Annotated in this window: 100 protein-coding genes, 5 tRNA genes and 1 pseudogene (1 of these 106 running past the window's edge); 42 read left to right on the forward strand and 64 right to left on the reverse strand. The window is 62.8% G+C overall.

The features are described 5' to 3' along the window. From IFO71_RS07110 to IFO71_RS07230, 25 genes are all read right to left on the reverse strand, one after another. Positions 1-831 (reverse strand): elongation factor Tu (locus IFO71_RS07110; RefSeq protein ID WP_192028862.1); only part of this gene is annotated, 831 nt, incomplete at its 3' end. 39 nt (positions 832-870) lie between these two features. Beyond that, positions 871-2961, reverse strand: coding sequence for an elongation factor G (gene fusA / locus IFO71_RS07115; RefSeq protein ID WP_192028863.1), 2091 nt, complete (start codon positions 2959-2961; stop codon positions 871-873). Positions 2962-2976: 15 nt separating this feature from the next. Continuing rightward, positions 2977-3444, reverse strand: a complete 468-nt coding sequence (gene rpsG, locus IFO71_RS07120) for a 30S ribosomal protein S7 (protein WP_192028864.1) — start codon at positions 3442-3444, stop codon at positions 2977-2979. 61 nt (positions 3445-3505) lie between these two features. After that, the gene (gene rpsL / locus IFO71_RS07125) at positions 3506-3880 is read right to left on the reverse strand and encodes a 30S ribosomal protein S12 (RefSeq protein WP_192028865.1); all 375 of its coding nucleotides are present in this window, start codon (positions 3878-3880) and stop codon (positions 3506-3508) included. A 146-nt stretch (positions 3881-4026) separates the two neighbouring features. Continuing rightward, the gene (gene rpoC, locus IFO71_RS07130) at positions 4027-8211 is read right to left on the reverse strand and encodes a DNA-directed RNA polymerase subunit beta' (RefSeq protein WP_192028866.1); all 4185 of its coding nucleotides are present in this window, start codon (positions 8209-8211) and stop codon (positions 4027-4029) included. Positions 8212-8337: 126 nt separating this feature from the next. After that, entirely contained in the window at positions 8338-12429 is a 4092-nt protein-coding gene (rpoB, locus tag IFO71_RS07135) for a DNA-directed RNA polymerase subunit beta (RefSeq protein WP_192028867.1), read from the reverse strand. A 227-nt stretch (positions 12430-12656) separates the two neighbouring features. Continuing rightward, positions 12657-13028 (reverse strand): 50S ribosomal protein L7/L12, encoded by a 372-nt coding sequence (gene rplL, locus IFO71_RS07140; protein ID WP_192028868.1) that lies wholly within the window; start codon positions 13026-13028, stop codon positions 12657-12659. 55 nt (positions 13029-13083) lie between these two features. Continuing rightward, positions 13084-13611 carry a 50S ribosomal protein L10 gene (gene rplJ / locus IFO71_RS07145; protein ID WP_192028869.1) on the reverse strand — a complete coding sequence of 176 codons (528 nt, stop codon included), beginning with the start codon at positions 13609-13611 and terminating at the stop codon, positions 13084-13086. 300 nt (positions 13612-13911) lie between these two features. Further along, positions 13912-14610 (reverse strand): 50S ribosomal protein L1, encoded by a 699-nt coding sequence (gene rplA / locus IFO71_RS07150; protein WP_192028870.1) that lies wholly within the window; start codon positions 14608-14610, stop codon positions 13912-13914. A gap of 3 nt (positions 14611-14613) precedes the next feature. Further along, positions 14614-15042, reverse strand: coding sequence for a 50S ribosomal protein L11 (rplK, locus tag IFO71_RS07155; RefSeq protein ID WP_192028871.1), 429 nt, complete (start codon positions 15040-15042; stop codon positions 14614-14616). A gap of 153 nt (positions 15043-15195) precedes the next feature. Continuing rightward, entirely contained in the window at positions 15196-15756 is a 561-nt protein-coding gene (nusG, locus tag IFO71_RS07160) for a transcription termination/antitermination protein NusG (RefSeq protein WP_192028872.1), read from the reverse strand. An 11-nt stretch (positions 15757-15767) separates the two neighbouring features. Beyond that, complete coding sequence (secE, locus tag IFO71_RS07165) at positions 15768-16145, reverse strand: preprotein translocase subunit SecE (protein ID WP_192028873.1); 378 nt, start codon at positions 16143-16145, stop codon at positions 15768-15770. Positions 16146-16189: 44 nt separating this feature from the next. Further along, a tRNA-Trp gene (locus tag IFO71_RS07170) sits at positions 16190-16265 on the reverse strand. Between the two features lie 78 nt (positions 16266-16343). Then, a complete protein-coding gene (tuf, locus tag IFO71_RS07175) occupies positions 16344-17534 on the reverse strand; it encodes an elongation factor Tu (protein ID WP_192028874.1) in 1191 nt (396 codons plus the stop codon). 39 nt (positions 17535-17573) lie between these two features. Next, positions 17574-17649 (reverse strand) — tRNA-Thr (locus IFO71_RS07180). 37 nt (positions 17650-17686) lie between these two features. After that, positions 17687-17760, reverse strand: a tRNA-Gly gene (locus IFO71_RS07185). A gap of 16 nt (positions 17761-17776) precedes the next feature. After that, positions 17777-17862, reverse strand: a tRNA-Tyr gene (locus IFO71_RS07190). Between the two features lie 71 nt (positions 17863-17933). Next, positions 17934-19025, reverse strand: a complete 1092-nt coding sequence (gene ychF, locus IFO71_RS07195; RefSeq protein WP_192028875.1) for a redox-regulated ATPase YchF — start codon at positions 19023-19025, stop codon at positions 17934-17936. A gap of 48 nt (positions 19026-19073) precedes the next feature. Then, positions 19074-19664 carry an aminoacyl-tRNA hydrolase gene (pth, locus tag IFO71_RS07200; RefSeq protein WP_192028876.1) on the reverse strand — a complete coding sequence of 197 codons (591 nt, stop codon included), beginning with the start codon at positions 19662-19664 and terminating at the stop codon, positions 19074-19076. A 53-nt stretch (positions 19665-19717) separates the two neighbouring features. Next, positions 19718-20347, reverse strand: a complete 630-nt coding sequence (locus IFO71_RS07205) for a 50S ribosomal protein L25/general stress protein Ctc (protein ID WP_192028877.1) — start codon at positions 20345-20347, stop codon at positions 19718-19720. Positions 20348-20516: 169 nt separating this feature from the next. Then, positions 20517-21473 carry a ribose-phosphate diphosphokinase gene (locus IFO71_RS07210; RefSeq protein WP_192028977.1) on the reverse strand — a complete coding sequence of 319 codons (957 nt, stop codon included), beginning with the start codon at positions 21471-21473 and terminating at the stop codon, positions 20517-20519. Between the two features lie 45 nt (positions 21474-21518). Further along, positions 21519-21593: transfer RNA gene (locus IFO71_RS07215), tRNA-Gln, on the reverse strand. Next, the gene (ispE, locus tag IFO71_RS07220; RefSeq protein WP_192028878.1) at positions 21573-22499 is read right to left on the reverse strand and encodes a 4-(cytidine 5'-diphospho)-2-C-methyl-D-erythritol kinase; all 927 of its coding nucleotides are present in this window, start codon (positions 22497-22499) and stop codon (positions 21573-21575) included. The genes IFO71_RS07215 and ispE overlap by 21 nt, the downstream gene beginning before the upstream one ends. Beyond that, positions 22492-23103: a lipoprotein insertase outer membrane protein LolB gene (gene lolB / locus IFO71_RS07225; protein ID WP_192028879.1), complete on the reverse strand. Its 612-nt coding sequence runs from the start codon at positions 23101-23103 to the stop codon at positions 22492-22494. Before lolB ends, ispE begins: the two co-directional genes overlap by 8 nt. Further along, a complete protein-coding gene (locus IFO71_RS07230) occupies positions 23100-24788 on the reverse strand; it encodes a tetratricopeptide repeat protein (protein ID WP_192028880.1) in 1689 nt (562 codons plus the stop codon). Before IFO71_RS07230 ends, lolB begins: the two co-directional genes overlap by 4 nt. A gap of 72 nt (positions 24789-24860) precedes the next feature. Here IFO71_RS07230 and hemA point away from each other — a divergent pair, with 72 nt between their 5' ends. From hemA to IFO71_RS07280, 10 genes are all read left to right on the forward strand, one after another. After that, positions 24861-26165 carry a glutamyl-tRNA reductase gene (gene hemA, locus IFO71_RS07235; protein WP_192028881.1) on the forward strand — a complete coding sequence of 435 codons (1305 nt, stop codon included), beginning with the start codon at positions 24861-24863 and terminating at the stop codon, positions 26163-26165. After that, positions 26143-27222, forward strand: coding sequence for a peptide chain release factor 1 (gene prfA, locus IFO71_RS07240; RefSeq protein WP_192028882.1), 1080 nt, complete (start codon positions 26143-26145; stop codon positions 27220-27222). The genes hemA and prfA overlap by 23 nt, the downstream gene beginning before the upstream one ends. Positions 27223-27462: 240 nt before the next feature. Further along, positions 27463-28068 carry a GNAT family N-acetyltransferase gene (locus IFO71_RS07245; RefSeq protein ID WP_225444465.1) on the forward strand — a complete coding sequence of 202 codons (606 nt, stop codon included), beginning with the start codon at positions 27463-27465 and terminating at the stop codon, positions 28066-28068. Beyond that, the gene (gene moaB / locus IFO71_RS07250) at positions 28065-28580 is read left to right on the forward strand and encodes a molybdenum cofactor biosynthesis protein B (RefSeq protein WP_192028883.1); all 516 of its coding nucleotides are present in this window, start codon (positions 28065-28067) and stop codon (positions 28578-28580) included. Before IFO71_RS07245 ends, moaB begins: the two co-directional genes overlap by 4 nt. A gap of 29 nt (positions 28581-28609) precedes the next feature. Then, positions 28610-29389, forward strand: a complete 780-nt coding sequence (ppk2, locus tag IFO71_RS07255; RefSeq protein WP_192028884.1) for a polyphosphate kinase 2 — start codon at positions 28610-28612, stop codon at positions 29387-29389. Positions 29390-29592: 203 nt separating this feature from the next. Next, the gene (locus IFO71_RS07260) at positions 29593-31821 is read left to right on the forward strand and encodes a serine/threonine-protein kinase (RefSeq protein WP_192028885.1); all 2229 of its coding nucleotides are present in this window, start codon (positions 29593-29595) and stop codon (positions 31819-31821) included. Next, the gene (locus tag IFO71_RS07265) at positions 31818-32873 is read left to right on the forward strand and encodes an Ig-like domain-containing protein (protein WP_192028886.1); all 1056 of its coding nucleotides are present in this window, start codon (positions 31818-31820) and stop codon (positions 32871-32873) included. The genes IFO71_RS07260 and IFO71_RS07265 overlap by 4 nt, the downstream gene beginning before the upstream one ends. Continuing rightward, positions 32870-34216, forward strand: a complete 1347-nt coding sequence (locus IFO71_RS07270; protein ID WP_192028887.1) for a LysM peptidoglycan-binding domain-containing protein — start codon at positions 32870-32872, stop codon at positions 34214-34216. The genes IFO71_RS07265 and IFO71_RS07270 overlap by 4 nt, the downstream gene beginning before the upstream one ends. After that, positions 34203-34691 carry a putative toxin-antitoxin system toxin component, PIN family gene (locus tag IFO71_RS07275; protein WP_225444466.1) on the forward strand — a complete coding sequence of 163 codons (489 nt, stop codon included), beginning with the start codon at positions 34203-34205 and terminating at the stop codon, positions 34689-34691. The genes IFO71_RS07270 and IFO71_RS07275 overlap by 14 nt, the downstream gene beginning before the upstream one ends. A gap of 245 nt (positions 34692-34936) precedes the next feature. Further along, positions 34937-35335 (forward strand): DUF2721 domain-containing protein, encoded by a 399-nt coding sequence (locus IFO71_RS07280; RefSeq protein WP_192028888.1) that lies wholly within the window; start codon positions 34937-34939, stop codon positions 35333-35335. Between the two features lie 224 nt (positions 35336-35559). On the opposite strand, the gene IFO71_RS07285 is transcribed toward IFO71_RS07280, so the two are convergent. The 5 genes from IFO71_RS07285 to IFO71_RS07305 form a co-directional block, all read right to left on the reverse strand. Next, the gene (locus IFO71_RS07285; protein WP_192028889.1) at positions 35560-36363 is read right to left on the reverse strand and encodes a LytR/AlgR family response regulator transcription factor; all 804 of its coding nucleotides are present in this window, start codon (positions 36361-36363) and stop codon (positions 35560-35562) included. Between the two features lie 83 nt (positions 36364-36446). After that, positions 36447-37526, reverse strand: a complete 1080-nt coding sequence (locus IFO71_RS07290) for a sensor histidine kinase (RefSeq protein WP_192028890.1) — start codon at positions 37524-37526, stop codon at positions 36447-36449. A 245-nt stretch (positions 37527-37771) separates the two neighbouring features. Then, a complete protein-coding gene (locus tag IFO71_RS07295) occupies positions 37772-38062 on the reverse strand; it encodes an acylphosphatase (protein WP_192028891.1) in 291 nt (96 codons plus the stop codon). Further along, complete coding sequence (locus IFO71_RS07300; protein ID WP_225444467.1) at positions 38055-38543, reverse strand: TlpA family protein disulfide reductase; 489 nt, start codon at positions 38541-38543, stop codon at positions 38055-38057. The genes IFO71_RS07295 and IFO71_RS07300 overlap by 8 nt, the downstream gene beginning before the upstream one ends. Further along, entirely contained in the window at positions 38527-39825 is a 1299-nt protein-coding gene (locus IFO71_RS07305) for a YihY family inner membrane protein (protein ID WP_192028892.1), read from the reverse strand. The genes IFO71_RS07300 and IFO71_RS07305 overlap by 17 nt, the downstream gene beginning before the upstream one ends. A gap of 108 nt (positions 39826-39933) precedes the next feature. On the opposite strand from IFO71_RS07305, the gene wrbA reads away from it, so the two are divergent. The 3 genes from wrbA (at position 39934) to IFO71_RS07320 (ending at position 41438) form a co-directional block, all read left to right on the forward strand. Beyond that, on the forward strand, positions 39934-40533 hold the full coding sequence (gene wrbA, locus IFO71_RS07310; protein ID WP_192028893.1) for an NAD(P)H:quinone oxidoreductase: 600 nt from the start codon (positions 39934-39936) through the stop codon (positions 40531-40533). Next, positions 40530-40883, forward strand: coding sequence for a DUF2069 domain-containing protein (locus tag IFO71_RS07315; protein WP_192028894.1), 354 nt, complete (start codon positions 40530-40532; stop codon positions 40881-40883). Before wrbA ends, IFO71_RS07315 begins: the two co-directional genes overlap by 4 nt. 66 nt (positions 40884-40949) lie before the next feature. Further along, entirely contained in the window at positions 40950-41438 is a 489-nt protein-coding gene (locus IFO71_RS07320; RefSeq protein WP_192028981.1) for an asparaginase domain-containing protein, read from the forward strand. A 134-nt stretch (positions 41439-41572) separates the two neighbouring features. On the opposite strand, the gene IFO71_RS07325 is transcribed toward IFO71_RS07320, so the two are convergent. Both IFO71_RS07325 and sufT read right to left on the reverse strand, forming a co-directional pair. After that, positions 41573-43279 carry a proprotein convertase P-domain-containing protein gene (locus IFO71_RS07325; protein ID WP_192028895.1) on the reverse strand — a complete coding sequence of 569 codons (1707 nt, stop codon included), beginning with the start codon at positions 43277-43279 and terminating at the stop codon, positions 41573-41575. A gap of 575 nt (positions 43280-43854) precedes the next feature. Further along, the gene (gene sufT / locus IFO71_RS07330) at positions 43855-44412 is read right to left on the reverse strand and encodes a putative Fe-S cluster assembly protein SufT (protein WP_192028896.1); all 558 of its coding nucleotides are present in this window, start codon (positions 44410-44412) and stop codon (positions 43855-43857) included. 148 nt (positions 44413-44560) lie between these two features. Between sufT and IFO71_RS07335 the strand changes: the two genes are divergently transcribed. Beyond that, on the forward strand, positions 44561-44986 hold the full coding sequence (locus IFO71_RS07335) for a hypothetical protein (RefSeq protein ID WP_192028897.1): 426 nt from the start codon (positions 44561-44563) through the stop codon (positions 44984-44986). Positions 44987-44997: 11 nt separating this feature from the next. Here IFO71_RS07335 and mazG read toward each other — a convergent pair whose 3' ends face one another. The 12 genes from mazG to gspG form a co-directional block, all read right to left on the reverse strand. Continuing rightward, positions 44998-45882 carry a nucleoside triphosphate pyrophosphohydrolase gene (gene mazG, locus IFO71_RS07340; RefSeq protein ID WP_192028898.1) on the reverse strand — a complete coding sequence of 295 codons (885 nt, stop codon included), beginning with the start codon at positions 45880-45882 and terminating at the stop codon, positions 44998-45000. After that, entirely contained in the window at positions 45875-46669 is a 795-nt protein-coding gene (cysQ, locus tag IFO71_RS07345) for a 3'(2'),5'-bisphosphate nucleotidase CysQ (protein ID WP_192028899.1), read from the reverse strand. Before cysQ ends, mazG begins: the two co-directional genes overlap by 8 nt. A gap of 2 nt (positions 46670-46671) precedes the next feature. Next, positions 46672-47211, reverse strand: a complete 540-nt coding sequence (gene nudE, locus IFO71_RS07350; protein WP_425502878.1) for an ADP compounds hydrolase NudE — start codon at positions 47209-47211, stop codon at positions 46672-46674. A gap of 10 nt (positions 47212-47221) precedes the next feature. Next, entirely contained in the window at positions 47222-48016 is a 795-nt protein-coding gene (locus IFO71_RS07355; protein WP_192028901.1) for an inositol monophosphatase family protein, read from the reverse strand. A gap of 8 nt (positions 48017-48024) precedes the next feature. Continuing rightward, positions 48025-48789, reverse strand: a complete 765-nt coding sequence (locus IFO71_RS07360) for a type II secretion system protein N (protein WP_192028902.1) — start codon at positions 48787-48789, stop codon at positions 48025-48027. Positions 48790-48851: 62 nt separating this feature from the next. Beyond that, positions 48852-49328: a type II secretion system protein GspM gene (gene gspM / locus IFO71_RS07365; RefSeq protein WP_192028903.1), complete on the reverse strand. Its 477-nt coding sequence runs from the start codon at positions 49326-49328 to the stop codon at positions 48852-48854. After that, positions 49325-50467: a type II secretion system protein GspL gene (gene gspL / locus IFO71_RS07370; RefSeq protein WP_192028904.1), complete on the reverse strand. Its 1143-nt coding sequence runs from the start codon at positions 50465-50467 to the stop codon at positions 49325-49327. Before gspL ends, gspM begins: the two co-directional genes overlap by 4 nt. A gap of 41 nt (positions 50468-50508) precedes the next feature. Then, positions 50509-51438, reverse strand: coding sequence for a type II secretion system minor pseudopilin GspK (gene gspK / locus IFO71_RS07375; protein WP_192028905.1), 930 nt, complete (start codon positions 51436-51438; stop codon positions 50509-50511). Further along, positions 51435-52040: a type II secretion system minor pseudopilin GspJ gene (gene gspJ / locus IFO71_RS07380; protein WP_192028906.1), complete on the reverse strand. Its 606-nt coding sequence runs from the start codon at positions 52038-52040 to the stop codon at positions 51435-51437. Before gspJ ends, gspK begins: the two co-directional genes overlap by 4 nt. Continuing rightward, entirely contained in the window at positions 52037-52408 is a 372-nt protein-coding gene (gene gspI, locus IFO71_RS07385) for a type II secretion system minor pseudopilin GspI (protein ID WP_192028907.1), read from the reverse strand. The genes gspJ and gspI overlap by 4 nt, the downstream gene beginning before the upstream one ends. Next, positions 52398-52913 (reverse strand): type II secretion system minor pseudopilin GspH, encoded by a 516-nt coding sequence (gene gspH, locus IFO71_RS07390; RefSeq protein ID WP_192028908.1) that lies wholly within the window; start codon positions 52911-52913, stop codon positions 52398-52400. The genes gspI and gspH overlap by 11 nt, the downstream gene beginning before the upstream one ends. 27 nt (positions 52914-52940) lie before the next feature. Next, entirely contained in the window at positions 52941-53405 is a 465-nt protein-coding gene (gspG, locus tag IFO71_RS07395; RefSeq protein ID WP_269749969.1) for a type II secretion system major pseudopilin GspG, read from the reverse strand. Positions 53406-53444: 39 nt separating this feature from the next. On the opposite strand from gspG, the gene bioA reads away from it, so the two are divergent. Continuing rightward, entirely contained in the window at positions 53445-54794 is a 1350-nt protein-coding gene (gene bioA / locus IFO71_RS07400; RefSeq protein ID WP_192028909.1) for an adenosylmethionine--8-amino-7-oxononanoate transaminase, read from the forward strand. 67 nt (positions 54795-54861) lie between these two features. Then, the gene (locus tag IFO71_RS07405) at positions 54862-55599 is read left to right on the forward strand and encodes a 16S rRNA (uracil(1498)-N(3))-methyltransferase (RefSeq protein ID WP_192028910.1); all 738 of its coding nucleotides are present in this window, start codon (positions 54862-54864) and stop codon (positions 55597-55599) included. A 6-nt stretch (positions 55600-55605) separates the two neighbouring features. On the opposite strand, the gene IFO71_RS07410 is transcribed toward IFO71_RS07405, so the two are convergent. From IFO71_RS07410 to IFO71_RS07445, 8 genes and pseudogenes are all read right to left on the reverse strand, one after another. Further along, positions 55606-56073, reverse strand: a complete 468-nt coding sequence (locus IFO71_RS07410; RefSeq protein WP_192028911.1) for a chemotaxis protein CheW — start codon at positions 56071-56073, stop codon at positions 55606-55608. A 44-nt stretch (positions 56074-56117) separates the two neighbouring features. Further along, on the reverse strand, positions 56118-58394 hold the full coding sequence (locus IFO71_RS07415; protein WP_192028912.1) for a chemotaxis protein CheB: 2277 nt from the start codon (positions 58392-58394) through the stop codon (positions 56118-56120). Between the two features lie 10 nt (positions 58395-58404). After that, positions 58405-65451: pseudogene (locus IFO71_RS22740) on the reverse strand (hybrid sensor histidine kinase/response regulator); the annotation flags it as partial. 41 nt (positions 65452-65492) lie between these two features. After that, on the reverse strand, positions 65493-66383 hold the full coding sequence (locus IFO71_RS07425; protein ID WP_192028914.1) for a CheR family methyltransferase: 891 nt from the start codon (positions 66381-66383) through the stop codon (positions 65493-65495). Between the two features lie 191 nt (positions 66384-66574). Further along, positions 66575-68620 carry a methyl-accepting chemotaxis protein gene (locus IFO71_RS07430; RefSeq protein ID WP_192028915.1) on the reverse strand — a complete coding sequence of 682 codons (2046 nt, stop codon included), beginning with the start codon at positions 68618-68620 and terminating at the stop codon, positions 66575-66577. Between the two features lie 34 nt (positions 68621-68654). Continuing rightward, entirely contained in the window at positions 68655-69188 is a 534-nt protein-coding gene (locus IFO71_RS07435; protein WP_192028983.1) for a chemotaxis protein CheW, read from the reverse strand. A 16-nt stretch (positions 69189-69204) separates the two neighbouring features. Next, positions 69205-69579 (reverse strand): response regulator transcription factor, encoded by a 375-nt coding sequence (locus tag IFO71_RS07440; RefSeq protein ID WP_192028916.1) that lies wholly within the window; start codon positions 69577-69579, stop codon positions 69205-69207. Between the two features lie 11 nt (positions 69580-69590). Continuing rightward, positions 69591-69992 (reverse strand): response regulator, encoded by a 402-nt coding sequence (locus tag IFO71_RS07445; protein ID WP_192028917.1) that lies wholly within the window; start codon positions 69990-69992, stop codon positions 69591-69593. 283 nt (positions 69993-70275) lie between these two features. Between IFO71_RS07445 and gshB the strand changes: the two genes are divergently transcribed. From gshB to IFO71_RS07470, 5 genes are all read left to right on the forward strand, one after another. Continuing rightward, on the forward strand, positions 70276-71223 hold the full coding sequence (gshB, locus tag IFO71_RS07450; protein WP_192028918.1) for a glutathione synthase: 948 nt from the start codon (positions 70276-70278) through the stop codon (positions 71221-71223). Beyond that, positions 71166-72080, forward strand: coding sequence for an energy transducer TonB (locus IFO71_RS07455; protein WP_192028919.1), 915 nt, complete (start codon positions 71166-71168; stop codon positions 72078-72080). The genes gshB and IFO71_RS07455 overlap by 58 nt, the downstream gene beginning before the upstream one ends. A gap of 143 nt (positions 72081-72223) precedes the next feature. Continuing rightward, positions 72224-72790 (forward strand): YqgE/AlgH family protein, encoded by a 567-nt coding sequence (locus IFO71_RS07460; protein ID WP_192028920.1) that lies wholly within the window; start codon positions 72224-72226, stop codon positions 72788-72790. Beyond that, on the forward strand, positions 72787-73287 hold the full coding sequence (gene ruvX / locus IFO71_RS07465) for a Holliday junction resolvase RuvX (RefSeq protein WP_192028921.1): 501 nt from the start codon (positions 72787-72789) through the stop codon (positions 73285-73287). The genes IFO71_RS07460 and ruvX overlap by 4 nt, the downstream gene beginning before the upstream one ends. After that, complete coding sequence (locus IFO71_RS07470; protein WP_192028922.1) at positions 73244-74188, forward strand: aspartate carbamoyltransferase catalytic subunit; 945 nt, start codon at positions 73244-73246, stop codon at positions 74186-74188. Before ruvX ends, IFO71_RS07470 begins: the two co-directional genes overlap by 44 nt. A 145-nt stretch (positions 74189-74333) precedes the next feature. On the opposite strand, the gene IFO71_RS07475 is transcribed toward IFO71_RS07470, so the two are convergent. Both IFO71_RS07475 and IFO71_RS07480 read right to left on the reverse strand, forming a co-directional pair. Next, entirely contained in the window at positions 74334-75464 is a 1131-nt protein-coding gene (locus IFO71_RS07475) for a PilT/PilU family type 4a pilus ATPase (RefSeq protein WP_192028923.1), read from the reverse strand. A 115-nt stretch (positions 75465-75579) separates the two neighbouring features. Beyond that, the gene (locus IFO71_RS07480) at positions 75580-76617 is read right to left on the reverse strand and encodes a type IV pilus twitching motility protein PilT (RefSeq protein ID WP_192028924.1); all 1038 of its coding nucleotides are present in this window, start codon (positions 76615-76617) and stop codon (positions 75580-75582) included. 155 nt (positions 76618-76772) lie between these two features. Here IFO71_RS07480 and IFO71_RS07485 point away from each other — a divergent pair, with 155 nt between their 5' ends. From IFO71_RS07485 to IFO71_RS07515, 7 genes are all read left to right on the forward strand, one after another. Beyond that, positions 76773-77441 carry a YggS family pyridoxal phosphate-dependent enzyme gene (locus IFO71_RS07485; RefSeq protein WP_192028925.1) on the forward strand — a complete coding sequence of 223 codons (669 nt, stop codon included), beginning with the start codon at positions 76773-76775 and terminating at the stop codon, positions 77439-77441. Between the two features lie 87 nt (positions 77442-77528). After that, positions 77529-78353, forward strand: a complete 825-nt coding sequence (gene proC, locus IFO71_RS07490; protein WP_192028926.1) for a pyrroline-5-carboxylate reductase — start codon at positions 77529-77531, stop codon at positions 78351-78353. Position 78354: 1 nt separating this feature from the next. Beyond that, a complete protein-coding gene (locus IFO71_RS07495) occupies positions 78355-78930 on the forward strand; it encodes a YggT family protein (protein WP_192028927.1) in 576 nt (191 codons plus the stop codon). 471 nt (positions 78931-79401) lie between these two features. After that, positions 79402-79878 carry a DUF4426 domain-containing protein gene (locus tag IFO71_RS07500; RefSeq protein WP_192028928.1) on the forward strand — a complete coding sequence of 159 codons (477 nt, stop codon included), beginning with the start codon at positions 79402-79404 and terminating at the stop codon, positions 79876-79878. A gap of 6 nt (positions 79879-79884) precedes the next feature. Further along, positions 79885-80577 (forward strand): histidine phosphatase family protein, encoded by a 693-nt coding sequence (locus IFO71_RS07505; RefSeq protein WP_192028929.1) that lies wholly within the window; start codon positions 79885-79887, stop codon positions 80575-80577. Positions 80578-80658: 81 nt separating this feature from the next. Beyond that, a complete protein-coding gene (locus IFO71_RS07510) occupies positions 80659-82401 on the forward strand; it encodes a DUF1800 domain-containing protein (protein WP_192028930.1) in 1743 nt (580 codons plus the stop codon). Between the two features lie 9 nt (positions 82402-82410). Beyond that, positions 82411-83808: a DUF1501 domain-containing protein gene (locus IFO71_RS07515; RefSeq protein WP_192028931.1), complete on the forward strand. Its 1398-nt coding sequence runs from the start codon at positions 82411-82413 to the stop codon at positions 83806-83808. Positions 83809-83912: 104 nt separating this feature from the next. Here IFO71_RS07515 and IFO71_RS07520 read toward each other — a convergent pair whose 3' ends face one another. Beyond that, positions 83913-84713, reverse strand: coding sequence for a cobalamin-binding protein (locus IFO71_RS07520; RefSeq protein WP_192028932.1), 801 nt, complete (start codon positions 84711-84713; stop codon positions 83913-83915). Between the two features lie 189 nt (positions 84714-84902). On the opposite strand from IFO71_RS07520, the gene IFO71_RS07525 reads away from it, so the two are divergent. Next, positions 84903-86390, forward strand: a complete 1488-nt coding sequence (locus tag IFO71_RS07525) for an MFS transporter (RefSeq protein ID WP_192028933.1) — start codon at positions 84903-84905, stop codon at positions 86388-86390. A gap of 193 nt (positions 86391-86583) precedes the next feature. On the opposite strand, the gene IFO71_RS07530 is transcribed toward IFO71_RS07525, so the two are convergent. From IFO71_RS07530 to xrtH, 5 genes are all read right to left on the reverse strand, one after another. Further along, on the reverse strand, positions 86584-90822 hold the full coding sequence (locus IFO71_RS07530) for a S8 family serine peptidase (protein WP_192028934.1): 4239 nt from the start codon (positions 90820-90822) through the stop codon (positions 86584-86586). 223 nt (positions 90823-91045) lie between these two features. After that, positions 91046-91642: a pyridoxamine 5'-phosphate oxidase gene (gene pdxH, locus IFO71_RS07535; protein ID WP_425502880.1), complete on the reverse strand. Its 597-nt coding sequence runs from the start codon at positions 91640-91642 to the stop codon at positions 91046-91048. Positions 91643-91726: 84 nt separating this feature from the next. Further along, the gene (locus tag IFO71_RS07540; protein ID WP_192028935.1) at positions 91727-92194 is read right to left on the reverse strand and encodes a GTPase domain-containing protein; all 468 of its coding nucleotides are present in this window, start codon (positions 92192-92194) and stop codon (positions 91727-91729) included. A 648-nt stretch (positions 92195-92842) separates the two neighbouring features. Then, positions 92843-93688, reverse strand: coding sequence for a Rossmann-fold NAD(P)-binding domain-containing protein (locus tag IFO71_RS07545; RefSeq protein WP_192028936.1), 846 nt, complete (start codon positions 93686-93688; stop codon positions 92843-92845). Continuing rightward, the gene (gene xrtH, locus IFO71_RS07550) at positions 93685-94194 is read right to left on the reverse strand and encodes an exosortase H (RefSeq protein ID WP_192028937.1); all 510 of its coding nucleotides are present in this window, start codon (positions 94192-94194) and stop codon (positions 93685-93687) included. The genes IFO71_RS07545 and xrtH overlap by 4 nt, the downstream gene beginning before the upstream one ends. Positions 94195-94317: 123 nt before the next feature. Here xrtH and IFO71_RS07555 point away from each other — a divergent pair, with 123 nt between their 5' ends. From IFO71_RS07555 to IFO71_RS07585, 7 genes are all read left to right on the forward strand, one after another. Beyond that, complete coding sequence (locus IFO71_RS07555) at positions 94318-94896, forward strand: shikimate kinase (protein ID WP_192028938.1); 579 nt, start codon at positions 94318-94320, stop codon at positions 94894-94896. Then, the gene (gene aroB, locus IFO71_RS07560) at positions 94884-95972 is read left to right on the forward strand and encodes a 3-dehydroquinate synthase (RefSeq protein ID WP_192028939.1); all 1089 of its coding nucleotides are present in this window, start codon (positions 94884-94886) and stop codon (positions 95970-95972) included. The genes IFO71_RS07555 and aroB overlap by 13 nt, the downstream gene beginning before the upstream one ends. Positions 95973-96215: 243 nt before the next feature. After that, the gene (locus IFO71_RS07565) at positions 96216-96476 is read left to right on the forward strand and encodes a WGR domain-containing protein (protein WP_192028940.1); all 261 of its coding nucleotides are present in this window, start codon (positions 96216-96218) and stop codon (positions 96474-96476) included. Between the two features lie 107 nt (positions 96477-96583). Next, positions 96584-97657 carry a uroporphyrinogen decarboxylase gene (hemE, locus tag IFO71_RS07570; protein ID WP_192028941.1) on the forward strand — a complete coding sequence of 358 codons (1074 nt, stop codon included), beginning with the start codon at positions 96584-96586 and terminating at the stop codon, positions 97655-97657. A 109-nt stretch (positions 97658-97766) separates the two neighbouring features. Beyond that, positions 97767-98948, forward strand: a complete 1182-nt coding sequence (locus IFO71_RS07575) for a GGDEF domain-containing protein (protein WP_192028942.1) — start codon at positions 97767-97769, stop codon at positions 98946-98948. A 22-nt stretch (positions 98949-98970) separates the two neighbouring features. Continuing rightward, positions 98971-99435, forward strand: a complete 465-nt coding sequence (locus tag IFO71_RS22635; protein WP_192028943.1) for a helix-turn-helix transcriptional regulator — start codon at positions 98971-98973, stop codon at positions 99433-99435. 172 nt (positions 99436-99607) lie between these two features. After that, the gene (locus tag IFO71_RS07585; protein WP_192028944.1) at positions 99608-100141 is read left to right on the forward strand and encodes a DUF4199 domain-containing protein; all 534 of its coding nucleotides are present in this window, start codon (positions 99608-99610) and stop codon (positions 100139-100141) included. 27 nt (positions 100142-100168) lie between these two features. Here the strand turns inward: IFO71_RS07585 and IFO71_RS07590 are convergent, their stop codons facing one another. Both IFO71_RS07590 and rsgA read right to left on the reverse strand, forming a co-directional pair. Further along, entirely contained in the window at positions 100169-101422 is a 1254-nt protein-coding gene (locus IFO71_RS07590; protein WP_192028945.1) for a peptidase MATCAP family protein, read from the reverse strand. Between the two features lie 96 nt (positions 101423-101518). Continuing rightward, positions 101519-102604, reverse strand: a complete 1086-nt coding sequence (gene rsgA / locus IFO71_RS07595; RefSeq protein ID WP_192028946.1) for a ribosome small subunit-dependent GTPase A — start codon at positions 102602-102604, stop codon at positions 101519-101521. Between the two features lie 115 nt (positions 102605-102719). On the opposite strand from rsgA, the gene IFO71_RS07600 reads away from it, so the two are divergent. Further along, positions 102720-103103, forward strand: a complete 384-nt coding sequence (locus IFO71_RS07600; RefSeq protein WP_192028947.1) for a DUF4345 family protein — start codon at positions 102720-102722, stop codon at positions 103101-103103. 113 nt (positions 103104-103216) lie between these two features. Here the strand turns inward: IFO71_RS07600 and IFO71_RS07605 are convergent, their stop codons facing one another. After that, complete coding sequence (locus tag IFO71_RS07605; protein ID WP_192028948.1) at positions 103217-104179, reverse strand: gluzincin family metallopeptidase; 963 nt, start codon at positions 104177-104179, stop codon at positions 103217-103219. A gap of 376 nt (positions 104180-104555) precedes the next feature. On the opposite strand from IFO71_RS07605, the gene IFO71_RS07610 reads away from it, so the two are divergent. Together IFO71_RS07610 and IFO71_RS07615 are read left to right on the forward strand one after the other, a co-directional pair. Next, positions 104556-105431, forward strand: a complete 876-nt coding sequence (locus IFO71_RS07610; RefSeq protein ID WP_192028949.1) for a helix-turn-helix transcriptional regulator — start codon at positions 104556-104558, stop codon at positions 105429-105431. A gap of 151 nt (positions 105432-105582) precedes the next feature. Continuing rightward, complete coding sequence (locus tag IFO71_RS07615) at positions 105583-108999, forward strand: YncE family protein (protein WP_192028950.1); 3417 nt, start codon at positions 105583-105585, stop codon at positions 108997-108999. A gap of 24 nt (positions 109000-109023) precedes the next feature. Here IFO71_RS07615 and IFO71_RS07620 read toward each other — a convergent pair whose 3' ends face one another. Next, complete coding sequence (locus tag IFO71_RS07620; RefSeq protein ID WP_192028951.1) at positions 109024-109719, reverse strand: CPBP family intramembrane glutamic endopeptidase; 696 nt, start codon at positions 109717-109719, stop codon at positions 109024-109026. A gap of 157 nt (positions 109720-109876) precedes the next feature. Between IFO71_RS07620 and IFO71_RS07625 the strand changes: the two genes are divergently transcribed. From IFO71_RS07625 to IFO71_RS07635, 3 genes are all read left to right on the forward strand, one after another. Next, entirely contained in the window at positions 109877-110791 is a 915-nt protein-coding gene (locus tag IFO71_RS07625) for a LytR/AlgR family response regulator transcription factor (protein ID WP_192028952.1), read from the forward strand. 604 nt (positions 110792-111395) lie between these two features. After that, positions 111396-114167, forward strand: coding sequence for a TonB-dependent receptor plug domain-containing protein (locus tag IFO71_RS07630; protein WP_192028953.1), 2772 nt, complete (start codon positions 111396-111398; stop codon positions 114165-114167). Positions 114168-114441: 274 nt separating this feature from the next. Next, positions 114442-115343 carry the start of a two-component regulator propeller domain-containing protein gene (locus IFO71_RS07635; RefSeq protein WP_192028954.1) on the forward strand. It continues 2434 nt past the right edge of the window, so 902 of the gene's 3336 nt are visible here — the first part of the coding sequence; its start codon is at positions 114442-114444; its stop codon lies beyond the right edge, outside the window.

Here is a 115343-nt window from a genome sequence, read left to right on the forward strand (position 1 = left end):
CACGTTGTCACCCGCCTGCCCCTGGTCCAGCAGCTTGCGGAACATTTCAACGCCGGTCACCGTGGTCTTGGTGGTCGGACGGATACCGACGATTTCGATTTCCTCGCCCACCTTGATCACGCCGCGCTCAACGCGACCGGTCACCACGGTGCCTCGACCCGAGATCGAAAACACGTCTTCGACCGGCATCAGGAACGCCTTGTCGATATCGCGCTGCGGCTCCGGAATGTAGCTGTCCAGCGCATCCACCAGCTGGATGATCGCCGGCACGCCGATTTCGCTCTGGTCACCTTCCAGCGCCTTCAGTGCCGAACCCTTGATGATCGGGGTATCGTCGCCCGGGAAGTCGTACTTGCTCAGCAGCTCACGCACTTCCATTTCGACCAGCTCGAGCAGCTCGGCGTCGTCGACCATGTCGGCCTTGTTCAGGAACACCACGATGTACGGCACGCCGACCTGACGGGCCAGCAGAATGTGCTCGCGGGTCTGCGGCATCGGGCCGTCTGCGGCCGAGCACACCAGGATCGCGCCGTCCATCTGCGCCGCACCGGTGATCATGTTCTTGACGTAGTCAGCATGGCCCGGGCAGTCCACGTGGGCGTAGTGCCGGTTCGGGCTCTCGTATTCAACGTGCGCGGTCGAAATGGTGATACCACGCGCCTTCTCTTCCGGCGCCGCATCAATCGCGTCGTACGCCTTGAACTCACCGCCGAAACGCTCTGCGCCAATCTTGGTCAGCGCCGCCGTCAAGGTGGTCTTGCCGTGGTCAACGTGACCGATCGTGCCCACGTTAACGTGCGGCTTGGTGCGCTCGAACTTTGCCTTGGCCATGATTAAACCTCAGTCTAAATTTCAATTAATTGGAAAGAATCAGGACTTCTTAACCACTTGCTCAGCGATATTCGCCGGCGCTTCCGCGTAGTGGTCGAACTCCATGGTGTAGGTCGCACGCCCCTGGGTGGCCGAGCGCAGCGAGGTGGCATAGCCAAACATTTCGCCGAGCGGGACCATCGCGTTGATGACCTTGCCAGACGGGCTGTCGTCAGAGCCCTGCAGCACGCCACGCCGACGGCTCAGATCACCCATCACGTCGCCCATGTAGTCTTCCGGGGTGACGACTTCAACCTTCATGATCGGCTCGAGCAGCACCGGGCTGGCCTTGCTCATCGCTTCCTTGAAAGCCATCGAACCGGCAATCTTGAACGCCATTTCGTTTGAGTCGACGTCATGGAACGAGCCATCAACGGCGCGCACCTTGATATCGACCACCGGGTAACCGGCGATAATGCCGGTACTCATCGCTTCCTGGATGCCCTTATCGGAGGCGGACACATATTCCTTCGGCACCACGCCACCGACGATGGCGCTTTCGAAGCTATAGCCCGCGCCGCGCTCTTGCGGCTCCATCTCAATCACGATGTGACCGTACTGACCACGACCACCCGACTGGCGCACGAACTTGCCTTCCTGCTTGACCATCTTGCGAATGGTCTCGCGATATGCAACCTGCGGCTTACCGACATTGGCCTCGACATTGAATTCGCGCTTCATGCGGTCAACCAGAATCTCGAGATGGAGTTCACCCATGCCCGAAATGATGGTCTGACCCGACTCTTCGTCGGTGCGCACACGGAAGGACGGATCTTCCTGGGCCAAACGACCCAGCGCGATACCCATCTTTTCCTGGTCCGACTTGGTCTTCGGCTCCACCGCCATCGAAATGACGGGGTCCGGGAAGATCATGCGTTCCAGGGTGATCACGTTGTCCAACGCACACAGCGTGTCGCCAGTCGTCACGTCTTTGAGACCCACCGCAGCGGCGATGTCACCCGCCAGCACTTCCTTGATCTCTTCGCGGTTGTTGGCGTGCATCTGCAAGATACGGCCAATGCGCTCTTTCTTGCCCTTGACCGGATTGAACACCTGGTCGCCAGCGCTCAGAGTGCCGGAATAAACACGGAAGAAGGTCAACGATCCCACAAACGGGTCAGTCATGATCTTGAACGCCAGGGCCGAGAACGGCTCCTTATCACCAACCTTGCGCTCAGCTTCCTTCTCGGACTCGTCGACACCCTTGACCGCCGGACGGTCAGCCGGTGATGGCAGATAGCTGACCACAGCGTCCAGCATGGCCTGCACGCCCTTGTTCTTGAACGCGGTGCCGCAGAACGCAGGAATCACCTCGCACCGCAGGGTACGTGCGCGGATGCCCGCAATCACTTCGTCTTCGCTCAGCTCGCCTTCTTCGAGGTACTTGTTCATCAAGTCCTCGTCAGCTTCCGCAGCCGCCTCGACCATGAATGACCGCGCGGTCTCGCACTCGTCTTTCAGGTTGGCCGGGATATCGGCGTAAGTGAAGGTATTACCCTGAGTGGACATATCCCACACGATGGCCTTCATCTTCAGCAGATCAACGACACCTTCGAAGTTGTCTTCGGCGCCGATAGGCACCTGCATCGGCACCGGATAGGCGCCCAGACGCGATTTCAACTGGCTGATCACCTTGTTGAAGTTGGCGCCGGTACGGTCCATTTTGTTGACGAAGGCCAAACGCGGAACGCTGTACTTGCTGGCCTGGCGCCACACGGTCTCCGACTGCGGCTGCACACCGCCGACGGCGCACAACACGAACACCGCACCGTCGAGCACGCGCAACGACCGCTCCACTTCGATGGTGAAGTCAACGTGGCCCGGGGTGTCGATGATGTTGAAACGATGGGTCGGCAAGGACTTGTCCATGCCCTGCCAGAAGCAAGTGGTCGCCGCGGAAGTGATGGTGATTCCGCGCTCCTGCTCCTGCTCCATCCAGTCCATGGTGGCTGCGCCATCATGCACCTCACCGATCTTGTGGTTCACACCGGTGTAGAAAAGGATACGTTCGGTGGTCGTCGTCTTGCCGGCATCAATGTGAGCCATGATGCCGAAGTTGCGATAACGCTCAATAGGGGTAGTACGTGCCACGAGCAGACCCTCCGATTACCAGCGGTAGTGAGCGAACGCTTTGTTCGCTTCCGCCATACGATGGGTTTCTTCACGCTTCTTGACGGCACCGCCGCGGCTCTCCGAGGCGTCCAGCAACTCGCCGGCCAACTTGCGCGGCATCGAGTTCTCGCTGCGCTTGCGAGCAGCATCGATCAGCCAACGCATGGCCAGGGCCTGCTTGCGCGACGGACGCACTTCGACAGGCACCTGGTAGGTGGCGCCACCGACGCGACGTGACTTCACTTCGACGGCCGGCGCGACATTGTCCAGCGCCTTCTGCACCAGGCTCAACGGATCATTGTTCTTCTGACCGATCACGTCCATAGCGCCATAGACAATGCTTTCGGCAACAGACTTCTTGCCATGAAGCATGACCATATTGACCAGGCGAGCGATCATCTCGCTGCTGTGCTTGGGATCGGGCAAAACTGAACGGGAACCGGGCGAACCTTTACGGGACATGATGCAGGCCTAATTTGAAAAGATCGGTAGAGAGTCGGCCGTCACAGCGGCCGCTGGCTTATCAGGACTTCGGACGCTTGGCGCCGTATTTCGAACGTCCCTGGCGACGCTTGGCAACACCAGCTGCGTCCAACGAGCCGCGAACGGTGTGATAACGCACACCCGGCAGATCCTTGACGCGACCGCCGCGAATCAGCACAACCGAGTGCTCTTGCAGGTTATGACCTTCGCCACCGATGTAGCTGATGACCTCAAACCCGTTGGTCAGGCGCACCTTGGCCACCTTGCGAAGCGCTGAATTGGGCTTCTTCGGGGTGGTGGTGTACACGCGAGTGCAAACGCCACGACGCTGCGGGCAGTTTGCCAGGGCCGGAGAGGCGCTCTTGTAGGTATTGGGCTGGCGGGGCTTCCGAACCAGCTGATTGATCGTCGCCATTGCTGTTTAGCCTTCACAGAAACGAAAGCAGGCCAAATCCGGCCTGCATAGACAGACAAGTATAAAGTGCTGGTCGCCTTTCGGTCAAGCCAGCACACCCGGGTTTTGTTGCATCGCTCTCGGGGCGAGCCCGAGAGCGTGTTCACTTACTCAGAGTCGGCGGTGGTAATCGGCGCCGCCAAAGACTCCAGCTCGGCCTCACTCAGGCCCGCAGCGCCGCGACGACGTGACTCGTGGTAGGCCAAGCCAGTACCGGCCGGAATAAGCCGCCCGACGATCACGTTCTCTTTCAGTCCACGCAAGGTGTCGCACGTGCCGCGTACTGCCGCTTCGGTCAGGACGCGAGTGGTCTCCTGGAAGGAAGCCGCCGAGATAAAGCTTTCGGTGGCCAGCGACGCCTTGGTGATGCCCAGCAGGACGGGGTCGGCCTTGGCCGGCAGTTCATCGCGCGAGTTGAGGCGCACATTTTCCTCGATCATCCGAATGCGCTCGACCTGCTCGCCGCGCAGGAAACGACTATCACCGGAATCGGTGATCTCCACCTTGCGCAACATCTGGCGAATGATCACCTCGATGTGTTTGTCGTTGATCTTCACGCCCTGCAGGCGATACACGTCCTGAATCTCCTTGACCAGATACGCGGCCAGCGGCTCGATTCCCAGGAGACGCAGGATGTCCTGCGGATTCGGCTCGCCATCAACGACGGTTTCGCCCTTCTCCACATGCTCGCCTTCAAACACGATGATCTGCCGGTACTTCGGAATCAGCTCTTCGTGCTCGCCGCCGTCCGAATCCTTGATGATCAGACGCTGCTTGCCCTTGGTGTCCTTACCGAAGCTCACTACACCGGAACGTTCAGCCAGGATGGCTGGGTCCTTCGGCTTGCGGGCCTCGAACAGATCCGCCACGCGCGGCAAACCACCGGTGATGTCACGCGTCTTCGAGGCTTCCTGTGGGATCTTGGCGACTACGTCGCCCACGCCGACCGGCGCACCATCCTGCAGGGTTACTACCGACTTCGGCGGCAGCAGGTACTGCGCGGGCAGATCGGTGCCCGGGATGTTCAGGTCGTTGCCGTCGCCATCAATGATACGGACGATCGGACGCAGATCCTTGCCGGCCGAACCACGGCGCTTCGGATCTGTGATTTCGACGCTGGCCAAACCGGTCAGTTCGTCAACCTTCTCGATCGCAGTGACACCCTCGACGAAGTCGACGAAGCGCACGAAACCGGCGACTTCCGACACGATCGGATGGTTATGCGGATCCCAGTTCGCCACGATCTGACCGGCCTTGATCTCGCCGCCATCGGGCACGCCGATGCTGGCGCCATAGGGCAGCTTGTAGCGCTCGCGTTCACGACCGTGGCCGTCCATGACCGAGATTTCGCCCGAACGGGAGACGGCAACGCGATGACCCGATGCATGCTCGACGGTCTTCAGGTTGTTGTACTTGATGGTACCCGAGGTGCGGACGGCGACGTTGTCAACTGCCGCCGCACGCGATGCCGCACCACCGATATGGAAGGTACGCATGGTCAGCTGGGTGCCCGGCTCACCGATCGACTGTGCAGCGATTACTCCCACTGCTTCGCCAATGTTGACCAGATGTCCTCGGGCCAAATCGCGACCGTAGCAGTGACCGCAGACGCCGAATGACGCTTCGCAGGTGATTGCCGAGCGCACATTGATCGACTGCACGCCCGCTTCTTCCAGCTTGGCCACCCACTTCTCGTCAAGTAGGGTGTTGCGGGTCACGATCGGGTCTTCGTCATCGCCCGGCAGGAACACGTCCTGCGCCACGACGCGACCCAGCACGCGCTCGCGCAGCGGCTCGACCACATCACCGCCTTCAACGATCGGGGTCATGGTCAGGCCATGCACGGTGCCGCAATCGACCTCGGTGACCACGACATCCTGAGCGACGTCGACCAAACGGCGGGTCAGGTAACCCGAGTTGGCAGTCTTCAGTGCGGTATCAGCCAGACCCTTACGTGCACCGTGGGTTGAGATGAAGTACTGCAGAACGTCGAGACCTTCTCGGAAGTTCGCCTTAATCGGCGTCTCGATGATCGAGCCATCCGGCTTGGCCATCAGGCCGCGCATACCAGCCAACTGACGGATCTGAGCTGCGCTACCTCGAGCACCCGAGTCGGCCATGATGTAGATCGAGTTCATCGACTTCTGATCGATGGTCTCGCCCTTGGCATTGCTGACCTTTTCGGTACCAATGCCTTCCATCATCGCCTTGGCCGTACGTTCATTGGTGCGCGACCAGATGTCGACGACTTTGTTGTAGCGTTCGCCAGCGGTGACCAGACCCGACTGATACTGCTCCTGGATCTCGTTAACCTCATGCTCGGCCTCGGCCAGAATGGTCTTCTTCTCATCCGGAATGACCATGTCGTCGATGCCGATCGATACACCCGCACGGGTGGCGTAGCGGAACCCGGTGTACATCAACTGGTCGGCAAAGATCACCGTGTCCTTCAGGCCCAGCTGGCGATAGCAAGCATTGATCAGGCGGCTGATCGCCTTCTTGGTCAGCTCGGTGTTGACCAGGTCAAAGCTCATACCCACCGGCACGATCTCGGCCAACAGCGCACGGCCGACCGTGGTCTCAACGATACGAGTCTGCATGGTGCGACTCTTGTCCTCGCCGATCACCACTTCCTTGATGCGCACCTTGACCTTAGCGTGCAGTTCCGCCATGCGGTTTTCGTAGGCGCGATGCACCTCGGCCACATTGGCGAACACCATGCCCTCGCCTTTCTTGTTTTCCAGTGCACGGGTCATGTAGTAGAGACCCAAGACCACGTCCTGGGTCGGCACGATGATCGGCTCACCGTTCGCCGGCGACAGGATGTTGTTCGAGCTCATCATCAGCGCACGCGCTTCGAGCTGGGCTTCCAGCGACAGCGGCACGTGGACGGCCATCTGGTCACCGTCGAAGTCGGCGTTGAACGCCGTACACACCAGCGGATGCAGCTGGATTGCCTTGCCTTCCACCAGCACTGGCTCGAACGCCTGGATACCGAGACGATGCAGGGTCGGCGCACGGTTCAGCAGCACCGGATGCTCGCGAATCACTTCTTCCAGGATGTCCCAGACTTCGGCCGACTCACGCTCAACCAGCTTCTTGGCCGCTTTGATGGTGGTGGCCAGGCCGCGACGCTGCAGCTTGGAGAAGATGAACGGCTTGAATAGCTCCAGCGCCATTTTCTTCGGCAGACCGCACTCGTGCAGGCGCAGGGTCGGGCCAACCACGATGACCGAACGACCGGAATAGTCAACGCGCTTGCCGAGCAGGTTCTGGCGGAAGCGGCCCTGCTTGCCCTTGATCATGTCGGCCAGCGACTTCAGCGGGCGCTTGTTGGTGCCAGTGATGGCGCGTCCGCGACGGCCATTGTCCATCAGCGCATCGACCGACTCCTGCAGCATGCGCTTTTCGTTGCGCACGATAATGTCTGGAGCCGACAGCTCGAGCAGACGCTTCAGACGGTTGTTGCGATTGATCACGCGGCGATACAGATCGTTAAGATCGGAGGTCGCGAAACGACCACCATCCAGCGGCACCAACGGACGCAGATCAGGCGGCAGCACCGGCAACACGGTCAACACCATGTACTCAGGGCGGTTACCCGACTCGATGAAAGCCTCAACCAGCTTGATGCGCTTGGAAAGGCGCTTCAGCTTGGTTTCGCTATTGGTGCTGGCAACCTCTTCCTTCAGGCGCACAAGTTCGGCATTGAGGTCGATGGTCTTCAGCAGCTCGTACACCGCCTCTGCACCCATGCGCGCATCGAACTCATCGCCATGCTCGCCGACCGCCTGCAGGTACTGCTCCTCGGTCAGCAACTGGCCGCGATCCAGTGTGGTCAAGCCGGGGTCGACCACAACATAGGCTTCAAAATACAGAATGCGCTCGATGTCGCGCAGCGTCATGTCGAGCATCAGACCGATACGCGATGGCAGCGACTTCAGGAACCAAATGTGCGCCACCGGCGAGGCCAGTTCGATATGTCCCATGCGCTCACGGCGTACCTTGGCCAGCGTGACTTCGGTGCCGCACTTCTCGCAGACCACGCCGCGGTGCTTCATGCGCTTGTACTTGCCGCACAGGCACTCATAGTCCTTGATCGGACCGAAGATGGCGGCACAGAAAAGGCCATCGCGCTCGGGCTTGAACGTACGATAGTTGATGGTTTCCGGCTTCTTCACTTCGCCGAACGACCAGGAGCGGATCAGATCGGGCGAGGCCAGCTCGATCTTGATCGCATCAAAGTCGAGCGGCGCGCGCTGCTGGTTGAACAGGTTGAGTAGGTCTTTCATTGCCTTCTCCGTGATTCGTGATTCGTGATTGGTGGTTCGTGATAAGCGTGGATCTGTGATTCGGATTCGAGGATTCACCAGGCCGGTGACTTCGAATCACGAATCACAAATCACCAATCACTTCTCTCAGTGTTCATCCAGCTCGATGTTGATACCGAGCGAGCGGATTTCCTTGACCAGTACATTGAACGACTCGGGCATGCCCGCGGCCATCTCGTGATTGCCATCGACAATGTTCTTGTACATCTGGTTACGACCCTGCACGTCGTCTGACTTCACCGTCAGCATTTCCTGCAAGGTGTAGGCCGCGCCGTAGGCTTCCAGCGCCCAAACTTCCATCTCACCGAAGCGCTGACCGCCGAACTGCGCCTTGCCGCCCAGCGGCTGCTGAGTAACCAGGGAGTACGGACCGGTCGAACGGGCGTGCATCTTGTCGTCAACCAGATGGTTCAGTTTCAGCATGTACATGTACCCGACGGTCACCGGGCGATCGAAAGACTCACCGGTGCGACCGTCAAACAGGATGGTCTGGCCGGATTCGGGCAAGCCTGCCAACCGCAACATGGTCTTGATTTCCGACTCGTGTGCACCGTCGAACACCGGCGTCGCCATCGGCACGCCGTTCGACAAGTTCTTGGCCAAGGCCACCACTTCTTGATCGGTCAAGGTATCGAGTTCGGCACGCGTGCGTCCCTCAACCGCCAAGTCATGGTTGTAAATCTGACCCAGGAACTCGCGCAGCTCGGCAATCTTGCGTTGCTCTTCCAGCATCTTCTGGATGCGCTCGCCCAGGCCCTTGGCTGCCCATCCCAGATGGGTCTCCAGCACCTGACCGATGTTCATACGCGAGGGCACGCCAAGCGGGTTGAGCACGATGTCCACGGGGCGACCGTCAGCCGCGAACGGCATGTCTTCGACCGGCTGGATCATCGAGATCACGCCCTTGTTGCCGTGACGGCCGGCCATCTTGTCACCCGGCTGTATTCGGCGCTTAACCGCCAGATACACCTTGACCATCTTCAGCACGCCGGGCGCCAGATCGTCACCCGCGGTGATCTTGGCCCGCTTGTCAGCAAATCGCTTCTCGAATTCCTTCTTGTGCGCTTCGATTTGCTTCTGCGCCTTCTCGATGAATTCGGCAGCGTCCTCGTCCTTCATGCGGATGGCGAACCAGTCATCCTTCTTCAGGCTGTTAAGGTACTCATCGTCGATCTCACTGCCCTTCTTCAGGCCAGCTGGACCACCGTTGGCCACCCGCCCACTCAGCTGGGTGCGCAGTCGCGCGTAGATGGCGCCTTCAAGGATGCGGAACTGATCGTCGAGATCCTTCTTGACCCGCTTGATCTCGGTTTCCTCGATCTGGCGCGCACGCTTGTCTTTCTCGATACCGTCGCGAGTAAACACCTGCACATCGATCACGGTGCCGTCCATTCCCGGCGGCACGCGCAACGAGCTGTCCTTCACGTCAGACGCCTTCTCACCGAAGATTGCGCGCAGCAGTTTCTCTTCCGGGGTCAGCTGGCTTTCGCCCTTCGGCGTCACCTTGCCGACCATAATGTCGCCAGCGCGAACTTCGGCACCGATGTACACAACACCAGACTCATCGAGACGACCCAGGGCCTGCTCGGACACGTTTGGAATGTCGGCAGTGATTTCTTCCGGCCCCAACTTGGTGTCACGCGCGACACAGGTCAGCTCTTCGATGTGAATCGTGGTGTAGCGGTCTTCCTGCACCACGCGCTCGGAAATCAGGATCGAGTCTTCGAAGTTGTAGCCGTTCCACGGCATGAAGGCGACCAGCATGTTCTGACCGAGCGCCAATTCACCGAGATCGGTCGACGGGCCGTCGGCCAACACATCGCCGCGCTCAACCCGGTCACCGACCTTCACCAGCGGACGCTGGTTGATGCAGGTGTTCTGGTTCGAACGGGTGTACTTGACCAGGTTGTAGATATCGACGCCGGCATCGTTGTCACCAACCTCGGCTTCGTTGACCCGCACCACGATGCGACCGGCATCCACCTGATCGATCACGCCACCGCGACGGGCATTGGCGGTCACGCCGGAATCACGCGCCACTTCACGCTCGATCCCGGTGCCGACCAGCGGGGTCTGGGCGCGCAGGGTCGGCACGGCCTGACGCTGCATGTTCGCGCCCATCAAGGCGCGGTTGGCGTCATCGTGCTCAATGAACGGAACCAAGGCGGCCGCCACCGATACGGTCTGCATCGGCGACACGTCCATGTACTGGATTTCGTTCGGAGCCATCAGCAGGGTTTCACCCTGGAAACGGCACGGAACGAAGGCCTCGATAAAGGCACCATCCTCGGTCATCGGCGCATTGGCCTGGGCCACCGCGTATTGACCTTCCTCGATGGCCGACAAGAAGTCGATTTGATCGGTGACCTTGCCATCGACCACGCGACGGTACGGCGTTTCGAGGAAGCCGTAACGGTTGGTTCGGGCATACACGGCCAGCGAATTGATCAGACCGATATTCGGGCCTTCTGGCGTTTCGATGGTACAGACGCGACCGTAGTGGGTGGCGTGTACGTCGCGCACTTCGAAGCCTGCGCGCTCGCGAGTCAGACCGCCTGGTCCCAGTGCCGAGACACGTCGCTTGTGAGTGACTTCCGACAGCGGGTTGTTTTGATCCATGAACTGGCTGAGCTGCGAGGAGCCAAAGAACTCTTTGATCGCGGCGGCCACCGGCTTGGCGTTGATCAACTCCTGCGGGGTCAAGCCTTCCGATTCGGCAAGCGACAGGCGTTCCTTAACAGCACGCTCCACGCGGACCAGGCCAACGCGGAAGGTGTTCTCGGCCATCTCACCGACCGAACGCACGCGACGGTTACCCAGGTGATCGATGTCATCGACCGTACCCTTGCCGTTTCGAATTTCGATCAACACCTTCAGCACCGACAGGATGTCTTCATTGTCCAGCACACCCGCGCCTTCGACTTCGGTACGACCGACGCGGCGATTGAACTTCATCCGACCGACGCCGGACAGGTCATAGCGTTCGGCAGTGAAGAACAGGTTCTGGAACAAGTTCTGCGCTGCTTCCTTGGTCGGCGGCTCGCCCGGGCGCATCATGCGGTAGATCTCAACCAGTGCTTCCAGCGGCGAACGGGTCGGATCGATACGCAGAGTGTTCGAGATGTAGGCGCCGCGATCCAGATCGTTCACCCACAGGGTGCCGACACTCGCCACACCGGCCTTGCGGAACTTCGCCAGATGCTCGTCGGTGACTTCGTCATTCGCTTCGGCCAGCAACTCGCCGCTTTCGGCGTCCACCACGTCGTGGGCGAGGATGCGCGTGACCAGGTAGTCGTCAGGCACTTCCAGCGCCGAAATACCGGCCTGCTCCAACTGCTTGACGTGGCGCGCGGTGATGCGCTTGCCGGCCTCGACCAGGATCTTGCCGCCGACGGCCAGATCGAAGTTGAGGGTTTCGCCGCGCAGCCGCTCAGCCACCAGTTCCATCTCCACGCCCTCGGGCAGGATGTGGAAGGTGTTGATCTCGTAGAACTCCTGCAGCATCTGCTCATTGGTGAAGCCAAGGGCGCGCAACAGGATCGACACCGGCAGCTTGCGCCGACGATCGATACGAGTGAACAGGCAATCCTTCGGATCGAACTCGAAGTCGAGCCAGGAGCCACGGTAGGGAATGATGCGGGCGCTGTACAGCAGCTTGCCCGAGCTGTGCGTCTTGCCGCGGTCGTGATCAAAGAACACGCCAGGCGAACGGTGCAGCTGCGACACGATGACACGCTCGGTGCCATTGACGATGAAGGTGCCGTTGTCGGTCATGAGCGGCAATTCGCCCATGTAGACTTCCTGCTCCTTGACGTACTTGATCGCCTTGTTCGAGGCCGGGCTTTCCCGATCGTAAATGACCAGACGCACGGTGACGCGCAGCGGAGCACCAAAGGTCAGGCCGCGATTGCGACACTCGCGTTCGTCGAACGGCGGTTCGCCGAGCTTGTAGCTCACATACTCCAGTGCCGCATTGCCCGAGTAGCTGACAATCGGGAACACCGATTTCAGCGCGCCGTGCAGGCCGCTGTCCGCGCGTGTTTCAGGTGGGATCTCGAGCTGCAGGAAATCCCGATAGGAATCTACCTGAATCGCCAGCAAGAAAGGCACTTCCAGAATCGAAGGGCGCTTGCTGAAGTCCTTGCGGATGCGCTTCTTTTCGGTGAAGGAGTAGGTCATGGTCGGCGTACCACCCTTTGTTGGGAGGGGAAACAACCCCTCGAATTTCGAAAGCTTTGCCCTGATGGGCTTGATTCCTGATTCGTCATTGCTGTCTCGTAGCAGCGCTACGAATCACCAATCACGAATCACCAATCACTGCGTGTGCAACAGGCAAAGCCCGGGGGCTTTCGCCCCCAGGCTTTGCGGTTGCGCCATCAATGCAGCGGATGACGCAATGGTCCTGCTTACTTGACCTCGACGGTCGCACCAGCCGCTTCAAGGTCCTTCTTCATCTTGGCTGCGTCGTCCTTGCTGACGCCTTCCTTGACGATACCGGTGGCTTCCACCAGGTCCTTGGCTTCCTTCAGGCCCAGCCCGGTGATGCCGCGGACGGCCTTGATGACTTCAACCTTCTTCTCGCCGGCGGCCTTCAGGACGACGGTGAACTCGGTCTGCTCTTCAACCGGAGCGGCAGCAGCGCCGCCAGCGGCAGCGACCATGACCGGAGCGGCGGCGGTGACGCCAAACTTCTCTTCGATGGCCTTGACCAGCTCCATCACTTCCATCAGGGTCTTGCCGGCGACGGCGTCGACGATCTGTTCGTTGGTAAGGGACATTGCTATTACCTCTGGAAATATTGGTTAGTAAATAAGTTGCCTAAGGGCGTAACGATCAGGCTGTTTCGGCTGCAGCTTCGGCAGCGACTTCGCCACCACCTTGCTGATCGGCCACCGCCTTGATGACCCGAGCGAACATGCTTGCCGGCTCTGCCAGCACGCGTGCCAGCATCGACAGCGCCTCTTCGCGGGTCGGCAGCGAAGCCAGCTTGTCCAGGTCGGAACCCGGCATCAGCTTGCCTCCCATCGACACGACCTTGGCCTGCAGCTTGTCGTTGGTCTTGGCGAAATCCTTGATCAAGCGCCCGGCAGCGCCGGGTTCTTCAGTCGAAAACGCGTACAGCAACGGACCGACCAGGGCGTCTTTGACGCACTCGAATTCGGTGCCGTTGACAGCGCGCGAGGCCAAGGTGTTCTTGACAACGCGCAAGTACACGCCGGACTCGCGAGCCTTCTTGCGCATCGCGGTCATTTGTTCGACCGTGGTGCCCGCGTATTCGGCTGCGACCAAGGAGTGAGCCTTCGCAGCGACTTCTGCCAGCTGGGCGACAACTTCTTGCTTTTGGGACAGATTGAGAGCCATTGCACTCCTCCTAGTGAACTCCGCTTACGGCTCCTGCCGCTTGCGGTCCTCGGCAGCGTCGATCCCTGACGCTGGGGATGCATGCATCCCGGTGGTGGCCTATCCAGAACATTTCCAGAAGGGGCACCATCTACGCAGGCCGGATTCCCGATTACCCCATCACGCCCGAACTGCTGCATCCATTCGGGTTGCCGCGCTTTCCTGGCGCCGGCGTGGCGGGACCTGCGGTCTTTGACGGTTCCCGCCCGGCGCAAGCCCAGCGGGTACCCTCAAATACGAACGAAGCGAAGCTTCGTGAAATTACAGCGACAGCGAGCTCTGATCGACGGCGATGCCGAGACCCATGGTCGACGACAGCGACACCTTCTGCAGGTAAATGCCCTTGGCGGTGGCCGGCTTGGCCTTGACCAGGTCAGCCAGCAGAGCGTGCAGATTCGATTTCAGCGCGTCGAGATCGAAATTGGCCTTGCCAATCGTGCAGTGAATAATGCCGGCCTTATCGGTGCGGTAGCGCACCTGTCCTGCCTTGGCGTTACGCACGGCTTCGGCCGGGTTCGGGCTAACGGTGCCGACTTTCGGATTCGGCATCAGGCCACGCGGACCCAGCACCTGACCCAGCTTACCCACCACGCGCATCGCGTCTGGGGTGGCAATCACCACACCGTAGTTCAGATCACCGGCTTGCATCTTCTCAGCCAGATCGTCCATGCCGACCGCGTCGGCACCAGCGGCCAACGCTTCATCAGCCTTGGCGCCCGGCGGACAGAATACGGCCACACGTACGGTCTTGCCGGTGCCGGCCGGCAGCACGGTGGAGCCACGCACCTGCTGATCGGACTTACGCGCATCGACGCCGAGACGAACGGCGACGTCGATCGACTCGACAAACTTGGTCTTGCTGTTGTTTTTCAACAGGTTCAGCGCTTCGTCCAGCGGATAGGTCTTACCCGGCTGCACCAGACCCTGCATTGCTTTGAGACGCTTGGAGATCTTTGCCATGTCTTAACCCTCCACCACCAGGCCCATGCTGCGTGCGCTACCGGCAATGGTGCGCACCGCGGCATCCAAGGAGGCGGCCGTCAGATCGGCCTCCTTCGCCTTGGCGATATCTTCCAGTTGCTTGCGGGTCACCTTGCCCACCTTGTCGGTGTTCGGACGCTTCGAGCCCGACGCAATACCAGCGGCCTTCTTCAGCAGCACTGAAGCGGGCGTGCTCTTGGTAACGAAGGTGAAACTGCGATCGGAGTACGCGGTGATGATGACCGGCGTCGGCAGACCCGGCTCAAGCTTCTGCGTCGCGGCATTGAACGCCTTGCAGAACTCCATGATGTTCAGACCGCGCTGACCCAGAGCCGGACCGACCGGCGGGCTGGGGTTGGCCTGACCGGCCTTTACCTGCAGCTTGATGTAACCAACTACTTTCTTTGCCATGGTTTATCTCCTCGGGTTCCAGCGCCTAGCAATCTTGCGACTGGGTCGGCTCCCCGTTGGGTTGCTATCTCGTGATTGGTGATTGGTGATTGGTGATTGGCTGGCACGAGGCGCTGCGAATCACAAATCACAAATCACGAATCACGCCCTTCGTCAGGCCTTTTCCACCTGACCAAAATCCAGCTCGACCGGAGTCGAGCGACCGAAGATCAACACTGCGACGCGCAGCTTGCTCTTCTCGTAATTGACCTCTTCCACGGTGCCGTTGAAGTCGTTGAACGGGCCCTCAACGACGCGCACCAGTTCACCCGGCTCGAACAGTACTTTCGGACGCGGCTTGTCGACGCCTTCCTGCACACGGGCAAGAATCGCATCGGCTTCGCTGTCACGAATCGGCAACGGGCGATCGGCGGTCCCGCCAATGAAGCCCATCACCTTGGGCGTTTCCTTTACCAGATGCCAGGATTCGTCGTCGATTCGCGGTGCACCCTGGTCGGTATGGGTTTCGATCTGCACCAACACGTAGCCGGGAAAGAACTTGCGCTCGGACTTACGCTTCTGACCACCACGCATCTCCACGACTTCTTCGGTCGGAACCAGAACGTCGCCAAACTTTTCCGTCATGTCGGCGCGTGCAATGCGGTCGATCAAGGCGCGCTTGACCTGCTGCTCGAAGCCCGAATAGGCGTGTACAACGTACCAATGCTTAGCCATATCGGATCTCCTTATCCACCCAGCAGCCAGTTCACCAAGCCGTAAACGATCCAGTCGATCAAGCCGAGAATCAGGCTGATAATTACCACCACGACCAGGATCACGCCGGTGCCACGCACGGTTTCCTGCTTGGTCGGCCACACCACCTTGCGCAGTTCGAAGCGCGACTCGGAGAGAAATTCGAGCGCCAATCGGCCACGCGCGGTGAACGCAAACACTGCGCCAGCGATTGCCAACGAGGCGGCGATCATCAGGCCGCGCAGGGCACTGGGCCAGTCGGCAAACCAATAGAAGCCCACGACGCCCGCCACCACCACCAGGACGGCAAGCAAGTACTTCACCCCATCGAGCGATGAGGACGGGTTGGATTGTTCGACTTTCGCGTTCATCCGTATCCGGCAGTTAGGGCCACGTCAGTCCTTCACGGAACTGGTGGCACGCCAGGAGGGACTCGAACCCCCAACCTGCGGTTTTGGAGACCGCTGCTCTGCCAATTGAGCTACTGGCGTACGATTTCATCAAACGCACGAAAGCGGACCGTGTGGCCCGCCTCGTGTTCGACCGTCACCTTGAAGGCTTAGGTCGGATTATTCGAAGATCTTGGCGACCACGCCGGCGCCGACAGTGCGGCCACCTTCGCGAATCGCAAAACGCAGACCTTCATCCATCGCGATCGGGGCGATCAGGGTCACCACCATCTTGATGTTGTCACCCGGCATCACCATTTCCACGCCTTCCGGCAGCTCGCAAGCGCCAGTCACGTCAGTGGTGCGGAAGTAGAACTGCGGACGGTAGCCCTTGAAGAACGGGGTATGACGACCACCCTCTTCCTTCGACAGCACATACACTTCCGCTTCGAACTTGGTGTGCGGGGTGATCGAGCCCGGCTTGGCCAACACCTGACCACGCTCCACGTCATCACGCTTGGTGCCGCGCAGCAGCAGACCCACGTTGTCACCCGCCTGCCCCTGGTCCAGCAGCTTGCGGAACATTTCAACGCCGGTCACCGTGGTCTTGGTGGTCGGACGGATACCGACGATTTCGATTTCCTCGCCCACCTTGATCACGCCACGCTCAACGCGACCGGTCACCACGGTGCCTCGACCCGAGATCGAAAACACGTCTTCGACCGGCATCAGGAACGCCTTGTCGATATCGCGCTGCGGCTCCGGAATGTAGCTGTCCAGCGCATCCACCAGCTGGATGATCGCCGGCACGCCGATTTCGCTCTGGTCACCTTCCAGCGCCTTCAGTGCCGAACCCTTGATGATCGGGGTATCGTCGCCCGGGAAGTCGTACTTGCTCAGCAGCTCACGCACTTCCATTTCGACCAGCTCGAGCAGCTCGGCGTCGTCGACCATGTCGGCCTTGTTGAGGAACACCACGATGTACGGCACGCCGACCTGACGGGCCAGCAGAATGTGCTCGCGGGTCTGCGGCATCGGACCGTCTGCGGCCGAGCACACCAGGATCGCGCCGTCCATCTGCGCCGCACCGGTGATCATGTTCTTGACGTAGTCAGCATGGCCCGGGCAGTCCACGTGGGCGTAGTGCCGGTTCGGGCTCTCGTATTCAACGTGCGCGGTCGAAATGGTGATACCACGCGCCTTCTCTTCCGGCGCCGCATCAATCGCGTCGTACGCCTTGAACTCACCGCCGAAACGCTCTGCGCCAATCTTGGTCAGCGCCGCCGTCAAGGTGGTCTTGCCGTGGTCAACGTGACCGATCGTGCCCACGTTAACGTGCGGCTTGGTGCGCTCGAACTTTGCCTTGGCCATTGCCTAAACCCTCGGTGATTTCAAGGTTGAGATTGAAGATGGTGCTCATGACTGGAATCGAACCAGCGACCTCTTCCTTACCAAGGAAGTGCTCTACCGACTGAGCTACATGAGCGAATTTTGTACCGTTACTTCCAGACCAAGCCGTTCAATGGAGCGGGAGACGGGAATCGAACCCGCACAATCAGCTTGGAAGGCTGAGGTTCTACCATTGAACTACTCCCGCCCGAAGGCGTTCGATCTGGTGGAGGGAGGTGGATTCGAACCACCGAAGGCGTAAGCCAGCAGATTTACAGTCTGCCCCCGTTGGCCGCTTGGGTATCCCTCCGCAACAGAGCCGCTTATTCTTATACGGCTCCTCGACCTTGTCAATTGATTTTGTGCACTTGATTCTTCGAATCAGACGTTGAAGCGGAAATGCAGAACGTCACCCTCCTGCACCTGGTACTCCTTACCCTCAAGCCGCAGCCGCCCCGCCTCCCGACAGCCTGATTCGCCGTTGTGTTTGATGAAGTCGGCGAACGACATGGTCTCGGCGCGAATAAAGCCGCGCTCGAAATCGGTGTGAATCACGCCTGCCGCTTGAGGCGCGGTGGAGCCGCGCTTGACGGTCCAGGCCCGAACCTCTTTCACACCGGCGGTGAAATAGGTCTGTAAACCGAGCAACTCGTAAGCTGCCCGAATGACCCGGTTCAACCCCGGCTCACTCAGGCCGAGATCTTCGAGAAAGGCCATCTGGTCGCCCTCGTCCAGCTGGGAGAGCTCTTCTTCAATGGCGGCACACACCGGCACCACTTCAGCCCCCTCCTCTGCGGCTCGCTGCCGAACACGATCGAGGTGCGGGTTGTCGACGAAGCCATCCTCTCGCACGTTGGCGACGTACATCAGCGGCTTCAGGGTGAGGAGAAACAGATCGCGCACCAGAGCGCGCTCCTCTGGCTCCATGGCAACCGAGCGGGCGGACTTGCCCTGATCCAAGGCCGCGCGCAGGCGCGACAGGACTTCACGCTTGGCCATCGCCTCCTTATCACCTGCCTTGGCTGCCTTTTCGGCGCGCACCAACGCCTTCTCCACTGACTCAAGGTCAGCCAGGGCGAGCTCGGTGTCGATGGTTTCGATATCGGCAATCGGATCAATCTTGCCGGCAACGTGAACGATGTCAGAGTGCTCGAAACAGCGCACCACATGGGCAATGGCGTCCACTTCGCGAATATGCGCCAGGAACTTGTTCCCCAGGCCCTCGCCCTTCGAAGCCCCCGCCACCAAGCCGGCGATGTCGACAAATTCCACCGAGGTCGGGATGACCTTCTGCGGCTTGACGATGCTGGACAACTGCTGCAGCCGCGGATCGGGCACCGGCACAACACCGACATTGGGGTCGATGGTGCAAAACGGGAAATTGGCGGCTGCGATGCCGGCCTTGGTGAGCGCGTTGAACAGGGTCGATTTGCCGACATTTGGCAAGCCGACGATGCCGCATTTGATGCCCATGGTGACTCCGTGTTTCCTAGTGGATGCAAGTGACTCGCTGTGCTGCGATCACACTGCAGGTGTCGGCGGCGTGTGCAGCCGCTTCATTGCCTCATTTAGCTGATCGTTCAGCACCAGGGGCAGGACATCGACCGCGCGATCCAGCGCTCGACGGATTTCGATTTCATCCGCCTGACCCGGCCTGCCCAGCACCCAACCGGTGACCTTGTCCTTGTGCCCGGGGTGACCAATGCCGATGCGGAGGCGGTGGAACTTACCGTGTCCGAGATGCGCGAATAGATCGCGCAGCCCATTCTGGCCGCCGTGCCCACCATCGAACTTGAGGCGAATGGTGCCGACCGGCAAATCGAGATCATCGTGCGCCACCAGCATCTCAGCCGGATCGATCTTCCAATAGCGCAGGGCAGCCGAGATCGACTGTCCACTACGGTTCATGTAGGTCGCCGGCTTGAGCACGCGCAGATCATGGCCCCGCCATTGAATGCGCGCCGTCTCACCATGCAGCTTGGCTTCGACGCCAAATCTGGCCGCACCGAGGTCAGCCATCAAATCGGCGAACCAGAACCCGACGTTGTGCCGGTGATCGGCGTAGTCGCGACCGGGATTGCCGAGTCCGACAATCAGTTTCAGTTGGCTCATCGACGATCCCGAAGAAACAAACGGCGGCCTCAGCCGCCGTTTGTTTCAGGCGATTACTTGTCTTCGCCCTCGCCTTCGGTCTCAGCCGAAGACTCTTCTTCCACTCGGCCGTGACGCGCAATAACCACAGCAACGTCATGCTCCTTGCCCAGCTTCAATTCGGTGATCGAGACGCCGGCCGGCAGCTTGATCTCCGACAGATGAACGGTGTCACCCTGCTTCAGAGCAGACAGATCGACCTCGATGTACTCCGGCAGATCCTTCGGCAAGCAGCTGATTTCGACTTCGTTCAATTCGTGGGTAATGACCACATCGGACGACTTACCCGCCGGCGACTTCTCCTGATTCAGGAAGTGCAGCGGCACGCTGACGCGAATCGCCTCGTCAGCCGAAATGCGCTGAAAATCCAGGTGCATGATCTGCTGCTTGAACGGATGACGCTGCATGTCGCGCAGAATGACCTTCTGCGTTTCGTTGCCCATATCGAGATCAATGATCGCCGAGTAGAACCATTCACTGTTCGACGCGTGGTAGATCGCGTGATGCTCGAACTGGATGCTCAGGGGATCCTGGTGGCCACCGTAGACGATAGCCGGCACCTGACCCGCACGACGCAGGCGGCGGCTCGCACCCTTCCCCTCGTCCTTGCGCAGGCTAGCCTTGATGATGTGTTGAGTTGCCATGATGTTGCCTTCTTAACTACAGAACCCGCCTCGCGGCGGAAAATCCTCACCCGCGACCAGGTGAGGGTTGGAAGCCGTGATTGGTCATTGGTGATTCGTGATTAGCAAGAGCAAGCGAGGCACGCCGTGCTCTTTCGAATCACCAATCACAATTCACCAATCACAGCCCTTAATCCACGTACAACGAGCTGACCGATTCGCCAAAGGCGATCCGGCGAATCGTTTCCGCCAGCAGCTCAGCGACGCTCAGCTGGCGGATCTTGCTGCAGCGACGCGCTTCGTCGCTGAGCGGAATGGTGTCGGTGACCACCAGTTCGTCGAGCTGCGACCCGGAAATGTTGCTGATCGCTGGCCCAGACAGCACCGGATGGGTGCAGTAAGCGACCACTTTGCGGGCGCCATGTTCCTTCAGCGCCGCGGCCGCTGCACACAAGGTTCCAGCGGTGTCGACGATATCATCGACCAGCACGCAGTCCTTGCCGGAAACGTCGCCGATGATATTCATCACGGTGGCGACATTGGCGCGTGGACGGCGCTTGTCGATGATGGCGAGCTCGGCATCGTCCAATCGCTTGGCAATTGCTCGAGCGCGCACCACGCCACCGACGTCGGGGCTGACCACGATCAGGTTGTCGGTGCCGATGGAACGCCAGATGTCAGCCAGCAACAGCGGCGAGGCATAGACATTGTCGACCGGGCAGTCGAAAAAGCCCTGAATCTGGTCGGCGTGAACATCGACCGTAAGCACCCGGTCGGTGGACACGGCGGTAAACATCTTGGCCGCGACCTTGGCCGTGATCGGCACTCGCGCCGAACGCGGACGACGATCCTGCCTGGCATAACCAAAGTACGGCACCACGGCGGTGACGCTGGCCGCCGACGCCCGCTTCAGCGCGTCAATCAGCACCAGCAACTCCATCATGTTTTCAGCGCTCGGTGCGCAGGTCGGCTGCACAACGAAGACTTCCTGCCGACGCACGTTCTCTTCGATTTCGACCTGCACTTCGCCATCGGAAAAGCGACCCACCAGGGCTTTGCCCGGTCGAATCCCCAACTCGCGACAGACGGCATGCGCCAGTGGCTTGTTGGCATTACCGGAGAAAACCAACAATCCGTCGGTGTTCATGGTCATGATTGTCCCAGCCTCAGCGCTCGAAGAATTCGGCGAGAGTGGCTGGGGCGGCAGGATTCGAACCTGCGAATGCCGGAATCAAAATCCGGTGCCTTACCACTTGGCGACGCCCCACCAATCCCAATTTTGTGTTGTCTCGACCCGGCCCGCGGCTGCCGTCAAAGGCGCACTGTCCAGCTGCAGCATCAGCGGCGAGCGGTCTACGCCACGCGCGATGATGCAGCGCCCCAGCGCAGCCAAGGTTACCGCCGCGGCGTCGGCTTCTGCCCGCGATTCTACCCGCAGAAAACAGCCGCCGCCGGTTCCGGTCAGCCCGCCGATGCCAAGTCGAGCGATGGCGTCCAGCGCCGCGGCGATGCGCGGAGCGCGCGATCGAAGCAGCGGTGCAAACGCATTTCGCCCGACCATGGACGAAACAAAGTCCGCCATTTTCAAGCCTGGTGCGTTTCTTGTCAATTCAGCGGACTGGAACAGGGCCGCGGTTTCACTGTGAACGGCGCAGTCCAGCAAGACATACCAGAATTCCCCCAGGGTCATCGGCTGCAACACATCGCCCACGCCTTCGGCCCAGGCGCTGCGGCCGCGGACGAATACCGGCACATCAGCGCCGAGTTGCAACCCCAGTTCGGCCAGGGCGTCGATCGACCAATCCAGCGCCCAAAGGCGGTTCAAGGCGAGAAGGACGGTGGCCGCATCCGAGCTGCCGCCGCCAAAGCCCCCGCCCATGGGGATCTGCTTGAGAATGGCGATATCCGCGCCCAACCTTGCGCCAGACGCCGTTTGCAGCAAGCGCGCGGCGCGTACGGCGAGGTCATCGTCGACAGGCACGCCCTCGGCCCCTGCCCGTCGCCGGCACTGACCGTCGGACCGTGGCCGCAAGGCTACAGTGTCGCCCCAGTCGAGCAACTGAAAGACGCTCTGCAGCAGGTGGTAGCCATCACTGCGCCGACCAGTAATCTGCAGCAGCAAGTTGAGCTTGGCCGGCGCCGGCCAAAGCGTCCACTGACTCGCGTCAGCCATGTTCAAACTGCCAGCGACTGGCGGCCAGCCGAACACGCTGATCGCCTCGACTGGCAAATACGCGCTTGGGCATCCGGCCGCTGGCGGTGTCCATCCACTCGCGGAATTCCACCGTCCAGCCCTGCTGTTCGATACGTGCCGGCCAGCCATCCTCGGCGAATTCGATTTGCGCCGGGCCCGGGGCACGCGCGCCGCGCACCCAATAGCGCAACGATGACAGCGGAATGTCCCACCCGACCGACTCACGCAGCAGGCGCTGTGGGTCTGGATCGCTCAGTGGCCCGCCCTCCAAACCCTCGATCAGCGCACCCTGCTCTCTGACCTGCAATCGCCAGCTGCGGCCGGTGACGGGGGCGCGCAATTCAAAATCGGTGCCCTGTTCGTGCTCGACCCACAACACGGCCCCGGAGCCACCCTCACCGTTGGCAGAGACGGCGACCCGGCCACTCATGCGCCATCGGTCGTGCGCCTGCAGAGTCAATTCACGCTGCTGTTGCGCCTGCTCAGCCTGACTCGCCTCCACCCCACGAATCGGCGCCCGGGCACAGGCCACCAGCAAAAGCGCGAGTCCGGCCGCGCCCAACCACTCGAGGCGAAACCTCACAGCGGCTCACCGCGCGCTTGCAGTACTCGCTGCAGGCCACGGTTATCTGCATCGATTTCGTGACCCAAACGCCACACCGAGCGCGCCTCGTCATGCTCGCCCAGCAGCCACAGGGCTTCGCCCAAGTGTGCTGCGACTTCCGCATCGCGCTGCAACTCAAAGGCCCGACGCAAATGCGGAAGACCCTGTTCGGGCTTGCCCAGGCGCACCAGGACCCAGCCCATCGAATCAATGATGGCCGGGTTGTCCGGCTGCATGTTGAGCGCCCGTTCGATCAGGGCACGGGCCTCTTCGAGCTGATCGGTGCGATCGGCCAGGGTGTAGCCGAGCGCATTCAAGCCGTTGGGGTTGTCAGGATCAAGCTCCACCACACGCCGCAGATCCCTCACTGCATCGTCGACCCGATCGACGCTTTCAAAATGCAAAGCACGGGCATAAAGCAGACTGGGTTCGTCCTCAAACACCGCCAGCCCGCGTCGATACGCATCCAGCGCCAGCTCGTAGCGCCCAGCCGCGGTGGCCAGTTCGGCCTCAAGCTGATAGGCGCTGATGGCGACTGCGCCATCATCCAGCTCCGTTTGCTGCAAGTCGGTGAGGATCTTCAGCGCCTCATCAAGATCGCCGCGCTTGTTGGCCAGCACCGCCAGGCGCAGTTCCGCGCGCGGCCGCTGATCGGGATCCTGCACACCCTCGAACCAGCGGCGCGCCTCGGCATCCAGCTCGAGGACCTCGGCCAGCTGACCAAGTAGCATGCGTCGCGCCGGCGAAAGGTCCTCGCTCTCGCTGCGCTGTTTCATTTCCTGATACAGGGCGGTCAGACCCGCATTGCCATCGAGCCGCGACAGGAAGGCTGCGCGTGCAGCGAAGGTGTCATCGGTCTGTGCCCCACCCGACAGCGCCTGCGCGGCGGCTTCGGCATCACCCAGTCCCGCCAGCAAGCCGGCCGCCGCCAATCGCATGTCCGACGGCAAGCCCGGCAAGGCCAGTGCCTGCTCAATCGACCGGCGCGCGGCCGCCTCATCGCCCGCTTTGCGCATGGCTTCGGAATGCCACAGCCAGGCCCGCGCCTCCTGCGGGAAGCGGCTCACCGCCAGCTCGGCGACTCGCTTGACCGTGCCGGCGAGGGCCAGGCGATCGGCCAGACCGCCGACCGCCAGAAGCGCATCTGGGCTGGCCAGCACGGATTCGGCCTCGATCATCTGTGGCAACAGGGCCGGACTCAGCAGCGAGTCCTGGTTTGCCGCCAGGGCCTGCAGCACGTCCTTCCAGCCCTGTTCGAGCTGCAGCAGGCGCTGCAGGGCCGACTCGGCCGGCTTCATTTCGCCGCGCCGAAGAGCCAGCCCCAACTCAATCCGGGCCAGCCCCTCGGCTGCCGGCGCCAGCGCCCGCCAGCGTTTCAGCGATTTCTCGGCAAGCTCGGCATCATCGATCAATAGCGCCAGGCGCGAGGCACGTTCAGCGACACGCGGATCGCTACTGAGTTCGGAGGCGCGGGCATAGGCGACGGCGGCCTCTTCGTTGCGCCCGGCCTGCAGCGCAAACTCAGCCTCCATCAGCGGCTGCAGGTACAGATCGGAGTCGGCGCCGTGCAGCGCACCCAGGTAGAATAAGAGTCCAGCCGCCAAGCCGGCAGCCGCTGTCGCTTTTCGCCCACGCCCGCCGCCACTACCTTTCGTCAATTGCATTTGAAAGCCGTATCGAAAACCAGACTCGTTGCGCTCTTAAGTGTACCCGAAGCTTTCTGACTCGCTCGCCGCATGCCGCTACTCGCTCTTGGCTTGAACCACGCCACCGCTCCTCTCGACCTGCGCGAGCGCGTCGCTGTGGCCGAGCGTGAGTGCGCCGCAGCCACGGCCGAGCTGGCGCGTCAGCCCGGCGTTCGCGAGGCGGCGGTGATTTCGACCTGCAATCGCACCGAGATCTACTGCGCCGTGGAAGAGGGCGCCGAATCGACGCCGGCGCAGTGGCTCAGTACGCGCAACCAGCTCGATCCGGCCACCCTCGATAGCTACCTTTACCGGCACTACGATGCAGCAGCCGTGCGGCATCTGTTCCGCGTCGCCACGGGCCTCGATTCGATGGTGCTGGGCGAGCCGCAAATCCTCGGCCAGGTGAAGTCTGCCTACCACGCTGCACGCGACGCCGGCAGCCTGCAGGCCCCCCTTGATCGTCTGTTTCAGCACGCGTTTTCGGTCGCCAAACGGATTCGTACCGATACCCAGATCGGCGCCCACCCGGTGTCGATCGCATTTGCCGCCGTGCGCCTGGCGCAACAAGTGTTCAGCGAGCTGGACCGTGCCACGGTACTGCTGATTGGCGCTGGCGACACCATCGAACTGGCGGCCCGGCACCTGGCCGAACAGGGCGCCAAGCGGCTGCTGGTAGCGAATCGCACGCTCGGGCATGCACAGAATCTGGCCAGCCGATTCGGTGGCTATGCCCTGCCCTTGGCGGAACTCGGCCGTCATCTGCCGGAGGCCGACATCGTTTTCTCCGCGACTGCCAGCCCGACACCGGTGGTCACGGCCGATATGGTGCGGCAGGCATTGAAGGCACGCCGCCACCGACCGATGCTGATGCTCGACCTTGCCGTCCCGCGCGACATCGATGCCGCCACAGCAAAACTGGATGATGTGTTCCTCTACACCGTGGACGATCTCGATCAGGTGATCGAAGACAACCGACGATCGCGCCGGGAAGCGGCCGAACAGGCCGAGGCGATCATCGCGTTGCAGGTCGAGCACTTCATGGGCTGGTGGCGTGCCACCGATCGCCATGACGTGCTGCGCGAGCTGCGTCTGCGTGCCGAGCAGGAGCGCGACCTCGCACTGGGCAAAGCGCTGGAGGCGCTGCGAGGCGGCAAGTCTGCCGAGCTGGTGCTGCAACAATTTGCCCACGCCTTAACCAACAAATTCCTCCACGCCCCAAGCGCCGCCCTGCGCGGCGCGGCGATGCGAGGCGACCTCGACTTGCTGCAGGCGGCCGCCCGTCTGCACGCACTTTCAGACGACACGGGCAGCACGCCCGGCAAGGACGCAGATGACACCGGGCATACGTCGTAAGCTCGAAGCATTGGCCGAGCGCCACGAGGAAGTGGGCCGCTTGCTGGCAGATCCTGAGGCCAGTGCCGACCCGAATCGCTTCAGATCCTTGTCGCGCGAGTACGCCAGGCTGGAGCCGGTCACCCATAGTTTGCGCGAGCATGAACAGGCCCGCCGCGAACTCGATGCTGCATTGGCGATGCGCAACGACCCGGAAATGGCTGAACTGGCCGAGGACGAAATCGCCGCGCAGACTGCTAGATTGGCCACGCTGGATCATCAGCTGCATCTGCAGTTGCTGCCTGAAGATCCGCGCGATCAAGCCAACCTGTACCTGGAAATCCGCGCCGGCACCGGTGGTGATGAAGCCGCCATCTTTGCCGGCGACCTGTTCCGCATGTACAGCCGCTACGCCGAGCAGCAGCGCTGGAAAGTCGAACTTATCTCGGCCAACCCAGGTGAACACGGCGGGTTCAAGGAAGTGGTGGCACGCATCGAAGGCGCCGGCGCCTACTCCAAACTGAAATTCGAGTCGGGCACGCATCGGGTGCAGCGGGTACCGGCCACCGAGTCGCAAGGGCGCATCCACACCTCCGCCGCCACGGTGGCCATCCTGCCGGAAATGGAGGATATCGAGGATATCGAGGTCAAAGATTCGGACCTCAAGGTGGATACGTTTCGCGCCAGCGGCGCCGGTGGTCAGCACGTCAACAAGACCGACTCAGCCATTCGCATGACGCACTTGCCAAGCGGCATCGTGGTCGAGTGTCAGGACGAACGCAGCCAGCACAAGAACCGCGCGCGCGCGCTGTCCCTGTTGAAGGCGCGACTGCTGGATGAGCAGCGCAGTCAGCAGGTCGCCGCGCAAGCCGAATCGCGTCGCCTGCAGGTCGGATCGGGTGACCGCAGCCAGCGCATTCGCACCTACAACTACCCGCAAGGCAGAATCACTGATCATCGAGTAGAAGGGCTCACCTTGTACTCGCTGCCGGAGATTGTCGCAGGCGACCTCGGCCCCTTGATCGAACGGCTCACGCGCGAACATCAGGCCGATATGCTCGCGGCACTCAGCGAATAGACCCCACCCATGGCCCAGGAATCTCTGAACAAAATCAGAGATTCGCGCGGTGCAAAGGATGCACCGTCGCGATCAACAACGTAAGTTATTGATCAGCGCGTTCGAGCGAAGCTCGACGCAGCCGCGAAGCGGCCGAAACCGAGCTCGAACTCGGCGCGTCTGAAGAGTCCAGGATGGACTCGTTCAGACCTTCTCCAACAGGCTGCTGAGACTGATTTCAGCGGCCTGTGGAGGCGCACCATGGATGCGTGTGCGGAAATTGAACACGGCAAGTGTCTGATTTCCGACAAAGGTGGCGCGGCCATGCCGCGACCGTTTGCACTGAAATCCGCCAGGATGGGGGTATTTCAGCAACCTGCGAAGGAGGCGGCGATGACCGAGTTTCGAGTACGCAAGGCGACCCTGGACGACCTGTCGGTGCTGGTGCAACTTTTCGACGCCTATCGAGTGTTCTACGAGCAGGCCAGCGACCCGGCGCGGGCAAAGGAATTTCTGCAACAACGACTGCACGGTCAGGATTCGGTGATCCTGTTGGCTGAGGACGCGAGCGGCCAAGCAGCTGGCTTCGTACAGATGTTCCCGTCATTCAGTTCGGTCAGCGCAGCGCGCATCTGGATACTGAACGATCTATTCGTCTCACCGACTCATCGCAAGCGCGGCGTTGGCCGTGCCCTGCTTGGCGCGGCGGAGCAGTTCGGCCTGGACGACGGCGCGCACTGCCTGAAGCTCGAAACCCACCGCACCAATACCGTTGCGCAGGCGTTGTACGTGGAGCAGGGTTGGGAGGAAGATCGCGAGTTCTGCACCTATTACTTTCCGCTGCACCCAAGCGAAGCCCAGCCATGAGCGAACTGCCACGCAGCCTGTCCATCGCCGTGCTCTGCGTCTCCGACTCGCGCACCCTGGAGAACGACAGCTCTGGCCGCTATCTGACCGATGCATTGCAGGCGGCGGGCCACCAGCTATATACACACGAAATCTGCCGCGATGACCGCTACCGCATTCGCGCCATCGTAGCCACCTGGATTGCCGATCCCACGGTGGATGCAGTACTGATCACCGGCGGCACCGGCTTTACCGGCCGCGACAGTACGCCCGAGGCAGTGGCGCCGCTGCTGGACAAGGAGATGCCCGGCTTCGGCGAGATGTTCCGCATGCTGAGTTGGCATGAGATCGGCACCTCCACCATGCAGTCGCGTGCCTTCGCCGGCCTGGCCAACAAGACCTTCGTCTTCTGTCTGCCGGGCTCAAGCTCGGCCTGTCGGCTGGCCTGGGAACAACTCATTCGTGCCCAGTTCGACGGCACCACCAAACCTTGCAATCTGGTCGGGCTGATGCCGAGGCTCGACGAGCGCTAGCCATTCTGAATGCACCGCCGGAGGGGGCCATGGGCAAGCTGAAAAAGAAAGAGTATCTGGCGATGCTGGAGACCATGCAGGTGGAGCTGAACGCCCTGCATCGCTGGCTGCAGCACACTGGCAAGCGATTGATGGTGCTGGTCGAAGGGCGCGACACGGCAGGAAAGGGCGGCGTCATTTCCGCCATCGCCGATTGTCTCAATCCGCGGCAGTGCCGGGTGGTAGCCCTGCCCAAACCCACCGAACGCGAACGCAGTCAGTGGTATTTCCAGCGTTATGTCAGCCATTTTCCAGCCGCCGGCGAAATCGTGCTGTTTGATCGCAGTTGGTACAACCGCGCTGGCGTCGAAAAGGTCATGGGTTACTGCAGCGAAGATGAGTATCAGCACTTCATTGCACAGGTGCCGGTATTCGAGCAGCTATTGATCGACGACGGCATCCTGCTGTTCAAGTACTGGCTGTCGGTCGACCAGTCCAAGCAGGAGGAACGCTTCACCGAGCGGGCCTCGGACCCGCTGAAGCGCTGGAAACTGTCGCCCATCGACCTCAAGGCACGGGAAAAGTATCGCGAGTACGGCGACGCGCGCGACGCCATGTTCAAGCGCACCCACACCAAACACGCGCCCTGGACCGTAGTCGACTTCAATGATCAGAAACGTGGTCGACTGGTGTTGATCCGCGACCTGCTCGACCGAGTGCCGGATATCAAGCTGGAAGATCAACCCTTGCTGTTGCCGCCTCTGGCCAGAGAGCCGGAGAAGGAACGCTTCAAGGGGCCCTGCAAACCGATCCGCAACGGCGCGTCATAGCGAATCAAAGGCCCACGCCAGATTGCAACGACTAACGAAAGCAGGTGCATATGGCAGCGACCCAGGTCGCGCACGGGAATGCATGCCTACGTGTTAAATTCCCGAGAGATCGCTCGGCAGGCTGACGGCATCGACTGCGCTCAGCACGGGGATTTTCGCTAGCCTGTTGCACCCAAAGTTGCGGTACGTCTGGAGCCAACGCAATGGACGACACCACCCAGCGGCTACCTGCTGCAGCCAAGACCAAGCCGCTGCACAAGCCCACCCAGCAACGCAACACATTGCTAAGGGCGACGGTCGCCGCCTTGCTGGCGGTCGCGGCCTTGCCGTTCGGTTTGGCCGCCTTTCAGATCTACCAGGCGCGTGAATCGATGGTCAATCAGGCGCAGCAGACTCACCTGATCGCCGCGCGAGCCACCGCCGATCGCATCGACAACGAGCTGCAAAGCCTGATCAATGCGGCCCAGGCCAGCGCCGAGAACCCCCTGCTATACGAAGACCCGCAGTCGGATGCCAGTCGTGAGACCCTGGCTGGCCTGCTGATCGGTCGCAGCCGGATCAAACTCGCGGCCACCTTGTTTGGCCAAGCCGAGGCCACCCAACTGATCCAGATGGCGCGCGCGCCAGGCCTCGATCCGCCTGATCTGGACCTGCTCGACCAACTCGGCATGCGACCGACACTACTGGAAGTTGACCGGGCTCCCTACGTCGGGCTGGCGCGTGAAACCGGGCGACCCGGCTTGCGCATCGCCTTGTTGGCCGATGCGCAGCCTCTGCTGGCGGCGTTGCAACCACGTGAGCTTGGCAGCAGCGCGGAGCTGTACTTGCTCGACGGCACCCGGATCGAGCGCGCTGGCGGCAGCGGTTCGGCCCTGCCCGAGGCCCTGCTGGCAGCGATACGCACGGCACAGATCGATGCCCAGGCGGTGCGCACCGAGGTCGATGGCGTGCTCACCGTGGGCGCCTTTGCCCGCCTGGGCGACAGTGGACGCGTAGTGGCGTCGCTGCAACCGGCAGCTGACGCCGAGGCCGCGGCCGCGCGTATGCGCCGTGCCGCTTTGATTGCGCTGGCCGCGGTCGGGCTGATGGTGGCCGGACTGAGCCTGCTGGCCTGGCGCAAGGTATTACAGCCACTGCGCGGCCTGCTTTCCTTGCAACGCAGCGTATTGCCCATGAGCGCTGGCAGCGGATCGGGCAGCGATCTGGCCGATCTGCAGGCCACCTTCAAGCAGATTCAGCGCTACCAACGCAATCGCGAGGCGATGAAGGAAGTGTTCCTTGGTCGATACAAGCTGTTAAGCACGCTTGGCCAAGGCGCCATGGGATCGGTGTTCCTGGCCTGGGACCCGCGGCTGAAACGGCATGTGGCGATCAAGACCATTCACTTGGACAGCGTCGACAGCGCTATGCAGGCAGCGCTCGCCCGCACCCTGGAAAACGAGGCTGTGGCAGTCGCCAACTTGCAGCACCCGAACATTGTGGCTGTCTACGACCTGGTCGCCGCTGGCGAGTTCGCCTTCGTGGTAATGGAGTACGTCGAAGGAGGCAACCTGCGCTCAGTGGTCAGTCGCAACGGCGCGCTGGAGGCCAGCGAAGTTGCGCTGATCGCACAGCTGATGCTGAAAGCCTTGGATACGGCGCATCGCGCGGGCCTGTTACACCTTGATATCAAGCCCGGCAACGTTCTGATTTCGCCCCAGGGCGAGCTGAAACTGACTGACTTTGGCGTCTCGGCTTGGCGTTTCGAGATTCCCGATCTGGTCGCACGTGGCGGATTGGCCGGCACGCCAGGCTTCATCGCCCCCGAATACGTCAATGGTGCCGCCCCGTCCGAGCGCTCCGACCTGTTCTCCCTGGGGAAACTGCTGGTTGAGTGCCTGACTGGCGCGGCGCAGCACCTGCCCGGCGCCAACACCGGTGACATGCAGCGAGCCGCACAGGTGCCGAGCTTCATCCCCGAGCGCGTGCTGAAGCAGCAGCCCGAGCTTTGCCAGGCGATCTTGGCGCTTTGCGCGCTGGACCCGCTCAAGCGCCCCAGCTCTGCCGCCGAGTCGCTGCGGGTGTTTGCCCAGCTCAACACCGAAGGCGCGGAAGATCTGCTGGCCAAACGTGCGCAGGCGCTGGGCGACGAGCAACAGGCTTTCGAAGCAGAAGCAGCCGCCACCTCAGCGCCACCCGGAGGCGCCGGCACCACCACGCGACCACTGCCGAGCGGTAGAGCTTCGAGCACAGCAGCCACCCTGCCACCACCGGGGCTGTCCGCTGGCGTCAGCGGGGACGCCACTACCCGGCCACCACCCGCAGCAGCCGATGCGGTGACCCGCCCGCCCCCGGGTCAGATCAGGCCCAGCGAGCAGCAGCGCGACGGCCGGGATGACACCACTCGACCACCCCCCACGGCCAAGTCGGGCCAGCCTGGAGGTGCAGCATGATCACTCGCCTATCGATTGCGATATGCGCACTGATGTTGGCAGCCATGCCGATCCGGGCAGCGGATGACTCTGAACTCGCGGTGCCAACGCCGCTCGGCGCGGCGCAGCTGTTCGAGCATTGGCAGTTCCGCCTCGACGCCGCAGGAAGACCAAACCACTGGCTAAGAAGTGCCGAGCAGAATCGGGCCGCAAAGATCTCCCTGCCTATCGAGATTGATCGCCACGGCCCCGACATGCAGCTGCGCTGGCAGCCTGACCCGGTGACGGCCGCCGATTCGGCCATCGGCGTGCTCGGCCCGAAGCACCGGCCGCTGCTACAAAGCGCAGACCCAGCAGGCGTGGCCGATGCACAGATACTCAGCCGCGACGGCCAGCCAGTCGCGCTGGATCGCTGGTCTGAAGATCTGGAGGAGGGACGGTTCTCGCTTCAGCTTCTGGCCAGCGATCGACTCGGCAACGTCCAGCGGACATCGGCCGGACCGTTTTTGCTCGACCGGACTCCGCCGACCCTCAGCTGGCGCCGTCTCGACCCAGCGGAAGGGCTGCCGCACGACGTCTACAATGGCAAACACGCCTTGATTGAACTCTCTGTTACGGATGCCGGCGCCGGGCTTGAGTCCGTACAGCTGAATGGATCCAGCGCCGAGGACATCCGCGGCAAACAGCGCCACACCACCCAGTTCGAGTTCTCCGATGGACAGGTCGAGTTGACTTGGCTGGCAAGCGATCGGGTAGGCAACCGCAGCCAAGGCAGGCTACAGCTGCGCGTCGATCAGCACGGCCCTGAGTTGCAGATCGCGTCGGCGGGACAAACGATCGATCTGAAAGCCGCGCGCCTGCCGCCGAATCAAGCGCTGCGACTTACTGCGGTTGACGACACTGCCGGCGTGGAGAGCGCCTGCGTGGTGGCATCGATCTGGGGCGAACAGTGCCGCCCCCTTCCACTCGACGTTGTCGGCCTCTCCTGGGGCCGCTTCACTCTTGAGTTTCGCGCCCGCGATCGACTTGCCAATATCAGCAACCGTCGCTTCGTGATCGAGGTGACGCCATGAGCCGCTTGATCGCCTGGATGTCGGCCTGCCTGATCCTGGCAACTATCGCTGACTATGCCCAGGCCGCAGCCACCTACGAAGACACGGTGGAACCCTATGTGGTCAAGTCAGGGGACACGATCAGCCACATCACTCATCGTTTCCTCGGAGATTCGCTGTTCTGGCGTGACAACTGGGCACTCAACCCACAGGTCAAGGACCCGGACAAGCTGCGCATCGGCCAGGTGTTGCAGATCATCACCCACCGCAAGGTCATCGCGGAAGCAGCGGAAGTGGTGGAGGCAGTCAACCGCACGGAAAAAATGCTGGCTCCGCCGGAGTGGCAACCGGCCCATCGCGGCGACCAGCTGAATTCCGGCGATGGTCTGCGAACCCGCCAAAGCTCGACAGCGGAGCTGCGCTTCAACACCGAGTCCAGCCTGCGATTGGAGGAATTCTCGCAGGTGTTTCTGGCCGAAAGGCGAACCACCCTGCGCGGCGTCGACCGCGGTAGCGTCAAGGTCGAACGCGGCGCCGTGGGACTGGTGTTTGAACCAATTAAGAAGCCACGCACGGAGATTGAACTGATTGCCGGCCCCAGTGTCACCCGCGCCCAGGCCGAAGCCAACAGCGGCACCCAACTACGCGCAGCGCCGATGGATGACGGCGGTGCGAAGGTGATGGTCTATCAGGGCAAATCTGAAGTCGAAGCTGCCGGTCAAACCGTCGCCGTAAGCAAGGGCATGGGCACGCGCGTACCCGACACGGGGCCGCCACTGCCGCCGGTCAAGCTGTTGCCGGCACCGCAACTCGAGCACTCCGAAGTGCGCTGGAACTACAGCAATGGCCTGCTGCGCTGGCAACCGGTGGAACGCGCTGCTCAGTACGTGATCGAGGTCTGCGCCGATCCCGAGTGCCGTCAGCCACTGCAAAGCGAACAGTTTGATGCTCAGCAGCTCAGCATCCAGGTCAAGCCATTGCCGGCCGGGCTGAGCTTCTGGCGTGTGCGAGCACTCAGCGATCAACAGCTCGACGGTCACAACAGTGAAAGCGGTCGCATTCAGATCGACAACCCGCAACCGGATCTGGCCGGACCGATGGTGGCGCTGCAGCCCATTTCCGGCTTCGTGATCGACCAGAGCGGACAATACCGACTGGGTCCGAACGCGCGCCTCAAGCTGCATGTACACGACGATCAATCCGGGCTGGCAGCGGTTGAGCTGCTGCAAGCTGACGGCAACTGGGCGCAGCTGACCGACTTCGAGCTCAGCCCGGACACGCTCGGATCCACACAGCTGCGCGCCCGCGATCAGCTCAACAACGTCACCTTCGTTGACCTCAGCTGGCCCGATGCCCAGCCCTGAATCAACGCTGCCCGCGCAGCGGACAGCCGATTGGACGGCGGTGATCGACAGCAATGTCTGGCTCGACTTGCTGCTGTTCAAGGATCCACGCTGCGCCGCGCTGCGTCTTGCCATCGAGCGGGGCGATCTGCAGCCACTCAGCAATGCCGACTGCCAGAGCGAATGGCTACGAGTGCTTCACTATCCCGCGCTATCCCTCAGCGATGATCAGCGGGCCGGCCTGATCACAGCACAAGCCGACTGGGTTCGCCTGATAGCATCAGCGGATACCGCAGGGCCGCGCCCGGCCAATCCACGCTGCCGCGACCCGGACGACCAGAAATTTCTTGATCTCGCCGTTGAGCAGCGCGCAAACTTCTTGTTCAGCCGGGACAGAGCCTTGCTCAGGCTGTCACGTCGCTGCCAGAACGCCTTCCAACTTTGGATTGGCGTGCCGCAGGATTGGCCTACCGACCATCACGCCCGTCTCTATTGAGGTTTTCGCGTTGCGAGAATGGTTGCAGCTCACCGCTTGTCTCCCCTCTCCCCTTGCGGGAGAGACCGATGCGCACTGATTTTCGCGCACCGGCTGGTGCCCCGGAACTCCCTCCCCGATGTTCGGGGAGGGCCGGGGTGGGGTTAGGGAGCCGATCTTCTCCTGCCCAGGGGTCTCGCGAAGCGAGGTTCCTGGGTAGGGGCTCTACAGCGTCTGTCTCTCAATTCGGAAAGACGAATAAACCCATGGAACTCTCTCTCAGCACGCCCGCCTTGCTGTTTCCGGCCATTTCCCTGCTTCTGCTCGCCTACACCAACCGTTTCCTTGCCGTGGCGTCGGTGATCCGCCAGCTGCACGCCCAGACCGAAGGCGGCAGAGGTCAGTTCCATGAAGAAATCGGCAACCTGCGCTACCGCATCGTATTGATCCGCCGCATGCAACTGATCGGCGTGCTCAGCCTGTTCTTCTGCGTACTGTCGATGTTTCTGCTGTTTGCCGGTTGGATACTCGGCGGTCACATCGCATTCGGCACCGCCTTGATCATGCTGTTGCTATCGCTGGCAATCTCCGTTCGCGAGATCCAACGCTCAGTGAGCGCACTGGATCTGCATCTGCAAAGCCTCGAACGAACCAAGCAAAGTTAGGGAATCGCTGAACAAGTTCAGAGATTCCTGTGGTGCAGGGATGCACCGCCGCGATCAACAACGTAAGTGGTTCATCGCGAATTCGAGCGAATTTCGACGTAGCCGCGGAGTGGCCGAACCGAGTTCGAACCCGTGCCGAACTCGGCGCGACTGAGAAGTCCATGCTGGACCTTTTCAGACCTTCCTTAGCGGGCTCATCAGACTTCAAGTTGCCGAAACAACAGTTAGCGCAGCAGCTCCAGCTTCTCGCGATAGCTGCGGCTCAGTTTCACTTCATGGCCGGAGTCGAGCAGCAGGAAGTACTCGCCATTCATATGCGGGCGCATCGATTTCACCCGTTGCAGGTTGACGATGGTTGAGCGATGAATGCGCTGAAAGCGCTTCGGGTCGAGCTGCCCTTCCATGTCGCCCAGGGTGGCGCGCACGATGTGGGTGTCGTCGTCGGCGTGCACGCACATGTAATCGCCAGCGGCTTCGATCCAGCGAATCGAATCAACCTTGATGCGGATGATCTTGCCGCTGTCCTTGAATGACAGCACTTCGCGATCCTTCAGCACCTCGTCCTCGGCGTGCTCGGACAATGCATCTTCCAGCAGCAAGTCGGGCTTCCCGGCTACTTGCCTCAGCAGGGCCAGCAGTTTCTCTCGATGCGCCTCTGCGCCGCGTTCTGCCAGCGCCTCGCGGGCCCGCTCGAGACTCTGCGCCAGGCGTTCGTCCTCCACCGGCTTCAGCAGATAGTCGAGAGCACAGGCCTCGAAAGCGCGCACGGCATGATGATCAAAGGCGGTGACAAAGACCACCAGCGGACGTTGATGCTCAGGCAGGGCGGCCAGGGTTTCAAAGCCATCCATGCCGGGCATCTGCACGTCCAGAAAGATGACATCGGGTTGCAGCTCGGCCGCCAGTTCCAGAGCCTGCTGGCCATGACCGGCGTTGCCGACCACCTCAACATCCTGGTGCGCGCCCAGGCGCAATTCCAGGCCGCGGCGAGCCAGGGGCTCATCGTCAACAATCAAAGCTCGCAGCATGCTCTGCCCTCCCTCAATCTGCACAGGCTGAGCGTTAGACCGTGTCGCGCCATGTGCGGATGGTCATGGCAAGCGCTTCTCGCTCAGCGGGCAGCCAGCTCGAACGGCAGCTCCATGGTGACCTGGAATCCACCCTCGGGGCCGTTCCCGGCCGAGAACGACTGCCTCTCACCATACAGAACGCGCAGCCGGTCACGGGTGTTGTCGAGCCCGACGCCGTGGCCGTCGCCACGCGGCTTTGGACCGTTCTCGCCACACCCCGGCCCATCATCGGTCACTTGCAGCAGCAGGCGCGCCCCCTGCCGTCTGGCCTTGATTCGCAGCCGACCACCTTCAACCCGCTTGGCGACCGCAAACTTGATCGCATTCTCGATCAGCGGCTGCAGCAACAGGCTCGGCATCAGGGCCTCCTGGCAGTCATCGCTAACATCGAGTTCCAGTCTGAGTCGCTCGGCGAAACGGACCTTTTCAATATCGAGATAAAGCCGTATCGCCTCCAGTTCCTGTCGCAGACTGACCTTCTGCATCGGGTCGTTGTCCAGCGAGTGACGCAGGAAGGAGGAGAGCCCTTGCACCATGCGATTTGCCGTCGGCGTGTCGCGGTCAAGAATCAGGGTCGAAATCGCATTCAACGTGTTGAACAGGAAATGCGGATTGAGCTGGTAGCGCAGCATCTTCAGCTGTGCCTGGTGGGCCATCGCATTGGCCTCCAGCGCCTGCCGGGTCTGCAACTGCAACTCACGATAAAAGCGCAAGGTGATGTAAAGAAAGGCCCAGGCCAGAATCAGGTAGGTGTAGCTGACCATGGCGCCGAGCCAGAAGCTGACCGTGCCGCTTTCCTTCTTCATCATCTCCGGCTCGGCCAACGACCAGGTATAGGCCAGGGTGATGCTCATCAGACCGCCGACCACGGCACAGGGCAGCAACATGGCGATGGCGAGCGGTAGCGGCGACAATCCGCGCCACAGGCGCAGCAGATAGCGCAAGCCCAAAGTGCCGACAAAGCCCACGAGGTAGACCGGCAGGGTGACATGCCAGGCATCGAAGTCGCGACCATTGACCAGGGCAGTGAGGTAGCTGAACAGCGAAACGCCCAACCAGCCGCTGATCTGCAGTTGCCAGAACAGTCGATTCGAATTGGCGGTGGCGAAGTCGAAGTGCAAGGGCCTGTACCGATTGCTGGGGGCAGTGAGACTATCGCGTCCAGGTCGATCTACCACGGCCCGCGCCAGGCTGCAGGCGAAGTGACGTGTTGATCGAGCCCCTGGATGGGCAGTCCCGGCGCATGTCGTTCAAGATGGCTGGGTCGCACCATCCTGAGTGAAATGCTATCGCGTGAAACCACTCTGCGGGCATCGCCCCGGCGCGGCGCGGCGTCGACCGATCGCAGCTGGGCCGCGCCAAGCGCTCAGCCGACGCCAAATCCGCTGCGCCCCTTCACTTCGATTTCATCGCGATCAATCGAATTCACCTGCGAAAACGGCGGCCCCTGTTGCAACCAAGCAGCCAGTTCAGTGATGGCCCGCGGTTCGCCCTCGGCCACCACCTCCACCCGGCCATCAGGCAGGTTGATCGCATGGCCGCTCAAGGCCAGTCGCTGCGCTTCGCGCCGCGTCGCCGCCCGGAAGCCCACGCCTTGCACCCGTCCGCTGAGCAGAAAGCGCGCAGCGGCTGGCTCAGACTGTGCAGAATCACTCATCGCCGGCTCCTCCTTCGCTGGCCGCCTTGCGCGCCATGTCCAGATCCTTCCCGGTGATGGGCCCGACAAAGCGCTTGGCTACCGCCCCATCCGGTCCCAGCAAGATACTCAAGGGCAAGCCACGCGGCACGTCCCAGCCGGCCGGCGGCGCATACACGTCGACCAGGGCGATCGGGTAGCTGACTGGCCGGGTCTGGAGAAACGCCTGCAGCTCTTCCGCCGTGGTCTCTTCAAAGGCAAGGCCGATGATCTGCAGGTCGGCGTTGGCTTGGTCGTAGTGGTCAAGCTCAGGCATCTCCTTCAGGCATGGCGCACACCAGGTCGCCCAGTAGTTCACCAGTACCCACTGGCCGCGCTTGGCAGCAAGATCGAACTCGCCGTGGGCCAGGGTGTTGATCTTGAGCTCTGGCGTGGTGCCGACCTCCTGAGCCGACACCGACAAGCCGAACATCAGCAAGATCAGACTAAACAGACGCATCATCACGGGGTACCTCGGAATCATCGGAATCGATTGGCATCAGCAGGGTAGCAACCGACTGCTCAAGAGTGGGAGAAAGCTGCGCTTTCAAGGTTTCGGCCAGACCTAGCACCCGCCGCCCGATAGCATCCTCCACCCCCACCCGTCCTGGTGGCTGCAAGGTGATCGGGACCGCAAGTGCCAGATGCACATCGGCCAAGGACAAGGCGTGCGGATCGCGGGCCAGCATCCAGTCCCCGTCTTCATTGCGCTGAAAGATCTCGCTCCGAGTCAGTCGATCGAGCAGTTGCACCAAGGTGTCGTCATCGATCGCTTTCTCGATCTGGCGTAGCGTTTCCAGACTTAACGAGCCACCTCGCGCCTGCGCCTCGAGCATGCGACTGACCAGGCGCAGACCGGCCATCCATTCGGCGGCCTTCGGCAGCCGCGCCGAGGCCGGCTGGAAACGGAACGAAGAAAGCGAAGCAGCTATCGAAGCGCCGAGCAACACCACCGCCCAGGACAGGTAGATCCAGACCAGAAAGATCGGCAACACCGCCAAGGCGCCATAGATCTGCTGGTAGGTCGGAACCTGACGTAAGTAGAAGCCAAGCCCAGCCTTGGCGGTTTCGAACAGCAGGCTGGCCAGCACGCCGCCAATCAGAGCGTGGCGCCAGGACACGCGATGATTGGGAATCAGCATGTAGGCAAGAGTGAAGGCGCCCAGCTCGACCGCAAAGGGCAGCAGCCGAATCAGCATTTGGCTGACGCCGGAAATCGGCGTTTCGGCCACCCAGGGCAACGCGAATATCCAGGAACTCAGAGCCAGACTCGATACCACCAGCAACGGCCCCAGGGTCAGCGCGGTCCAGTACACCATGAAGCGTGACATCGGCTTGCGTGCCACCGAGACCCGCCAGATCCGGTTGAGGGTGTCCTCGACGCTGACCATGATGAACAGGGCCGAGAGCAGCAGCGCGAGCAAACCGGTGGTGGTGAGCTGCTGCGCGCTGTCGGCAAACTCTCGCACGTAGTTCTCCACCACGCGCGCCGCGCCAGGCACGAAGTTGGTGAACAGAAAGTCACTTAGCGTGTCGCTCCACTGGTCGAATACCGGGAACGCGGCCAGAATGCCAAACACGGCCAACGACAGCGGCACGATGGCGAATACCGTGCCGTAGGCCAGCACGGCGGCGCTCTCAAAGCAGCGGTCTTCGACAAATCGTCGCCAGACGAACTGCGAAAATGCTTGAATGCGCTCGCGAGCGTGTGGCGGCGGAATCCACCACGGCCGTTGCTGGGTCATCACGGCTCCAGGTCTGGGGTTTCAACCATTGTGCCTGCAAGTCGCGTAGCATCGCTGCCCGCGCGGCGGATTCACAATCGCCGAGGGACAATCGATCAGGAGTGTGGTGTGAACGAGGTGCTGATTCTCTACTACAGCCGCGGCGGCAGCGTGGAAGCCCTGGCACGGCAGATCGCCCGCGGCGTGGAGAGTGTGGAGGGCGTCTGCGCCAGGCTGCGCACGGTGCCGGCGATCGGCCCGGTGAACGCCGAGCGCCAGGCAGCGGTGCCCGAAGACGGTGCCCCTTATGTCGATCGACGCGATCTCGCCGAATGCAGCGGCCTGGTGCTCGGCAGCCCAACCCGCTTCGGCAATATGGCGGCAGCGCTGAAGCAGTTCCTTGATAGCACCGGCGCTGAATGGGCCTCGGGCACCTTGATCGGCAAGCCAGCCTCGGTGTTTTGCTCCACCGCATCGCTGCACGGCGGCCAGGAAAGCACCTTGCTGTCGATGATGCTGCCCTTGTTGCATCACGGCATGCTGATCGTCGGCCTGCCCTACAGCGAGCCTGGACTCAACGCCACGCGCAGCGGCGGCGGGCCCTATGGCGTCAGCCATTTCGCAGGTCAGGCCGACGACCCGACGCTGAGCGCCGACGAGATCGCCTTGGCGCGAGCGCAAGGGCGGCGAATGGCCGAGTTGGTGCGGCGCCTGGAGGACAGGCCATGACCTATCGGGCGATGGTGGCGCTGAGCCTGATTGCGCTGATTGCCATTCAGGCAGCGTGGCAACTGGCTTTCGAGAGCAGCGCGCGAGTCTTTTGGCTGTTGTTCGGACTGGCGCCCTTGCTGGCTTGCCTGACGGCCCTGGCACTGCGCAGGCCGACCGCGCTGTTCTGGTCCGGCGTGCTGGCCCTGCTGTACTTCTGCCACGGCGTGATGGAGGGCTGGACGGTGACCAGCGACATCCGCTGGCTGGCGGTCCTGGAAGCGGCCGTGGCGATGACCCTGGTGCTGGCCGTTGGTGCCGACGGTTTGGCGCGACGTCGAGCGCAGCGGGCCAAGCCCGGCCCCTTATAATCGATGCCTTGCGCTAGGCGCCGCTCCCGGCGCCCTGCATCAGACTGCGAGCCCGCAATGAGCCCGATGAATGAACTTTGCATCGTCACCACTGGCGGTACCATCGACAAGATCTACTTCGACGACAAATCCGACTACCAGATCGGCGAGCCACAGATTGGTCGAATGCTGAACGAACTGGGCGTCGGCTTTCGCTTCAGCGTGATTCCGATTCTGCGCAAGGACAGTCTGCATATCCAGGAGGAAGAGCGCGCCCTGATCCGCAGCACCATCGCGGCACAGCCGGCAGCGCATGTGCTGGTGACGCATGGCACCGACACCATGGTCGACACCGCCAAGGTACTGGCCGATATCGAAGGAAAGACCATTGTGCTGACCGGCGCACTGAGCCCGGCTCGCTTTCGTGGTTCGGATGCCGAGTTCAATATCGGCTGTGCAGTGGGCGCGGTGCAAAGCCTGCCGCCCGGGGTCTACATCGCGATGAATGGACGGATTTGGGACCCAACCCGCGTACGCAAGAACGTGGCGGCCAACCGCTTCGAGGCCAACGACTGAAACAACGCCCCGAACACGGGGCGTTGTCTGTCTGTGCAGACCGCCTCGATCACTCGACGGCCCACTTCAGCGAAGCGCGTCGGATCGACGCTGAAAGAACACCAGGCCGGCGCTCTTTCAGCATCCAGCTCAGATCAGAACGTCATGCTCCAGCTGTTGATGTAGCCAATGTCGCCACCAGCGTTGTCGTTGACTCGCAGCTTCCAGGTACCGTTTGCCACTTCGCCCGACAGATTGACCGTGTAGGTCTTGACGATATTGTCGGCGCTGCCGCCGGAGCGGTTATGCAGCACGTACACGCTGCCATCCGGCGCGATCAGATCGACCTTCAAATCGCCGATGTAGGTGTGCACGATATTCACCGCCACTGCAGTGGAACTGCTGGCGTTGCCGCTGCGACCACTGATGGTGATCGGACTCTCCACCGTAGTGTTGTCACGAATCTGGTAGTCAGTGGTGTTCTGATAGGTGGTGCCACCACCGCCGCCGCCCGAACCGGTGCGGTAGCCGGCCTTGGTGGTGGCGCCGGTGCTGCCTGGATCAAGCCAATTGCTAAGACGGGTGCTATTGCTGCCGCCACCGGTCCACGACACCGACAACTTGCCGTAGTAGTCAGCCAGATTGTTGCCGCAGGCCGCCGAGCCGCCATGCAGTTGGCCGACGATCAGCTTGTTCTGATTCCACAGACCAGACCCCGAAGAACCGCCCTCGGTGGTGCCTTCATCCCAGTCGCTGACTTTCCAATGCGTGGTGCCCGAGCCACCGCCATAGGCCGTGGTCGACAGCCCCTGGTTCTCCACCGAGATGCGCTTCTCGTGACCCTGCGGATGGTGAATGCCAACAGCGGAACTCGGTGTGGTGCCGCTGCGATCCCAGCCGGAGAAGTACGGATTGGCGCCGCTCGGCACCGCTGACGACAGCTGCAGCAGGGTGAAATCGCTGGCCGAACGGGTGGCACGCAAGGTGCTGCCCGACTGCGAGTGGGTGGCAATGCTCTTCGATAGCGGGGTGCCGCTGGAGCTGGAGCCCGGGGTTCGGCAGGTTGAGCTCTGGTAGTTCCAGTAGACCACGATGGAGCTGGCCACGGTCTGCGAGCTGATGCAGTGGTTGGCGGTCAGGAAGTACGGCGTGGTGGTATTGCCGGTGTTGGCCAGCAGGGTTCCGGTACAGACGTAGGAACTGCCGCCCTGACTGAACGTGTATTGGCCCACCGAATCAATCTGATCGCGCCAGTTGTTGCCGGTCGGACAGATGGTGTCGACATTGCACGAGCCTGACTTTTGCATCGGGTCGGCATTCTCGAACAGGCCGCGATATCCGTGCGTCACAGCGCCGAGTTGCAGCTGCACCTGCGAGCGCTCCTGCTTCGACACCAACACTTCGAGGGTGGCTTTCTCACCGGCCACGTAGGGCGACCAGAACTCGCCGCCGCTCACCTCGGCGGAGGAAATCTCACGCAGATTCTGTTCGCCTTCACCGCGAATGGTCAGCGTCGCACTGGCCGGCAGGCTCAGCTTGCTGAAGTGGAAGTCCATGCTACGGGCCGCCGGCGCGACCAGTTCGACGCTCCATTTCCAATGATTCTTGCCGGCCTTGCTCCAGCGACCAAAGCCACGTTCACCCAAGCGCATGCCTTCGACCGGAATTTGCACGCCGTAGCGATAGGCGCCGCCTACGCTCTTGGCATCTTCCATCTTCAACTTGGCAAGATCGGGGGCCGGCAGAACAACGCTTTCACCAAGCGAGAAAGCAGATTCGGCGCTATTGAGAGGGCCAGCCTGGGCAACAGAACAGAACGCAAGGGCCAGGGCGGCCGCCATGGGGGCTACAGCTACACGCATCACAACACTCCTGCACAAAGGGGGGTTCTGCACGTCGAGCGACGCGCAGGCGATACATCAGCTACAACGAAATCAGGAACGCCGAGACCGCCCGAGCAGGCCATCTCATCGACGATTGATCAAAGACATCAGCTCGCTTGCACGGCATCGACTGCCACGTCAACGCGTGCGCTTGGAGATCCTCAGCAAACCGGGCCGACCGCATCCATCGTGCGCAGCCGTCCACGCTCCTTGCGTGGAACCGACAACAACTCGGGTAAGGCGCTGCGGGCACCAGACCGGCTCTGCCACGCTTTCGCCGCGTCCCCGTGAGCGAAAGTGGTTGCGAAGCTAAACCCCGTTCAGCTGGCGGTCAATATTGCATTGCACCAAGGAGCAGCAGCCTGGCCGTCCACCAATATATTCAGTGAGTTAGGCGCAAAAATCAGGGTGATATTAACGTGAAGATTGCGCGTGAAATCATAATTTCATGCGCTGGATCACAGTTTTCCCAGCACCAAGTTTGGGCGGCCTGCGCCCCAATGTGACAACACGGTGTCAGCGGTCGAAATTTTCCGACGAACGGTAGCGCCTGATCACAGCATCCCAGTTTCGAGACGTGCTGCCTCACTCATCATGGTCTGATTCCAGGGCGGATCGAACACCAGTTCGACGTCTGCTTCGGCCACGGTGGGAATGATCTCCAGCTTGCTGCGCACGTCATCGACCAGCACCTCACCCATGCCACAGCCTGGCGCGGTGAGGGTCATCTTGACGCAGATCTTGCGCTTGTCCGGGGCCTGGCTCTCGACCTTGCATTCGTACACCAGCCCGAGCTCGACGATATCGATCGGGATCTCCGGGTCGAAGCAGGTGCGCATCTGCTTCCAGGCCATCAACTCGACGTCCTCATCGCCTGCCCCTTCGGGCAGGGTCGGTACTTCGGCACATTCCTTGCCGATGGCATCGGCATCCTTGCCGGCGACCCGAAACAGGTTGCCCTCAACGAATACGGTGAAGCTGCCGCCCAAGGCCTGAGTGATGTAACCGACACTGCCGGCCGGCAAGGTGACCTGATCACCCTGCGGCACCATGACCACGTCGCAATCGCGTTCGAAGCGAATCGGTTCTGAAGCTCGGCTATATCCCATCATGCGCTGGCTGGAGGCTTGGTCTGGCGTAAAGCGCTATTCTAGCCGGCCCTCGTCCCACGCAGATGAAAATGCTTTCAGCAAGTTGCCAGCAGGGGTCGCCGCAGGCGGCCCGGATGCGCGATTCTCGACCCGCTACGGCGCGTCACGGATGACCTCGTTGCTGAAACCGCAGCCCAAGGCCACTGCCGCCTGGCTGCTGACCCTGGTGGCGCTGGCAGCGATCGCCGGCATGTCGGCGATCTGGGCCGGAGCGGCCTCGCTCAGCGGCGGCAATGCCGGCTGGATGAGTCTGATCGTGGCACTGGATGCCGTGCTCCTGCTCTACCTGGCCGGGCAACCCGGCGGCCAGCGGCGCATCCTGTGGGCGCTGGCGATCACGTTGGCCACCGTGCTGGCCGCCGCCGCTCTGATCGCCGCGGCCAAGATCGGGGCCGGCCTGGGCCTGCGGCCGGCGGAAAGCCTGGGCCGGATGTCGCTGAATCTGGTGCTGCTCTACTGGCAGGCCAATCTTGGCTGGATCGAGCTGTGCTGGGTGGCGGCGGGCTGCGCGCTGGCGGCTCGGGTGGCGCGCTGAGTTTAGCTCGCTCAATCCGCCTGGCGCTCTTCCCGCTTGGCCTCGTCCCACAATTGATCCTGCGCTTCCAAGGGTAGCTGGCAAAGCTGCAGGCCGCGCTGCTCGGCCAATACCTCCATACGCCGGAACCGCCGCTCGAACTTGGCGTTAGCGCGACGCAGGGCACGGCCGGGATCGAGCTTGGCGTGACGGGCCAGATTGGCGGCAACGAACAGCACGTCACCCAGTTCGTCTTCCAGCCGGGACTCTACCGCCGCTCGCTGCGCTGAATCGACTGCCTGGTCCAGGGCCTCGAACTCGGCCTTCAGTTCCAGCAGCTCCTCACTCAGCTTGGCGAACACCGGATCGACATTCGGCCAGTCAAAGCCGACGCTGGCGGCGCGCTTTTGCAGCTTGGTGGCGCGCATCCATTCGGGCAGACCGCGAGCGATCCCGGCCAGCACCGAGCGATCACCACTGCCGGCGCGCTCAGCGGCCTTGCTGGCCTCCCAGGCCCGCGTCTGCGCCTCGGCATCGGCCACCGAGGCGCCGGCAAACACATGCGGATGCCGGCGAATCATCTTGTCATTGATCGCCTCGGCCACATCACGCAGCGCAAACGCGCCCTGCTCTTCGGCCATCCGGGCATGAAACACCACCTGCAGCAACAGGTCGCCCAGTTCGTCGCGCAGCTCAGCCAGATCACCGCGCTCGATGGCGTCGGCGACCTCGTAGGCTTCTTCGATCGTATACGGCGCGATACTGGCAAAGTCCTGCTGCACATCCCAGGGGCAGCCACGCTCGGGGTCGCGCAGGCGGGCCATGATGCCGACCAGGGTCGACAAAGCACGCAGGGTGGCCGGATCGGCACTGGCCAGCGCAGCGATCAGTTCAGTCTGGTTGGCGCAGTCACTCATCGATCCAGTCCCGCCAAGGCAGCTGAGGATCACCCAGGGCCAGGAAATCGCTGTTCAGCAGTGACTCCTTGCAGTTGTAGCGCAGTGCCTGACCCGAACAGTCGATCACGGCACCACCGGCCTCTTCCAGCACGCACTGCGCGGCCGCGGTATCCCATTCCGAGGTTGGCCCAAAGCGCGGATAGAAATCGGCCCGCCCCTCGGCCACACGACAGAACTTGAGAGAGGACCCGAGCCCGACCTTTTCGTGCGCGCCGATTCGCGCCAGCAAGGCCTCGGTGCGCGCATCCAGATGCGAGCGACTGGCACAGACCCGCAGCGGTGTGCCCGCCGGACGCGTGCTCATCACCCGCACAGCCGGCTGATCATTCGCTTGCACGAACGCGCCCTCGCCGCGAACGGCGTGGGCAAGATAGTCGAGCACCGGGGCGTACACCACACCCAGGATCGGTGAGTGATCCTCGATCAGGGCGACGTTGACGGTGAATTCTCCGTTGCGCTTGACGAACTCGCGAGTGCCATCCAGCGGATCGACCAGCCAATAGCGCCGCCAGCCCTGGCGCTCTGACCAGGGTATCGTCGCTGATTCTTCTGACAACACCGGCAAGCCGCTGGGCAAGGCCGACAAGCCCTGCACCAGGATATGGTGGGCGGCGCGATCGGCGGCAGTCAGCGGCGAACGATCATCCTTGTGCTCGACTTCGAAGTCCTCGGCATAGACCTGGAGAATCGCCTTGCCGGCCTGCCGCACCAGGTCGATCACCGCCTGCAGTTCCGCTGTCGCCATCCTTATTCCTTGTTCGGTCGTCGCGCCAGATACTCGCGTGCAATGAACAGCCCGGCCAACGAACGCCCCTCGGAGCAATCGTCGCGCAGCATCAGCTGGTCAAGCTGGTCGAGCCGCCAAGGCACGACGTCAAGTGGCTCGGGTTCGTCGCCTTGCAGCTTTTCCTGGTACAGATCCTCGGCCAGCACCAGCCAGGTCTGATGGGCCATATAGGTCGGCGCCATGGTCAGCGGCCGCAACACTTCCAGTTTGCGCGCACCAAAGCCAGCCTCTTCCTTCAATTCGCGATTGGCCGCTTCGATCACGGTTTCACCCTCGTCGATGCGACCTTTGACCAAACCCAGTTCATAGCGATGCAGACCACAGGCGTATTCACGCACCAATAGGGCGGTGTCGGCATCGCGCATCGGCACCACGATCACCGCGCCGAAGCCGCGTGGCGCACTGCGCTCGAACACCCGCCGCGCACCGTTGGAAAACTGCAGGTGGACGCGTTCTGCGCGCACCCGTCCGCCTTGCTCGATCGGCTCGACCGACAGGATGCGCGGCAGTTCACGCACCGCGCCAACCCCGCAGTTGGTCCAAGGCCAAGGCGTGCAGGCTGGGCACCCCAGCCAGCACGGAGCGCGTCTCGAGATCAAGCTCGGCGCCATCAAGATCGGTGAACACACCGCCGGCCTCACGCACGATCACTGCCAATGCCGCGATGTCCAGTATGTTCAGATCAGACTCGATCACCAGATCCAGCGAGCCGCCAGCCAGCAGATGATAGTGGTAGAAATCTCCATAACCACGAATTCGGTTGCAGGCCTGAATCAAGCGACCGAGGGTGTTCCAGCCTGGGCCAGCGGTCAAGGATTTCAGATTTCCGGTGGAGATGGTTGCCTGGTCGAGGCGCTCGATGCCGGACACCTGCACACGCCTGCCATTGAGGAAGGCGCCGCCGCCGCGGCGGGCGTAGGCCAGGTCACCGAAAGCGCTGGCTGAAGAAACGCCAAGCACCAGCTCACCGTGCACCATCAGGGCGATCTGCGTGGAGAACATCGGGTAGCCGCGAACAAAGCTCTTGGTGCCGTCGATCGGATCCACCAACCAGAGAAACTCGCTCTCACCTTGCCGCCCCTGCTCCTCGCCAAAAATTGCGTGATCGGGAAAGGCTTTGGTCAGATGAGTGCGAATGACCTGCTCGCTCTCGAGGTCGGCGCGGGTCACCGGGCTTTGATCAGACTTGAACTCCACCGCCAGATGCTGATCACGGTAGTAACCTGCGATCACCGCAGCGGCAGCGGCCGCCGCATCGCGCGCGACTTGCAAGGCATGCTCAAGGAAAGCGTCGTCCAGGGTCATCGTGGACATCACCTGAGTGGCAGCAACCGACCGCTGACCTTCAGGATCGAGCTACCGTCGGATTGTTGTTCGCCAATCCAGCCGAGCGCCTTGATCACATCGGGATTGCCATCGCGAGCGGCCAGAATCGCTTCCGCCTCGTAACCCGTCGCGCCCAGTTCGAAGGTACCTTCCAGGCTCAGATTGCCGCCGTTGTCTCCCAGCACGCCATTGATCTTCCCGCCCGGCACACTGCGAAACTCTGCGTTAAGATCGCCGAACGATGCGGCCGCTTCGCCAGCCACGGCAGCGTTGCGCCAGATGGCCTTGCCGTCGAGTTGCTGCGGATAGCCCATCACCAGCTTGACGTCAGTCAGCTGCACTTCCACCTTGCCCACTGGCAGCAACCCAGGGATATCCAGCGCCGGATTGAGCAATTCAGCTGGGAACACCAGCCGCAGGTCCTTGAACTCGCCGCTCAGCGGCCCCGTAACATGAAGTTTGGACTCGCCTTCAAAGCGATCGCCCAGCAACCGGACCTCGCCAATCAGTGCCGAGTGCAGCAGGCTGCGCGGGCTGATCGACCAACCCAAGGCGCCCAGATGTTGATTGCGCACACTGAAGCGAGCTGCCTGACCCTTCCAGATCGTTCCTGTCACCTCTTCAAGTTTCACTGCTCCGAGTCTGGGGGAAAGCCATTCGACCGCGGTACGCGCCGGGAACAAGGCCACGACACCCGCCGCCACCAGCATCAGCACGACAAGAAGAATCAGCACGTTGCGGATAAATTTCATAGAAACAGTCTATCGACAGTGGGAGGAATGGCGATATCGCTTGCGGCCATCTGTTGAGAACATCAGCCTGGCTCGCTGAGGGTGAGGCGCGCCTCGACCAGGCCAACCCCCTCGGAGCGCCGGATCGACAGTTCTTCTACGCGAATCTGGTAGCGCTGGGCCGTTGGCTGCAGCCACTCCATCAGACGATCGAACGGCGCGCCCTGAAAATACACCCGGACCTGCCGCTGATTGACCGGCTCGACGCGCAGCAGCACGCCGCCTAGGCCGGCCTCGCGCGCTCCGCTGTCGATCCGCGCCAGCAGGGATCGGTTGTCGCCATGGGCCGACGGCGAGGCGGCAATCGGTCCGTTGGCCAGCGCATCACGCATGAAGGCCCAGGCACTGTCGGCCGCTTCGGCGCGGGTGCGCCAGGCGTCACGATCGCGGCCCAAGGGAATCCACAGCGCTCCGTACAGCAACAATGCCAGCGCCAGAAAACCGCCCCAGCGCAGCATCCGCTGGTCGCGCTCGGACAGGTTCTGCCACCAGCCGATCATCCGCCCACCTCACTGATGCGCAGCCGCGCTTCCACGCCGCGACTGCCAGGCGTGGCCGCGGTCAGCTCGGCTTGCAGACCAGGTACGGTCAAGATGCGCTCGCGCAGGGTATCGAGGGTTTCCACGTCGGGCCCGAACACGGTGAGTTCCATCACGCCGCCGCGGTACTCCAGTGCCTCGAGTTGCAGCGCGCTGCTGCCCACCAGCAAGGGCGCCAGACGCCCCAGCAGGGCCAGGGCATCATTGGAGCCTCCCTGCGCTCCCAGCGCGGCGCGCAACTGCGCCACCGGATCAACGATGCGCTGAACATCCGGCACCGCCTGGCGCAGCATCTGCTCCATCTGGGCCTGGCGTTCCTCAACATGGCGTTTGAGCATGGAGCGCTCGATCAGCAGCTGACCGAAGGCCAACAGCACGGCCGCCGCCGCCACGCCCGCGGCCCAGCGCCACCCCGCCTGCCAGGCCGCGCTACGAGCAGGGGGAGCAAACCGACCTTGCAGCAGATTGGGGCTGTCCTTGCCGGGCAGATGCGCCGCCATCCAAGCCAGCACGGGTCGGGTCAGACGCTCTCCGTCGCTGCGTTCGGCGTCAGCATGGAACCAGTGAATCGTGGTCGTTGCTGCGGCGTGATCAAGCCAGCTGGACATGGCCGACTGCTCCAGGCTCAGGGCCCGACAGCGACCCAGACGCACGGTGGCGCGCCCCGCCTCCAGCAGACCACAGCTCTGCTCGGCCCGGTACGGCAAGCATTGCGCCTCCGAATACATCGCATCCAGGGCGAAGCCATTCTGCTTGGCCTGATCGAGAATCGTCTGCAGCTGGTGCCGCGCGACCACGGCGACCGACACACTTTCGGCACTGCCCGGCTCAGCAAAGGCCACATGCTGGGTTTCGATCGGCGCCACCACGGCATCTTCGATCGCATACGGAAGCGCCTTGGCCAACTGCGCCGAACTCTTGGCCACGCGCGGCGATTCCAGCAACAAAACTTGATCGGCCGGCAGAATTCCGATGCAGCGCTCAGCCGCCCGCTCGGGCCAACCGGCCTGTGGACCTGCGATAACCGCTCCGTCGCGCCCCAGGCTGAGCCATTCGGTACTGCCATCGGCGCGCCAGCGGATGAGGTGTCGATCGAGCATGAGCTAAGGCGGTGATGGGGACTGGCGAGTGTAGCGCATCCCTACCATGCGCCCCGCAACCGGGCCCAGGTCTGCGATCCGCGCTGCTCGCGACGAATCAGCGCGCTGTATTGAAACGGCAGGCCATCAACGTCGACTTCGGCACGCAGCAGGACGAATCCACTGGTGGTGCCCAAGCCTTCGCCCGCCACTGCTGGCAACTGCAGCCGGAGCAGCGCCTGCTCCACCGCAGGCCAGGAGTCGTAACTGGCTTTGCCGTCTTGCCAGAGCTGACGCGCCAGCGACTCGGTGATGCGCTCATCCAGGCTCATCCAGACCGCCAGGCTGGCGAAATTGAGGTTGAGATCGACCGCCTCAGGCAGGGCGCAGACATGCGGCCGCAACGTCTGATAGGTCTTGGCATCCACCCCTGCCACCAGTCGCAGCTCGGAGATGTGCGCCATCGGACGATTGGCGCTGCGATAGGCTGGCGTCTGGGCCAGATAGGCCAGATCCTCGGCCCCCTGGGGACGTGGCGCATTGTCCGGGTCAATCCAGTCGATCACTCGATCAGCCAGATTCTCATTGAGTTTCAGCACCTGCAGCAGGCGCTTGAAGCGCCGCACCTGGATGCCGACCGGCTGACCATCGGCGAACAAGCGATTGAGATCAATACATCCCGTTTGATCGAACACCTGGCCCGAAAGCTGTCCACCAGGAACCGGCAGTGGCGGTATGGCCAAGCTCCAGGCCTCGCCGTAATGGTCGCTGCCGCCGGCGCTGTTCCAGTCCTTGTCGAGCTGGGTCAGGGCCCAGTACTCGGCACCCAGGGCCAGCTGCCAGGTCTGCTCGGCGCGCAAGCTGTTGCGGCTGCGCGCTCTGGACTGCTCGCCACGATCCAGCATGGCGGCAATCAACACGGTGGCCAGGGCCACCACCAGCAAAGCGGCCAGCAGGGCAACGCCGCGCTGTCGGCGATGACGGCAGCTCACGGCGCCAGCACCGGCGGACGAGCAGCGATTTCGAAGATCCGTTCGATCTGTCCAAACTTGCTGTGCTGGAATCGCACGCGCACGGCACGCGGCATTGATTCCGCACTCTGTCCCAGCTGCGGCCAGCGATCCGTCCAGCGCAGATCAGCGGCCAAGGCCTCGATACGCAGTCCGTCCACATCTCCCAATACCACCAGGGGCTCGTCGCTGGGGCTGTCCGCCGCGTCAAGCTGCAGCGCCGACTGGCGCAGCAGGTCGCCATCGCGCCAGCGCCAATCGACTCGCTGCAACTCGGCGCGACTCGCCGCCAGGGCATTGGCGTATCCGCCACGTGTCAGCGCCAGGCGCCCGCCTTCCAGCGCCAGGGCCGGGAGGCGCTGACCATATCGATCTTGAACAGGTCGATCCACTGCCGAACGAAGGTCTCGCTCCAGCAAGCCAACGGCAAACTGCAGTCGCGACAATGCATCGGCCTCCTGATCGAGCTGGCGTCGCGACTGCACAATGCTGTTCAAGCCGCCATAGGCCAGGGCCATCGCCAGCGCAAACACCGCCACAGCGACCATCACTTCGATCAGGGTGAAGCCGCGCGAGCGCTTCATCGGTGGTAGAAGCCGGTCAAGGTGGCGGCCGGCGTGCCGTCACTGCCCTGCTCTGGGTAGACGCGCAGGTCCAGGCGCAGCAGTTCGATTTCGTCGGTCGGGCGCACATCCAGCTGCCATTGCCAGTCCTGCTGTCCCATCTGCGCCCGGCCCTGGGCGTGACCGCTGGACGGCAGACGGCGATGCAAGCGGATGTCTGCCAGCGTGTTGGCAGCTACCCATTGCGCCAGACTGGCCTGTCGCTGCGCGGCCAGCGCTCGCGCTTCCAGACCGGCCAGTCGAATCATCGCCACCAGTGCCAGAGCCAGCACCAGCAAGGCCACCATCACCTCCAGCAAGGTGAAGCCGACGGACCGGCTATGGCGCATCGAACGGCTCCATCGCTACTCGCCCATCCAAACGGCCCGTTAAGCGCCAGGCAAACTCTTGCCCCGCTGCACCGATTCGCAGCTCAAAAGGACTGAGCTCCCCCGACGACAGGCACAGCAGTTGTGGCCGTTGCGCCTCCTGCTCGGACGCCGGCTCGGACTCGAGCGCACGGCCATCGCGACGCAATTCCAATCGCAGCGCCTCACCCAAGTCGCGAGGCCGCAGTTCCTCGCTTGGCTGATCGGCCATTGGCTGCCACCCCTGCGGGCGCTGGTAGCCAAACAACCAACGCCCATCGATCAGACTGAAGCCGATATCAACGCCGGTCACCGCTGCCCGTTCACAGGCCAACAGAATCAGTGCCTGAGAGCGCCGTGCGGCATCTTCCACGGCGCGCTCGCTGCCGCTGGACATGCGCAATACAACCGCGCCCAACACCACACCGACGATCACCATCACCACCAGCAGTTCGATCAGGGAGAATCCGCGCGTGTGTCTGAGCATGGTCAGGCCTGATCAACGCCGCAGTGATCAGTTGCCCCAATTGCCGATATCGGCGGCGATCCCCTCGCCACCCGGCTGCCCATCGGCACCCAACGAGTAGATATCGATCTCGCCACGTTGACCCGGGCTGAGGTAGCGGTATTCGTTGTCCCAGGGATCTTTCGGCAGACGCGGCAGATAGCCGCCCTGACGCCAGTTCGGCGCTGGCGGACTGCCGCCGGGTGCGCTCACCAGTGCCTGCAGCCCCTGATCCGTCGAGGGATAGGCGAAATTGTCCAGGCGGTACATGTTCAGCGCGGTGGCGATGGCATCGATATCCTGCTTGGCGCGCGTGACCCGGGCCTTGTCAGGTTCGCCCATGAAGTTGGGCGCGACCACGGCGACCAGGATGCCGATGATCACCACCACCACCAGGATCTCGATCAAGGTGAAACCACGCTGAGCGCTGCCGAGAGCGCGGCGCTGTACAGCAAGCGACGCAGAAACCATCATTCGCATACCTCCGGAACCGAAGCGGAATGGTAGCAAGGCGTGAACAGGAAGACATGGCGCGATCGCGATCTGGCGGTGCTTTGGCATCCCTGCACGCAAATGCAGGAGCACCTGGACGGCGCCCCCTTGATCACCATACGTCGCGGCCAGGGCGTGTGGCTGGAGGATTACGAGGGCAGACGCTATCTCGATGCCGTCAGCAGTTGGTGGACCAATCTGTTCGGTCATGCCGAGCCGCGGATCGCCGCTGCGATTGCCAGTCAGGCACAGCAGCTCGAGCAGGTGATCCTGGCCGGATTCAGCCACGTGCCTGCCATTGAGCTTGCCGAACAGCTGCTGGCCTTGGCGCCGTCGGGCCTGTCCAAGGTGTTCTTCGCCGACAACGGCTCGGCGGCAGTGGAAGTAGCGCTGAAGATGAGCTACCACGCCCACCTCAACCGCGGCGACACGCAGCGAACACGCTTCATTGCCCTGCAGAACAGCTATCACGGCGAGACCCTGGGCGCGCTGGCGGTGACCGATATCCCGCTGTATCGCCGTACCTATGCACCGCTGATGATGCAGCCAGGCTTTGTGCCCAGCCCCGACGCCTGGTTGGCCGAGCCGGGCGAAAGCGCGGAGGACCGTGCCGAGCGAGCCGCCCAGGCACTGGCCGAGGTGCTGCAACGCCAAGGCGAACAAACGGCTGCCTTGATTATCGAGCCACTGGTCCAATGTGCCGCCGGCATGCGCATGCACAGCCCGCTCTATCTGCGTCGCGCCCGGGAACTCTGTGATCGACACGGAGTTCACCTGATCGCCGACGAAATTGCCGTCGGATTCGGTCGCACCGGTAGCCTGTTCGCCTGTGAACAGGCGGGCATCAGTCCTGACCTGATGTGTGTTTCCAAGGGCATCACCGGCGGGTTCTTGCCTTTGGCGGCCACCTTGGCCACGGAGGCGATCTATCAGGCATTTCTGTCCGATCGCCGCGACCGCGCCTTCCTGCATTCACACAGCTACACCGGCAACCCACTGGCCTGCGCGGCGGCGCTTGCTTCGCTACAGATCTTTCGTGACCAGGATGTACTGGGAGCCAACCGGCAGCGGGCCGCGGCACTGGCGCGGGCGGCGGCGCCGATGGCCGAGCTGCCGAAGGTCGGGGAAGTCCGCCAGCGCGGCATGATCGTGGCGTTCGAACTGGTCGCCGACCGTGCCAACAAGACGCCGCTGCCGACCGTCGGTCGCTACGGGCAGCAGATCTACCGTGCCGGCCTCGAGCGTGGCGTGTTGCTGCGGCCACTGGGCGATGTGATCTACTGGATGCCGCCCTACTGCATCAGCGAAGATGAGATCGGCCATCTGGGCAAAGTGACGCAAGACGCGCTGCGGGTGGCCTTCAGCGCATAGTGCCGGTCACAGCACTGCGCACTGCGCTCAATCGCCATCGTGTATCCGTTGCAACAGGGAGAATGCCATGCGAACGATTCGCAGCTTTACCGAACAAGCGCTGCCGATCGGCACCGAGGTTGAGCTTGAAGGACATGCCGCGCAGCATCTGGTCAGAGTGCTGCGTCTGCGGCCCGGTGATGCGGTGGTGCTGTTCAACGGCGATGGCCATGATTATCGGGCCACCCTCAGCCAGGTCGGTAAACGCGGCTGCAGCGCCATGATCGAGAGTGCGCAGGCGGTACACAACGAGTCTCCGCTGCGCCTGCACTTGCTGCAGGCGATTGCGCGTGGCGAGAAAATGGATCTGATTCTGCAGAAGGCCACCGAACTCGGCGTCAGCGAGATCACCCCGATCGTCACCGAGCGCACCGAAGTGAAGCTCGATGCTGAAAGGAGCGAAAAGCGGCTCGCACACTGGAACGGCGTGCTGCGCTCGGCCTGCGAACAATCCGGCCGCACTCGGGTTCCGCTACTTAACCCACCGATTGGCCTGGGGCACTGTCTGGCCGACCTGGCGCCGGCGCAGCGCGCGATTCTGCATCCGAAAGCCGAGCAATCGCTGAGCGAACTGCGGCCTGATCGCGACTGCGCTGTGCAGTTGCTGATCGGTCCGGAGGGCGGGCTATCCGAGCGCGATCTGCAGGCAGCTGACGTGGTGGGCTTCAGGCGCTATCGACTGGGGCCACGAATTCTGCGCACTGAAACGGCCGGACTGGTCGCTCTGGCCGTGCTGCAGGCCAAGGCTGGAGATCTGGCGGCGTAGAGAGGCTCAGGCGCTGCCAAGCACCTCGGCCAGGCGGCCTTCGATTCCCTCAAGGTCGGGCACATAGGCCTGATCGTCACGCAGCATCACGCGCATGCGAGCGCCGGTCGGCAGCGCCTCGTCGGTCGGCGCATCGAGAAGTTCAGCAGCCGGCACCGTGGTCAGGCGCGGGAATCCCTGCGTCACCATGCAGAAATACGGCAATTTCGGATTTCCGGACAGCGCCTTGAATACCGCGACCTTGGCGCCAGACTCGGTTTCCTTTTCGGCGAATCCGGCTAATCGGGAAAAGGAAATCAGCGGAATGCGCCAGCCGCGCCAACGCAGGCGACCGAGCAGCCAGGCTGGCGCATCCGGCACCACTTCGGGCTCGGAAAAGGTGATCACTTCGGCCACCGTGGCATTCGGCAGCAACAAGCGGCCGTTGGTTACCGTGATCATCACGCCCCGGATGTCTGCGACTTTCTTTTCCATCGTTCCTTCACCTAGGGTTCTGTCCGGGCCGCCGATGTCAGCGTCTATCCGGCTGCATACTTTTGCACGATGCGCTCGGCCAACTCGCGCGGCGTGCCGACAAATTCCACTACGCCTCGAGCCAGGGCACCGTCGACCATTGAACTCACAACACAGCTTGCCGGTGACTGCGCCCACACTTCGCCGCCCTTGCGGGTGACTTCAGCGGCGCCTTCCACGCCATCACCGGCCATGCCACTGAACACGATCGCGGTAACCTTGGGACCAAACTGCGCGGCCACTTCGCGCAGCAGATCGTCGATGCAGGGCTTGTAGCGCGGTGGCTCGCTGTACTCGAATGATTCGATCCTTCCGTCCTGGGCGATGCTGTAGACCTTGCCCGATGGCACCACAATAACGTCGCCATTGCTGACTGCATCGGCGCCACCTTCGGCCACCCGCACCGTAAGCGGCGTGACCTTTTGCAGCTGTTGCGCCAGGCGACCGAAAAAGCCGCTTTCCAGATGCTGCGAGAGCAAGAACAAGGCAGGGAAATTCTCCGGAATGCCGGAGAGGAAGGTGCGCACCGCATCGGGACCGCCGATCGACGCCGCCAACACCACCACCCGCGAGATACCGGCCACCGGCTTGATCGGCCTGGGCGCGTCAGTAACCGCCACTGCCTCCGCTTCGCTGCCTTCCTCGGTCTCTTCCGCCAACGGCTCCAGGCTCAGATTGAGGCTGTCGAAATCGTAGTCTGAACTGGCCGCTTTCTGCGGCGCCGTCGGCGTCGAGATGTCGGCGTCGAGGTCGAGCAGCGACAGCTCACCAAAGCCCACGCTGGCGGCCTGCTTCCTGGCCGTGGGTGGCTCAGGTACGGCGGTCGGCGGCGCGGCTTCAGCAGCGGGCTCGCTATCCAGACTGACCTCCAGCCCGGCATCCAGGTCGGTGGAAAAATCATCGACCAGCTGACCGTTCTCGCTTCCCGCACTCAGTGCATCGAATTGAGCTGCCAGGGCCGCCACATCCTCGTCCAGACTGAGATCGCCGTCATCATAGTCATCGGCGGACAGTGACGGCCGCTGCGTCTGATCGACTTCAGCACCGGCATCGAAGTCGAACTGATCAAGCTCATTGAGCTCACCAGCACCGGCGTCCACAGAGAGGCCCGAGTCGTCACCCATTTCCAGCCCGATATCCAGGCTCTCAGTGGCGATCGGATCCAACGGGGCCTCACCCTGCTCGATGTCCTCAGCCAGATCATTCAGTTCCGCCTCCAACTCACCGAGTTCCAACACGGTGGTCGGTTCATCCGGGCCAAGGCGCCGGGGCAGCGTCGAGTTCAGCTCGGCCTCGGAATCGAACTGATCGATGGACAGCTCGTCGACTTCGATCGAATCCTCGACGGGCTCTGCTGCAGCGGCCGGCGAAGGCAACTGCTGGTCAGCGGCTTTGGCGGCAGCGCTCAAGGCCTGCTCAAGATCTTCGCGTGACAACACCACGGTGGGCTCGTCGGGCCCCAGCCGCCGCGGCACAGCGCCTTCCTGCTCAGCCGCCGGATCAAGTCCGGGTCGGCTTCCCGCCTCGATACCGGACAGCGCACCTTCGATTTCACCGACATCGAGACTGAAGCTGTCGAGCTGTTCTTCGCCGAACGGCCGCACAACACTCACTTCCAGCGGCGCGTCATCGATCTGCGGCTCATCATGCATCGGTTCACGCTCGATGCTGCCGACCGCCAGTTCGTCGCCGTCCGGCTCGGCCGGCTCACGCTCAAGTTCAATCTGTACAAGCTCGGTGTCGGTGTCCTGGTCCGGCGCGGGTGAGCGCGCCGTGCTCTCGATGATCTCGATTCGCGGGCTGCTGGGCACACCTTCCGAACTCGCAGCGGCCTCGGCATGCACGCGCTCAAACTCCTGCTGCCCGGCTTCCTGTATCTCAACCCGCGGCGCGCCGGGTTCGATTGACAGTTCGCGCAGCGGCAGCAACTCGGCGCCCGGCGGCGGCGGTGGCGTGCTGTCGCCATCACCGACGACCTTGGCGACCAGATGTCTTGCCCAACGTGCCAGATCCCAACCGGCCAGCTGACCGGTAGTCTCCGATTCGTTGAACACCACCCGCACTTCCGGATCGGCCATCAACTCGTCGAGTTGATCAAGCGCGTCTTCGCTGCCGGGGTCGAGGTTGACGATGATGGTGGCCGCATCACAGGCGCGCAGCTCTTCCAGCCGCAGACCGGCCAGATCGCGCTCCAAGGCGACTTCAGCGCCGGCATCGACCAGCGCCGCACGCAGCTGCGCGCGAACCTGGTCCTCACGTCCGAGCAGGGCAACTCGCGACATCGCCGCCACCTTAGCCTGCGCCGCCACGGCCGACCTTCAGCACTTCCTGTACGTTGCGCATCAGTTCGGGCTCTTGGTAGGGCTTGCCGAGATAGCGATCGACACCGATTTCGAACGCACGCTGGCGATGCTTTTCGCCGGTACGCGAGGTGATCATGATGATCGGCACGTTGCGCAGGCGCAGGTCATTGCGCATATGCGTGGCCAGTTCATAGCCATCCATGCGTGGCATTTCGATATCGAGCAGCATCGCGTTGGGTACGCGCTCCTGCATCTTTTCGATTGCATCGACACCGTCTTTGGCCGTCATCACCTCGTAACCGGCGCGCTCCAACACGCGACTGGAGACCTTGCGCATGGTGATCGAATCGTCCACCACCATCACCAGGGGTACCTGACGCAGCTCGGCGACTTCGGCTTCCTGCATCGTCTCGCCAGCCTGACGCAGCAAGTCCGCACGGCGCACCAAGGGCGCCACATCGAGGATCACCACCACCGAGCCGTCACCCATGATGGTGGCGCCGAAGATGCCGGGAATCGAGTTGATCTGCGGCCCGGTCGGCTTGACCACGATTTCCTTGCTACCGATGACCTGGTCAACGCTGATCGCTGCCCGCAGATCACCGGTTCGCGCCAGCAGCAGGGGCACCTGCAAGGATTCGGCAGCCTTGACCTGACCATGGCCCAACAGCTGTCCGAGATCGTGGATGGCGTAGTCTTCGCCGGCGTATTGGAAGATGGGCGAGCCACCGGCCACCTGAGCTTCGAGTTCCGACGGGGCGATACGAGCCACGCCCTGCACCGAGGTGATCGGCACGGCGAAGTTGGTTTCGCCCAATTTGACAAACACCGCCTGGGTGACAGCGAGGGTGAACGGTAGCCGGATGACGAATTGAGTGCCCTTGCCGAGCTCCGATTCGATATGCAGCGAGCCGCCAAGCTGCTTGATCTCGTTGTGTACGACATCCATGCCAACGCCACGGCCGGCAATCTTGCTGATCGTCTGCGCGGTGGAAAAGCCCGACTGCAGGATGAAGCCGAACAGTTCACGATCGCTGATCTGGGCATCAGGCGCCAGCAGGCCACGTTGCATCGCCTTGCTGCGAATGGCCTCGCGATCGATTCCCTTGCCGTCGTCGGTGACATGAATCACGACTTCAGAGGCTTCGCGAGCCACCTGAATGCGCACCGTGCCTTCTTCGGGTTTGCCAATCTTGGCGCGCTCTTCCGGCGTCTCAAGTCCGTGGGCCAGGGCATTGCGCAACATGTGCTCCAACGGCGCGGTCATACGATCGAGCACGTTGCGATCCATTTCACCCTGCGCACCCTCAACCTTCAGCTGAGCACGTTTGCCGAGCTCGCTGCCGGTCTGGCGCAGGATTCGGCGCAAGCGCGGCACCAGGGAGTCGAACGGCACCATGCGGGTGCGCATCAGACCTTCCTGCAGTTCCGAGCTCACCCGCGACTGTTGCAGCAGCAGGGTTTCGTACTGGCGGGTCAGATCGTCCAGGGTGCCCTGCAGGTTGGTCAGGTCGGCAGCCGACTCGGCCAGTGCGCGCGACAATTGCTGCAAAGTCGAGAAACGATCCAATTCCAGCGGATCAAAGTTCTGCGCCTCGCCTTCGTCCTGCTCACGCTGATAGCGGGCGATGATCTGCGCCTCGGTCTCGATTTCCAGTCGACGCAGCTGTTCGCGCAAACGGGCTGTTGTGGCCTCCATTTCCACCAGACCGCCACGGAACGCGCCGAGCTGCTGTTCCAGTCGGGCGCGATAGATCGCGACTTCGCCAGCGTAGTTGACCAGCCGATCGAGCAGATCGGCGCGAATGCGAATCTGCTCCTGCGGCGCCCGCACCGAGGCATCTTCTTCTTCGGCGGCGACGTCCAGCGCGGTCTGCCGCGCCACCACTTCGGCCACGTGCGACACCGGCGGCGCGGTGACCGCAGGCTTCGCTTCTTCGGCGGCAACCGGGGCTGCAGCCGCAACCTCTTCTGCGGTCGCTTCTTCCTCGGCCTCAAAGGCAATCGTTTCGCCACGAACTAGCGCATCGACATAGCCAAGCAAGGTCACCGGCATGGCCAAGGCCTTGCGTTCACCGATGCGGGTGACCATGCCATGCAAACGATCGAACACGCGCTCCAGCACTTCGGTGCCGATCGGGCCAAGTTCGCGACGGCCATCGGCCACTGCTTCGAGCAGCGATTCTGCGGCGTGACCAAGGTCACCGATCGGCGATATGCCGGCCATACGCGCACCGCCCTTCAGCGTATGCAGATCGCGCTGCAGGCCAACCACCAGTTCACGATCAGCCGGATTCTCACGCAACCGCGCCAGCATGCCATCGCTATGATCGAGAATGTCGACGCCTTCCTCCAGGAAGATATCGAGCAGCTCCTCGTCCATGTCGGCCAACTGCAGCGGTCCATCCGGATCAGGGTCGGCAGCCATCAACCCGGCCAGACCAGCGCTGGCGGCGGCGGGCAGTGCCTGTGGTTCTTCTGCCTCGGCTTCCGTTGACGCAGCAGCAGCTTCGGCGGCAGCAGCTTCGGCGGCAGCAGCTTCGGCGGCAGCAGCTTCGGCGGCGGCAGCTTCGGCGGCGGCAGCTTCGGCGGCGGCAGCTTCGGCAGCAGCAGCTTCAGCGGCAGCGGCTTCGGCGGCGGCAGCTTCGGCGGCTGCAGCTTCGGCGGCTGCAGCTTCGGCGGCTGCAGCTTCGGCGGCTGCAGCTTCGGCGGCTGCAGCTTCGGCGGCTGCAGCTTCGGCGGCTGCAGCTTCGGCAGCGGCAGCTTCGGCGGCTGCAGCTTCGGCAGCAGCAGCTTCGGCGGCGGCAGCTTCGGCGGCGGCAGCTTCGGCGGCGGCAGCTTCGGCGGCGGCAGCTTCGGCGGCGGCAGCTTCGGCGGCAGCGGCTTCGGCGGCAGCGGCTTCGGCGGCAGCAGCTTCGGCGGCGGCAGCTTCGGCGGCGGCAGCTTCGGCGGCGGCAGCTTCGGCGGCGGCAGCTTCGGCGGCGGCAGCTTCGGCGGCGGCAGCTTCGGCGGCGGCAGCTTCGGCGGCGGCAGCGGCTTCGGCTGCTTCGGCCTCAGCAGCTTCGGCGGCAGCAGCTTCGGCGGCAGCAGCTTCGGCGGCAGCGGCTTCGGCCTCAGCAGCTTCGGCGGTGGCAGCTTCGGCGGTGGCAGCGGGTTCAGCCTCGATTGCTTCCTCGCCGATGATTTCAGCCTCGACCGCTTCAACGTCGATCGCGTCGGGCACCTCAGCCTCGACTGCGTCAGCCTGGCCTGCTTCGATGTCGATGGCTTCGACGTCGATGGGTTCAGCGTCGGCATCATCGGCCAGCAGCAAGGCCACCAGTGATGCTTCCTCGGCATGCGCCTGATCGATGCTGGTCTCAACGGGTTTCGCTGCGAGTTCTTCCTCGGCGATCAACTCATCGCCGACCAGCTCGAACTCGCCCAGCGCGGTCTCCGGCTCCAGCTCGGGCTCGTCGGCCTGCTCAAACGAATCCAGATTCAGTTCTTCGAAAGCAGCTTCAAGCGATTCGCTTTCCTCGACCAATTGCTCTGTGCTGAGCTCGGCGATCTCCTCTTCGGCCGCTGCGGGTTCAGGCGCGGTCTCTTCAACCAACAGACCCGATTCAAGATCGATGCTCTCGCCCAGATCGATATCCAGATCCAGACCAAGCTCAGCACTCTCCTCCAGCTCTTCGGCCGGAAGCGCGTGCTCTACAGCCGATGCATCCTGGTCGGCGCCTTCCAGCGACTCTCTCTGTAGCTCAGGCAAGTCGCCGAGGGCCGCTTCCAGTTCAGCCTGATCAATGCTGTCGAACAGGCTTGGGCCTCCGAGCTCAAGGTCGGCGGCCATCTCGATGACCTCTTCCTCAGGCGCCGACGGGGTAACAGCCGGCGCTTCGACCTCGGCCTCGGTCGGCGCCGTCTCGACCGCCCGCATCTCGGACTCAACGGCTTCTTCCTGCGCCTCATCGTCGCCATCCACATGCATGGGCAGCATCGGGCCGCTCGGCTCAGGCAAGGAATCGCGCAGCTGCTGCAACTGTTCGGCCAGGCGCGGGAAATGCGGCGCAAACGGCGGCTCACTCTCGAGTGCGCGCATCAACAGGCGAATGGCATCCGCTGCCTCGCCGATCAAGGCGACTTCGCTTGAGGTCGGCTGATGATGAGCAGCGATTGACCTCTTAACAAAGGACTCCAGCGGACCAGCCACTTCACCGATATGCGGCACTTCGGTCATTGCGAAGGCGCCACTCATGGTGTGGATTGCGCGCAGCATCGCATCGCCAACTGACCCGGGCTTCTCACGGGCCACGTAGTGATCAACGGTTTCCAGGTGACCGGCGACTTCGGCCTTGAGGATCTCGAACAGCACGCTGTCGATGAAGAACTCGGTGCCGTCAGCACGCAAACGCTCTAACGGATCAAGCTCGGCAGCTTCCGGCGAGGCCACCAAAGACTCCGCCGCCTCAGGCTCATCCAGGGTCTCTTCGACGGCATCGATTTCGGCGGGCAATGCTTCGGTCCACTCTTCCACCGCCGGCTGTTCGGCTTCGGCCGCGAGTGCTTCTTCCGCGAAGTCCGTTGTGTCCACCGCGGCGGCTGCCGGCGCCTCGACCGGCTCCGCTGCCTCGACCTCGGGCAGCGCCAGCTGCGCTGCCTCCCGCACCTGAGCAGCGCTCACCGGCTCGCCGTTGGCGATGCGGTCGGCGACCTGCTTGATGCCATCGAGGTTGACACTGATACCGCCCTCGCCCTGCAGCGCACGCAAGAGTTGTGGCAGCACCAGTTCGGACTGAACAATGACTTCCACCACACCGTCATTGGCACGAACGGTCTGATCGAGCACGCGGTTGAGCATGTTCTCGATCTTCCAGCTGAATTCACCCAGGGTGAGCGCGCCGACCAGACGACCGCTGCCTTTCAGGGTGTGGAACACGCGGCGAATGGGCTTCAGTGCGTCAGCCGCGTCGGGCTGCCGGCGCCAGGTTGGCAGCAAGCCACGCAGGTTATCGATTTCTTCCTGCACCTCTTCGATGAAGACCTCACGGATCTCCTCATCGATCTCATCGCTGCTGGATTCGAAGCCGCTGACCACCACCGGGCTGACCACACTGGGCTTAGTCGCGGCCGGCATCGCCGGTGCCGGCGGAGCGACTGGCGGCGCCGGCTGTTCGGAAACGGCGGGCTCGACCGGAATCTCGGGCAGGTCGGCGGCGGCCGCCGGCTCCATCGGCGCGATTTCAGGCTCAGTTGCGGCAGCGGTTGGCTCAGCCTCTGGCTCGCTCGGCGCCACCGGCTCGGCAGCCGGCTCCTCACTCGGAGTCGACTCACTGGCTGGGGCTGCGGGCACATGCGCTGCAATATCGGCCTGACCGACCGGCACGCTTTCGACCACGCCTTCGACGCCAGCGCTTGGAATTGGCCAATAGCCGAGTGATTCCAGACGTTGCCGCGCAACGTCGAGTATCTTTTCGCGGCCGGAGCGTTGCTCCAGCAGGGCTTCGAGGTAGTACTCCAGGCTGGCCAGGGCATCCGCCAAGGTGTCAAGCTGCTGGCCATTGGGAATTCGATGACGGGTCAGCAGCTCGGTTTCGGTGAAGCGACTGATGGCCATCAGGTACTGCGGCGGTTCGCCAATTTCCAGAATTCTGAGCGCACCCGACACTTCTTCCAGCAGACGCGGCACATCCTGCAATTGCTCGTGATCCCAGTTGCTTTCGACAAAGGCCACATAGCATTGCTTGGCCTGGGCGAAATTGGCTTGCGCCTCCTTGACCAGGGTATCGAGCACCTTGCGCGTCTCGACATGGGCGGCATCGCGAATTCCGCCACCCGCCCCCAGATGGGCAACCTGATCATCCAGCGAGCTTTCGACGTACAGCAGTGCGCCTGCGATATCGAGCAATCCCGACTCATCGGCCGGCTTCTTGCCGGTGGCGATGTCGTGCACAGCATCTTTCTGTTCCAGCACCACCCCACGCGGCACGCCCAGACCGAGCATGCCCAGGGTGTCAGCCACCCGCGCCAGCACTTCGGCCTGCACATTGAGGCTGGCGCTGTCGCCGCTTTGCGTGCGCATGAACAGGTCGAGCGCATCCTTGACCCGCAGCAAGTCTTCCTTGATTGCCAGCGATACGGTGTCGAGCAAGGCACGGTTGTGACCGCTGATCGAACCCTGGGCGTGACGCAGCTCTTCCTCGGTCGGCAACAGGCGATCAAGGTCGAAGGTGTGGCGCAATTCGGCGATCCGACCATGCTGAGTCGGCGCGTGGGCGGCGAAGTAGAGCAAACTACGGGTCAATTCGCGTGGCGGATCGACTCGGAACGAAGCCTCGCCCGACTCCACCAGTCGTTTGATCTCACGCTCGACGCGACCGATGGTCTGGCGAAGCTGCTGCGAAGGCGCGAAGGCCTTTTCGCGCAGCGCGGCCAGCAGGCCCGCGGCGACCCAGAACAGACGCCGGGCATCTTCCTGCTGCAGCAGAGTCACCAGCTTGTCGCAGACCGCGGCCAATCGGGCGACGTGGGTAGCGGGATCTTCGTTCTTGAACCATTTCAGCAAGCTGAGCTGAAATTGAACACGCAAATGCTCGGCCTGCTTGGCCAGCTCGGCGCTTTCCAGGGCGCTGGCGGCGCCGCGTGCCGAACCCGGCAACGGCTTTGACAGGTCGGGCGTGAACAGCACGCTCTCCGACAGGCTCTTTTCACCGCGTGCTGCACGCAGGTCATTGAGCAGGGGCAGCAGCACGATGGGAATGTCTTTGTGCCCGGACTGCAGCCGCTCCAGATAGTCGGGCAGCTGCACAATGCCGCGCATCAGCACGGTGTAGGCGTCATCGCGGTTGTCGACCGGCCCACTGGTGAGCGAGGTGGCGAGGTGCTCCATCTCCTCGGCCACCATCGCCGCGCCATACAGCTCGACCATGCGCAAGGTCCCCTGCACCTGGTGCAGGTAAGTGGCGCAAAAACGCATCTGGCTGACGTCGGTAGGATCTTCGACGTACGACTCCAGCGCCTGGCGAGCCTGCTTCAAGGTCTCGTCGAGTTCACCCTTGACCCAGGTGAGTGTGGTGAAATCGATGTCTTCTTGAAGCCTCATGCCCGGGTCTCTTTGGATTGACGGAGAAACGCCAGCACCTGGCGTCCACCGGTACGAATCAATTGGGGATGCGTCCAGCCAGTGACCTCACCGGGGCCGAGAACGAGTAAACCGTTCGGACGCAACAAGCGCGCCAAGCCGTCGAGCAATTCGCCTCGACGCTCGCGGGCAAAGTAGATCAACACGTTCTGGCAATAAATGAGATCGAGTTGGCGAAGTGGCGCACGCGAGGCGTGCATCAGGTTGACGCAGGCAAAGCCGACCCGCTTGCGCAGGCGTTCGGCGATACGAAAATTCTCATCCTCATCCGGTTCGATCGTACCCACTCGATACTGAGCCGGAATTTCCTCCAGTCGCGACAACGGATAGCTCGCCGCACGCGCCTGCGACAGCGCCGGCTGACTGACATCGGTGGCGGTGATGCCGAAGCGGCGTGAGGGGTCGACTTCGCCCAGGGCGACGTCGAGCAACATGGCCAGGGTGTAGGCCTCTTCGCCGGTGGAACAGCCAACCGACAGGGCATGCACCGGCTGATCATCGGATGCCTCATCCAGCCAATCGGGCAGCCATTGCTTGCGGATCAGCTCCAATGACGGCATGTGGCGAAAGAAACGGGTCTCGTGCACGGTCAAATGATCGACCAAGGTGGCCCATTCAACTGCGCCGCGGGCACCGTCAAGCAGCTCTTCGTAATAGCTGTTGTAGTCGGTGTGACCTGTCTGCCGCATTCTGCGCCGCAGGCCGGTAACCAGAAACGGCTTGCGTTCGGGCGGTACCGTCACGCCGGTACGGGTCTCCAATAGCCGCACCCAACGGGCGAACTCGAGGTCGTCCATCGGCGGTATCTGGTTACCACTGCGCGCTGCCGACTTGGCCGCCATGCCCATCAAAACCATCCGTTTCCGTATTGCCTCAGCCAAATTTCACGAGACCCGCCTGAGACAGGCCTTGCCCACTCCTGACCGGTCCACTGCATCGGCCAGTCAGCCCTTGCACGCAATCACCGTGGTGATTGCAGTCTTGTCGCGGCCCTCCATGACCGACTTGGGCCAGCCCTGAATCGGCTGTGCCCCTACGCTTAGCCGGGCAGTTTGAAGTCCGCCACCGAACGCCGGAGGTCGGCTGCCAACTGCGCCAGATTTCCAATCGACTCCGCCGTTTGGCTGGCACCCATCGAGGTTTGCGAGGTGATTTCCTGAATCACGTTCATGGTCGCGGAGATATTGGTCGCCGCGGCCGACTGTTGGCGCGCCGCTTCGGAGATGTTCTGAATCAGGTCGGCCAGATCGTTCGACACCTTTTCGATCTCGCCCAGGGCCAGACCGGCGTCTTCGGCCAGACGGGCACCGGCCACCACTTCGGCGGTGGTTTGTTCCATCGACGACACCGCTTCGTTGGTATCGGCCTGAATGGTTTGCACCAGTGTTTCGATTCGCTTGGTGGCGTTCGAAGCGCGTTCCGCGAGGCGCTGCACTTCGTCGGCCACGACCGCGAAGCCACGACCCGCTTCACCGGCCGAGGCGGCCTGAATAGCGGCGTTCAGCGCCAGAATGTTGGTCTGCTCGGCGATGTCGTTAATCAGTTCAACGATCGAGCCGATTTCCTGCGAGCTTTCACCCAGACGCTTGATTCGCTTCGAGGTCTCCTGGATCTGATCACGGATCGAGTCCATGCCTTGAATGGTCTGCCGCACCACTTCGGCGCCCTTGGCAGCGATCTGCACCGAGCGTTGCGCCACGTCGGCCGATTCGGCGGAGTTCTTTGACACTTCGTCGATCGAGACGGCGATTTCGTTGATCGCCGCCGAGGCCGAGGTGATCTGCTGCGCCTGATGCTCAGCCGCCTCGGCCAGATGCATGGCCGTGGCCTGGGTTTCCTGAGCGGCCGCAGCCACCTGCACCGCGGTCTCATTAATCGTGGTGACCAGGGAGCGCAGCGCTTCGATGGCGAAGTTGATCGAGTCGGCGATCGCGCCGGTGATGTCTTCGGTAACGGTGGCGCGGACGGTCAGATCGCCTTCCGCCAGCGAGCCCATTTCATCCAGCAAGCGCAGAATCGCTTCCTGATTACGCTGATTGAGTTCCTGGGTGACCTGGAAGCGCTTGGCCTGATCGCGATACAGGGTGATCAACAGTCCAAAGATACCGACCAGGGCCAGCGCACCACCGGTCAAGCCCGCGGTCACGCTGGGGAACGGACGCGCCTCCGGCAGCTTGCCAAACGCGGCGTTGAGACTTTGCGCGCCGCGCAACAGGTCTTCCGAGGCGAGGAAGATATCGTCGGCGGCTTCCTTTACTTCAAACAGATCGGTCGAGCTTTGCAGAATGCCTTCGACGTCGGACTGGATGTTCTGGAACATCTCTTCGAGTTCGACCAGCTTGTTGCGTGCGGCCGGAATATCGACGCGACGGATATTGAGTTCAGAGGCGCCATTGGTCAGCGCATTCAGCGTCTGTCCGTACAGGGTGACTTCGCGCGACAGTGCGTCAGCGGCCGACAAGGCACCGGTACCACCCTGCAGGATCAGGGTAACGCGGCGCAACATACGATCGGCCAGCAGGTTCTGACTGCTGGCGGTGTAGATCTGCGAGCTGGAGGCGCCGCCTTCGACCAGGGCGCGTACCGCCTCGTCCATTTGTTGCTGCAGCTGAGGCAGGCTGGCGGCAAAGGCCCCGGCGGTGTCGAACAGGTCCAGGGTCATTTCCCGGCGCTGCAGGATCTTGCCGGCGCTCTCGTTCAGCGGCTGCCAGATTTCGCGCAGGCGCTTCAGCTCGGCGGCTACGCCTTCGACGTCCGCGTAGGCCGGGATCTGGTCCTCGCCGCCTTCCGGGCCGCCATTGACCAGGATATCGATATTGCGCTGGATATCGTCCCGAGTGGCCTGCAGCTCGTCGAACTCGTCGAGGTTACCGGCACCGGCACCCTGGGCGAACTTGGCGATCTTCTGCGACAGCACCTGGATATCGGTCACCCGGTTGCGGGCATTGCTTTCGTCGGTGGTGAACCGGTTGGCGAGATAGAAGTTGGCCAGCAAGACCAAGAAACCAACGACCAGAAGAGTAATCCAGAGCCAGTACAGACTCCGGCGCTCGCGTCCACCAATGGCTACCGCTGCAGTGCTCATGCTTTAAACCTCGCCCCAAAAAAAGAACCGCTCATCAGGCCAGCGCGGCCTGTCGGAAATCTACATCGCGCGTCAACATCGCCATGTTGAACACCCCATATTGCACGCCGCCCAGGTCGTAAGCCTGTTTGACATAGTCAGCATAGCGTCCCGCAGCCAGATCGCCTGGCTCGCAGCGCTGCTCGTCGGTGAAGTGCCTTTGCCCCAGCAACTCGTCGATGATGACCGCGACATTGCCGCCGGGCTGCCGCACCACCAGGGCGCGCTGCGTTTCGTGCAGCACAGTGCGCTCGGCCTCCAGATACATGCGCAGATCAACCACCGGCAACAAGGTTCCGCGAATGTTGGCAACTCCCAGCATCCAGCTTTGCGCGCCCGGCACCGGGGTGAGATGCGGAAGGGTGATGATCTCCAGCACTTCGCCAAACATCGACGCCAGTCGACGCTGACCAATCCGATAGCCCACGCCGCGCCACAGTCCGGACGCATCTATCTGCTCAGGGGTTCCGGGCGTGTGCTCCAGGCTGCGACGTTCGTAATCCGCAAGCAATTCAAAGGCGTGACTGATTTCAGCACCCATCGACTCAGCCCACCCCTTCCGGCAGCAATGCGCGAATCCGGTTCAGCAACTCCCGTTCCGTGGGCGGCTTGACCAGATAATCCTTGGCGCCCTGGCGCAAGCCCCAGACGCGATCGGTTTCCATATTCTTGGTACTGACGATAATCACCGGAATGTGCTGGGTGACCGGGTCGCGCGACAGGGCGCGCGTGGCCTGAAAGCCGTTCATACCGGGCAGAATCACATCCATCATCACCAGATCTGGCAGTTCCGCCTTGGCCTTTTCGATACCAGCCTCGGCGCTGTCGGCGCTCAGCACTTCGAAACCATTCTTCTCCAGCATGCTGGAAAACACCTTGGTATCGGTGGGTGAATCGTCGACGATCAGGATCTTGGCCATTGGCTTGCTCCTCAGCCGCGATCAACGTGGCGACGAATCGCCGACAGCAGCTCGTCGCGGGTGAACGGCTTGGTGAGGTACTCCTCCGAGCCCACGATGCGCCCTTTGGCCTTGTCGAACAAGCCGTCCTTCGAGGACAGCATGATCACCGGTGTGCCCTTGAACATCTGATTGTTCTTGATCAGGGCACAGGTCTGATAGCCATCGAGCCGCGGCATCATGATGTCGACAAAGATGATGCGCGGCTGATGATCGGCAATCTTGGCCAAGGCCTCGAAACCGTCGGTCGCCGTGACCACGTCGCAGCCTTCCTTCTTCAGCAGGGTCTCAGCGGTCCGGCGAATGGTCTTGGAATCATCGATGACCATCACCTTCAGCCCGGACAGGCTTCCTGCGCTTCCAGAGTCTTCCATCCAGCTTCCCCTAGCTATCGGTACAGGAAAGGCGCAAACGCCTCGCCGTTTCTCGCTATATCCCAGTGTTACCGCATACTGTCAAGCACAAGCAAGCGCTTCTTGCACTGACAAAGCGCGGGCCTGAAAGTCGATTGGCGCGCTGCCTCGCCAGTCTGTGAGCTTGGCGAACGACACTGACATGGTCCGCGACCTCGCGAATCGTTCGGGCTAGTATAAGCAGCAACCGCTGCCGTGGGCATTGCGGACCTTTACTCGCCCACCTTTGCAGGATGCTTTGCGGATGCCGATCGACATTGCTGTCGTCATGGACCCGATCGAGTCCATCAAGATCGCCAAGGACACCACTTTCGCCATGCTGCTGGAAGCGCAGCGGCGCAGTCATCGACTGCATTACGTGCAGCCCGGCAGCCTGCACTGGCAGCAAGGCGAGCCCTGCGCCGACCTGACCTCCCTGACTGTGAGCGACAATCCGAAAAGCTGGTTCCAATTCGGCGATCAGCGCCGCGGCAGCCTGAAAACGGTCGATCTGGTGCTGATGCGCAGCGACCCTCCAGTCGATAGCCAATACCTGCACGACACCCAGCTGTTGAGCCGCGCGGCCGACCTGGGCGTGCTTGTGGTCAACGATCCGCGCGGCCTGCGCGACATGAACGAGAAACTGTTCGCCCTGCACTTTCCGGAGCTGTGTCCGCCCAGCCTGGTCACCCGCCGCGCCGATCAGGTACGCGAATTCGTCAAGACGCATGGCGATTGCGTGTTGAAGCCTTTGGACGGGATGGGCGGGCGCTCGATTTTTCGCGCACGCCAGGACGATGGCAATCTCAATGTGATCATTGAGACCCTGAGCCAAGGTGGCCGAGAACTGATCATGGCGCAGCGCTATCTGCCCGAGATCAAGGACGGCGACAAGCGCGTGCTGTTGATCGACGGCGAGCCGGTGCCGTATTGCCTGGCGCGAATTCCCAGCGGGCAGGATTTTCGCGGCAACCTCGCGGTCGGCGGCCGCGGTGAGGCGCGGCCAATCGGCGAGGCCGAGCGCCACATCGCCGCCGTCGTCGGCCCGGAGCTGAAGCGCCGCGGCATGGTGTTTGTTGGACTGGACGTGATTGGCGATCGACTCACCGAAATCAATGTCACCAGCCCGACCTGCGTGCGCGAGATCGATGCCCAATGCGGCACCCGTATCGCGGCGGATCTGTTCGATTGCCTGGAGGCTCGATTCGGGTGAGTTCGGCCGTACGCGTCACCCCGCAGGATCGGCTTCGCGCCACGCTGCTGTTCTCGATTCTGGTGCATACCCTGATCGTGCTGGGGGTTGGCTTCAGCATGGAGGATGCCGCTCCGGTGGTGCCCACGCTGGACGTCATCCTGACCGAAACACGCAGCGAAAAGCCGCCCGAGCAAGCCGATTTCCTCGCTGCCAACAGCCAGCAAGGCGGCGGCGAGTCGGACAAGGTGGAGCGCCCGCGGGAGCCGACCACCTCGGCGGTACCCAAGCCAACCCCAGGCCTGGCACCCAGTGAACAGCCAGTAAGTGCGCCGAAACCGAAGAACACCACGGCTGAGCCGCATATCACCAGCACCGATGAACAGGCCCGGCCCGACCCCTCCACCGAAATCGCCCAGCCCGAGCGACTTTTGCCCAGCAGCCGGGAACTACTCGAGACGAGCCTGGAAATGGCGCGTCTGGCCGCCGAGATCGAACGCCAGAGTCAGGCCTACGCCAAGCGGCCGAAACGCAAGTTTCTCTCCGCCAACACCCGCGAATACGAGTACGCCGCCTACATGCGCGGCTGGGTAGCGCGGGTTGAACGGATTGGCAACCTCAACTACCCAAGCGAAGCCCGGCGACGCAACATCCACGGGCAACTGGTGATGACCGTGGCGGTGCGTCGCGACGGCACGGTCGAACGCATCGACGTGATTCAGCCCAGCGGCTACCCAGTGCTGGACGATGCGGCCATGCGCACCGTGCGTCTGGCCGAGCCGTTCGCACCGTTGCCTGAAACCAAGGATAAGATCGACGTGCTGCATATCACGCGTACCTGGCAATTCCTGCCCGGCAACATTCTGCGCAATCAGTAACCCAACAGGCTGCACCGCTGACCGTGGTCAACGCTGGCGGAGCGCGTCGAAGCCAGCCTCGACCGAGCGCGCCCCCAACCCGCACGCCAGCCAGCCCGCATCGAATTCATGCCAGCCGCCGCCACTACCCTTACAATGCCCCCATGGATGCCGATCGGTTCCTCGCCAATCATTTTCTGATCGCCGTGCCCGGGATGAGCGACCCCAGCTTTTCCAAGGCGGTGACCTTGCTGTGTCAGCACAATGAAGATGGCGCGATGGGCCTGATGATCAATCGCCTGTCGGACTTCACCCTCGGCGACATTCTCAACCAGATGAACATCAAGACCGAGGATGCCGATCTCAGCGCCACGCCGGTACTGGCCGGCGGCCCGGTGCAGCCCGAACGCGGCTTCGTCCTGCACACCGAGACTGAGCAGACCTGGGATTCCAGCTTTCAGATTTCGCCACATCTTTGGCTGACCACCTCGCGCGACATTCTGATCGCCATGGCCGAAGGCAAGGGCCCGGCGCAGGCGGTGGTCGCCCTGGGCTACGCCGGCTGGACTGCCGGCCAGCTGGAAGACGAACTGCAGGACGACGCCTGGCTGACCGTGCCGGCGGCGGCGCAGATTGTCTTCGACACCGACCTGGACCAGCGCTGGACGGCCGCCGCACGCCTGATCGGCATTGATCTCAGCCTGCTGACCAGCTATTCCGGCCACGCATGAACGAGGCGTCCGGCGCGTCGGTCTGCGCCCTCGGTTTCGACGTTGGCGAGCGCTGGGTCGGCATCGCCATCGGCAACAGCATCAGCCAGCAAGCGCGCCCACTGAAGGTACTCAATCGCGAGCAGCAGAATTTCTGGAGCGATCTAGAACGACTGATCCGCGAGTGGCGGCCCGATCGTCTGGTGGTCGGCGACCCATTGACCTTGGCCGGCGAAATACAGGCGGCTACCCGCATAGCGCGTCGTTTCGCTCGTCAGCTGCAGGGCCGCACCGGCATTCCCACTGCCATGACCGATGAGCGCGCCAGTTCGCGCGAAGCTGTCCGGGTATTCGCCGAACAGCGCCGCCAAGGTCAGGCACGACGACGCGATGCCGAGTTGCAAGACGCCTATGCGGCTTCGATCATCCTGCAACGCTGGCTCGACGCCGGCATGCCCGATTCTCCTCCGCCCGATGTTGCCCATGAACACCTCGATTCGCCACCTACTGACGCTTGATCGGCTGAATGCCGAGCAACTGAACAGCTTGCTCGATCAAGCCGAGGCACTGTCTCCGCAGGCACTCGGTGCGCCGCTGTCGCCACCCCGCCTGGCCGACAAGACGGTGGTCAATCTGTTCTTCGAACCGTCGACCCGAACCCGCAGCTCCTTCGAGCTGGCCGCCAAGCGACTCGGTGCCACCGTGCTCAACTTCGACATGGCCAACTCCTCAACCCGCAAGGGCGAGACCCTGGCCGACACGCTGTACACGCTTGAAGCCATGGGCGGCGATATCTTCGTGGTGCGCCACTCCGGTGACGGCGTGGTCGCTCAGCTGGCGGAGATCTGTGCGCCTCGCACCTGCCTGGTGAATGCCGGCGACGGCAAGAGCGCGCATCCCACCCAAGGCCTGCTCGACATGCTGACCATCCGCCAGCACAAGGGCCGCGATTTCTCCGGGCTCAAAGTGGCCATCATCGGCGACATCCGCCATTCACGGGTCGCCCGCTCCGACCTGCACGCCCTGCGCATACTGGGGGCAGGTGAAGTGCGCCTGGCCGCCCCGGAGAGCCTGCTGCCAAATGCTGACGTGATGCAGGGATTCCGTGTGGTCGACAGCGCCGACGCCGCGATCGAGGGAGTCGACGTGGTGATGACCCTGAGACTGCAGCGCGAGCGAATGGAAGATGGACTGGTCAGTTCGATGGAGGCCTACTTCCGCGATTGGGGCATCACCCCGGAACGCCTGGCCTTGGCCAAACCCGACGCCATCGTCATGCACCCCGGCCCGATGAATCGAGGTGTGGAGATCGCCGACGCCGTCGCCGACGGCCCGCAATCGGTAATCCGTCAGCAAGTGTCAAACGGCGTTGCCGCAAGGATGGCAGTGTTAAGCGCCCTGCACGCAGAGTCAGCCTGATCGGAATCGCCCGAAGGGCGCTACGAATCGCTGTTGATCTTGATCATCGACTCGGTTTCCTCAAGATGCGTGGCGGGCGTAAGTCGTAGGGCGGGCCCTGGCCCGCCACTTTGCCCCATCAACAAAAAACCGGCGGGTCAGCCCCCTACCGCGTCTCCATAATCTCCACCCCATCGAGACCTTGCGACAGGGTGTGGGCATCACCGCCTTGGGCGAGCTTGATCTTCAGGCGCACTTCATTGCTGGAGTCGGCGTAGCGCAGGGCGTCTTCGTAGCTGATCTCGCCAGCCTGATACAACTCAAACAGGGCCTGGTCAAAGGTCTTCATTCCGAGGTTGGTGCTTTCCTTCATCACCTCTTTCAGCTTGTGAATCTCGCCATCGCGGACGTAGTCCTGCACCAGCGGCGTACCCAACAGAATTTCCATTGCGCAGCGTCGAGACTTGCCGTCCGGAGTCGGAATCAGCTGTTGTGCAACGATGCCCTTCAGGTTCAGCGACATGTCCATCAGCAGCTGGCTGCGCCGATCTTCCGGGAAGAAGTTGATGATGCGGTCCAGCGCCTGGTTGGCGTTGTTGGCATGCAGGGTGCACAGCACCAGATGGCCGGTTTCGGCAAAGGCGATGGCGTGATCCATGCCTTCGCGGGTACGCACCTCGCCGATCATGATCACATCGGGGGCCTGACGCAGGGTGTTCTTCAGTGCGTTCTCCCAGGAATCGGTATCGATACCGACCTCACGCTGGGTGATGATGCAGCCCTCATGCTTATGCACGAACTCGATCGGGTCTTCGATGGTGATGATGTGACCTGATGAATTCTGATTGCGATAGCCGATCATCGCCGCCAGCGAGGTCGACTTACCGGTACCGGTGGCGCCGACGAAGATGATGATGCCGCGCTTGGTCATCGCCAGCGTCTTGATCACCGGCGGCAGATTCAGCTCGTCGACGGTCGGGATCTTGGTCTCGATGCGGCGCAGCACCATGCCGACCTGGTTGCGCTGATAAAAGCAGCTGACGCGAAACCGGCCGACGCCCGATACGCCAATCGCGAAATTACACTCGTGGGTCTTTTCAAACTCCTCACGCTGCGAGGGGTTCATCACGTTAAGCACCAGATCGCGACTCTGCTGCGGCGTCAACGGATTCTGGGTGATCGGCTGCACTCGCCCCTGCACCTTGATGGAAGGTGGCACGCCGGCAGTGATGAACATGTCCGACGCCTTCTTGTGCGCCATCAATTTGAGGAACGAAGTGAAATCGATGCTGCTCATTGAGAACTCCGGGATTCGGGATTTGGGATTCGGGATTCGCTGAAGCGAGGTGTTCGCAAGCTCATGCTCTTACGAATCCCGAATCTCGAATCTCGAATCCCGCGCCTTTTCGGCGTCAGTCGAAAAGGCGTTTGTCTTTGGCATACTCGCGTGCCTGCTGACGCACGATCTGGCCGCGCTTGACCAGGTCAAGCAGGCATTGATCAAGGGTCTGCATGCCGACGTTCTGACCAGTCTGAATCGCCGAGTACATCTGCGCCACCTTGTCTTCGCGAATCAGGTTTCGGATCGCCGGGGTCGCCACCATGATTTCGTGCGCGGCCACGCGGCCGCCGCCGACCTTTTTCAGCAGGGTTTGCGAGATCACCGCGCGCAGCGATTCGGACAGCATCGAACGCACCATCGGCTTTTCGCCGGCCGGGAACACGTCGATGATGCGGTCGATGGTCTTGGCCGCCGAGCTGGTATGCAGGGTGCCGAATACCAAGTGACCGGTTTCCGCCGCGGTCAGGGCCAGACGAATGGTTTCCAGATCGCGCAGCTCGCCGACCAGGATGTAGTCGGGATCTTCGCGCAGGGCTGAACGCAGGGCTTCGTTGAAGCCATGGGTATCGCGGTGCACCTCACGCTGATTGATCAGGCACTTGTTCGAGGTGTGGACGAATTCGATCGGATCCTCGACGGTGAGGATGTGGCCGTACTCACCCTTGTTGATGAAATCGATCATTGCCGCCAGGGTGGTCGACTTGCCCGAGCCGGTCGGCCCGGTGACCAGGATCAGGCCCTGCGGCTGCTGAACCAGCTCGGTGAACACCTTGGGCGCACCGAGGTCTTCCAGCGACAGCACCTCGGAGGGAATGGTACGGAACACCGCACCGGCGCCGCGATTCTGGTTGAAGGCATTGACACGGAAGCGGGCCAGGCCGGCGATCTCGAAGCTGAAGTCGCACTCGAGAAATTCTTCGTAGTCGCGACGCTGCTTGTCCGACATGATGTCGTACACCAGCGAGTGCACCTGCTTGTGCTCCAGCGCCGGTATGTTGATGCGCCGGACGTCACCATCGACGCGGATCATGGGCGGCAATCCGGCCGACAGGTGGAGGTCGGAAGCCTTGTTCTTGACCGAAAAAGCCAGCAGCTCAGCGATATCCATCGAACACTCCCCTCGTAGTCCGCCGACAGCGTCTTGGTGACCATGCCCGTAGCAAACAGATACCGCTAAACTGGGGCCCACCACCAAAGTCTTCCCGAGTATAGCGCCGAACTCGCTGCACCAGTGCGGATCAGCGCGACTGCCAGTCCGGATTCATGACTGAACAACCCCTGCAACGCATACAAAGCCGCATCACAGCAGCCGAACGCGGCCCAAAAGTGACTTTAGTCGCTGTCAGCAAGACGCGCAGCGCGCTGGAAGTGCGTGACCTGGCCAAACAGGGCCAACAGGTGTTCGGCGAGAACTATGTGCAGGAAGCGCTGGCCAAGCAGACCGAGCTGGCCGATCTGCGGCTGGAATGGCACCTGATCGGTCATCTGCAATCGAACAAGTGCAAGGAAGCGGCCCAGGCTTTCGATTGGGTCGACACGATCGATCGAGCCAAACTACTGGCTTCCCTCGACCGTTATCGTGACCCATCGAGGCCGCCATTGAACCTGCTGATTCAGGTCAATGTCGACGACGAGACTTCGAAGTCAGGTTGCCATCCGCAGCAGGTGCCAAGCCTGGCCGAGCAGATCAGGCACTTCCCGCGACTCCGTCTGCGCGGCCTGATGGCCATTCCTGCCCCGGCCGATGAGACAAGCCGGATCCGCGCCTTCGAGCGCATGCACGAGTTGTTCGAGCAGCTGCGCTGCGCACATCCCGAGATCGATACCTTATCGATGGGGATGAGCGACGATTTCGAACTGGCGATCGCCCACGGCGCGACCCAGGTGCGGGTCGGCACGGCATTGTTCGGGCCCAGGCCAGTCGCCGACTGATCGCGCATTGCCGCATACAGGCTTGCTATTCTGCCGCGCGGTCCAAATGTTTAAAGGACCGAGCCTTCATTCAGGGAAGAATATCGCATGACCCAGCCAGCACCCACACTTTGCTTCATCGGTGGCGGCAATATGGCGCGCTGCCTGATCGGCGGGCTGCGCCAGCGCGGCACGCCGGGCCATCAGATCCGCGTCGCTGAGCCGATGGCCGCGGCGCGCGAAGCACTGCAGACCGAGTTCGACGTGGCCTGCTTTGAGAGCAACCGTCAGGCCGCCGAACAGGCCGATTGCGTGGTGTTGGCGGTCAAGCCGCAGATCATGCACACGGTGTGTCAGGAGCTGCACGGCCACAGCGGGCGGCCGCTGTGGGTATCGATTGCTGCCGGCATCACCAGCACCCAGCTCGATACCTGGCTGGGCGGCGACCAACGCATCGTGCGCTGCATGCCCAACACGCCGGCCCTTCTGGGTGTAGGCGCCACCGGACTGGTCGCCAATGTCGCCTGCCATGAGGCCGATCGCGCCCTGGCAGAACGCATACTTTCAGCGGTCGGCATTGCGGTGTGGATTGCCCAGGAAGCACAGATGGATGCGGTCACCGCCCTGTCCGGCAGTGGCCCGGCCTATAGTTTTCTGCTAGCCGAAGCGATGCAGGCTGCTGCGCTGCGCCAAGGTCTGGATGCTGAGGCGGCTCGCCGCCTCACCTATCAAACCTTGCTCGGGGCCGCGCGCATGCTGAGCGAATCGGCTGAACCTGCCGATCAGCTGCGCAAACGGGTCACCTCGCCGGGCGGCACCACGCAGGCGGCCATCGAAACTCTGCAGGGTGGCGGCTTCGAGGCATTGATCGACCGCGCCATAGCCGCCGCCACCCGGCGCGGCGCAGAACTCGCGGCGGCGGCGGGGAACTGACATGGGCTACTTCACCACCGCCGGCCTATTGATCGTCGACACGCTGTTCTATCTATTGAGCTTCGTTTTCCTGCTGCGGGTACTGCTGCAGCTGGTCGGAGCCAATTTCTACAACCCGATCTGCCAGTTCTTCTTCAAGGCCACCAATCCAATCCTGGTGCCGCTGCGCAAGCTGCTGCCGCCGATCGGACGGCTCGACGTATCCGCAGTTCTGATCCTGCTGCTGATCCAGGTGCTGCACGTGGTGGTGGTCGCGGGGCTCAGCGGTCGCGGCCTGCACCCCCTCGCCCTGCCCATCCTGGCCCTGGCCGGGGCACTGAACATCCTGCTGCAGGTGCTGTTCTGGTCGATCATCATCCGCATCATCATCAGCTTCGTCGCCGCCGACAGTTACCACCCCGTGGTGCCGATCATGGCGCAGATCACCGAACCGGTGATGGCACCGTTTCGCCGCCTGCTACCCGCCACGGGCGGGCTGGATTTCTCACCGCTGCTGGCCACCCTGGCAATCATGCTGGCGCGAATTCTGCTGCTGGCGCCGCTGTATGACCTGGCGGCCTGGGTATCGATGGGTTGAGTTGATCGTCTGTTGGGTCGGCCTGTTCAGGAAACTCAAGGCCGTGATGCGCTTGGTCACGGAGCAACGCAGTCAAGTTGCAGGGGTGGGTCGCGACTGGCCGATTCGATATCCGCCACCCAATGCGGCGGGCCAGGGCCCGCCCCATGCCAGCTGACGCTCGGGGTTGAGGGCGCGGATTCGCCGGTCGAGACGAGACCCTAGGGAAGGTCTGAACAAGTCCATCCTGGACTTTTCAGACACGCCGAGTTCGGCACAGGTCCGAACTCGTCTTACGCTGATCAACAACTTACGTTGCTGATCGCGGCGGTGCATCCTTGCACCGCGAGAATCTCTGAACTTATTCAGAGATTCCCTAGCAGTTGGCTGCGGGCGGAAAACACGCACAATGACGCACCATGGGTCTGGCTCGACGAAGAGCCATGCCAGACTGATAGTCGGCCGCAATCGGCACAGCCACAGGATCTCTGCATGCCACCACGTCTCCCCACAACGACCGCCCGCCGGGTCCGGCTCGGTCTGGCCCTGACCGCACTGCTCTCATGCGTATCGGTCTCGGCCGAGAAAAGCATCAGCGCCGGCGAATACACCGTGCACTACAACGCGCTGTCGACCCTCGACCTTAGCCCCGAGGTGGCGCGCAGCTATTCGGTGAGTCGTTCTGCCAACCGTGGCCTGCTGAACATCGCCGTCCGCCAGAAATCCGAACAGGGCGATCACGCTGCAGCGGCCAAGTTGAGCGGCGAAGCGGTGAATGAGGCCGGGCAACGGCAGGCCCTGTACTTCCGCGAGATTCGCGAAGCCGATGCCATCTACTATCTATCGGAGCCGCCGGTGCGCCCCGGTGACACCTGGCGCTTCGAACTGCAGGTGGAGATCGAGAACGGCCCCACCGTGCCGCTGCGCTTCAGTCAGGAGTTCTTTGCACCCTTGCCCGGCCAGCGTTGACCGACGATGAAACTGTTAGCCGTGAGGCATGGCCAGGCGTCGTTTCACGCCGAGGATTACGACAAGTTGTCCGATCTGGGAAGTCGGCAGTCGCGAGCGTTGGGCGAATGGCTGTTACGGCACAACTACCGATTTGACCGAGTGGTCAGCGGCAACCTGCGCCGCCACGCCGAGACGCTGGCCGCCATCCAGGCCTGTTTCAGTGCCGCCGGCCGTCCGCTGCCAGCGGTGGAGATCGACCCCAGCTTCGATGAGTTTGATCATCGCCGGGTAATCGCCGGTTTCATCCGCTGTACGCCCGAGCACCCCTGCGTAGCGGCTGCCGATTTTGGCCGCAGCCGCGACCCACAGCTATTGTTCACGCTGCTGCGCCACGCATTGCGAGCCTGGGCGCTCGGGGCACTGGATCAGCATGCCGAACCATGGTCTGCGTTCAAGCAGCGAACCCGCAGCGCAGGCCAGACCTTGGCTGAGCGGGCGATGGATCAACATGTATTGTTGGTTTCTTCCGGCGGGGTGATTTCGCAGCTGGTGGCGATGGCGATGGAAGCGCCTGACCACCGTGCCGTCGACCTGAATCTGAGCCTGCGCAACGCCGCCTTGAGCGAGCTGCAGTGGCTGGAAGGTGCACCAATGTTGGGCAGTTGGAACGGTCTACCGCACTTGGCCGACCAACGGTCGATGTGGTCGTACGTGTGAAATAATGGTGAGACACAGCGCTCAGAAACTGGCGTAGCCTGCGGCCTACTCTTTCGCCTAGCTTCGAGCCCGGTCCTTGCCATGCCCTCCACGCGCAGGTTTTCGCTCAGTTTCGCTCTGCTGTCTTGTCTTGCCCTCTGCTGGGGCGCCGCACCGGCGCAGGCTCAGGTGATCTTCCAGGCCGGCTTCGAGGGAGGCGTCAGTCTCGCCGATGCCGAAGCGGCCCGCCTGCTGTCGCAGGCCTCGTTCGGCGCCAGCACCGAAAGCATTGCCGAAGTCCGCGCCCGCGGCATCAATGGCTGGATCGATCACCAGCTGACCCTGCCCGCCACGCGCCATCTGCCTTACCTGGATCAGGTGCGCGCCTCCGGCGAACCGGTCTATCAGAACGTACGCCTCGAGGCCTGGCTGCAGCGGGCAATGTATGCCGACGACGAGATGCGGCAGAAGATGGCCTACGCGCTGTCGCAGATCTTCGTCATCTCCGATGCCTCTGGTGGCCTCGAAGGCAATCCATTCGCCATGGCGCAGTATTACGACCTGCTGCTCGACCACGCATTCGGCAGCTATCGCGAGTTGCTCGAAGCGGTCACCCTGCATCCGACCATGGGCGTGTATCTGTCAATGATGGGCAATCAGAAGCCCAACCTCGTCGAGAACATCCGCCCCGACGAAAACTATGCACGCGAAATCATGCAGCTGTTCTCGATCGGCCTGGTGATGCTCAATCCGGACGGCACGGTGATGGACGGCGACCCCGGCACGGCCGGCATCCAGCCCATCCCTACCTATGACCAGGACGTGATCCGCGGCTTTGCCCATGTATTCACAGGCTGGAAGTGGCAGGAGTGCGCCGACGCCAACCCGGATCAATACTGGATCTGGACCTACTGCGGCCCGACCGAGGAAACCCGCACCGATTCCGGCTGGCGCTCGCCGATGCTGAACATCGAGTATCAGCATGACACCGCACTGAAAACCCTGCTCGGCTACGCCGGGGTGAACGACCCCAACCGCTTCGAGATCGCCGCTGGCGGCACCGCCCCGCAGGATCTGGAAAGCGCGCTGGATATCCTGGCCGGGCACCCGAACGTGGCGCCCTTCATCAGCAAGCAGCTGATCCAACGCCTGGTCAGCAGCAACCCCAGCCCGGCCTACGTTGCGCGTATCAGTGCCGTGTTCAATAACGATGGCCAGGGCAACTACGGCAACCTCGGCGCGGTGCTGCGGGCCATCCTCACCGATATCGAAGCGCGCGACAATCGCTGGCGCGACTCGCAAACCTACGGCAAGTTGCGCGAACCGTTCCTGAAGTGGATCCACTTGTTACGGGCGATGCGTGCCCGCAGCGAAAGCGGCCGTTTCTACTTCTGGTACCGGCAAGAGCAGTACGGCCAGGCGCCATTGAGCAGTCCGTCGGTATTTAACTTCTACTTCCCCTATTTCAGCCCGAATGGGCCGCTGCAGGACGCTGGCCTGGCGGCACCGGAAGCCCAGATCATCACCGACACCATGATCGTGCGCACCGCCAATGACCTCACCTCGCAGATCTATTGGGGCTACATCGGCAACCCCTATGCCGAGCCCGACAATCTGCTGCTCGATCTGGCGCCCGACGAAGCCCTGGCCGATCGTGCGGAATTGCTGATCGATCGCTACGACCTGTTGTTCATGAGTGGCCAGATGCCTTCCAACATGCGCCAGCTGCTGATCCAGCATGTCTCCGCCATCACATCCGACTACAACGCTGACTGGCGACGCGATCGCGTGCGCGATGCGCTGGCCTTGATCCTCACGTCCGCGCAGTACGCGGTTCAGCGCTAGGAGCTTGAAATGAACCGTCGCGACTTCATTCGTCAATCCCTGCTCTGCGGCGCCGGCGCCGCCAGCCTGCTGGGCCCGGCCGGCCACCTGGGCCTGCTGCAGGCCGCCACCCGGGCACAGAACCTGGGCAAGGGCAGCGCACCGTTCCGCGCCCTGATCTGCATTTATCTGTACGGCGGCAACGACAGCTTCAATACCCTCGTACCGCGCGATGCCGGCACCCATGCCGTCTACTCAGCCTCGCGTGGCGGCAACCTGACCATCTCGCTGGCCGATGCGCAGGCGCTGCCATTGAATCCACTGGCGGCCCCGGTAGGCGGCGGCGAGTACGGCCTGCACCCGGGCATGCAAGGCCTGCAGCAGCTGTTCAACACAGGGCGCTGCGCGGTAGTGAGCAATGTCGGCACCTTGAACTACCCAATCACCAAGCTCGAGTTTCAAAATGGCAGCGTGCCAACGCCGCCGCAGCTGTTTTCGCACAACGATCAGACGCTGTACTGGCAGACCTCCTGGCCCGACTCCACCGAGAAAACCGGCTGGGCCGGGCGCGCCATCGACACCCTGTACAGCGGCGGGTTCCCAGCCCTGTCGCCCTGCATCTCGCTGGATGGCGCCAACACCCTGCTGGTCGGCCGCGATGTGCAGCCCTACTTCATGGGTACCGACGGCACCGAATCGGTGTACTTCACCGAAGGCGAGTGGAATCAGCCGCGCCGCACCAGCTTCGATGCGCTGCGCCAGATGGCGCGCTCCAGCGGCGGCCATCTGATGGAAGATCACTACGGCCGCATCATGCAGCGCTCGATCGACACCAATGCCGTGGTAAGCGCGGCGCTCGACGCCACCCCGGCGCTAACCACCACCTTCCCCGACACCTGGCTTGGTCGCCAGCTGGCGATGGTGGCGCGGATGATCGCCGCGCGTGGCCCACTGGGTCTGTCGCAAGAAGTGTTCTTTGTCACCGACCACGGCTATGACACCCACGACACCCAGCTCGGCGCCCAGGCAGAATTGCTGCCCAATCTCTCCGCCTGCATGCGCGCCTTCTACGATGCCACAGTGGAAATGGGTGTTCAGAATGACGTAACCCAGTTCACCGCCAGCGACTTCGGCCGCACGGTGACGGTGAACGGCGATGGCACCGATCACGGCTGGGGTGGTCACCACTTCGTGGTCGGCGGCTCGGTGGTCGGCCGGCGTTATTACGGTCGCATGCCCAACCTGCAGAACGGCGGCCCCGACGACGCCGCCTGGGGCCAGATCATCCCGACCACTGCGGTCGACCAGTACGCCGGCACCCTGGCGCGCTGGCTCGGCGTCAGCGACACCAATGTGCGCGATATCGTCGTACCCAACCTCGAGCGCTTCGGCGCCGGCTCACCGTATCTGGGCTTCCTGCCGACTTAACCCAGCCCTGGCTCAGGTTGCGTGGCTGTGCGCGCCAGCCCGCCGCCGAGCCACGCCCCCTCGCAGTCGCTGAGTGTGTCGAAGCGAGCCTCGACAGCGCGTCGTCATGCCGCGCCGTGCTTCTCCACCCAGCGCTTGACGATCGCCTGCAGCGCCTCCAGCCCGTCAGTCAGCGCGGCCGGGCCGGGCTGCAGGATGATCGGCGACTTGATCTCGTGCAGTTCGCCCTGCGCCACCGCCGGAATACTGCCCCAGCCTGCCCGCGCCTTGACATGCTCGGGGCGAAATTTCTTGCCGCACCATGAGCCGATGATGATATCGGGCGCCGCCCGGATCACCTCGGTCGGATCGCCGAGGATGCGCCCCATAGCCAAGGCGCGTTCGGCGCGCTCGGGGAACACATCGTCACCGCCGGCAATGCGGACCAGCTCGGCCACCCATTGGATACCGGTGATCAAGGGATCGTCCCATTCCTCAAAATAGACCTTGGGTCGACGCTGGTAGCCAGCCGTCTGCTCGACCACCCGATCGAGTTCACGCTGCAGATCCGCCGCCAGAGCCTCGGCCCGATCAGCCACGCCGACCAGTGCACCGAGCCGCCGGATGTACTCCAGGATGCCATCGACGCTGCGATGATTGCTGATCCACACCTCGACCCCAGCACGCACCAATTCGGCCGCAATATCGGCCTGCATGTCGGAAAAGCCGATGGCCAGATCCGGCTTCAAGGCCAGGATCTTCTCGATCTTCGCCGAGGTAAAAGCGCTGACCTTGGGCTTTTCCTTGCGCGCTGCCGGCGGGCGCACGGTGAAACCGCTGATGCCGACAATGCGCTGCTGCTCGCCGAGCAGGTACAGCGTCTCGGTCGGCTCCTCGGTCAGACAAACGATGCGTTTCGGTCCCATGCGCACTCCTCCAGCGCAGCGACAGGTCTGGCGCCTGCGCGGCAAGGACGGCAGGCACAGTGGCTCACCGCCCTCTGATCAGATCAACAGATTGCCCCGGCGGATTCTTGCGCCGCCTTCACAAAACGACGCTTTACCTCGCCCCCCATTCGGCTCACAGTGTAACCGTCGCGGCATGGTGGTTAGCCTTTGAGCCCTTCTGCCCTGAAACCGACAGCGCGATCGCCCAGCCTGGCACGCATCGGGCTTACCGTGATGGCCGTGCTGGCCTCGGCCGCTGCCGCCTGGTGGGTGGTGCTGAACGGCGATCGCAGCAACTTCGAGCTGGTCGCCCTGCCTACCGCCAATCGCACCTTGAATCAGCTCACCGCCGTGGTGCTGACCTGCATGGCACTGATCGTGCCGCTGACCTCGAATCTGTATTCGCCCAAGCTGGTGAAGCTGTACGTTACCCATCCGCTGATCGTCGCCGGCCTGGCCGTGCTGGTCGGCAGCAATCTGCTGATCATGCCCACCGTGTTCCTTCCGGCCACCGACAATTGGGGCCGAAGCATGGAGTTCGTGGTCAGTTTCAGCTTTTTCCTGATCCTGCTGGCGACCCTGCCGTTTCTTTACGCCATCAGCCGCTTTCTGCGGCCCAGCTACTTTCTGCGCCTGCTTACCGAGCGGGGTTACCAGCAGTTTCGCCGTCTGCAGCATCAGCAACAGGCCCAGGACAGCGTGCGCAAGCTGTTCGACGCGGTCGACGTGGTCACCAATATCGCCATGACCGGCATGAACCGCGGCGACCGACAGCTGGTGCTGATGGCCTTGAATGCCCTGCACCGCCTGCTTTGCGGCGTGATCGAACATCACCAGAGCAGTGATCAGGGCTGGCGCAGCGCCCACGCCTGTTTCGTACCCGGCCTCGCCCGCGAGGGCCGCAACCTGCTGCGCCAGGAACGAATCTGGCCCGAAGCCTATGTGCTGGCGCAGATGCTCAAGGTGATGGAAGTCGCCAACAAACGGCAGCACGAGATCCTCGGTGAGCTCGCCGACCAACTGGTCGATAGTGCCCGACTGGCCTTTGAGCACCGGCTCGATCACATCGTTGAACTGCATGTCATGGCCCTTAACACCCTGCTTCGCGAATCGATTGAAGAGCGCGACCTGCGGCGCTTTCAGAATGTGTCCTACCATTTTCGCGAACTGCTGGAACTGTTCGTCTCGCAGCCCGAGCGCCTGCAGCGCGACGCACGCCATCTGCTGCACTACGGCCGTCTCGCCCAACGCCTGAACCTGGAGTTTGGCCTGGAGACCGTGATCTACGACCTCGCCGAACTGCTGGTCGGCGTTGCCCGACGTGATCCGGCGCAGGCCACCAAATTACTCGACGGCGCCAGCGGCGAAGCCATCCGCCACGCCCTGGCAGCTCAAGGCGGCCTGCAACGCATCGGCTGGCGCGGATTAATCTACATGTATTGGGAATGCCGCGCCGCCGGCCTCGACGACATCGCCCGCGGCATCGAGATGCGCTTTCTCAACGACCCACACGAGCACAAAGCACAGATCGCCCGTGCCCTGGGCGAAAACCGCGCCCTGCACTTCGAATTCAACGACCGCCTGGTGCGCTTCGCGCACTTCTCCGCCGAAGCAGAACGCCTCGCCCACGCGTTTGGCTCAGAAGGCAAGCCGTAGGGCGGGTCTTGACCCGCCGAAAGAACACACGACAAGGCACCCACCGTCGCAAGCGCCTCACAACGCCTCACAACATCTGGTTTGCGCACCTCCAAGAGTGCGCCCGTGCCGGGCGCACCAAAAAAAAAACCGGCCCGAAGGCCGGCTTTTGAGAAAGGCAAGGGCGCGAACGCCCTCGCCTGCTTTGTTTCAACTAGCGTGTCGTCGTTCCTTCAAAACCGTCCGAGAACACCCGCGGGATGACGTTGATGGTGTAATCCTCGGCCTGCCCATAACCCGCCGTGTTGCAAGGGGTTGGCTGCGTGCTGTAGCGCTTCAGTACGCGCATCCGCACTGAGCCAAGCGGCGTCAGGGCTGGGACAGTGATGACAGCGCTGGCCGACACTGCATCTTCGCCGGTCGAGTTGGTGATATCGCCGATGATGTAGCGCTCACTGGCATCGTCGTTGAAGATGCCATCGTTGTTCCAGTCGATGTAAGCACGTACGCGATCGGTGAAGTTGCCGTCCGTGTTGCCTTTGACGGTCATCGTGTAGCTCAGCCCCGGTCCCACTGCACCGCTGATGGAGGTGAAGTCCTGCAATGCCGGGGTACCGTTGATGGCGGCGCTGCTGGCGTTGTTGATTCCTGCGAACTGCACCAGGGAGATCGGCTCGACCCCGCTGGGGAAACCAACATTGCAGTAAGGCGCAGGGAACACCGGTGCCGAAACGGTCAATGATGCCGAGGCGATCGACTGGTTGCTGCCGCTATCGGTTTGTAGATCGCCCACACCGAAGTTCAGCTGGTAGTTGCCTTCGGCCGTCGGTTGCACGTCGAACTGCACGGAGCAAGAGCCAACAAAGGGTATCTGCGCACCCGACGACAGCGTGACCGAGTTGCTCAAGGCCGTCGCGGTCAGCGTGCCGCCGCAGGTCGTGCTGGCATTCGGGCTGGGTGCCACACGAACTCCGCTCGGCAATGCGGTGACCAAGTCAGAGGTCAGCGTGGCAACGCTGGCGCCTGGATTCCCCAACTGCAAGGTCACCGTGCTGGTCGAGAAGGCACTCAAGCTGGACGGCGCTGCATCGACCGCAAGGGTCGGGTTGGTGTCAGGGAACGGCACACCGAAGCGCACCGGCAGGTAAGCGATGGGTCGCTCGGCATCATTGCTGGAGAAGCACAGCGCAGCGAAATGCTCGCCAGGCGACAGGCCGCTGGCATCGAATTGCACGTTCACCGTAGTGCTACCGGCCAAGCCCAACGAGCCGCTGGTTGCCGAGGTCACGCTCAGCCAGCTGGCGCCGCAAGTCACTTGGCCATCGGCGCCCATCGAGAACGCCTCAGCCGGCCCCGGACCCGGGGCACCGCTCAGAGTCGGAATCACCCAGGCAGGCGTGGCCGACGCAGGGGCAAAGCTACGCGGGGCAAAGCCATTGGTGGGTGCACCCACTCCAGTGATGGCGGCCGCCCACAGCGGATTGCCAGTGGCACCGGAACCGGTGCTGGTGGCATAGCTCGGATACACCAGCAGCCAGTAGCGTCCGCTGGGCAAGGTGGGCGAAGTGGCACCCGCTGTCGCCAGATCAAGCGCGATATCGCCGACGATGCCGTCTGCGGCGATGTCCACGCCTGGGGCATTCGGGGCTGCGGTGAAGGTGAACAACGGTGCTGTGCCAAAACCCGGCGCGCCATTCGGCTTGCCATTGTCATCGCCATACACCTGGAAGGTGATCGAGGTGGCACTGGACAGATCGTTCGCACCGAGCACGAAACCGTTCGATTGCAACCTGGTCAAGGTTCCTTCTGCCGGCATCAGGAAGTCGTCAGAGGCAAAGCCGGTCGAGGTCGGGCTTGCCGGGTGTTCGCTACCGCGGAAACCATTGCCCAACTGCGGCCCTTGATTCAGCAAGTTCACTGATTGGGTGCCGGTGACCACGCTCCAGTTCAAGGTCGGGTTGCCGACGTTGGACAGATCGAGGTTGGCGGTGGTGGTGGTCGCGGTGGCTGCTTCCAGACTAGTGGGATCGAAAGCAATCGATGGCCCCGCCGCCTGCACCGAAATCGGCATGTGCAGATCGGGCTCGCCAACCACGCTCGAGCTCAAGGTCAGCTCACCGTGCTGCCAGGTACCCGCTGGAAGCATCGTGCCGTCAACGGTCACGGTAAACGAGGTGGTTCCCGACTCGCTTAACATGAAGTTCGTTGGATTGACGCTGGCCGCACCCATCGGCAGGCCAGAAATGGCCAGGTTGTAGGTGGCGGAACCAGTACGGACACGCTCAACTGAACGGGTGAACTCGCAGCTGCCTACGCAGTTGCCATTCGCCATGCTGGGCAGATTGAGGGTGGAGATATCGCCACCGTTGCCGGGGTCAGCATCACTGAAGTTGGTGGTGGTTTCGTTCAACACCAGACTCGATTTGGCAGCAACGGTCAGATCAACGCGACCCGACCCACGATCCCAGGGTGTGCTGGGATCGTCATTGTGATCGAGAAGATCAGTGGTCTTGGCCGTCATCATCAGCGCCGACTTCACCTCCATCGGCGTCCAGCTGGGCTGCAGGGCGCGAATCAGCGCAGCAGATCCAGTAACGTGCGGGGTGGCCATCGAGGTGCCGTTCAACATCTCGGTGGTGTCGCCTGGCCCCAGGCTGGCAGCAATGATGTCGACACCGGGCGCCGCAATGTCGGGCTTGACCAGGAACTGTCCGTTGATCGGCCGCGGCCCACGTCCGCTGAAGTCAGCGATACGATCCGGCGTGGCGGTCGAGGGGAAGGCCTTCAGCGGAGTCAGGATGGAGGCCGCTGCAGTGCTCGGATCACCGCTGATCGCGGCTGCAACATTGGTCCAATCGGACATCCGCATCGACCATGCGTTACCGCTGGCACCAAGATTCAGGAAACCCTGATCGACAAAGATCACGCCCAATGCGCCGGCAGCAGTCGCATTGGCCTTGCGCGCCGAACTCGCGCAATTGCTGGCGGTGCCATCAAGCTGCAGCACCGCGATGGCCGGCACAGCCGCGCGGGTAAAGGTATTGGCCGCGAACGCCGAGCAACCATCGTTGCTTCCATCAGCGAAAGTCGGGCTGACGATCAACGGTGCACCGACGATATCTGCTGATTGAATCGGCGCGGCACCCGGCGTGACCGGCAGGTCAACGGTATTTCCCGGCGGGGTGCCTGGCGCAGTCAAATCGAACTCGAATGCGATCGCGCCACGATCATGGGTTGATGCCGCAACGGTTTGCACCCAGGGCTCTTGATGATCTGAGGTGCCCGCTGCGGGGCCATCATTGCCCGCCGCAGCCACCACCAGGATCCCGGCGTCGGATGCGTTCAAGAAGCCGAGGGCATTGGCCTGATTCCACGGCGAGTCGCCGCCACTGATCGAAAAACTGATCAGATCCACGATGCCTTGAGATACGGCATCGTCGGTGGCTTGAGTGATGGCCGAACTCGGGCAGGTACCGATACAGACCTTGTAGGAAATGACGGTCGCATGCGGTGCCACGCCAGAAAGCGTCAAGTTGGCGCCGCCGAAATTCACGTCGCGCTGATTGCCTGCCACCGTACTGGCCGTGTGCGAACCATGGCCGTCATCGTCCGCACCACTGCGCGTCGGAGACGTCGACGCGAAATTGAACATGCCGATCAGCTTGTCATTGCAGCGCCCCAAGTCGGCATTCGGCGCCGTGGGCCCGCACAGCCCGAGGTAGTTACCTGCCCCCAAAGGATTGACGTGCACATAGCTGTCCAGCGGACCAGTGGCTGCGAATGCCGGACTTTCCCAGTTGATACCGGAGTCGAGCACCGCCACAACCACACCTTCACCCTGGCTGCCCGCGCCATCGTTGGCGCTACCGTCCCACAGCGAAGGCGCACCGATGAAGGTGGGGCCACGATCGGTCAGCAGATCGAGTTGACGATCGCGCTCGACGAAAAGAACGTCGTCAAGCTTGCGCAAACGCGCCGCCTCGTCTTCAGTCAACTCGACAATCACGCCATTGATGGCGTGCTGCATTTGGCCGAGCGCAGGCAGCGAGCGCTTCAGCTGAAAGCTGGCGTCATTGAGGAACCGATCCTGCTCCTGACGCAGAAACGCGGCGTAGGCCTGAGCTTGCGGCGACTGCATCTCTGGACGACCTGCGCGGCGACCGGAGGTGACCTGCGGAACCGCGGCAAACGCGGGCAATTCACCGCGATAGGCCGCCACTGGCGCTTTGCGCAAGACCACCGTGTAACGGGCGTACTCGCTGGCCGCCTCAATCTTGGCGGCGCGAGACCCAGGCTCGCGCATCACCTGCCCTTTGTGCAGCTCAACCGGTCCTTCAGCGCTGATCGCCTGACCACCGAGACTCAGGCCGGCGGCACACAGCGCAATGGAGATTGCGCCGACCAGAGGCTTGCGTGACCGGCAAGCCCCGAGATTCGAAATTCTGTTGCTCATCACAGCTCCCAACGAATGCCCAGACTATTCGTACATCCCCTCGGGCATTCCCTGACGAGCGACAAGCAGATGCCCGGGATTCAGCACGTCGAATCCCAGCCGCAGGTCCAGACCAGGGAATTAACCCGCCATGGATCCTAGTTAAGCTGGCGGTGAACAGCAAGCGCGAATCCGCCGAGCGATGCGCGCAATCGCCACAGAAGCTGGCGGCAACTGTCCCTCGCTACGGAAACAACATCCTTTTTCTCCAAACGCCGCCTTCGCCGCGTTCGTAGAGGAAGCGCTCGTGCAGACGGTAATCGGCACCGAACCAGAGTTCGATGCAGTCGGGTACCACGCGGTAGCCGGACCAGTGCGGGGGGCGGGTCACCGGTTGGTCTTCGAAGCGGGCTTCGACCTCGGCCACGCGTGTGTCGAAGACGTCCCGCGAATCGAGAGTGCGCGATTGATCGGAGGCCCAGGCGCCGATCTGGCTCATGCGCGGTCGCGAAGCAAAGTAGCGATCGGCTTCGTCCTCGCTCACCGGCTCGGCCCGGCCTTCGATGCGTACCTGCACACCATTGCGCAAGTGACGCCAGTGGAACAGCAGGGCACATTGGCGGTGAATGCGCAGATCATCGCCCTTGCGGCTATCGGTATTGGTATAGAACACGAAGCCGCGTTCATCGTGGGCTTTGAGCAGTACGGCGCGGCAGCCCAGGCGCCCCTGATCGCCTTGCGTGGCCAGGTACATGGTGGTCGGCTCGGGGTCAGGGCCCGACTTGGCCTCTTCCAGCAGGTCACGGAAGGCCAGCATGGCTTCGACATAGGGGTCGACGATGGGTGAGTTGATCATGGAGTTAAGGCCGCAATGAGTGTCAGTGCCGATGATGCCGGGACTGGCGTGAGCCGGCCATGACTTCGCTCAAGTTGAGGGCATGCGCCTGGCCAGGTCGGCGAAGGCTTCAGCCACCCCCTCACCGCGAGCGGCATCGATCTCGAACTGCGGCCAGGGCATGTTGTCAGCCGGCGTGGCCGGCACCACGGTGCCCTGACGCCGATTCAACAGCAACATGGCCGGACGCGGGCCCAGCAGTTCGAAGGCAGCGCGCAGGGAGTGTTGGGCGGCAATCAGCGATTCGCTGCGACTGAGATCGGCCACCGCGACCACGGCTTCACTGCCGGCAATAAAACTCTGCCCAAGCGCCTCCAGCGAACTGCGCGAATTGACGTCCCAGATATCGAAACAGACGCCGCTGCCGGGCTCGACCCAGCGCGCTACCGAAATGCCCGGATGATTGGGACAGGGCTTGCCCGACAATACCGACACCACCGAGCTGCGCCCGGCGTTGCGATCACCGAGCAGGGCCAATTTGAACGGCCGCAGGCTCATCAGGCGCCGACGCGAGAGCCGAAAACGGCAACGCTGCCGGCGAGACTGATCGCCAGCCTGAGCTGCCCTGCACGATTGGTCTCGCCGTCGGCCGCCTCGTTCATCCAGCCTGTCCTGGCCCCATTGCCCGAATGGCCGCACTATACCTGATGCTTGGCGCGAACCCGAACACTTGCCGAGGTGAAACCAAGGCCATTGCAGCGGCTATCGGCTCAATAGCCTTGGCACCTCGCTTCGCCCAAGCACCCTTCGACTGGCTCAGGGTGCGTCGAACGGGGCCGGACGATGCCGGCAACGTCTCGCTCGCTGAGCCTGTCGAAGCGAGCCTCGACAGCGCACGGCGCTGGCATGTGGTGGCGCATGTGGTGTAGGTGGGGAGAGGTTGTTGGCACCGTCCAATGGGCGATGGCGCGACTTTGGTTACTCGCTTCGCCCAGGCACCCTTCGACTGGCTCAGGGTGCGTCGAACGGGGCCGGACGATGCCGCCAACGTCTCGCTCGCTGAGCCTGTCGAAGCGAGCCTCGACAGCGCGCAGCGTCGGCATGTGGTGGCGCATGCGGTGTAGGTGGGGAGAGTTTTTTGGCACCGACCAATGGGCGATGGCGGGACTTTAGCTACTCGCTTCGCCCAGGCACCCTTCGACTGGCTCAGGGTGCGTCGGATAGGGTCGACGTCGTCTGCTGACGGTTCACGGGACCGGCAGACGACAGCAAATCCCGATAGCCGCGGCGAAAGTCCGGGTAGTGCAGGCGAAATCCGCTGGCGTGCAAGCGTCGGTTGCTCAGGCGTCTTCCCTCGGCGACCGGTCCGCGGCGCGCGGGGGTCTGGCCCAGCATCTCAGCCAGGCCCGCCATCACCTGCCATTCCGGCAAGGGCGCATCGTCGGTAAGCAGATAGCGCGGCGCCCGTTGGGTCTGAGCAGATAGATGAACCACCGCCCGCGCGCAGTCGTCGATGTGGATACGATGCGTGTAGCGGCCGCCACCGGTTTCGCCGGCCAGCACCCGTCGCAGCAGCCAGTTGCGTCCTGGGCCATACAGGCCGCTCGGCATGAGTACACAGAGTGCCGGCCAACTGCGGCGCAGCTGCCGTTCCGCCGCGGCCAATAACTTGCCGTTCCAGCGCTCGGCCGGGCAGTGCTGATCTTCATCCACCCACTGCCCGTCGGCGCCTTCGATCGGCGCGCTGCTGCTCACCAGCAAGCGTCGCGCAGCCGCCGGCACGCTGGCCATGAAGGCCGCGGCGGCTTCGAAATAGCAGGCCTGATAGGCGCTCTCGCTGCGTTGATCGGGTGAGGCGCAGAACAGCGCCAGTTCAACCTGATCGAACTGACCGGGCTGCAGTGCCGCCATGTCGGCCGCCAGGGTTTGCCAGCCTTCGCCGGGATCGATCTGCGGCCGGCGTTTGAGCCCGATCACCGTGTGACCGGCAGCGCTCCACAAGCGCGCGCATCGGCGGCCAAGGTCACCCAGGCCGCCGATCAGGATGTTCATGTCGAGGGCAGGGCTTCCGCCGGCCGCGAGGTGCGCGGCAGATAGCGCAGCCAGATCAGCCACACCGCCAGCGCATCAAGCACGATCAAGGCCTGCCACAGGTACAGATGGAACCAGTCGAACGCCACCTTGCTGTACTGGCCGAGATAGAACAGCGAAATGATGCGCACCAGATTAAGGCCCTGGATAGCGACAAAGCCGATGCCGATACCGATCAACTTGTGTTTCCACGGCGAAGGGAAAGCGACGACGGCAGAGACCAGGATGATCACCGCCTCGATGCCGTCGCAGCCGGGCGCGATCGCCACCGCAAAGCCATTGCTCAGGCTGCGAATGATCACCCCCTCGGATGCCACGGCGCTATCGAACAGCATGATCAGCCAGGCGCTGGCCTGAGCCAGCACACCAGTAAACGGGACGGTGATGTGATCGGTACCCCATTGGGTAATGCGCACACTGAACAGCAGCGCCAACAGGCCGACAAAAGTAAGGAAAAAGCGCAGCATCAGCGTGGTTCAACTCTATATCTGGACAAGGAAAGCACTGCGGCAGACGCAGCCTGGCGCATGCACCGTGACAGTGCCGGCAAGGCGCCAACGTCGCGGCGGGCGCAATGCTAGCATCGCTGGATGAATCCCGCCTCCAACCTGATTCTGGTCGGCCCGATGGGCGCCGGAAAGACCACCATCGGAAAACGTCTGGCCAAGCACTTCGCACTGCGCTTTGTCGACTCGGACCAGTTCATCGAGCAGCAGACCGGGGCGAGGGTCGCCACCATCTTCGATCTGGAGGGCGAAGCGGGCTTTCGCCAACGCGAACAGCAGGCGATTGCTGAGCTATGCAATGGTCACGGCCAACTGATCGCCACCGGCGGCGGCGCGGTGCTGAACGAGGAAAACCGCCGACTGATGCACCTGCACGGTTTCGTCATCTGGCTACGCACCTCGGTCGAGCGACAGCTCGAACGACTGGCACAGGACCGCACGCGGCCACTGTTGCAGGCCAGCAACCGCCGTCATCGCCTGGAGGTGATGGCGGCACAGCGCGACCCGCTGTACGCAGTCTGCTGTGATCTGGTATTCGAGTCTGAGCAGCGCAAGGTGGCGGCCGCGGCCGAGCGTCTGGCAAGAATCCTGGCGCAGCGTTGGCATCGCGAAACCGAGCCTGCCCCCATCCCCGACCCGACCCAACCGCCATGCACCACTTAACTGTTAGTTTAGCCCAGAGAAGCTATCCGATTCTGATCGAGCGCGGCCTATTGCATCGCCCGGAGTTGTTGCGCGCGCAAATCAAGGGCCGTCATGTACTGATCGTGTCCGACCAGCATGTGGCGCCGCTGTATCTCGACGCCGTGCGCGCGGGACTGGCGGATCTGGTGGTGGAGTGCTGCGTGATCCCGGCCGGTGAACGGGAAAAGAATCTCGACCGCTTTGGCCAGTTGATGCACATGCTGGCCGCCATGAAAGCCAGCCGTGACGTCACCCTGATCGCGCTTGGTGGTGGCGTGATCGGCGACCTCACCGGCTTTGCCGCGGCCTGCTGGATGCGCGGCGTGCGCTTCATCCAAATCCCCACCACCCTGCTGGCGATGGTCGACTCTTCGGTCGGCGGCAAGACAGCGGTCGATCTGCCGCAAGGCAAGAATCTGGTCGGCGCCTTCCACCAGCCGGCCACGGTGCTGATTGATACCGACACCTTGGCCACCTTGCCGGCTCGCGAAGTGCGCGCCGGGCTGGCCGAAGTAGTGAAGTACGGGGCGATCTTCGACGCCGAGTTCTTCGCCTGGCTGGAGCAGCATGCCGAGAGCTTGCTGGCGCTCGACCCGGGCGTCATTGCCGAAGCCATCGCCCGCAGCTGCCAGCACAAGGCCGAGGTGGTGGCACGCGATGAGACCGAACAAGGTGATCGCGCCCTGCTCAACTTCGGCCACACCTTTGGCCATGCGATCGAAACCGCCGACGGCTACGGCGGTCTGCTGCACGGCGAGGCAGTGGCCGTGGGCATGTTGCTGGCCGCCGATCTCAGCGCCCATCTGGGCCTGGCCACGCAGGCCGAATTCGAGCGTCTCGGCCAGCTGCTGCAGTGCCTGCAGCTTCCCACCCGGGTGCCCGACGGACTGCAGGCGAGCGAATTGCTGCGGCATATGCGATTGGACAAGAAGAACGTGTCGGGCCAGATCCGCTTGATTCTGTGGCGCGCGCTTGGCCAGGCCTTTGTCGCTCCCGGCGTCGAGGAGACCGAGATTCTTCGCTGTCTCGAGCGCGGCGGCGCAGCGAGGGGCTGAGCTTCAAAAGAGCGGCCGCTGAGATATTCGAAGGGCGGTCCCTGAGCCCGTCGAAGGGCGGTCCCTGAGCCCGTCGAAGGGCGCCCAACAATACCGCTCCGCTCGGGCTGGCTTCGACTCGCTCAGCCAGCGTGGACCGCGGCGTGTCCAAACTTCAGGCTCCTACGCAGCACAGACGCGCTCCGCGCCTCGTCGATTGATCGCAGGCTGCCGATCGAACCGAGAATCGGCGAGAATTAGCCCATGCGCATTTTTCTGCAACAACGGCCGGAAGCCGGCGAACAACCGAAGTTCTACCAGATCGTCCTGCAGCAGGATCTGCTCGGCGGCTGGATTCTGCTGCGTGAATGGGGTCAGCCCGGCCTGCGCACCAGCTCCAAACGCGAGGTGTTCCTGGAGCGTAAGGATGCCCTCGACGCGCTCTCGAAGGCCCGCGATGCGCAGCTGAAGAAGGGCTTTCAGGTGATGTTCTCGCAGGGCGCCGACGACCCGCGGCGAGTCTGAGCGGCGGACCCACAGCCGACCACCCAGCGCCGGCCGCCGCTCGAATGACAGGCAGCGCGCAGCGCATGCGGTAAGCTTGCCGGCCTTGCTTGTCTGCCCTTGAATCGATGAACGATCGCTATCTTTGCGCCCTGCGCCGCGAACCCGTCGACTGCACTCCGATCTGGATCATGCGTCAGGCCGGTCGCTACCTGCCCGAATACCGCGCCACACGGGCCCGTGCCGGCAGCTTCCTGGCGCTGGCCAAGACGCCCGAGCTGGCCTGCGAAGTCACCCTGCAGCCGCTCGACCGGTTTGCCCTGGATGCCGCCATTCTGTTCTCCGACATCCTCACCGTTCCCGACGCCATGGGCCTTGGGCTGTACTTTGCCGAGGGTGAAGGCCCGAAGTTCGAGCGCCCGCTGCGCGATGCCGCCAGCATCGAGAAGCTGGCGGTGCCGGACATGGAAACCGAACTTGGCTATGTGATGGATGCCGTGCGGCTGATTCGCCGCGAGTTGCACGGTCGGGTGCCGCTGATCGGCTTTTCCGGCAGCCCCTGGACCTTGGCCTGCTACATGATCGAGGGCGGCGGCAGCGACGGCTTCGCTCGAGTACGCGCCCTGGCCTACGAGAACCCGACCCTGCTGCATCGTCTGCTGGCCACCACCACCGCGGCCGTGATCGCCTACCTGAAGGCCCAGGCCGCGGCGGGCGCGCAGGCACTGCAAGTATTCGATACCTGGGGCGGCCTGCTGTCGCCGCGACTGTACCGGGAGTTCTCGCTGCGCTATCTGCAGCAGATCGCCGAGGCCGTGGCGGGTCTGGAACCGCCGTTGATCCTGTTTGGCAAGGGCACCGGCCAATTCGCCGCGGAACTGGCCGCTACCGGCTGTGCCGCGGTGGGCCTGGATTGGACCACCGACCTGGCCTCCGCGCGCGCCGCCTGCGGTGATCGCGTTGCCTTGCAAGGCAACCTCGACCCGACTGTGCTGGCCGCCAGCCCGGAGGTGATCGAACGCGAGGCTAAGGGAGTGTTGGACAGCTTCGGTGTGGGCAGCGGACACATCTTCAATCTCGGACATGGCATCACCCCGGACATCAATCCCGAGCACGTGGCAGTGCTGGTTGACGCCGTTCATCGATTCAGTCGTCGCAGCGGCGACGGGGTCCAACCGCTTGCCGAGCCCCCTGCATCCTGACCTTTGCGCGTCAACGGTCGCGACAACGGGGTGAGCTTGCGCACCGCGCGACCGAGCTGCGCTACCGTGCCCCCCTGACTACAGGTAGGATGGCTCGAAAGGGGAGGCAATGCTGTTCGCCTTGGACGACGCTTCGATACTGTCGCTGCTGGTACTGATCGCCCTGGTCAATGCCAGCATTGTGCAATGGGCATCGCGGATGGCACCGAGCATCCAGGGACCGTCGCAATGGGCTGCCTCATTGGCCTTGACAGCGACGATGGCGGCACTCAGCGTCAGCCCGATCGAGGCCACGTCGCCATGGCGCGGCGGCTTGTTCAACCCCTTGCTGATCGCCGCGCAGCTGCTGTGGTTTCACGGCACCTGGCAATTCAGCGGACGCCGTTCGCTGGCGCGCTGGTTGATCGGACTGTTCCTGATCGTCGTGCTCTTCAACACCTGGTTCAGCTTTGCTGACCCGCAGCGCGATCTGCGCATTGCCAGCGTGGTCAGTCTGGCGGCCAGTTTGAAACTGGCCACCGCCGGCCTGCTGCTTGCCTATGCCCGCAACAGCAGCAATCGGGTAGCCATTGTCGCGGCCGGCTCGCTCGGGCTGGAGTCGATGGTTTTTCTGTTTCATGCTTATCTGGCCATTCGCGGTGAAGTGCCGTTGTTTGGCAGCGGCGCGGGCGGCGGGGCCAGCCTGATCTGGCTGGCGATGCTGCTGGGCGTATCGGTGACCGCCCCGCTGTACATGCTGATGGGTCTGGGGCGGCTGGTCCTGGATCTGCGCCGTGCAGCCAACCGCGACAGCCTGACCGAGCTGCGCAATCGCCGCGGGTTCTTTTCCAGCATCGAGCCGCTGATCGCCCATGGCCGGCGCAGCAAGGGCCACGCAGCCGTGCTGATGCTCGATATCGATCGCTTCAAGCGACTTAACGACCGCTTTGGACACGCTGTCGGCGATCAGGTGTTGCGCACCATGGGAGCAACCCTGCGCGGCACCCTGCGTGGCTCAGATGTAGCGGTGCGTTGGGGCGGCGAGGAATTCTGCGCCTTGCTGCTGAACACCGACGGCAAGGGTGCCCACACCACAGCCGAGCGCATTCGCCATGAATTTGCCGCGGCCTGCAAATCGATCGAGGCGCTGCGCGGTGGAGCGGTCTCGGTCAGCATCGGCATCGCCTACGGCGCGCTGGCCGACCATGACTTCGACAGCCTGCAGAAGCAGGCCGACCAAGCCCTGTATGCCGCCAAGGAAGCCGGGCGAGACCGGGTGGTGGCGGGCCAGTCGATGCTGATCAACGAGTAAGCAGCGTGGCTACAATCGCGCCATGTGGATGAAGTTGATCGGCCATGTCGCCGCGTTTGGATTGCTCGGTGGCGCCTTGATCACCGGGCTCAGGCTGATCGAGTATCGCTGGCTGGTGCTGAGCCACTCGTTTGAGATCTATGCCGCCCTGGTGGCAACCCTGTTCGCCGGCCTCGGCATCTGGCTGGGCCGAAGCCTGAGCCGGCGCCGGATCGAAGTGCGCGAGGTTCGGGTCGAGGTGCCGGTGGTCGACGCCGAGCCATTTGTGCGCGATCAAGCCAAGATCGAGGCACTCGGCCTGACGCCGCGCGAGCTCGAAGTGCTGGAACAGATGGCCGCCGGCCATTCCAATCGGGAAATCGCCCAACGCTTGTTCCTCAGCGAAAACACCATCAAGACCCATAGCAGCCGGGTGCTGGACAAGCTTGGTGCCAAACGGCGGACTCAGGCGGTGCATCAGGGCAAGGCGCTGCGGCTGATTCCCTGACCCGCAGCGCACCAGCGACCGCTGGTACTTTCGGGTGATGGTGCTCACTTCGAGGCAGAATCACCCTTTTGGGTGACGCCGAAACCCATGCGTTGCGGCTGCAATCGACCCGCAGCGGCTACTGGCCTGCTCTGTTACCCACCTCGTTCACCCTCACGCAGGAACCTCCGTCATGGGAAAAACCATTGTTCGCTTCGGCCTGATCGCGGGCGCCATCCTTTCCGCCATGCTGCTGCTGACCCTGGCGCTGACCGACCAGGTCGGCTTCGAATACGGGGCGCTGATCGGCTACACCACCATGGTGCTGGCCTTCCTGATGATCTACTTCGGCATCCGCTCGTATCGCGACACCGTCGCCGGTGGGCAGATCGGCTTCGGCCGCGCCCTATTGGTCGGCCTGCTGATCACCCTGCTGAGCAGTGCCTGCTATGTCGCCACCTGGCAGGTGGTGTATCACCAGTTTGCTCCGGATTTCATCGAGAAATACACCGCTTACGAGATCGACAAGGCACGCCAGGGCGGCGCCGACGATCAGCAGATTGCGAAAATGCGACAGGACTTCGCCGAGTTCGCCGAGCTGTACAAGAACCCCGTGTTCAACATCGCAATCACCTTCATCGAGCCCTTGCCGGTCGGCGTGCTGATCAGTCTGATCTCAGCCGGTGTGTTGCGCCGGCGCCGTGATCCGGCAACGGCGACGAGTTGATCGAATCCGTGGCTGATAATCCGCGCCTCAAACGCCGAGCACCAGATCCTCGGCCTCCACTCGATCAATCTTGATCCGATTGGCAAACAGCGAAAACGCCAGCATGCCGGCCAGGCCATTGGTGCGACGCAGCCAAGGCGGAATATAGGTCGGTTCGCTGATTGCGCCCTGCTGGAACATCGGCTCCAGGGTAAATACATCGTGCAGGGCCATCTTGCCGGCAAACAGCAGATGGGTCAGTGCCAGACGCCGATGTTTGAGCGCCCAGCGGAAGAAGGTATGCACGCTGAGCAGGCCATGCAGATAGACGGTGTCCTTGGTGAAAGCCGTGCCGCCGGTCGCCGGACTGCCGCGAAACACCCGCATGGCCGAGGTAAAACTGTCGATCTCGTTCTGTCCGGCCTCGAGAAACAGCTTGAATACATCGAGAAAGTCAGCACCGTTCAGGGCATTGTCGATCGCCACGATGCGCAGGGAAATCCGCTTCAATCGCTGCAGATCGATCGAACCGGTGATCAGTTCGGCAAAGGTGGCCAGGCCTTCCTGCGTCGCGGTGACACGCGGTACCGAGCGCCCGAGGCTCTTCAGATAGGGCTGATCGCGGCCATTCAGCGCGGTCAGTGTGTGCACAAAGGCTTCGTGTTCGAGCAGCTGATGGCGATCGTACTCAGTAAACCCGGTGCGATCGCGCAAGCGAATGCGGGTGGCGCCGGCCGCCGCCTTGGGTGTCAGGTCAGGATCGATCTCCACTCGAACCTTGTGTTGAGTAAAGAAGTTGTCCAGGGCGTGCTGCAATTCCTGCTGCATGGTGGCCGCTGACAGCACGTAGTCGGCATCGCCGGGCAGGCTGCCGGTATCGACGTCCGAGGCCAGCTCGACAAAATGCCGGGCGGCATCGAGGTTACTGAGCTCACTGCCGGGCAGACGGTCACCGGGTCGACCGAACAGACGCATCGAGTGCCAGAACATGTCGGGGCGCCCCAGCGACTGCAGCAGATCCGCGGTCACCTGATAGCTGACCACGGTGCGGCGCAGATACTCGCCCAGCGGGTGGTGCGGATCGGCGGCATCATGAATGGCCTGCAGTTCGGCGTGCACCTGACTCAGGTCGCGTTTCGGATATTCCGGATGCGGAAGCTCTGGCTGACCGCCATGCCAGCGCTCCAGAAAGCGATCGCGCAGCGGTGCGGCCCAGCTGACATCGGTCATCAGCCGAATCGGCTTCACCGCCTCGACCATGCGAGCATCAAGGGCGGCGTGGCGCTCTACATGAACATCCATCAGCACTCCCGGCGAAACCTGCAACGATCAACCTTCGACCAGCCCACAGCCACGGGTTGTGCATGATCATGCGCCTTTCCGCGCACAGCGAACAGCTCAGCGCTTGCCGTATTTGTCGACCAGGCGCTTGTTGAGCGCCTTGCCGAGCCGCTTATCTTCGGCCCGTCGCTCAAGCTGCTGTGCCAGCGACTGTCGGGCCTGGCCCAGTTCCTGCCCGAGCTTGAGGAACTGCTCCCAGCGGCGCCGATCGAGATCGCCGCTTTCCAGTGCCGCGCGAATGGCGCAGCCGGGCTCGCGATCATGCCGACAATCGCGAAACTTGCAGTCAGCGGCCAGGGTTTCGATATCAGCAAAGCCGGCGTCGTCCAGATCCTCCTCGCCGGTCAGTTTCAGCTCGCGCATGCCCGGGGTATCGATCAGACAAGCGCCGCCCGGCAGCCGCAGCAGACTGCGATGCGTGGTGGTATGCCGGCCGCGCGCATCGCTGTCGCGCACGGCACCGGTGCGCTGCCTTTCGTGACCCAACAAGGTATTGGTCAGGGTCGACTTGCCCGCACCGGACGATCCGACCAGCACCAGGGTCTGGCCCGGCGCCAGCCAGGGCTGCAGCGCCTCGCGCGCCGCCGCTTCGCGTGCATTGACCCGTACCACCGCGACCTCCAGTTTCGCCAACTCGGCCAGAGCAGCTTCGGCATCCTGAACCTGTAGATCCACCTTGGTAAGGACAATGACTGGGCGGGCGCCACTGGCGCCGACCATGGCCACGTAGCGCTCCAGACGGCGTGGGTTGAAATCGCCATCCAAACCAGCGACCACCAGCACGGTATCGATATTGGCGGCAATCAGTTGCTGCTTGTAGTGCTCACCGGCCGCGGCACGACGCAGCAGGGATTGCCGCGGCAGCAGGGCCTCGATGCGATCATGTGCCGGATCCAGCAGCACCCAGTCGCCCACCGTGGCCCGCTCCTCCGGCATCAGGCTGGCCTTCACCCACTGCGAGGGTGATTGCACCGCGAACTCGTATTCGCCATCGGTGACCTTGTAGCCGGAGCGATGTTGTTCGGTCACCCGCGCCACCCGCCCGCGCGCCCTGCTCAGCGCCTGCGCGGCGGGCAGATCATCACGCCAACCGCACTCGGCCAAACCGGGCGTCACGCTCGGCGGCGCAGGGGACGAACTCATCGAACGGGTGGCTGACATCTCATCAGGCGAATTGTGGCGGTTCGGCGCGCTTGCTACCACTCCCTTGACCTTGGCGGCACTATGCTGGCGTCTGATATCGGCAGGAGACAGCCGCATGGGCTTGCCACGCTTAGCACTGGGGTTGGGGGGCCTGGGCTTTCTCGCCTTCGGCGCCATGTTCATGGTCGCACCGCTGCAGACCATGGCGATGGCCGGAATCGAACTGCAGGGCGGCCTTGCCGCCACCGAGCTGCGAGCCTTCTACGGCGGCCTGGAACTGGCCCTGGCCGCCTTGCTGCTGCGCGCGGCGCTACGTCCGCAGCTCCACGCCGAAGGCCTGCTGCTGATGGCCTTTGCTTATGGCGGCATCGGCACCGCACGCTTTATCGGCATTGCCCTGGAAGGCTCGGCCACCCCTTTCCTCTGGTTTGCGCTCGGCACCGAGTGGGGCTTGGCGGCTCTGGCCGGCTGGGCCCGATCGCGCCTGCGGCGGGGCTGATTGGTGAGTGACGAATGCCACGCTGATCGACAACTTACCTAGTTGATCTCGGCGGTGCATCCGTGCTCCACAGGAATCTCTGAACTTGTTCAGAGATTCTCTACCAATGCTGCCTATGCTGCGGTGACCAGACGGACGAACTCGTCGAGATCCACCTCCAGCAGGCGTTCGGCTGCGGCCTTGCCGGCGTCCTCGTGCTTGGCAGATTGCACAAAGCGCTTGAACGCCTGCCAATCCGAGGCCAGAGCGACCACCAGGATACGCGCCAGGTCATAGCTCAGTTCTTGGACGTTGTCGGTCGCGTAAAAGCTCTTTCCCGACCAGAAGCTGTCCAGGTTTCTCTTGTTCCAGTGCCGGCGGTGCTTCACCAGCAGTTCCCGCTGATGGCTGACCGTGGCATACGGATGACCAAGCCGTACTTCGGTATTGACTGCGATACCTTCGTCCAACCAGGTCGGCAAGCCAAGATGCGACAACAAGCTGTGGGTCATTTCGTGCACGATCACCGCCTCCATGCGATCGATGCGAGCGGTGTTGCTGGCGAAGTGACCGCAGCCGAACGACAGGAATACGCCGCTGCTGACAGTCTCCTGGCTATCGGCACAATCAAAGGCTGACACGTAGCGGTAGTAGAGATCAGCGTCCTCAAAAACGATCAGGATCTCCTTGCCGGGGTCGGCAGGCGCCGCCAGTTCCTCCAGCAGCCGCAGCACGCGCAGCTTGGTTCGGTCGAGGTAGTTCAAGGCCAGGCGCGCTTCGCGCTCGCTGCCCGGGCTGAGCAGGATGCTGTGCTCGGACTCGGCAAATCCGTATTGCGGACCCAGATCGCTCAGCAGCCAACGCGCCCAGCCACGCTCACATTCCAGCCACAGGCCGGTTCGATCTTCTTGAGGCAGCGCCTCCAGCCAACGATGCACGCGCGGCCAGTCGACGTGCCGAATCCCTCTGTGCGATCGCGCGCCCTCGCTCAAATCGAGCTCGGTATCGGTCGATCGCACGATGCCCTCACCGACCGCGCGTTGTAGCAAAGCCGGCGCACCACGGCGCGCGGCAAGTCCGGCCCACCAATTGAACATCCTGGCTCCCATGCCGCGTGATCAAGCGCCTATTGCAGCACAGGGGCCTTCTTGTCGACAGCTGACAGGCCAAGCCCTGAAGTCTCCCCACTTTTCTGGCCCGGTTGCTGCGTCGAATCCCCATCAACAGGCTCGGGCCGCCCGAAGGGCGGAACGAAACGCTCTTGTTGGTGGCTTTGCCTTAAGTGTTTGAACTGTCTGCTGGTTTTCTGGGAAGGCCTCAGGCCAAGCCGTGCCGACATCGTTGTAACCGCGGCCAAATGCGCCGAACCGAGCCAGGGAATGCGCCCAACGGTGGCCGCCTAGGCCGATCGGCACGGGGCAGCTGGGGCATCAGGCTGCAGTCTGGGCAAAAGTGGAAAGCAGCAGACCGCCCATGGAAGATTACGTCAGCAACCACCGTTCGCCCGCCGAGGCTGACGACGCCTACGCGCCCACTGCGCGCGATATCTGGCATCGGGTGCAGCGCGAGGCGGTACCCCGCAGTCATCAGCGTGCCCCGGAGCACCTGAGCCTGTGGGTGCCGCAAACCAGCTTTCAGATGCAGGTGCACGGATTCGCGCCGTTCACTGCCAATCCCTGCAGCCTGATCCTGCTGCACCCACGGTTTCGCTTCGATCGCCAGGTGCTGCAGGACGCCTGGCTGAAAGTCGATGAAGTACACCTGCCGCTCAGCCTGCTGGATCGCTGCGGCATGCAGATGCAAGGCATGAGCCAAAGCCTCTTGCCATGGATGTATCTCGACGCCGAGGCCTACATCAACCTGCGCCGTTCCCTGGCCCTGCCTTCGCCGCTAAAGGAGACGGCCCTGGAGCGCTGGGCGGCGATGGTCTTGCAGTTGGCACGGGTGGAGTGGCGCAAACGCCCTCTGCCGCGGCAGGCGATTATCGAGACCGGCACCCATCCCAATCGCTTTGCCCTGGCGCAATCGGTGGCCGCCCGGCTCGATCAGGTCGAGGCGCGTTGCGGTGGACTGGATGAACTGGCCGAACGCTTCGGCGTCTCGGCGTTTCACCTGTTGCGGGTGTTTCGCCGCGTGATTGGCACCACGCCGCACCAGTACTATCTGCAATTGCGCCTGCGCCGCGCCCTGCTGCAGATCGATCTTGGCCGCGAGCGCATCGTCGACATCGCGCTGGCGGCGGGTTTTTCCTCGCACGGTCATTTCTCTACCGCCTTTCGCAAGGCATTCGGCTGCAGTCCGCTGGAATTCCAGCGTGGCCAGCAGAGACTGGCGGGCGAACTTCGTTGAGCAGCATTGAGTCAGGTGCCGGCAGCGCCCCTTGGCTGAACGTTTCGGATTGACCGCTCTCGACGAAGCGCTCGTCAGCGTCGACACTGCAGCCTGCCGTGGCCGATGAGGGGCCTTGCGGTCTGTCGTTGAATGCCGGAGTCGATCGCCGATGAACTATCTTGCTGCCCTGCCCCTGCTCGCCCTGGCCTGTTCGCTGCAGGCCGCCGACCTGCCGCATCGCAACTACGAAAACCATCCACAGAACGCGATCGATCTCAGCCCCGACGGCAGCCGCATTGCCGTCGCCCATACCGCCGATCAGCGCGTGCAATGGTTTGTCAGCAGCGAGTTGGGGCCGGTGGCCGGCGGCCATACCGTGGTCGGCGTCGATCCAGTCAGTGTGCGTTTTCGCGGAAACGACGAGCTATGGGTGGTCAATCACCTATCCGACTCGATCAGCATCATCGACGTCGCCAGTCGCCAGGTCACACGCACCCTGCCTACCGGAGATGAGCCTTTCGACGTGGTGTTCGCCAACGGCCGCGCCTTTGTCAGCTGCTCGCAGATCAATCAGGTCTGGGTCTACCAGCTGGACGATCTCACCCTCGCCCCCACGGTGATCAAGGTCGCTGGCGAGGACCCGCGTGGATTGGCGGTCAGCGCCGACGGCAGCGAGGTGGCGGTGGCGATCTTTGAATCGGGCAATGCCAGCACCGTGCTGCCCGGCGGCTTCGACAACACGGTCATCGCCCTGCCCAATGCGGTGGGTGATCCGCGTGGCCCCTACGGTGGTCAGAACCCGCCACCCAATTCGGGCAGCGCGTTCGAGCCGCCACTGGAAGGCTCAGCGCCGCCGCCGAATGTCGGACTGATCGTGAAGAGGGCCGGCGATGGTCGCTGGATGGATGACAACCATGGCGACTGGAGCCGCTTCGTGTCGGGCGATCTGGCCAGTCAGTCGCTGCGTCGAGTCGGCTGGAACATGCCTGACCGCGACATTGCACTGATCAACACATCCAGTTTGGCGGTGCAGTACGTCAGCGGCCTGATGAATATCGGCATGGCGATCAGTCCACTGCCGGGCGGAGGTTACGCCCTGGTCGGCACCGACGGCGACAATGAAATCCGCTTTGAACCCAATGTCAAGGCGACCTTTCTGAAGGTGCTGCTGGCCACCGTTGGCAGCAATGGCAGCCAGCCTCAGCGTTTCGATCTTAACCCACACCTTGACTACAGCCAGCGCAGCATCAGTGCCGAACTGCGTCAGCGTTCGATCGGCGACCCGCGGGCGGTGGTCTGGCACAGCGATGGTGAACGCGGCTGGGTAGCCGGACTCGGCTCGAACAACGTGATCGAGATCAGTCGCAGCGGCCAGCGCCGCGGCAACCCCATCGAGGTCGCCGAGGGCCCGATCGGCCTGGCCTTGGACGAAGCACGTGGCAAGCTCTATGTCTGGAGCCACTTCGCATTGAGTTTGAGCGTGATCGATGTCGACGATCGACAGGTCGAACACAGCATCGCCAGCTTCAACCCCTTGCCGGACGCGATCCGCCAGGGGCGCAAGTTTCTCTACGACACCCACGCCACCTCCGGCCTCGGCCAGGCCTCTTGCGCCTCCTGCCACATCGACTCGCGAATGGACCGCCTGGCCTGGGATCTGGGTGATCCGTCGCACGCGCCCGCTCCCTTCGACCAGAACTGCGTCACCGCGGTGGCACGCGCCTGCGAACCGTTCCACGCCATGAAAGGGCCGATGGTGACGCAAACCCTGCAGGACATCATCGGTCACGAGCCGCACCACTGGCGCGGCGATCGCAGAGGGATCGAGGCTTTCAACCCGGCCTTCATTGGCCTGCTCGGGCGCGACTCTGAGTTAAGCGCCGCCGAGATGCAGCAGTTCGAGGATTTCCTGGCCACCATCTACTTTCCGCCCAATCCATTCCGCGCCATCGACAACAGCCTGCCGCGCAACCTGGCGCTGGAGGGCCACTACACCAGCGGCCGCTTCAGCCTGATCGGCCAGCCGCTGGGCCATGGCGATGCCGTGCGCGGCCTGGTGCTGTTCACTCAGGGCTTGCTCGATGCGCCGTTCCAGTGCGCCAGCTGTCATACCTTGCCGACCGGCATGGCGGTCAATGGTCCCTTGTTTGCCGGCCTTCCCTCAGTGGTGGCCGGCGGCAGTGTGATGCCGATCGGGCCGATGGGCGAAAACCATCTGGGCGTGGTCAGCATCGATGGCTCCAGCAATGTGCACATCAAGGTGCCGCAGCTGCGCAACCAGCATGAAAAGGTCGGCTACGAATCCACCCAGCTGGAGAGCAACGCCGGCTTTGGTTTTCTCCACGATGGTTCGGTCGATTCGCTGTCGCGCTTTCTTTCTGCCAATGCCTTTGATGTGACCTCGGACCAGGATGTGGCCGATCTCACCGCCCTGATGCTGAGCTTTGCCGGCGGCGACTTCAGCCTCGACAACCCGGCACTGGGCGCAGCCGCGCCGCAGTCGAAAGACAGTCATGCCGGGGTCGGTGCCCAGACCGAACACCGCGGAGGTCCGGCCTCGGCGCGCCTGAACCAACTGCTCAGTATTGCCCGCGATGGCAAGGTGGATCTGGTAGTTCATGGTGGCGGTCGCGGTTACCGCTACCTGCCGGGCGAGAACCGGCTACTGGCCGATGACGGCGCCACGCGGCTGAGCCCGGCCGAACTGCAGGACCTGGCCTCGCAGAGCGTGCCGCAGACCTGGACCCTGCTAAGCAGGAATCTGGCTACCCGTTTCGCCAATGATCGCGACGGCGACGGCATCAGCGATGCGATCGAACTGCAGCAAGGCTCGAATCCAGCCGATGCCGACAGCATCAGCCTGCGCCCTGCCGCCGGTCTGTGGTTCAACCCAGCGCGCAATGGTCACGGTCTCGATCTGCAGTTCGTGGTCGGCAGCAATACGCTGGCCCTTACCTGGTACACCTACAACGACGACGGCAGCCCGACCTGGTACCAGGCGGTCGGCCCGTTCGCCTCACCCTGGCAGGCCGACCTGCTGCGCTACCGCTGGAATGCCAGCCTGAATCGGGCCGAGAGTGAAACCGTGGGCTCAGCATCGCTGAGTTTTGATCAGGGCAGACAGATGAGCTTCCAATGGCAACTCGGCAATCGCAGCGGCAGTGAGCCGATGCTGCCCCTGCTCAGTGCTACCTCGGCGCCGGCGCCTGATCACACTGGCATCTACTTCGATGTCAATGAGCCTGGCTGGGGGCTGAGCATCAACAGCGCCGAGAACATTCGTGGTGCTCTGATGTACTTCTACGATGACGCCGGCGAGCCGCGCTGGAGCCTGGGCCTGGGCGACAACCGGCAATCCAGCGAACAGATCACCATGCTGCGCTTCACCGGCTTCTGCCCCGATTGCCCCGCCAGCGCAACGCCCTCGGTGCCGGCCGGCACCCTGAGCTGGCGTTTCAGCGCAGCACGCGCGCTTGAAGTCGACACCGATGTCGCCGCCGCACAAAGCCCGAGCGCTCCCTGGCGTCGGCAGCAGCGTCCGTTGACCGCCCTGAGCCAGCCCTATCTGGACCCACGCTGGCAGTGACCTCGACTCTTACTCTAGATCATCCTACATGTTAAGGGGCCAGGCGCCATGCAGAATTGCGGGCAACCACAGGTTGCCCGAGCGCTGATACAGCCAGCCAAACAACAGGCCAATGGCGAAGATCGCCGCGAAGGTGGCGAAGGCCACCGGCTCGGGCGAACCCCAGCGGTACAGCGCGCCGTGCAGCGGTCCGAAGGTGAACAGCAGATTGGCCAACAACAGCGCAGCCCAAGGCCCAAGGCGCGTTTGCAGGGCGGTCTGCAACCAGCCGCGATAGACCCACTCCTGCAACAGCCCCCAGACAAACCCGGTGGCGACCGCCAGGACCAGTCCAAACAGGCCCTGGCTGCGCATTGCCGGTGACAGCGACGGTCCACTGAGGGTGAGCACCAGCGCCAGCGTCATCAGCGCCTGCAGCAGGAACAGTCGCTCCTCACTCGACCAGCGCGACCAGGGCTTCCAGCCCATCGCGGCTGAAGAAAGACCCATCCAGCTCAGCTGCAAGAACGCAGCGGCGGTCAGCAGACTCAACAGCAGCCCGACCCGCGGGCCGGGACCTGCACCCGCCGCCGCCACGATCAATTTCAACCCAGGTTGCAGCAGCAGGGCCCAGCAGGCAAAAGCCAGCAGCATTCGAGCAGCGCCGGATCGCGCCACTCGCACATCCAGCGGCTGAGGAAATCGCAGTATCAAAGCTCGACCGAGTGCAGCAACGCTCATCCCATCCTCCAATCATGCAGCAGGCAAGACCGTCGACGTCGACATCCGCGCGGCCTTGCAGCGCGCCGCTGTCGCTTCATGAACAACCGGTTCCACGCTAAGCTGATCGCCAATGGCGAACCAGCGATTTGGGATCGATGACAGCGCGATGTGACCAATGACAAGGCCGCCGAAAGCATCGCGCTGGCAGATCGCCTGGCAGCGGCCGTATCCACTCAGTCGTGGCACTGCAGTTGAGCTCGGCCATTCGCTGGCGATCACCGTGTTTGCCCTGCTGCTGATCTGGCTGACCCGGCCATTTGGACTTGGCCACTTGCCAGCCAGCCTGGCCGATCGCCTGATCCTGGAACTAAGCGCCGTCTGCCTGGGCAGCGATGCGCTGCTGCGCGCTGCTCTGCCCGCCCTGTGGGGACGTCGCCTCGAAGCGGGCTGGACCTGCGGCAGGGAAATGCTGCGCACTGTCACCGAAATCGGCCTCCTGGCCTGCGCTGTGCTGGCCTGGCTCCACCTGCGCACTTCGATGACCCTTGGACCGCGCGGATGGTTGCTGGGCATCGCGGTGACCGCACTATGCGCCGCCGGACCAATCGCGCTGCGTGTGTTGCTGACTGAGCGCCAACTACGGGCGGCGCATCAGGATGAACTTGAGCGTGCTGCGCGCCACTCGGCAGACTCGGCAGCCAGCGACTGGCCGAGCACGCTCGCCATCGAGGCCAGCGACGGCCAACTGGCGCTGAGTTTTTCCGCCTTTCGTTACGCCGAGGCCGAGCAGAATTACGTCAACGTAGTGTGGCACGAGCAGAATCGCCGACATCAGCGGCTGCTGCGAATGACGCTGAGCGAACTTGAGCAGCAACTGGCCCGCTATCCGGTGTTTCGCTGCCATCGCTCGTTTCTGATTTCCCTGCCGGCCGTGACCGAGGCCCGGGGTAATGCGCAGGGCTACCAGCTCAACCTGCGCGAGCTGCCGGAGACGGTGCCGGTTGCGCGCTCACGCTTGACCGACTTTCGTGCTGCCTGGGCGCCGGTCAGCCAGGCTGCCCCACCACCGGCTACTGATCCACCGACTTGAGGCTGGACCGTGATGTTCATGCTGCACGTCGCCGCCTCAAACCGCACTCGCTGAACCGATCACAAAGCACGCTGAAGCGATGCCCTCGCTTCGCCGTACGATGAAGCGAGTCAAGTCGCCTCCCATAGCTCACCGTTTCACCGGAAACTTCACCAAGCGCCCGCAACGATTCGCCTAAGCGATTGAAGTAGCGTCATTTGCGCTATTTCTCTGATTCGCTGCGTACTGAATCAACCGCCGGCACGCAGAACAAACGTCACGGCTCGATAGCAGAAAATTGCTGAACACATCCATTGGTCAGGTCAGGAATACGAAAGCCTCACAACGAAATTTTTACGCAAACTCCGAACAGCCGCTTCCGCCCCGAAGCGGTTTGCTCCGCCGGTTCACCGTCTCGATGGGCTGCATGCATTGTTACCAATGCTTCCAAGCTCACTGCGGCAGTGAACCGCCACTGGGTATGCACTGCGCTGTTGCCTCTTTGCTCTCTATCAACGTTCAGAGTGGCCTGCACACAGACTCGCGAAGGATCGCGAGGCGGGACCAAGGCAACAGCGCAGTGCATACCGCTTGGGTGGAGCTCTTTCCCAGCATGGAGTCTTGCATGAAGAAGAACCGACTTAACCAGGCGATTGGCCTGGCATTGAGCCTCACCTCCCTGGCACTGCTGTCTGCCAGTTCTGCGATGGCCCAGAACAGCAACGACCAGGAGGAAGAAACCAACGAACTCGATCGCATCACCGTTACCGGTTCGCGTCTACAGCGCGTGCAGCTGGAAGGCCCTTCGCCGGTCACCATCATTGATGCCGCGCAGATTCAGCGCGAGGGCTTTACCACCGTTTTCGAGGTACTGAACTCGCTGACGCAGAGCACGGGCCAGATCCAGGTGGAACAGGATGCCGGCACCTTTACCCAGAACGCCAACTCAATCAACCTGCGCAACCTCGGCCCGGGCCTTTCGCTGCTGCTGATCAACGGCCGCCGCGCGGCGGACTATCCGCTGCCGTTCAACGGCCAGAGCAACCTGGTCAACCTGGCTTCGATTCCTGCCGCGGCGGTGGAACGCATTGAAGTGCTGGCCGGCGGCGCATCGGCCATTTACGGCTCCGACGCGGTGGCTGGCGTGATCAATATCGTGCTGCGCAAGAGCTTTGAAGGCCACATGCTGAATGCACGCGTGGGCGGCACTGAAGACGGCGGCGGCGCCAGCAAGCGCCTGCAGTTGGTCGGTGGCAGCAGCCAGGGCAACCTGAATCTGGTCTACACCTTTGAGTATCTGGATCGGCAGCCGATCTGGGGCTTTCAGCGCGACTTCCAGGATTCGCTGGCCGACGACCCGCGCCTCAGTGGCCAGGTGGTGAACACCCGCAATGTGCTGCTGCTCGACCCGTTCGATGGCAATGACGATGGCCTGACCTATATCGATCCGGGTCCGGCTGCCTGCTCGGCCTTTTCACCGGAGCTGGAATACTCGTTCCGTCCGGGCGGTCGCGGCTTTTACTGCGGACGTTCCGACGACGTTTCGCAGTTCACCCTGCGCAACCGGCGCGAAAACCTGAGCGGCATGCTGGATGTCAGCTACCTGTTTGAGGGCGGCCAGGAGCTGTACGGCAACCTCAACGTGTTTCAGTCGGACAGTGAGTTCAACACCGGCACCGCGTTCTGGACCTTGCTCAGCAGCAACTTCCTGATTGATACCGGCGGCACCGACTACTTTGATGTCGGTGGCGAGACCGTGCTGCCGCAGCGCATCTTCACCCACGCCGAAACCGGTGGCCGAGATGCCAACAACCAGACCTTCGATGAGCGCAACTGGAACATCGTGTTGGGCTTGAAGGGTGTGTTTGGCGATGGCCGCTTTGACTACGATGTCTCGTACTCGCACTCCGACTACACGGTTGAGCGGACCCGCCCACTGTTCCTGGCCGATGCCATTGATGACTATTTCCTCGGCCCGCAGCTCGGTACCGGCATCTTCGGCGCGCCGATTTATAACCTCAATCGTGACCGCCTGTTCAGCCCGATTACGCCGGAGATCTATCGCAGCCTGACCGCCATCGATACCACCGAGGCCGATTCCTCCAACGACGTGCTGACCGCCGTGGTCACCGGCGATCTGTGGGACCTGCCGGCTGGCCCGGTAGGCTTTGCGGCGGTGGCCGAGTGGGGCACGCAGGACTACCAGATCGATCTCGACCCCCGCCTGAGAAATGATGAGTTTTGGGGTTTCACCGGCACCGGCGGCGGCGGCGAGCGCGACCGTTATGCGCTCGGCCTGGAGTTTGGCCTGCCATTGCACGACACCGTCAACGCTACCCTGGCTGGCCGCTGGGACAAGTACGACGACATCACCGCCGTAGATGACGCACTGACCTATAACGTCGGCCTGGAGTGGCGGCCGATCGATTCGCTGCTGGTTCGCGGTGGCTATGCCACCAGCTTCCGCGCCCCGGACATGCACTACGTGTTCGCCGACCCGTCGGGCTTCTTCCAGTCGGTCGACGATCTGTATCTGTGCCGTCGCGACGAACCGGGCACGCCAACATCTGATTGCACATTTGCAAACTCCTCGTTCCGCGGCTCGCGCCAGGGCGACCCGAACCTGGAGGAGGAAGAGGGCGAGAGCTTCACCGCTGGTGTGGTGTGGAACATGACCGACAACCTGTCGCTGTCGGTCGACTACTACAGGGTTCGACTGGAAGGCATCGTCGATGATCTGAACGTCAACTACATCATCGATCGTGAAGCCGACTGCCGCCTGGGCATGGATATCGATGGCTCGCCGGTAAATATCAACTCGGCCGAGTGCCAGGATATTCTTAGCCGTGTCGTCCGCGCACCGGCCGATGGCTCGCAGTTTGCCGAGACCCTGGTCTCGATCCGCACGGGCCCGATCAATCGAGCTGTTCAGGAAGTCAGCGGCATCGACGCCGAACTGAAGTACGCCCTGGCCACCGACAGCTATGGTGACTTTGGCTTCCAGCTGGCCTGGTCACACGTGCTGACCGACAAGCAGGCACAGTTCGCGGCCGACCCGATTGTCGACCAGCGCGACAATCAGCTCGACCTGCGCTCGCGTATGCGCGGCAGCGTGAGCTGGGCCAAGGGCGACTGGCGTACCACCCTGTTCGGCACCCGCTTCGGCTCGGCGCTGATCGAAAACCTGGAGGGTCGCTCAGGCAGCTACACCCGCTTCAACCTGACCGTGGAGCATCGTTTCAGCGATTCGCTGCTCGGCCGCTTGACGGTGCAGAACCTGTTCGACAAGGATCCGATCCTGGATACCTTCAACTTCCAGGCTTATCCGTTCTACACCACCAGCATCTACGACCCGACCGGGCGTGAGGTGTTTGCGGAAGTGGAATATCGGTTCTAGCAACAGGCCCAAGCGCTTCCATTCTGAACCCACGGTTCAACTGCAAGCGCGGACATCACCGGGTTCGGCCATCGCCGGACCCGGTGATTCACCTATCAACGAAATCCAATCGCTGTACTGAAGACAGCACAGCGATCAAGTCGAAGTGGCGTCGAAGCGTGGATGCAGCGCAATTCGTCAAGCTGCAAGGCAGACTATCGAATCGGCCTCTCCCTTTGCGACGACGATCTGCGCTACAGTCGCAAGCATCGTCCGCAGACCCAAGCCCTGCGCCTTGCCGAACGCACGCCTGCCTTCAACAAGCCAGATTGCGCAGCGGCGTCGCGGCGCCGCGCTAACGTTTGCGCTGTGCCTGCTGCTGTCGTCTGCGTTGCTGGCCTCCGACCTGGCGCCGACCACGGCGCGCTTTCGCAGCCTCAATACCAGCAATGGCCTGAGTCAGGACACCGCACTCGCGCTGGCCCAGGATCGCCATGGCTTTCTCTGGGTGGGCACACAGGATGGACTCAATCGCTACGATGGCCACGAGGTGATCACCTTCCGGGCCGGTCGCGATAGCGACAGTCTGGGTTCCAGCTGGATCGACTCGCTCTGCCTTGATCCGCGCAATCGACTATGGGTAGGCACCAGTGCCGGCCTGTTTCGCTATCACGATGGCGATCAGCGCTTTCAGCGCTACAGCGACAGCCGACACCCAGCGAGTCGCGATCAGTTCATCTACGATCTGATCTGCAACGACGATGACAGCGTGTGGGTCGCTGGCAGCGAAGGCCTGGGACGCATCGACGACGCCTCGCACTCGCTCATGCTGGTCGAGGAGCAAACGCCGCCTGAGGATCGGCGCAGCCGCGCGCTGGCCGTTGATTTGCAGGGCCGGCTATGGGTCGGGGGCTTCAATGGTCTGCGCTGTGTGGACCCCGCACGCACACCGCTCGGCGCCTGCGGCGAAGTCGACCTGCTGCGTGGCAAGCCGGTAAATGCCCTGCTGATCGATCCGCAGGGCGCGCTCTGGGTCGGCACCGATCGATCGGGTCTGTTCCGGGTCGATACCGCCAGCGCTCAGGCCGAAGCGGTATTCGCCGATGACCCGCAGGACCCGTTCCGCGGCCGCGTGGTGGCCTTGCATTGGGACCCGCCGACTGGCCTTTGGCTGGGCACCGAACTGGGTGCCTATCG

Origin of the sequence: Pseudomarimonas arenosa, from assembly GCF_014841215.1 — a bacterium.
Classification (GTDB): domain Bacteria; phylum Pseudomonadota; class Gammaproteobacteria; order Xanthomonadales; family Xanthomonadaceae; genus Pseudomarimonas; species Pseudomarimonas arenosa.

Excerpts from the sequence above, each read along its gene's own strand:
- rpsG (WP_192028864.1), bottom strand. The coding sequence starts at position 3,444 with ATGTCCCGTAAAGGTTCGCCCGGTTCCCGTTCAGTTTTGCCCGATCCC.
- rpsL (WP_192028865.1), bottom strand. The coding sequence starts at position 3,880 with ATGGCGACGATCAATCAGCTGGTTCGGAAGCCCCGCCAGCCCAATACC.
- rpoC (WP_192028866.1), bottom strand. The coding sequence starts at position 8,211 with ATGAAAGACCTACTCAACCTGTTCAACCAGCAGCGCGCGCCGCTCGAC.
- rpoB (WP_192028867.1), bottom strand. The coding sequence starts at position 12,429 with ATGACCTACTCCTTCACCGAAAAGAAGCGCATCCGCAAGGACTTCAGC.
- rplL (WP_192028868.1), bottom strand. The coding sequence starts at position 13,028 with ATGTCCCTTACCAACGAACAGATCGTCGACGCCGTCGCCGGCAAGACC.
- rplJ (WP_192028869.1), bottom strand. The coding sequence starts at position 13,611 with ATGGCTCTCAATCTGTCCCAAAAGCAAGAAGTTGTCGCCCAGCTGGCA.
- rplA (WP_192028870.1), bottom strand. The coding sequence starts at position 14,610 with ATGGCAAAGATCTCCAAGCGTCTCAAAGCAATGCAGGGTCTGGTGCAG.
- rplK (WP_192028871.1), bottom strand. The coding sequence starts at position 15,042 with ATGGCAAAGAAAGTAGTTGGTTACATCAAGCTGCAGGTAAAGGCCGGT.
- nusG (WP_192028872.1), bottom strand. The coding sequence starts at position 15,756 with ATGGCTAAGCATTGGTACGTTGTACACGCCTATTCGGGCTTCGAGCAG.
- secE (WP_192028873.1), bottom strand. The coding sequence starts at position 16,145 with ATGAACGCGAAAGTCGAACAATCCAACCCGTCCTCATCGCTCGATGGG.
- tuf (WP_192028874.1), bottom strand. The coding sequence starts at position 17,534 with ATGGCCAAGGCAAAGTTCGAGCGCACCAAGCCGCACGTTAACGTGGGC.
- ychF (WP_192028875.1), bottom strand. The coding sequence starts at position 19,025 with ATGGGCATCAAATGCGGCATCGTCGGCTTGCCAAATGTCGGCAAATCG.
- pth (WP_192028876.1), bottom strand. The coding sequence starts at position 19,664 with ATGAGCCAACTGAAACTGATTGTCGGACTCGGCAATCCCGGTCGCGAC.
- IFO71_RS07205 (WP_192028877.1), bottom strand. The coding sequence starts at position 20,347 with ATGGCAACTCAACACATCATCAAGGCTAGCCTGCGCAAGGACGAGGGG.
- IFO71_RS07210 (WP_192028977.1), bottom strand. The coding sequence starts at position 21,473 with ATGAACACCGACGGATTGTTGGTTTTCTCCGGTAATGCCAACAAGCCA.
- ispE (WP_192028878.1), bottom strand. The coding sequence starts at position 22,499 with ATGGCTGACGCGAGTCAGTGGACGCTTTGGCCGGCGCCGGCCAAGCTC.
- IFO71_RS07230 (WP_192028880.1), bottom strand. The coding sequence starts at position 24,788 with ATGCAATTGACGAAAGGTAGTGGCGGCGGGCGTGGGCGAAAAGCGACA.
- hemA (WP_192028881.1), top strand. The coding sequence starts at position 24,861 with ATGCCGCTACTCGCTCTTGGCTTGAACCACGCCACCGCTCCTCTCGAC.
- prfA (WP_192028882.1), top strand. The coding sequence starts at position 26,143 with ATGACACCGGGCATACGTCGTAAGCTCGAAGCATTGGCCGAGCGCCAC.
- IFO71_RS07245 (WP_225444465.1), top strand. The coding sequence starts at position 27,463 with ATGGATGCGTGTGCGGAAATTGAACACGGCAAGTGTCTGATTTCCGAC.
- moaB (WP_192028883.1), top strand. The coding sequence starts at position 28,065 with ATGAGCGAACTGCCACGCAGCCTGTCCATCGCCGTGCTCTGCGTCTCC.
- ppk2 (WP_192028884.1), top strand. The coding sequence starts at position 28,610 with ATGGGCAAGCTGAAAAAGAAAGAGTATCTGGCGATGCTGGAGACCATG.
- IFO71_RS07260 (WP_192028885.1), top strand. The coding sequence starts at position 29,593 with ATGGACGACACCACCCAGCGGCTACCTGCTGCAGCCAAGACCAAGCCG.
- IFO71_RS07265 (WP_192028886.1), top strand. The coding sequence starts at position 31,818 with ATGATCACTCGCCTATCGATTGCGATATGCGCACTGATGTTGGCAGCC.
- IFO71_RS07270 (WP_192028887.1), top strand. The coding sequence starts at position 32,870 with ATGAGCCGCTTGATCGCCTGGATGTCGGCCTGCCTGATCCTGGCAACT.
- IFO71_RS07275 (WP_225444466.1), top strand. The coding sequence starts at position 34,203 with ATGCCCAGCCCTGAATCAACGCTGCCCGCGCAGCGGACAGCCGATTGG.
- IFO71_RS07280 (WP_192028888.1), top strand. The coding sequence starts at position 34,937 with ATGGAACTCTCTCTCAGCACGCCCGCCTTGCTGTTTCCGGCCATTTCC.
- IFO71_RS07285 (WP_192028889.1), bottom strand. The coding sequence starts at position 36,363 with ATGCTGCGAGCTTTGATTGTTGACGATGAGCCCCTGGCTCGCCGCGGC.
- IFO71_RS07295 (WP_192028891.1), bottom strand. The coding sequence starts at position 38,062 with ATGAGTGATTCTGCACAGTCTGAGCCAGCCGCTGCGCGCTTTCTGCTC.
- IFO71_RS07300 (WP_225444467.1), bottom strand. The coding sequence starts at position 38,543 with ATGATGCGTCTGTTTAGTCTGATCTTGCTGATGTTCGGCTTGTCGGTG.
- IFO71_RS07305 (WP_192028892.1), bottom strand. The coding sequence starts at position 39,825 with ATGACCCAGCAACGGCCGTGGTGGATTCCGCCGCCACACGCTCGCGAG.
- IFO71_RS07315 (WP_192028894.1), top strand. The coding sequence starts at position 40,530 with ATGACCTATCGGGCGATGGTGGCGCTGAGCCTGATTGCGCTGATTGCC.
- IFO71_RS07320 (WP_192028981.1), top strand. The coding sequence starts at position 40,950 with ATGAATGAACTTTGCATCGTCACCACTGGCGGTACCATCGACAAGATC.
- IFO71_RS07325 (WP_192028895.1), bottom strand. The coding sequence starts at position 43,279 with ATGCGTGTAGCTGTAGCCCCCATGGCGGCCGCCCTGGCCCTTGCGTTC.
- sufT (WP_192028896.1), bottom strand. The coding sequence starts at position 44,412 with ATGATGGGATATAGCCGAGCTTCAGAACCGATTCGCTTCGAACGCGAT.
- IFO71_RS07335 (WP_192028897.1), top strand. The coding sequence starts at position 44,561 with ATGACCTCGTTGCTGAAACCGCAGCCCAAGGCCACTGCCGCCTGGCTG.
- mazG (WP_192028898.1), bottom strand. The coding sequence starts at position 45,882 with ATGAGTGACTGCGCCAACCAGACTGAACTGATCGCTGCGCTGGCCAGT.
- cysQ (WP_192028899.1), bottom strand. The coding sequence starts at position 46,669 with ATGGCGACAGCGGAACTGCAGGCGGTGATCGACCTGGTGCGGCAGGCC.
- IFO71_RS07355 (WP_192028901.1), bottom strand. The coding sequence starts at position 48,016 with ATGACCCTGGACGACGCTTTCCTTGAGCATGCCTTGCAAGTCGCGCGC.
- IFO71_RS07360 (WP_192028902.1), bottom strand. The coding sequence starts at position 48,789 with ATGAAATTTATCCGCAACGTGCTGATTCTTCTTGTCGTGCTGATGCTG.
- gspM (WP_192028903.1), bottom strand. The coding sequence starts at position 49,328 with ATGATCGGCTGGTGGCAGAACCTGTCCGAGCGCGACCAGCGGATGCTG.
- gspL (WP_192028904.1), bottom strand. The coding sequence starts at position 50,467 with ATGCTCGATCGACACCTCATCCGCTGGCGCGCCGATGGCAGTACCGAA.
- gspJ (WP_192028906.1), bottom strand. The coding sequence starts at position 52,040 with ATGAAGCGCTCGCGCGGCTTCACCCTGATCGAAGTGATGGTCGCTGTG.
- gspI (WP_192028907.1), bottom strand. The coding sequence starts at position 52,408 with ATGCGCCATAGCCGGTCCGTCGGCTTCACCTTGCTGGAGGTGATGGTG.
- gspH (WP_192028908.1), bottom strand. The coding sequence starts at position 52,913 with ATGCTCAGACACACGCGCGGATTCTCCCTGATCGAACTGCTGGTGGTG.
- gspG (WP_269749969.1), bottom strand. The coding sequence starts at position 53,405 with ATGATGGTTTCTGCGTCGCTTGCTGTACAGCGCCGCGCTCTCGGCAGC.
- IFO71_RS07405 (WP_192028910.1), top strand. The coding sequence starts at position 54,862 with ATGCGAACGATTCGCAGCTTTACCGAACAAGCGCTGCCGATCGGCACC.
- IFO71_RS07410 (WP_192028911.1), bottom strand. The coding sequence starts at position 56,073 with ATGGAAAAGAAAGTCGCAGACATCCGGGGCGTGATGATCACGGTAACC.
- IFO71_RS07415 (WP_192028912.1), bottom strand. The coding sequence starts at position 58,394 with ATGTCGCGAGTTGCCCTGCTCGGACGTGAGGACCAGGTTCGCGCGCAG.
- IFO71_RS07425 (WP_192028914.1), bottom strand. The coding sequence starts at position 66,383 with ATGGGCATGGCGGCCAAGTCGGCAGCGCGCAGTGGTAACCAGATACCG.
- IFO71_RS07430 (WP_192028915.1), bottom strand. The coding sequence starts at position 68,620 with ATGAGCACTGCAGCGGTAGCCATTGGTGGACGCGAGCGCCGGAGTCTG.
- IFO71_RS07440 (WP_192028916.1), bottom strand. The coding sequence starts at position 69,579 with ATGGCCAAGATCCTGATCGTCGACGATTCACCCACCGATACCAAGGTG.
- IFO71_RS07445 (WP_192028917.1), bottom strand. The coding sequence starts at position 69,992 with ATGGAAGACTCTGGAAGCGCAGGAAGCCTGTCCGGGCTGAAGGTGATG.
- gshB (WP_192028918.1), top strand. The coding sequence starts at position 70,276 with ATGCCGATCGACATTGCTGTCGTCATGGACCCGATCGAGTCCATCAAG.
- IFO71_RS07455 (WP_192028919.1), top strand. The coding sequence starts at position 71,166 with ATGCGGCACCCGTATCGCGGCGGATCTGTTCGATTGCCTGGAGGCTCG.
- IFO71_RS07460 (WP_192028920.1), top strand. The coding sequence starts at position 72,224 with ATGGATGCCGATCGGTTCCTCGCCAATCATTTTCTGATCGCCGTGCCC.
- ruvX (WP_192028921.1), top strand. The coding sequence starts at position 72,787 with ATGAACGAGGCGTCCGGCGCGTCGGTCTGCGCCCTCGGTTTCGACGTT.
- IFO71_RS07470 (WP_192028922.1), top strand. The coding sequence starts at position 73,244 with ATGTTGCCCATGAACACCTCGATTCGCCACCTACTGACGCTTGATCGG.
- IFO71_RS07475 (WP_192028923.1), bottom strand. The coding sequence starts at position 75,464 with ATGAGCAGCATCGATTTCACTTCGTTCCTCAAATTGATGGCGCACAAG.
- IFO71_RS07480 (WP_192028924.1), bottom strand. The coding sequence starts at position 76,617 with ATGGATATCGCTGAGCTGCTGGCTTTTTCGGTCAAGAACAAGGCTTCC.
- IFO71_RS07485 (WP_192028925.1), top strand. The coding sequence starts at position 76,773 with ATGACTGAACAACCCCTGCAACGCATACAAAGCCGCATCACAGCAGCC.
- proC (WP_192028926.1), top strand. The coding sequence starts at position 77,529 with ATGACCCAGCCAGCACCCACACTTTGCTTCATCGGTGGCGGCAATATG.
- IFO71_RS07495 (WP_192028927.1), top strand. The coding sequence starts at position 78,355 with ATGGGCTACTTCACCACCGCCGGCCTATTGATCGTCGACACGCTGTTC.
- IFO71_RS07500 (WP_192028928.1), top strand. The coding sequence starts at position 79,402 with ATGCCACCACGTCTCCCCACAACGACCGCCCGCCGGGTCCGGCTCGGT.
- IFO71_RS07505 (WP_192028929.1), top strand. The coding sequence starts at position 79,885 with ATGAAACTGTTAGCCGTGAGGCATGGCCAGGCGTCGTTTCACGCCGAG.
- IFO71_RS07510 (WP_192028930.1), top strand. The coding sequence starts at position 80,659 with ATGCCCTCCACGCGCAGGTTTTCGCTCAGTTTCGCTCTGCTGTCTTGT.
- IFO71_RS07515 (WP_192028931.1), top strand. The coding sequence starts at position 82,411 with ATGAACCGTCGCGACTTCATTCGTCAATCCCTGCTCTGCGGCGCCGGC.
- IFO71_RS07520 (WP_192028932.1), bottom strand. The coding sequence starts at position 84,713 with ATGGGACCGAAACGCATCGTTTGTCTGACCGAGGAGCCGACCGAGACG.
- IFO71_RS07530 (WP_192028934.1), bottom strand. The coding sequence starts at position 90,822 with ATGAGCAACAGAATTTCGAATCTCGGGGCTTGCCGGTCACGCAAGCCT.
- IFO71_RS07540 (WP_192028935.1), bottom strand. The coding sequence starts at position 92,194 with ATGAGCCTGCGGCCGTTCAAATTGGCCCTGCTCGGTGATCGCAACGCC.
- IFO71_RS07545 (WP_192028936.1), bottom strand. The coding sequence starts at position 93,688 with ATGAACATCCTGATCGGCGGCCTGGGTGACCTTGGCCGCCGATGCGCG.
- xrtH (WP_192028937.1), bottom strand. The coding sequence starts at position 94,194 with ATGCTGCGCTTTTTCCTTACTTTTGTCGGCCTGTTGGCGCTGCTGTTC.
- IFO71_RS07555 (WP_192028938.1), top strand. The coding sequence starts at position 94,318 with ATGAATCCCGCCTCCAACCTGATTCTGGTCGGCCCGATGGGCGCCGGA.
- aroB (WP_192028939.1), top strand. The coding sequence starts at position 94,884 with ATGCACCACTTAACTGTTAGTTTAGCCCAGAGAAGCTATCCGATTCTG.
- IFO71_RS07565 (WP_192028940.1), top strand. The coding sequence starts at position 96,216 with ATGCGCATTTTTCTGCAACAACGGCCGGAAGCCGGCGAACAACCGAAG.
- hemE (WP_192028941.1), top strand. The coding sequence starts at position 96,584 with ATGAACGATCGCTATCTTTGCGCCCTGCGCCGCGAACCCGTCGACTGC.
- IFO71_RS07575 (WP_192028942.1), top strand. The coding sequence starts at position 97,767 with ATGCTGTTCGCCTTGGACGACGCTTCGATACTGTCGCTGCTGGTACTG.
- IFO71_RS22635 (WP_192028943.1), top strand. The coding sequence starts at position 98,971 with ATGTGGATGAAGTTGATCGGCCATGTCGCCGCGTTTGGATTGCTCGGT.
- IFO71_RS07585 (WP_192028944.1), top strand. The coding sequence starts at position 99,608 with ATGGGAAAAACCATTGTTCGCTTCGGCCTGATCGCGGGCGCCATCCTT.
- IFO71_RS07590 (WP_192028945.1), bottom strand. The coding sequence starts at position 101,422 with ATGGATGTTCATGTAGAGCGCCACGCCGCCCTTGATGCTCGCATGGTC.
- rsgA (WP_192028946.1), bottom strand. The coding sequence starts at position 102,604 with ATGAGTTCGTCCCCTGCGCCGCCGAGCGTGACGCCCGGTTTGGCCGAG.
- IFO71_RS07600 (WP_192028947.1), top strand. The coding sequence starts at position 102,720 with ATGGGCTTGCCACGCTTAGCACTGGGGTTGGGGGGCCTGGGCTTTCTC.
- IFO71_RS07605 (WP_192028948.1), bottom strand. The coding sequence starts at position 104,179 with ATGTTCAATTGGTGGGCCGGACTTGCCGCGCGCCGTGGTGCGCCGGCT.
- IFO71_RS07610 (WP_192028949.1), top strand. The coding sequence starts at position 104,556 with ATGGAAGATTACGTCAGCAACCACCGTTCGCCCGCCGAGGCTGACGAC.
- IFO71_RS07615 (WP_192028950.1), top strand. The coding sequence starts at position 105,583 with ATGAACTATCTTGCTGCCCTGCCCCTGCTCGCCCTGGCCTGTTCGCTG.
- IFO71_RS07620 (WP_192028951.1), bottom strand. The coding sequence starts at position 109,719 with ATGAGCGTTGCTGCACTCGGTCGAGCTTTGATACTGCGATTTCCTCAG.
- IFO71_RS07625 (WP_192028952.1), top strand. The coding sequence starts at position 109,877 with ATGACAAGGCCGCCGAAAGCATCGCGCTGGCAGATCGCCTGGCAGCGG.
- IFO71_RS07630 (WP_192028953.1), top strand. The coding sequence starts at position 111,396 with ATGAAGAAGAACCGACTTAACCAGGCGATTGGCCTGGCATTGAGCCTC.